Genomic DNA, 112,747 nt, shown 5'->3' with positions numbered 1-112,747 from the left:
GGTGCGTGGTGCGCCGGCGGCGTCAGTGGGACGGGCCGCCGGGGGTCTTGGCCGGGTTCCCGCCGGACGCGGCGGCCTGCTCGCTGTAGACGTCCGGTTCCAGGTAGATCACCCGGGCGATCGGGACGGCGGCGCGGATGCGCTCCTCGGCCGCGTTGATGGCGTTCGCCACGTCGGCCGCGGTGTCGTCGTGCTTGACGGCGACCTTGGCGGCGACGAGGAGCTCCTCCGGGCCGAGGTGGAGCGTGCGCATGTGGATGAGGCGGGTGACGGTGTCGCCGTCGACGACGGCGGCCTCGATCTTCTTGACCTCGTCCACGCCCGCGGCCTCGCCGAGGAGGAGCGACTTGGTCTCGGCGGCCAGGACGATCGCGATGATGATCAGCAGGATGCCGATGCAGAGGGTGCCGATGCCGTCCCAGACGCCGTCGCCGGTCAGGAGGGCCAGGCCGACGCCGCCGAGGGCGAGCACGAGACCGACGAGCGCGCCGAGGTCCTCCAGGAGGACGACCGGCAGCTCGGGGGCCTTCGCCCGGCGGACGAACTCCTTCCAGGAGAGGCCGCCGCGGATCGCGTTGGACTCCTTGATGGCCGTACGGAAGGAGAAGGACTCGGCGATGATCGCGAAGACGAGGACGCCGACCGGCCAGTACCAGGCCTCGATGGGGTGCGGGTGCTTGATCTTCTCGTAGCCCTCGTAGATGGCGAACATGCCACCGACGGAGAAGAGCACGATCGAGACGAGGAAGGCGTAGATGTACCGCTCGCGGCCGTAGCCGAAGGGGTGCTGCGGCGTCGCCTCGCGCTGGGCCTTCTTGCCGCCGAGGAGCAGCAGGCCCTGGTTGCCGGAGTCGGCGAGCGAGTGGACGCTCTCGGCGAGCATCGAGGACGAGCCACTGAAGATGAACGCCACGAACTTGGCTACGGCGATGGCCAGGTTGGCGGCGAGTGCCGCCACGATCGCCTTGGTTCCGCCTGACGCGCTCATGGGTGTACGTGGTCCCTTCGTCGATGCTCCGGCACTGTCGCCGCTGTTCGGCCGGTCATTGTCGCATCAGGCCACCACGGTGGCGCGGAAGACCGTCCCCTCCCCCGAGAGTTGGGTCGGTTCGCCTGCTGGTACGAACACCGACTCCCCTCGGCCGAGGGTGATGTCCCCCGCCTTCGGGCGGCCCGCGACGGCGAGCAGGATCTGCGGGGTCGGCGCGGTGAGGTCGTTCGGCACGGCGCCCTCCGCCCGTACGAAGCGGGAGAGGCGGAACTCGTCGATGGGGGTCTCGTACACCTCCTCGCCCGACGGGGAGGCCTCGGGGCGCAGGACCCCGGCGTCGTTGGCCTCGAAGCGGACGACGTGCAGGAGTTCGGCGACGTCCACGTGCTTCGGGGTGAGGCCACAACGAAGAACATTGTCCGAGTTTGCCATGATTTCCACGCCCAGGCCGTCGAGATAGGCGTGCGGGACGCCCGCGCCCAGGTAGAGGGCCTCCCCCGGCTGGAGCACGATGTGGTTGAGGAGCATGGCGGCGATGACGCCCGGGTCGTTCGGGTAGTGGTGGGCGAGCGCGGCGTACGGGGCGTGGGCGCCGCCCAGGCGGGCGGCGGCGGCCGCGGCCTCGGTGACCGTGTGCGCCATCTCCGTACGGTCCGCCGTCAGGAGCGCCGTCAGGACCTCGCGGAGCGCGGCCTCTTCGGGCTGGGCGTGGAGGAGGTCCACGTACGGCTTCAGGGAGTCGACGTCCAGGGCGGCCAGGAGGTCGGCGGTCTCGGCGGGGGCGCGGAAACCGCACAGTCCCTCGAAGGGGGTGAGGGCGCAGATCAGCTCGGGCTTGTGGTTCGCGTCCTTGTACGTGCGGTGCGGGGCGTCGACCGGGATGCCCGCGGCCTCCTCCGCGGCGAAGCCCTCGCGGGCCTGCTCCAGGTCGGGGTGGACCTGGAGGGAGAGCGGGGCGCCGGCCGCGAGCACCTTGAAGAGGAAGGGCAGGCGCGGGCCGAACGCGGCGACGGCCCGCTCCCCCAGTTCACGTACGGGATCGGCGGCGATGAGCTCGTTGAGCGGGCCGCGCTCGGTACGGGACGGGGCGCCGTCATGGGCTCCCATCCACATCTCGGCCTGCGGCTCGCCGGTCGGGGCGGTGCCGAGGAGTTCCGGGATGGCCGTCGTGGATCCCCAGGCGTAGGGACGGACGGTGTTGACGAGGCGGTCCATGGTGGCTGCCAGCTCCTTGGTCGTGATGGGGGTGGTGCGGGTTGGTGTCGCGTGGCAGGAGACAGGGGGCGGATGACGGGTGGGTGACGTGGGGGTGGTGGGTGGGTTAGCGGTGAGTAGGTGGGTGGGTCGGGGGTTGGGGGGTGTAGTCGGTGGTGGTCGGTCAGTGGTGGTCCGGGTGGCCCGGTGTGGCCAGGGTCAGGTAGACCGCCGCGAAGTCGGTCACGGCCAGGAGTTCGGCCAGGGTTTCCAGGTCGCCGCCCTCCTCCGCCTCCAGTTCGCTGATCGCCGCCTCGTGGCCGAGGGCCAGTTCGCGGGCCGCGGGAGCCGCCGACAGGCCGTCCGCCGGGCGGTCCCTCAGGAGGACGACCCGCGCCCTGAGTGCCTGCTGCTCGTCCACCCGGTCGCGGAAGAAGTCGTCCGGGTCCGCGCCCGCCGCGAAGTCGCCCGCCAGCAGCACGCCGTGGGCCGGGAGCGCCTCCGGGAGTTCGGCCGCCAGCGCCGGGAGGCCGGCCAGCTCCGCCAGGACACCGGCGAAGCGGCGGCCCGCGGGGCCCGCCGCGTTGCCCTCGGTCCAGATCAGCGGGAGCGAGTCCGCGAGTTCGGCGGCGAGGGTCTTGGCCGGGTTGCTGTACGTGGCGATGGCCGGGCCGCAGCGTTCGGCCGTACGGTCCAGGCGGTCGGCCACCTTCTCCAGGGCCTCGGGCGGCGCCTCCAGGAGTCCGACGCGGTCGAGCAGGGCGAGCAGCGGGGTGAACAGGGCCCACAGCGCGCCGGGGCTCGCGGCGAGGCTCTCCGCGTACTCGTCGGGCGACTCGTGCGGGGCCGTCGCCATCGGGACGAACAGGCCGTGCGAGCCGCTCACCGTCTCCGAGAGCGGGGAGCCCTTCGGGGCGACGGCGACGACCGTGACGCCTCGGCGGTACGCCTGCTCGGCGAGGAGGGCGAGGCCGGGTTCCGAGCCGTCCGTGGTCGGCAGCAGGAGCAGGTCCACCGAACCGGCCCAGCCGGGCAGGGTCCAGCGCAGGGCGCCCGCGGCGGGGGCGACGCCGGTCGGCTGGAGCCGTACGACGGGGGCGGCGGCACCGGCCAGGGCACCGATCAGGTCCGCGACGCCCGCGGCGGCGGTGCCGGGGCCCGCGACGAGGACGGCGCGGGGGCGGCCCTCGGGGCGGAGGTTCGCGATGCCGGCCTCGCTGGCGTGGCGGGCGGCGGTCCGTACCCGGGCGCCTGCTTCGGCGGCGCCGCGGAGGAGGCCGCGGCGGTCGGCCAGGGCGAGGGCGTCCGGTGCGTCGAGGAGGGTCTCGTCGAGCATGGGGCGGTGCCTCCCGGTTGTGGGTGGGTGCGGGGTGTGACCTCAGGGGTTCCTGTGCCTTGTCGCACCATCAGTACCGCCGGCTGGGCGGTGGGGCGAGGGAAATCGCGGATGCGGTGAGTGGGGCGGCCGGGGGTGGGGGAGCCTCGGCCTCGGGCCCTGTCCCGGTGCGGGGGTGGGGGCGCTCGGTGCGGTGCGGGGCCCGAGCGGTGCCGTTCCGGGCCCTGCGGGTGGACGAGCGGGGGGCGGGCATCGCCCTGTGGGGCGTTGTGCCCACCCGTTCCGCCCCGGCGGAACGCATGCCCGCAACGAAGGCGGCGGGGCGCGGGCGCGGGGTGCGGGTGGCCGGGCGCTGGGGCGTCATCCGGGTTGCCGGGCGCGCAGGCGTCGTGCGGGTTGCCGGGCTCGGTGGTGGGACGTGGGGCCGCGGGGTGGGGTGGCGGGGGGCCGAGGGTGGGACGCGTCCCGGCGGGGCGCAGGCACGCGGGCCGGGCGGCGGAACGCACGCGCACGGCGCCGGCGGCGGGGCACATGGCCGTGATGCGGCCGCCGGCACGTGGGGCGTGGGGTGGTGCACCGGGGGTCAGGCCGGGCGGCGGGCCTCGTCGGTGAGGAGGACCGGGATGCCGTCGCGGACCGGGTACGCGAGGCCGCAGTCGGCGCCCGTGCAGATCAGCTCAGGGGTCTCGTCCGCCGTGCGGTCGTTGAGCGGAGCGTGGCACGCGGGGCAGGCCAGGATCTCCAGGAGGCCGGCTTCGAGCGGCATGAGGTGTCCCTTCGGGTGGGGAGGGGTGGAGCTGCCCTTTCGGGCCAGGTCAGCCTACCGCCGGGGGGCGGGGAACGCGGTCGGCCGACCTGCTCCCCGTACCCCCGGCGGGTGGTGTCAGTCCGTCGCCCGGACGAGGGCCAGGACCTCGTCGCGGATCTTGGCCATCGTGGCCTCGTCCCGGGCCTCGACGTTCAGGCGGAGGAGCGGCTCCGTGTTGGAGGCGCGGAGGTTGAACCACCAGTCCTCGGACGTGGCGGTGAAGCCGTCGAGGGTGTCGAAGGTGACGCCCTCGACGCCCTCGTAGGCCGCCTTCACCTTGGCCGCGCTGGCCTCCTGGTCGGCCACCGTCGAGTTGATCTCGCCGGAGGAGGCGTAGCGGTCGTAGACCGAGACCAGGTCCGAGAGCGCGCCGGTCTGGCCGCCCAGGGCCGCCAGGACGTGGAGGGCGGCGAGCATGCCCGTGTCCGCGTTCCAGAAGTCCTTGAAGTAGTAGTGCGCCGAGTGCTCGCCGCCGAAGATCGCGCCGCTCTTCGCCATCTCCTCCTTGATGAAGGAGTGGCCGACGCGGGTGCGGACGGGGGTGCCGCCGTTCTCGCGGACGACCTCCGGGACCGACCAGGAGGTGATCAGGTTGTGAATGATCGTTCCGCCGGGGTGCTTGGCCAGCTCGCGCGCGGCGACGAGCGCCGTGATCGCGGACGGGGAGACCGGCTCGCCGCGCTCGTCGACGACGAAGCAGCGGTCGGCGTCGCCGTCGAAGGCGAGGCCGAGGTCGGCGCCCTCGGCGCGGACGCGGGCCTGGAGGTCGACGATGTTCTTCGGGTCGAGGGGGTTGGCCTCGTGGTTCGGGAAGGTGCCGTCCAGCTCGAAGTACATGGGGATCGTGTCGAGCGGGAGGCCCGCGAAGACGGTGGGGACCGTGTGGCCGCCCATGCCGTTGCCCGCGTCCACGACGACCTTCAGCGGGCGGATCGCGCCGAGGTCGACGAGGGCCTTGAGGTGGGCCGCGTAGTCGTCGAGGGTCTCGCGCTCGGTGATCTTCCCGGGGGTGGCGGCCGCCTCGGGGGCGCCCGTCTCCGACCACTCCTCGACCAGCGCGCGGATGTCCGAGAGGCCGGTGTCCTGGCCCACGGGGGCGGCGCCGGCGCGGCACATCTTGATGCCGTTGTACTGGGCCGGGTTGTGGGACGCGGTGAACATCGCGCCGGGCAGGCCGAGGCTGCCGGAGGCGAAGTACAGCTGGTCCGTGGAACAGAGGCCGATGAGGGTGACGTCGGCGCCGAGGCGGGACGCGCCGCGCGCGAAGGCCGCCGAGAGGCCGGGGGACGAGGGGCGCATGTCGTGGCCGACGACGATCGCGTCCGCGTCCGTCACGCGTACGAAGGCCGCGCCGAAGAGCTCGGCGAGCTCCTCGTCCCACTGGTCCGGTACCACTCCGCGGACGTCGTACGCCTTCACGATCTGCGACAGATCGGCAGTCACGGATCCACCCTCCTGAGTTCTCGGCACGCGTGTGCGGGCGCGTGCGTAGGAACGCCCAAACTACCCGGAGTGGAGAGGAGGTACGCCGACGCCCTGTCAGTTGTCGGGAGAGCGGAGAACCCTGAGGTGTCCTCTGCGGCCGACTTCCATGGGGTCGCCGCCGCGACCGCCGCCGCCCTTGCCGCCGGCCTCGGCCGCGCGCTCCTGGGGGCGGGCCGCTTCCCGTACCGCGTTGGCCAGGGCTTCGAGGTCGTCACCGCTGGGGCGGGGCGGGGCGGAGCCGTCGGAGAGCCGCACGACCTCCCAGCCGCGCGGCGCGGTGAGGCGCTCGCTGTGCTCGGCGCACAGGTCGTAGCAGTGGGGCTCGGCGTAGGTGGCGAGCGGGCCGAGGACCGCAGTCGAGTCGGCATAGACGTACGTCAGTGTCGCGACGGCAGGGCGGCCGCACGCGGTGCGCGAACAGCGACGTACAGGGCTCACGACGTTGGACGGTACCGCACTCTTGACCGGGCCGCGACGACTCGGCCTCAGGTCACTCCCCCGTGTCGCGGTGTGAGCTCCGCCACGCCGGGCGCGCTAGCGCCGCGCTGACCTGCCGGGAAGGGGGTGTACGGGGGTGGGGGCGGGCGGCGATCCGGACAGACGGGGGCGGTGATCCGGTCAATCACCGCCAGATGGCCGATCGTCCGGTGTCCTCGAATCGGGCCCGGAGTTGGCCGGATCGCTCAGGTTGCGACAGCCGGGCCCGGCGGCGCGGGAAGGTGGCGAGGATCCGCCACGGTGCGAAAACACCGTGGAGGGTTACGCTGCGTCAGTGATGGACAGCATGGACAGTCCTGTGCCGCCGCCCCCCTCGGGGCCCTCCGCGGAGACTCCGGCCGAGCCCCGGGTCCGCCGCCGCGACCGGCACGGCCGCGGGATGCGCGGGCCGGTCGCGCCGCCCCAGGTGCCGCTCTCCGCGAGCCGGGCCGACACCTTCCGGGATCTCGTCCTGGACTCGGTGGAGCGCCTGGAGCGGCGCTGGCCTCAGCTGGCGGACGTCGAGTTCATGGTGATGGAGGTGCCGCCGGCCGTGTCGGGCGAGACGGTGCCGCTGGGGGGTTCCGTCTCCGCCGAGAAGGGCGAGCCCGCCCGGGTCGTCGTCTACCGGCGGCCCGTCGAGATCCGCTCGAAGAGCCGCGACGAGCGCGCGCTCCTCGTCCACGAGGTGGTCGTGGAGCAGGTCGCCGAGCTCCTCGGGCTCTCGCCCGAGTCGGTCGATCCCCGGTACGGGCAGGACTGATCCCTGTTCCGGGCCCTGGCCCGGTCCCACCCGTTAGGGGCGGCCGCTCCACCCGTAAGGGTGGAGCGCACCGTCCGCTCGGTCCGCTCAGTCCGCCAGGACCTTGAGGTCCTGGCGTGCCGACGGGACCTCGACCGTGCCCCGGTCGTCGACGAGGGTCTGGACGGTGAACATCGGGATCCCGTCCAGCGGCAGCGACAGCGTCCGCGCCGCGTACACCTTGCCGCCCGAGACCGGTTCCACCGTCAGCGCGTAGGCGCCCTTGAGGCCCTGGGGGGCCGGGTCGGCGACGGCCAGCGTGGTGCCGGCCTTGACCGTGACCGTCTTCGAGGACGGCTGTCCGCCGCCGGAGCCCGCCGAGGCGGTGACCTTGACCTGGGCGTCGGAGCCGGTGGCGGTGAGGGAGAGCGTCGAGGACTTCGCGCGGTTGTCGGCGACCGTCGCGCGGGCCGAGACCGGGGCCGTCGCCGGGATGAACGCCGTCTCCAGGTTCTCGCCCTTGCCCCGGACGATCTGGAGGGCGGCCACGACGGGGACCGGCTTCTTCGGGTCGCTCGGGGTGAGGATGAGCGAGCCGGCCTCGCCGCGGGTGAGGTCGGGCAGTATCACCGCGGCCGTCATCCCGGACTTCACGTGCAGGCTGCCCTCGCCGGCCGGGACGATCGTGCCCGACTTCGTGGCCAGCTGGATCTTCAGGTCGGCGTCGTCGTCGCCCGGGGCGAAGGCCACGAGCCGGACCACGGAGGTGTCCGCGGGGATGCCGGGGAGCACGGCGGTGCTCGCCGGGTCGGCGGCCGGGGAGATCCAGTCGCTGCCGAGCTTCTCGTCGGCCACGCCGATCGCCGCGCCGACACGGCCGCTGCGGGTGGTGACATGGACGGTGACGTCCCGCTGGGCCGCCTCCGAGGTGAGCGTGGAGAGGAGGACCGGGACCGTGGAGCGGGGCGGGACCGGGATGCCCTCGGTGAACTGGGACTTGAGGACGCCCTCGGGTCCGTACAGCTCGATGTCGGCGACGGCGGCGGTGTCGTCGGGGTTGGTCAGGTGGACGTAGTCCTGGCGCGCCTTGGCGGTGGAGGCCCCCGGGAACCAGAAGTCGGTGTCGGGGGCGCCGCAGGTGAGGCCGAGGAGGCCGCGGGCGCCGCCCGCCTCGACGACGGTGGACTGCTGGACGGTCCAGCCGGGGGCGAGGGTGCCGGTGGCCGTGCCGGCGAGAGCGGGGGCCGCGCCGCCGTTGGCCTCGGCGGTGACGGGCTTGCCGGGGGTCGTGACGGTGGCGGGGGCCTTGGGGGCCGTGGCCTTCTTCCCGCCGCCCGAGCCGCCGCGGGTGGCGCCGCTCGCGGCCGGGGCGAGCTTGGCCGTGGGGGCGTCGGCCTTGGTGCCGGGGGCCTTCGCGGGTCCGCCCGCCGTGCCCGCCGGGGTGTACGAGGTGTAGACGGTTTCGGCCACTTCGGAGGTGCTGGGGGCCGGGCAGACCAGGCCCGAACGCTCCACCGGCAGCCGGGTCGAGGCCTTGGCCGCGGGGGCGGCCGTGTCGCCCTCGGGGGCGCTGAGGGTGGCGAAGCCCGTGACGGCGGCGAGGGCCGTGGCGACCGCGAGCAGGGAGATCGTCGTGCGCTTCACTGGTTGCTGCTCCCGTCGGGACGCTGCTCGGTCTCGTGACCCTGGTGCCCCTGGGGGTACTCGTAGCCGTAGCCGTACGGGTCGTACTGCTGCTGCTCGTACTGCTGCTGGGGCTGCTGCTGGGGGTCGTAGTACTGCTGGTCGTACTGCTGCGGCGCATAGCCCTGGTCCGCGTACGGCTGCTGCTGGTCGTAGCCCTGCTGGGGGTACTCGTAGGGCTGCTGCTGGTACGGGTCGGCCCCGTACTCGCCCTCCTGGTAGTAGCCGCCGCCGGCCTGGTCGGCGTACGCGGGGGCGTAGGCCGGGTCCTGGACCTGGGACTGGTCCTGGGTCTGGGACTGGGGCTGGGCGTCGTCCCATTCCTGGGGCTGCTCGTACGACTGCTGCTCGGGGATCGGGAGCGGGGCCGGGGCCTGCCCGGGGTCCTGGCCGTGCTCGGTCCCGGCGGCTTCCGCCTCGGCCTCGGCCTCCGCCGCCGCGCGCAGGCGGCGGGCGCGGCGGCCGTCGCCGTCGGTCGCCTGGGCGGGGATGGCGAGCTCCTCCTCGGGCAGGTCGTCGTCGATCTCGCGGCGGCGGCCCGGGAGGGCGAGGACGAGCAGGACGACGGCGAGGCCGACCTGGGCCCAGGTCCACGCGGTGCGGGTGAGCGGCTGGTCGTACGTGAGGTCGAGGCGGCCGCCCTCAGTGGGGAGTTCGAAGCCCTGGGCCCAGCCGTCGACGGTGGTCGGCGTCAGTGCCTCGCCGTCGAGGGTGGCGGTCCAGCGCTCGTCGGCGCGGTCGGCGAGGCGCAGGACGCGGCCCGCCGGGCCGGCCGGGACGTCGGTGTGGGCCTCGACGGGCCCCGCGGCGACGGAGACCGGCTTCGCGGCCTTGTCCCCGGCGGCCGGGTCGGCGGTCTTCGCGGTCGCGCCGCTCCCGGCGGTCTTCGCGGCCGGCGGGACGATCATGACGCGGGCGATCTCGCGGTCCACGCGCCAGAGCGCGCTGCCGTCGAGCTGGCTGAGGCGGCTGAGGCCGGGGGTCGCGTCGAGGACGCGGCTGACCTGGCGCGGTGCCCCGTCCCGTACGAGGACGTAGCGGATGGCGTAGCCGCTGAGTTCCTGGGTCTGGTCGGCGCCGGATCCCGCGACGAGGTGGGCGACGACCTGGTCGAGGCGGGGGTCGGCGTCGGCCGCGGCGGCGAGCTCGCCGTCGCCGAGGCGCGCGCCGGAGCCGCGGACCAGGGTGTACGCGACCTCGCCGGGGGTGGTGCCGCCGAGGACGAGGGTGCGGGGCTGGTCGCGGGTGCCGCTCTCCTCGGCGACGAAGGCCGGGACCTGGACCGGGTCGCGCCGGGTCAGCGGGCCGTCGGCGCCGCCGATCATCCAGGCGACGGCGGCGACGGCGGGGCCGAGGGCGCAGGCGAGGGCGACGAGGGCGGCGACGGGCTGGCGCCAGCCGAAGCCGTGGGCGGCGACGCGGGTGCGGCCGCCCTCGGCGCCGATCATGCCGGCGGCGATGAGGGCGGAGCCGTAGACGAGGGTGGCGGGTCCGGCCCAGCCGGTGCCGTCGGCGCCGTTGGAGAGGACGGCGAAGACGAGGCCGGTGAGGGCGGCGGCCCAGGCGGCGAGGACGGCGAAGCGGCGCTCCTCGCGGAGCAGGGCGGCGAGCGCGGCGAGGACGAGGCCGATGAGGAGGAGGCCGCCGAGGGTGCCGGGGCCGCCGGGGCTGACGCCGAGCAGGTCGAGCGCGGTGGCCGTGCCCGTGCGGACGTCGAGGCCGGCCTCGCGGAGGAACGCGGCGGGGTCGGTGAGGAGGGTGAGCGACCAGGGCGCGAGGAGGAGGAGCGGGGTGCCCACGGCGGCGAGGAAGCGGAGCCCGTACGCGGTGATGTCGGAGCGGCGGACGACGAGGACGCCGAGGCCGAGGAGGACGGCGATCGGCCACACGATCGGGGTGAACGCCGTCGCGAAGGTGAGGAGGAAGGCGTACGCCCAGGTGGCGCGCCAGCTGCCGCGGTCGGGGCGGTTGAAGCCGTGGGCGGAGACGGCGGCGCGGGCGATCAGCGGGAGCAGGATCGCGAGGACGGCGGTGCCGAGGCGGCCGGTGGCGAGGGCGCCGGTGGCGGCGGGCAGGAAGGCGTACGCGATGGCGCCCCACGCGCGCAGGAGCCGGGACTCGACGATCGGGCGGGCCGCGAAGTACGCCGTGAAGCCGGCGAGCGGGACCGAGCAGACGAGCAGCACGGTCAGCGCGGTGGAGGTGGAGCCGAGGAAGAGCGCGGAGAGCGCGGCCAGGACGCCGAGGTACGGCGGGGCGGTCTGGGTGCCGCCGGTGCCGAGGGCGTGCCAGCTGTCGGCGTACCGCGACCAGAGGGCGGAGACGGTGTCGGGGGCGGGCAGCAGGGCGCCGCCGGCCAGCGAGCCGCCGGCGAAGAGGTTGCGGCAGGCGACGAGGGAGACGAGGAGAAGGAGGCCGAAGAGGACCGGGCCCGGCTTGCGGGCGATCTTCTTGAGGCGGGCGAACTGCTCGATCTCCAGGTAGTCGGCGTCGTCGCCGCCGGGTCCCGACTCGACGACGGCGTGGCGGGAGCCGCCGGCTTCGGCCTCGGAGCCGCCGACGTTGGCGGTGAGCTGTTCGACGGCGGCGCGGACGGTGGCGCCGGGTGGCGGGAAGAGGGGGCGGAGCTCGCTCGCGGGGACGGCCGGACTCTTGCGGGCCTTGCGGGCGGCGAGGATCCTCTCGGGGCGCAGGAGGGTGGCGAGGAGGCCGGTGACCTCGTCGACGGCCTGGCCGGGGACCTTGCCGACGAGCGCGGCGAGGGTCCGGACGAGGGTGCTGAGGATCAGCCGGAGGAGGACGTAGGGGAGGGTGCGGCCGGGGGTGTTGGCCAGGAGCGCGTAGACCGCTCCGGCCTTGTCCACCCGGTACGGGCTGGCCGCCGTGCGGCCGGCGCAGTCGACGGTGCGGCGCTCGCGGGCGGAGGCCTCGGCGTGCCGGAGGACGGCGTCGGGGGCGACGAGGACGCGGTGGCCGGCGGAGTGGGCGCGCCAGCACAGGTCGACGTCGTCGCGCATGAGGGGCAGGCGGCGGTCGAAGCCGCCGAGCTCCTCGAAGACGTCGCGCCGGACGAGCATGCCGGCGGTGGAGACGGAGAGGACGGGGCGGACCTGGTCGTGCTGGCCCTGGTCCTGCTCGCGGCGGTCGAGTCCGGTCCAGCGGCGGCCGCTGTGGGCGATGGAGACGCCGACTTCGAGGAGCTGCTTGCGGTCGTACCAGCCGCGGAGCTTGGGGCCGATGACGGCGGCGTACGCGTCGGAGTCGGCGACGCGGAGGAGTTCGGCGAGGGCGCCGGGCTCGGGGGCGCAGTCGTCGTGGAGGAGCCAGAGCCACTGGACGGGTTCGCCGTGCGGGAGCTCGGGGAGGTCGTACGCGTCGTCGTTCCAGGTACGGCTGACGGGGTCCCAGCCGCTGGGGCGCTTCAGGTACGGCAGGTCGTCGGGGCCGAGGACGGGGGCCGTGCGGGCGGCCTCCTCGACGGCGGCGCCGAAGCCGGTGCGGCGGGCGAGGTGCAGGACCCGGTCGGGGCCGATGGCCTCGCCGACCAGGCGCGCGGAGTCGTCGGCGCTGCCGGTGTCGGCGGCGACGACGCTCTGCACGGGACGCTCCTGCGCGAGGAGCCCGGCGAGGGCGTCGGGCAGCCAGCGGGCACCGTCGTGGGTGACGAGCACGGCGGTGACGACGTGCCGCGGGAACTCAGGTGTTGAGGACATCGAGCTACGGGCCCTCCGGCCGGGGTCGCCCGTGAAGGGCGTGGGGTGCGTCTCGGACGGAGGCCCACACTAATGGCTGCGCGAGGAGCGGTTCGCCCCTGTGGACGACGGGCTGTGGACGACGGAGCGGGGCGGGCGGCCTGTGGACGGCCGGGCCGGCGGGCTGTGGACAACGCAGAACGGTCCGCCGCCTGTGGGCAGAGCACAGGGGGCGGACCGTTCGTCATGTCCTGGTGGCGGGGGTTGCGGGGCCGCCGCGGGGTGGCCCGGGAACCGCCTCAGACCGCGGCCTTCTTGAGGCGGCGGCGCTCGCGCTCGGAGAGTCCTCCCCAGATGCCGAACCGCTCGTCGTTCTGGAGGGCGTATTCGAGGCACTCGGAGCGGACCTCGCAGGCGAGGCAGACCTTCTTGGCCTCGCGGGTCGAGCCGCCCTTCTCGGGAAAGAAGGACTCGGGGTCGGTCTGGGCGCACAGCGCGCGCTCCTGCCAGCCGAGTTCCTCGTCCGCGTCCTCGACCAGCAGCAGTTCCTGGAACAACTCGGTCATCTGCGCCCCTCGTCTGTTCTGTACGTCCCCGTGGTGTTGCCGTTGCGAACCCGGCCGAACGACACGAGTGAAATTACAAGTTTGTGCTCTGTGCGAGTCAAGCGGAGATCTGCTACTGGGCCCCGTATTCACTCTGCGGAACCAAGCCTATGCGGAAAGTGTTCAAATCACCAAAAAAGTGACATACACCACCGCCGTGACCCTCCCCGCGCGCGGCCCTCCAGGAGAGAGGACGCCCGAGACTTGGATCTTGTTGCAGTCCAGCCGCGGAAGCGATCCGGATCACACCCCGGTCACGGAGCGTGACATTCGAGCCAAGACCCGAACAGCCGGTGCCACCACGTTTACGGGCGCGGTTGATGGGCCATCTCTCCTGGTCCGCGCCTGAACAAACCTTTCTCCGGGCACTGTAACCGGATGAGGTGAAACATTACCCCCAAATCGGGCATTGAGTTGACAGTCGGGTACCCGTCCCGCCACCTTTGGTGGCATGCCAGCGACCGTTGCGACCGCCGCGCCCCACGCCCGTGGGTTCCGCCGCGCTGTCCAGACGCGCTGTTGCTGTTGTTGTTCCAGCTGTTGATGCCGTAGAGCTCCAGCTTCTTCCCTCCAGCGTCACCCTGCGTCACTCGCGTCACCTTTTCCGTGACCCCACCGCTTCTGTTTCTGCTGAGGAACCCCCCCACCCATGAACATGGACAGCGACCTTCAGATCGCCGGCGACATCCTCGAGGTCCCGCACCTCCTCCAGCCCGAGCGCGCCCACCCCGTCACCGTGGCGGAGTTCGTCGGGCTCGCCCGCTCGCTCGCCGACGACCGCTCCCAGTGGGCCCCCTACGTCGAGTACGACGCCACGAGCCGCTGGTACCACCGCCTGCGCACCGGCCCCGGCTACGAGGTGTGGCTGCTCTCCTGGGTGCCCGGCCAGGGCAGCGGGCTCCACGACCACGGGATCTCCTCCGGCGTCCTCACCGTCCTCCAGGGCGAGTTGACGGAGCGTACGGACCGGGGCGTACGGCGACTCTCCGGGGGCGCGCAGCGCGTGTTCGCGCCGGGGTACGTCCACGAGGTCGTCAACGACTCGCTCGAACCGGCCGTCAGCCTGCACGTCTACTTCCCGGGCCTCACGGACATGCCGATGCACGAGTCCCTTCAGGGGCGGTGCGCGCCCGCCCCGGCCGCCCCCTCCGCCCCGGCCTCCCCTGGTGTCGTCACCGCCTGACAGACTGCTGTGCATGCGCATTGTGGTTCTGGCCGGTGGCATCGGTGGTGCCCGCTTCCTTCGCGGCCTCAAGCAGGCCGCGCCCGACGCGGAGATCACGGTCGTCGGCAACACCGGTGACGACATCCATCTCTTCGGGCTGAAGGTCTGCCCCGACCTGGACACGGTGATGTACACCCTCGGCGGTGGCATCAACGAGGAGCAGGGCTGGGGCCGTCTCGACGAGTCCTTCACCGTCAAGGAGGAACTGGCCGCCTACGGCGTCGGACCCGAGTGGTTCGGCCTCGGCGACCGGGACTTCGCGACGCACATCGTCCGTACGCAGATGCTCGGCGCCGGCTACCCGCTGAGCGCCGTCACCGAGGCGCTCTGCGACCGGTGGAAGCCGGGCGTCCGGCTGCTGCCGATGTCCGACGACCGCGTCGAGACGCACGTGGCCATCGAGGTCGACGGCGAGCAGCGGGCCGTGCACTTCCAGGAGTACTGGGTGAAGCTGCGCGCCTCCGTCGACGCGAAGGCCGTCGTGCCCGTCGGCGCGGAGGCCGCGAAGCCCGCACCGGGCGTCCTGGAGGCCATCGCCGAGGCCGACGTCATCCTCTTCCCGCCGTCCAACCCCGTCGTCAGCGTCGGCACGATCCTCGCCGTGCCCGGCATCCGCGAGGCCGTCGTAGCGGCCGACGCCCCGGTCGTCGGCCTCTCCCCCATCGTCGGCGACGCACCCGTGCGGGGCATGGCCGACAAGGTCCTCGCCGCCGTGGGCGTCGAGTCGACCGCCACGGCGGTCGCGCTGCACTACGGCTCCGAGCTCGTCGGCGGCTGGCTCGTCGACACCGTGGACGCGGACGCCGTCGAGGCGGTCGAGGCGGCGGGGATCGCCTGCCGCGCGGTGCCGCTGATGATGACCGACGTGGACGCGACGGCCGCGATGGCCCGCGAGGCCCTCGCGCTCGCGGAGCAGGTCCGCGCTCAGGGGGTACGCGGGTGAGTGCCGCCGGCGTTCCCTCGTACCGGGTCTGGGCGCTCGGCGGGCTGCCCGAGGTGGCCGCCGGGGACGACCTGGCCAAGCTCATCGCCGCCGCCGTCTCCGCCGAGCCCGCGTCCGGGCTCGCGTCCGGGCTCGCGTCCGGGCTCGTCGACGGGGACGTCCTCCTCGTCACCTCCAAGATCGTGAGCAAGGCCGAGGGGCGGGTGATCGCCGCCGACGACCGTGAGGAGGCGATCGACGCCGAGACCGTGCGGGTCGTGGCCCGGCGCGGGACCCTGCGGATCGTCGAGAACCGGCAGGGACTCGTCATGGCCGCCGCCGGGGTCGACGCGTCCAACACGCCTTCCGGGACCGTGCTGTTGCTGCCCGAGGATCCCGACGCCTCGGCGCGGCGCATCCGTTCGGGGCTGCGCGAGGCGCTCGGCGTCGAGGTGGGCGTCGTCGTCACCGACACCTTCGGGCGGCCCTGGCGCGGCGGGCTCACCGACGTCGCCATCGGGGCGGCGGGCGTGCGGGTCCTCGACGACCTGCGCGGCGGGACCGACGCGCACGGCAACCCGCTGAGCGCGACCGTCGTCGCCACCGCCGACGAACTCGCCGCCGCCGGCGACCTCGTGAAGGGCAAGGCGGCGGGGCTTCCCGTCGCCGTCGTCCGCGGGCTGCCGCACGTGGTCGGCGGGGACGAGGAGCCGGGAGCGCGGGCGCTGGTGCGCGCCGCCGCCGACGACATGTTCCGGCTCGGGACCTCGGAGGCCGTACGGGAAGCGGTGACGCTGCGGCGGACCGTACGGGAGTTCACCGACGCGCCCGTCGACCACGGGGCCGTACGGCGCGCGGTCGCGGCGGCCGTGACGGCACCCGCCCCGCACCACACCACGCCCTGGCGGTTCGTCCTCCTGGAGTCGGAGGAGTCGCGGGTGCGGCTGCTCGACGCGATGCGGGACGCGTGGATCGCGGACCTGAGGCGGGACGGGAAGTCCGAGGAGTCGATCGCGAAGCGGGTGCGGCGCGGGGACGTCCTGCGCAACGCGCCCTACCTCGCCGTGCCCTGCCTCGTCATGGACGGCTCCCACCACTACGGCGACGCGCGCCGGGACGCCGCCGAACGCGAGATGTTCGTCGTCGCGACGGGCGCCGGGGTGCAGAACTTCCTCGTCGCCCTCGCCGGTGAGCGGCTGGGCTCCGCGTGGGTGTCCTCGACGATGTTCTGCCGGGACGTCGTACGGGAGGTCCTCGGGCTGCCCGAGGACTGGGACCCGATGGGCGCGGTGGCCATCGGGCATCCGGCGGCTCCGCCTCGGGAACGGGGCGAGCGGGGAGCCGCGGAGTTCATCGCGGTGCGCTGACCCTCGCTACTCGGCGCCCGCCTTGTTGGCGGCGACCCAGTCGGTGTGCGACTGCCAGCCGTACAGGGTGCCGCCGTCGACGAAGGCGTAGTAGAGACCGCAGCGGGCCGTGGCCTTGGGCGCGGCCTTCTCGGGGAACCAGTCGGCCTTGAGCTCGGGGCCGGGGAGGTCCGCGGCGGGCTTGTAGGGGGTGCAGCCGGCGGGCAGACCCGCGGCGGGCGTGTTCGAGGGCAGGGTGGCCTTGAGCAGGCGGTCGCCCCCGGTCGTCTTCATCCGGTACTCGACGCCCGCCGCGCCGTCGGGCAGCCAGCGCGGGAACGAGGCGCGGTCCGCCTTCGCCTCGGCCGCCGTCCTGTACGAGGACGCCTCGTCGTGGCGGCCCTGGTACCACTCGGTCACGGCGGGGACCGCGAGGGCGGCGAGGACGCCGGCGGCGGCCAGCGTGGCGACTCCGGTGACGACGGCGGTCGTCGTGCGCTTCTTGGGCATGGAGGGCTCCTGGAGGGTGGGGGGTGGAGGTGCGTGCGCCCTTCCACTCTCCTTGCCGGTCGCGCCCGATCCGTACGCCCCGAGCAGTGTCCGCGCGTACGCCTCCGGTCGGACACCGGCCCTGACCACCCCTAGAGGTGGCTGATCCTGCCCGGGGCCATGCGGGGTGCCCTGCGGGGCGGGACCCTGCCGCTCAGGAGGATCAGGCGGGCCGCGCGGTGGCGCTGGCCCTCGTACGGGGCCAGGAGCTCCAGCATCCGCGCGTCGTCCGCCGTCCTCTCCCCCGCCAGCGCCCAGGCCACGATGCCGGGCAGGTGGAGGTCGCCCGTCGTGACCTCGTCGGCGGCGCCGTTGCTGCGCTGGATCGTCTCCGCGCTCGTCCACGGGCCGATGCCGGGGATCAGCTCCAGGCGCTTGCGGGCCGCCTGCGGGTCCATGCGGGCGGCCTCCTCCAGGCGGGGGGCGACCCTGGCCGCGCGGACGATCGTCGACGCGCGGCTGTTGTCGACGTTCGCCTTGTGCCACTCCCAGGACGGGATGCGGGCCCACGTGCCCGGGTCCGGCATCACGAAGAGGCCCTCGGGGGCGGGGCCCGGGGCCGGTTCGCCGTACTTCCGTACGAGGACGCGCCAGGAGGCGTACGCCTCGTCCGACGTGACCTTCTGCTCCAGGACCGAGGGGATCAAGGACTCCATGACCAGGCCCGTACGGGTCAGGCGGAGGCCGGGGCGGCGGCGGTGGGTCGCGGCGAGGAGTTTGTGGCGGGGGGTGAAGGCGGTGGGGTCGTCCTCGGCGCCCAGGAGGGCGGGGAGGTTCTTCTCCAGCCAGGGTGCGCCCGGGCCCCAGATCTCGGTCTCCGCCAGGTTGTCGACACCTCGTACGCGGAGGGTGGCGGGGCCTGCGGGGGTGCGGGTCGCCCGCCAGACGCTGCCGTCGGGGGTGATGCGGAAGGTGGGGTCGGCGGGGCCTCTTCTGAGGGGGCCGAGGGTGAGGCCCAGGTCCAGGGGCTGGTCCCCCGCCTGGTCCTGGGCCTGGGCCTGGGCCTGGGGTGCCCCCTCGGGACCCTCCTGCTGGGCCTGGGCTTCCGGTAGGGGGAGGTGGCCGCCTCGGGATGTGGTGCGGGTGGGTTTCGGGGGGAAGCGGCCGGCCATGGAACGAGCGTAGCCGGGTGTGTGGGGGATGCGGGGGGGGTGGGCGCCTGCGGCGGGCCTTCTCCCCCACCCCGCCCCTTCCCGAAACCGGGGCTCCGCCCCGGACCCCGCGCCTCAAACGCCGGCGGGGCTGAAGTTACTGGTCCGAGGAGAAGCGGACCGAGCCGGCCGGGAGGGTCGTGTCGCACCAGATGCGTACGCCGTCGCGGAGTTCGTTGTCCGCGCCTACCTGGGCTCCGTCGCCGATGACCGCGCCGGTGAGGACCGTGCGGGCGCCGATGCGGGCTCCCGCGCCTACCAGGGAGTCGGTGATCACCGCGCCCTGTTCCACCACCGCGCCCGCCAGGATCGTCGAGCCCGTCACCCGGGCGCCCTCGCCGATCACCGCGTCCGCGCCCACGACCGTACCGCCGGTGAGCTTGGCGTCCGGGGAGACGCGGGCCGTCGGGAGGACCAGGCGGTCGCCGCAGCGGCCCGGGACCGCCGGGGACGGGGCCCTGCCGAGGACCAGGTCCGCGGAGCCCCGTACGAAGGCCTGCGGGGTGCCCAGGTCCAGCCAGTAGGTGGAGTCGACCATGCCCTGGAGGTGGGCTCCGGAGGAGAGGAGGTCGGGGAAGGTCTCGCGTTCGACGGAGACCGGGCGGCCGGCCGGGATCCTGTCGATGACCGAGCGGCGGAAGACGTACGCGCCCGCGTTGATCTGGTCCGTGACGATCTCTTCCGGGGTCTGCGGCTTCTCCAGGAAGGCCGTCACCCGGCCCGTGGCGTCGGTGGGGACCAGGCCGAAGGCCCTCGGGTCGTCGACACGGGTGAGGTGGAGCGAGACGTCCGCGCCCGTGTCGGAGTGGGTCGCCACCAGCGCCTTGATGTCCAGGCCCGTCAGGATGTCGCCGTTGAAGATCAGGACCGGCTCGTCGGGGCCCGAGTGGAGGCGCGACGCGACGTTGCGTATCGCGCCGCCGGTGCCGAGGGGCTCCTCCTCGGTGACGTACTCGATGCTCAGGCCCAGGTCGGAGCCGTCGCCGAAGTGGGGTTCGAAGACCTCCGCCAGGTACGAGGTGGCGAGCACGATGTGCTCGACGCCCGCGGCGCGGGCACGGGCGAGCTGGTGCGTCAGGAAGGGGACGCCCGCCGCCGGGACCATGGGCTTCGGCGTGTTGACCGTGAGGGGTCGCAGCCGTGTGCCCTTGCCACCGACCAGGAGGATCGCTTCTGTCACCTTGTCGTCTCTGCTTCCTGTACGAGGCTTCGGGGCCGGTCCGCTCGCCCGCCCTCGGTCGTCCGTGCGATATGACCGGTCAGTTTATGCGGATGGTTGCCCGGACGACCCCATCAGCCCGTCAGCGCCTCCCCTGGTACTTCGCCGAGCTCGTCCTCGCCGTGCTCAGCTTGTTGTAGAGGCGTGCGCCGGGGCACTCCGTGGCGAATCCGTCGCGGTGCCCCGCGATCGTACGGAATTTGACCGACTTGCCCTTCTTGTAGAGGTTTCCGCCACCGGAGACGAGCGTCGTCGTGCCCTTCGGGTTCACCCCGTGCAGGCCCAGCTTCCACGCCGTCAGCTTGGCCACCGCCGTGACGGCCGCCGCGGGCGGGGCCGACTTGCTGTACGTGCCGAGGACGGCGATCCCCATGCTGTTGGTGTTGAAGCCGAGCGTGTGCGCGCCGAGGACCGGCTTGGCCACGCCTCCCGCACGGCCCTCGTAGATGTTTCCGCACTTGTCGACGGCGAAGTTGTAGCCGATGTCCCGCCACCCGCTGCTCTTCACGTGGTAGCGGTAGATCCCGCGCAGGACGGAGGGCGCCTGGCGGCAGGTGTAGTTGTTGCCGGTCGCGCTGTGGTGGACGAAGGCCGCCTTGATCGTCTTCGTGTAGACGAAGCCCTTCTCGCGGAGCTTCTCGTCCGCCCCCCATCCCTTGCGCGTGATGATCTTGGGGCGCGGGCCGATGTACGGCTTCGCCGGCGCGGCCACCTTGCCCGGGGTCTTCGCCGGGGTCTTCGCCGGAGGCTTGATGGGCAGGGGCTTGTCCAGGGTCTTCGCCGGGGGCTTCGCCTGGGGCTTGATCGGGGGCTTCATCGCGGGCTTGATCGGCGGCCTCGCCTGAGTTCCCTCTTCCGTCACCTGCTTCGACAGCGCCGGGGTCCACGCCGAGCCGTGCGTCGCCGGGCGCGCGTCCGCCGACTGTGCCTCGTCGCCCGGGTCCACCAGTTCGAGCCGCAGCCCCTCGGGGAGCGTCTCCTCACCCCGTACCCGGATCTCCACGCCGTCCGAGTCGCCCACCCACAGCGGTGCCGTCGAGCCCTTCACCGGCCCGTCGGCTCCGCCGGCCGCCTCGGCCGTCCGCGGGTCGGCGCCGTGCTCGTCGTTGTGGGTCTCCACGTCCTGCCAGTCCGACCAGGCCTCGCCGCCGGTCGCCCGCGTACGGACCTGGACCGTGCCGTGGAGGGCGGCCGCCGGGTCGTCCCAGACGACGCCGACGAGCGAGAACGGGCTGACGTCCCGTCGGGCCAGGCCCTGGTCGCCCGCGGCCGCCCCCTCGACGCCTTCGGCGGCGCCGCCGCCGAAGGCGCGTACGGAACCGCGCAGGGGTGCGAGCGGCAGCGACTGGGTGGAGCCGGGCAGCAGTTCGGGCCCCGGTGGCAGCGCGGCCGCCGGGGGCGCCGCGGCGAGCGCCGTCGGCACCGAGGCCGCCGCGGGCGCGGCGAGGGAGACCGGGAGGGCGAGCACCGCCGCGCAGGTGACGGCGATCGAGGAGACGAGTGAGGCACGCATGGGCCGATCGTGCGGATCGCGGGGCGGTTCCGCGCGCCGGGATCCGGCGGGGAAACTGACGGGCCGTCGGGCCGATCGGTGGACGGTCCACCGGTACGGCGGACCCCCGCCGGGCGTGCCGCGTACGCTGTCCGGCGTGAACGCCAGCGACCGCACCCCCGCCGACCTGCTGCGATCCGCGCTCGCCGCGGACCCCGCCCGCCCCTTGGTCACTTTCTACGACGACGCCACCGGTGAGCGCGTGGAATTGTCCGTCGCCACCTTCGCCAATTGGGTGGCCAAGACGGCGAACCTGCTCCAGGGCGAACTGTCCGCCGAGCCGGGCGACCGGCTCGCCCTGCTGCTGCCCGCGCACTGGCAGAGCGCCGTCTGGCTGCTCGCCTGCTCCTCCGTCGGGGTGACGGTGGAGATCGGCGGCGACCCGGCGGACGCCGATCTCGTCGTCGCCGGGCCCGACACCCTGGAGGCGGGCCTCGCCTGTTCCGGTGAGCGGATCGCGCTCTCCCTGGCTCCGCTGGGCCGCCGCTTCCCCGCCCCGCCCGCCGGGTACGCGGACTACGCGGTCGAGGTGCCGAGCCAGGGCGACCGGTTCGCGCCGTTCGTGCCGGTCGATCCGGAAGCGCCCGCCCTCGTCGTCGACGGTACGGAACGCAGCGGCGCGCAGCTCGTCGAGCAGGCCCGCGTGGAGGCGGCGACGCTCGGGCTCGCGCCCGGCTCCCGGCTGCTGTCCGGGCTCGGCTACGACGGCTGGGAGGGGCTCGCGGCCGGTCTGTACGCGCCCCTCGCGTCCGGCGGCTCCGTGGTGCTGTGCCGGAACCTGGGCGAGCTCTCGCCCGAGGGGCTGGAGAAGCGGGTGGAGAGCGAGCGGGTGACGCACACGGCTCTCTGAGCCGCCGGCCGTGACGTCTGGGCCCCGTTCGGCCTAGTACCGCGTCGAGTCCCCGGGTCCCCGCGCCGAGTCCGGTACATGATCGGCGCGGGGGGAGTCCCTCCTTCCGCACCAGCCCGCCTCGAAGGACGGACGCAGACGTGACGGCAGCGAAGGACGCGGTGCCCGAGGAGCCGACGGGACCGGTCGAGCCTCCGGAGCCGCCGGGGCCGGGCGAGCCGACGGAGCCGCCGGAGTCGACGGGGCCGACCGAGCCTCCGGAGCCGCCCCGGCGGCACTGGCTGCGGTGGACGTGTCTCGGGGTCTCGCTCGTCGTCCTCGTCGCGGCGGGGGTCGGCTGGTGGTTCTACCGCAAGCTCGACGGCAACATCACCACGGACACGACGGCCGCCGACGAGCTCCAGCGGTACGAGACGGAGCGCCCGACCGCCGGGGCCACGGCCGCGCAGAACATCCTGCTGATCGGTTCCGACACCCGCACCGGCGAGGGCAACCGCAAGTACGGCAAGGACAAGGGCACCCAGCGGTCCGACACGACGATCCTGCTCCACCTGTCGGCCGAGAGGTCGAGCGCGACGGCCGTCTCCCTCCCCCGCGACCTGATGGTGACGATCCCGTCCTGCCGCAAGCCCGACGGGTCCCGCACCCGGGAGCAGTTCGCACAGTTCAACTGGGCGTTCGAGTTCGGCGGTACGGCGTGCACGATCCGTACCGTCGAGAAGCTGACCGGGATCCGCGTCGACCACCACATGGTGATCGACTTCCGGGGCTTCAAGAAGATGGTCGACGCCGTGGACGGCGTCGAGGTCTGCCTCAAGGAGCCCGTCGACGACCCCGACGCCAAGCTGAAGCTGCCCGCGGGCCGCCAGACCCTCCACGGCGAGCAGGCGCTCGGCTTCGTACGGGCCCGCAAGTCGATCGGCGACGGCAGCGACACCGAACGCATGGACCGCCAGCAGCAGTTCCTCGGCGCCCTCGTCAACAAGGTGCAGAGCGACGGGGTGCTCCTCAACCCGACCAAGCTCTACCCGGTCCTGGACGCGGCGACCAAGGCGATCACCACCGACCCCGGACTCGACTCCCTGCGCGACCTGTACGACCTCGCGCGCACGATGCGGGCCATCCCGACGGAGAAGGTGCAGTTCCTGACCGTGCCGCGGCGCCCGTACACGTACGACCCGAACCGGGACGAACTGGTACAACCCGCAGCAAGTCAACTCTTCGCCCAGCTACGGCAGGACAAGCCGGTCGTGGTCACCCCCCACACGCGGGAGGACGGGGCGGGCGGCACCGACGGGAAGCCCGACGACGCCGACACCCCCGTGCCCTCCGCGACGCCCACCTTCACCGGACGCAACGCGGCCGAAGGCGTCTGCGCGCCGTAACTCCTCGGGCGCCGTGGGTAAAGGGCGCCCCAAGGGGAAGGCAGCGACCGATGAGGTTTGGGCAAATTGCCCGGTTGTAAGAGGCGTGGAATTTGTCACTCACGTCGCTCCACGCTGAACTGGGCGGATAGTGTGACGCGATCCGGTGCACCCCGACCGTCCGGTCGTCGCACTCACCCAGGATCGAACGACGAGAGAGCGGCGCCCTTCGGGGGAGGCGCCTCGCGTGGCACCGACGGAGGACTCGAGTAACCGTGGACGCGCACAGCCGTGGACGGGCGGACGAGATCGACCCCGCCGACCAGTGGGTTCTCAACCCGCAGACCGGCAACTACGAACTGCGACTGGACCACTCCGCTGGGCAGCCGTCGGGCGCGGCAGCACCGTCGGGCGCGGCGGCAGCACCCTCGGCCGGCACCGCCACCGAGGCGCCCGTGCCCGGCCAGCGCCGCCGCCGCGTCTCCGAGCCCGGCGACACCGCGCCGCAGCCGCCCGCGAGCCGCCGTCGGCCGAAGGCCGGCGCGTCCCGCAAGAAGAAGGTGCTGCTGTGGACCGGCGGCACGATGGCCTTCGTCCTGGTGGGCGGCGCCGTCGGCGCGTACGCCATATACAACAAGCTCGACGGCAACATCGGCAGCGTCGACGTCGGTGACGCCGCCGTCAAGACGGCCGGCATGGACGGGCCGCTGAACATCCTCGTCATCGGCAACGACGTCCGTACCGGCGAGGGCAACGAGAGCTACGGCAACAAGACCAACGTGACCGGCCACGCCGACACGACCCTGCTCATGCACGTCTCCGACGACCGCACCAACGCGACGGTCCTGAGCATCCCCCGAGACCTCAAGACCGAGATCCCGGACTGCCCGACGAAGACGGGCGACACGACGAAGGTCATTCCCGGCTCGGTCGGGAAGACCCGGTTCAACGAGTCGTTCGGCGTGGAGGGGCGCGACCCCGGCTGCACGATGCGCACGGTCACGCAGATGACCGGGCTCGGCATCAACCACTTCATGATGGTCGACTTCAACGCGGTCAAGACGCTGTCGGCCGCCGTCGGCGGCGTCGAGGTGTGCCTCAACAAGCCCATCCGGGACAAGAAGTACTCCAAGCTCAACCTGGACGCGGGCACGCACAAGCTCCAGGGCGAGGAGGCGCTCTCCTTCCTGCGCAACCGGCACGGCCTCGGCAACGAGAGCGACCTCGACCGCATCAAGATGCAGCAGCAGTTCGTCGCCTCGATGATGCGCAGCCTGAAGGAAGACACCCTCAACAGCCCGACGCAGCTGCTCTCCGTCGCGAACGCGGCGACCGAGGCGCTCACGGTGGACAGCGGGATCGGCAGCGCGCTGAAGCTGACCAGCCTGGCCCAGGAGATCGGCAAGGTCGACCTCAAGAACATCTCCTTCATGACCGTTCCCGTGGTCGACAACCCGGACGAGCCGCCGAACAAGCGGGCGACCGTCGTGCTCGACCCGGTGAAGGCCCCTCAGGTCTTCTCGATGATCCAGGACGACGTCTCCTTCACCGAGGTGAAGCGCAAGGAGAAGGACGCCAAGAAGGCCAAGTCGCAGGCCCAGGCGAAGCTGCTCGAAGGACCGCGGGCCGCCGCCGCCGACGTGCGCGTCGACGTCTACAACGGCAGCGGGATCCAGGGCGCCGCCCAGGCCACCATCAACTGGCTGCAGAACCAGCAGGGCGTACGCCTCTCGACCAACAAGAGCAACGCGCCCGAGAAGGCGGCGAAGACCACACTGACCTACGCACCGAACCAGGCCGACCAGGCCCGCGAGCTCGCGGACCTGATGGGTCTGGCCGCCACGGCCCTCAAGCCGGGCACGGCGGCCGCCGGGGAGCGCGAGCCCATGAAGCTCGTCCTCGGCGCCGACTTCAAGGGCGCGGGGGTGCCCGTCAAGACTCCGGCGAAGGCGCCGGACGTCGAGAAGGTACAAGCGGACAAGAAGGTGTGCGCCAGCTGACCCGATGGGGGCGACGCTCGGCGTACCACTGACTGACGAGGGGACCTGGGGTGGGACAGAACGGGGTACGTGGGGAGGGAACGCGCGGAAGCGTTCCGCAGCCGCATGATCTGGGCTGGGACGACGACCTGTACGGGGCGGGCGAGGCGACGGGAGCGGGCGGCGTCGCCGACGGTACGGCCCCGGCGGCCGCGCCCTCGACCGGCGCTACGCGCGCTGAACGCCGGCGCGGGGCCTCCCACGGCGGCGGCTCGCGCCGCCGCCCGAAGAGCGGCAAACAGAAGGCCCTGAAATGGGTCGCGATAGGCACGGCCTCGCTGATAGTCGGGACGGCCGGCGCCGGTTATCTGTACTACGAGCACCTCAACGGCAACATACGCAGCGGGGGGCGCGCGGGCGGCGAGAGCGGCGTCCAGAAGGCCGCGCCGAACGCGCTCGGCGACACCCCGCTGAACATCCTCCTCATAGGCTCGGACAGCCGGGAGGACGAGAAGAACATCGCCCTCGGCGGCGGCCGGAACGACAAGAACCGCAAGCCCCTCGCCGACGTGCAGATGCTGCTCCACGTCTCGGCGGACCGGCAGAACGCCTCGCTCGTCTCCATCCCGCGCGACACCGTCGTCCGCATACCCGAGTGCAAGGGCAAGGACGGCACGACGTACCCGGCCACGGACAACCGGCCCATCAACGAGTCGCTCCAGCGCGGTGGCCCCGGCTGCACCCTCACCACCTGGGAGAGCCTCACCGGGGTCTACGTCGACCACTGGCTGATGGTCGACTTCGCCGGTGTCGTGGCCATGGCCGACGAGGTCGGCGGTGTCCCCGTCTGCGTCAAGACGGGCGTGTACGACAGGTCGACCAAGTCGCAGAAGGGCGGCTCCGGACTCAAGCTGCCGAAGGGCACGACCGAGGTCAAGGGCGAGCAGGCGCTCCAGTGGCTGCGCACCCGGCACGCGTTCGGCAGCGACCAGAACCGGGCCAAGGCCCAGCACATGTACATGAACGGCATGATGAAGAAGCTCCAGTCGCAGAACGCCTGGACCGACACCGGCCGGCTGACGGGTCTGGCCGAGACCGCCACCAAAGCCCTTCAGGTCTCCGACGACCTGGACACCGTGGCGAAGCTCTTCGACCTGTCGATGCAGCTGAAGAACGTGAAGATCGACCGGCTGACGACGGCCACCGTCCCCACGGACGCCTACCCGCCGAACCCCAAGGCGTGGCTCCAGCTGCGCCCCTCCGCCGCGGACAAGATGTGGGCGATGATCCGCGACGACGTGGCGATGGACAAGAACGGCAAGGCCAAGCCGACGGCCAAGCCGAAGCCGACGGACTCCACCGCGCCGAAGCCGGCGCCGAAGGCGACGGCCGCCGATCCCGGGTCGTTCGTCGTGACCGTGATCAACGGCACCAGCGGCGACGGCCAGGCGGCCACCGGGGGCCGGGCGGGCGCCGTGGCCGCGGCCCTCAAGACGAAGGGCTTCACGCAGGCCGCCTCCTCCCGGGACGCCGGGAGCCGCAAGGACACGGTCGTCAGCTACCCGAAGGCGGACGGCGAGCAGGGCAAGGCGAACGCGCTCTCCGTGACGAAGGCGCTCGGGCTGCCCGACTCGGCCGCGCGGCCCGACGCCGAGGCGACGGGCATCACCCTGACCGTCGGTTCCGACTGGCGCGAGGGCACCGTGTACACGAAGCCGAAGCCGGCCACCGGTGACCTGCCGGAAGGCGCCGACGACAAGGCGTCCTGCATGGACATCTACTCCGTCTACCGCTGGGACGGCGTGAGCTGAGCCCCGTCCCTCCCCCGTACACGCCGACGGCCGGGCCCCGGAAGGGACCCGGCCGTCGCCGTACGCGGAGGGATCAGACCGTCTCGGTCTCGCCTCGGCGGACCGCCGGGCGGCGGCTCGCGATGACCTTCTTCGCCAGGGAGCGGGGGCTCGTGAGGAAGCCGTAGCCCCAGGACATGTGCATCGTCGCCAGGGCTACCGGGATCTGGAGGCGGGCCTTCAGGGAGAGGCCCTTGCCCGCCGGGAGGGAGCCGGCGGTGATCGCGGCCAGGTAGCCCGCCGGGATCACGAAGCCCAGGGGGGTGAGGGTCGCGCCGACCACGAGGCCCGCCGCGATCGCGCAGACCGCCGTCGGCGGGGCCAGGTAGCGGAGGTTGATGGAGCCCTGGTGGTAGCGGGCGACGACGTGCCGCCAGCGGCCGTAGTCCTTGTACTGCTTCGCGAGCGCCTTCACCGAGGGGCGCGGGCGGTACTGGACGCGGAGCTCCGGCGAGAACCAGATGAGGCCGCCGGCCTCGCGGATGCGGAAGTTCAGCTCCCAGTCCTGGGCGCGGATGAACTCCACGTTGTAGCCGCCCTGCTGCTCCAGGGCCTCGCGGCGGAAGACGCCGAGGTAGACGGTCTCCGCCGGGCCGGCCTCGCCGCCCGTGTGGAAGGCCGCGTTGCCGACGCCGATCTTCGAGGTCATCGCGGCGGCGACCGCGTCCTCCCAGGCGTTCTCGCCCTCGGCGTGCATGATGCCGCCGACGTTCATCGCGCCCGTCTCCTCCAGGAGGCGGACGGCCGTCGCGATGTAGTTCGGGGAGAGCATGCCGTGCCCGTCGACGCGGACCACGATCGGGTGACGCGAGGCCTGGATCGCCGCGTTGAGGGCGGCGGGGGTGCGGCCGGTGGGGTTCGGCACCGTGCGGACGCGCGGGTCCTCGCGTACGAGCTCGGCGGCGATCTCGTCCGTGCGGTCCGTGGACGGGCCGAGGGCGATCACCACCTCCATCTCGCCGTCGTACTCCTGCTCCAGGATGTGACGGACCGAGTTGCGCAGGTGCCGCTCCTCGTTGAGGACCGGCATGATCACGGAGACGGGGGGCATGGTTCCTCGGGGGTACGGAGGTACGGGGGGCGTCCCCCGGAGTAGAGGGGCATGGGGCGCCACGTTACCGCGAACGGGGGACAGGGGTGCGCGCCGCATGAGCGGTGGGCCCTTCCGCTGATCGTATGGGCCTACCGTGCTCACGGTTCCCGTAGTCCGCCCGCGGAGGTGTCCGTCCGTGCCCACGCCGCCCCGCACGCCCCGCCCTCTCCAGACCGCTCAGCGCCGCCGGCCGACCGCCCGGCCCGTGCCGGTGCGCCGGCGGCGGCCCCGGTGGGGCATGCGGATGGCGACCGCGCTCTCCGTCGTCGTCCTCGCGGCGGGCGGGATCGGGCACGCGGTGGTGACCGGGCTCGACACCGGGATCACCCGGGTCGACCCCTTCAAGGACATGAAGAACCGCCCCCAGGCCGGGCACGGCATGAACGTCCTCGTCGTCGGCACCGACGGCCGCGACCGGATCACCCAGGAGGAGAAGGAGAAGTACCGGCTCGGCGGCGCCCCCTGCCACTGCACCGACACCGTGATGCTCGTCCACATCTCGGAGGACCGGGAGCGGGCCAGCGTCGTCAGCCTGCCCCGGGACTCGTACGCCGAGATGCCCGAGCACGTCGACGTGAACAGCGGCAGGAAGCACCGGTCCCACCCGGTGAAGCTGAACGCCGCCTACGCCGAGGGCGGGCCCGGGCTGACCGTGCGGACCGTCGAGTCCATGACCGGCGTCAAGATCGACCACTACCTGGAGGTCGACTTCACCAGCTTCATGCGGACCGTCGACGCCGTGGGCGGGGTGCAGATCTGTACGACCCGGCCCCTGAAGGACTCGTACACCGGGCTCGACCTCGCGGCCGGTACGCACGACCTCGACGGCGGGGGCGCGCTCCAGTACGTGCGCTCCCGGCACATCGACGGGGCCGCCGACATCGGGCGCATGCAGCGGCAGCAGCGGTTCATGGCCGCGCTGATCGACCGGGCGACGAGCGGTGGGGTGCTCCTCAACCCCGTGCGGTTCCGGGAGATGGCCACGGCCATGCTCGGGTCCGTGCGGGCCGACGAGGGGTTCGGTACGGATCAGATGCTGGCGCTCGCCAAGGCGATGCGGGGCTTCACCCCGGCCTCGTCGGAGTTCGTCTCCGTGCCGATCGGCGACATGAGCTTCCCCGTGAAGGGGATCGGGTCGACGGTGAAGTGGGACGCGGCGAAGGCGCAGAAGCTCTTCCAGGCGCTGCGGGAGGACCGGCCGCTGGCGCCCGCCCCCGCCGCCGGCGCGCAGAAGGGCGGGGCGAAGAGCTCCGCGCCGAAGACGCTCGTCGTGGACGTGCCGCCCAAGACCATCCGCGTCCAGGTCCACAACGGGACCAGGACCGACGGGCTCGGCCGGAAGGTGGACGACGCGCTGCGCGCCACCGGCTTCGACACGACCCGGACGCCGATGACGGGGGCCGGGCAGGAGCACGCGCGGACGGTCGTCGAGTACGACCCGCGCTGGGACCGCTCGGCGAAGTCCCTGGCCGCCGCCTTGCCGGGCAGCGAGCTGCGGGCGGTGCCGGGGCGGGGCGGAACGCTGCGGGTGATCGTGGGCGGGGACTACCGGGGCGTGACGCCGGTCCGGGCGGAGGAGGCGCCCCGGGGCGGGCCGTTCGAGGCGGTCACGGGGGACCAGGTGGTCTGCCCGTGACGCCGACGGGTGGCCTCGCTCAGTCCTCGTAGCCCTCGGCCGCGCGGCGTTCGCGGAGGTCCTTGATGGCCTGGCGGCGGGCGAGGCGGTGGGTGCGGCGGATCTGGGCCTCCTGGTGGCGGCGCTTGTCCTGCTCCGTCTCCGGGACGACCTGGGGGACCCGGCGGGGCTTGCCGTCGGCGTCCACCGCGGCGAAGACCAGGTACGCCGAGCCGACCTGCGTCGCCGGGGTCGTGTCGTTCCAGCGCTCCGCCATGACCCGGACGCCGACCTCCATCGAGGAGCGGCCCGTCCAGTTCACCTGCGCCTTCACGTGCAGCAGGTCCCCGACGCGTACGGGCTCCAGGAAGGCCATCTCGTCCATCGAGGCGGTCACGGCCGGGCCTCCCGAGTGCCGGCCCGCCACCGCGCCCGCCGCGTCGTCGACCAGCTTCATGATCACGCCACCGTGCACCGTGCCCAGGAGGTTGGTGTCGTGGCTGGTCATGATGTGGCTGAGAGTGGTGCGGGAGGCCGAGGTGGGCTTGCCCGGGATATCGCCCTGTTCTGTCATGCCCTCCACCATATGCCCGGTCGCAGGCCTGTCCGGTTTGCATCAGCTTGGCAACAGCACCGATGTGATTTTCCACCCGGCCTGTCCTGGGGAAACTCCGGGCGGGCACACTGGTCCGCATGAATGACTGGCCCGAAGACGGCGGATACGGCCGCGGCAACGCGAACTCCCAGCCCGAGGGTGCCCGCCGGATGCCCCACGTGCAGCGCCCGCAGCAGCAGCGCCCGCAGCAGCCGCCCCAGTACGGAAACCAGGGGTACGGCCAGCAGCAGTACGGCCAGGGGCAGGGCCAGCAGCAGTACGGCCAGGGCCAGGGCCAGCAGCCGTACAACCCGAACTTCACCCAGGCCCAGGGCTCCGGTTACGACTCCGGCTACAACACCGGGCAGGTCTACGGCGGCCAGCAGGGCGGCGGCCAGGGCGGTCACGGCGGCGGCTCCGAGCCCGGCTACGCGCCGGGGGGTCCCCGTCGCCCCGCGCCGGACTGGCGCAAGCGCGCCAAGATCGGCTCCATCGTCCTCGTCGTCGGCATCCTCGCCTGGGGCATCGGCACCTACGCGTGGGCGAGCTCACAGATGCGGAACGAGGTCGACCTCTCCAAGGTCATCGAGCGGCCGTCCGAGGGCGACTGCACGACGTACCTGATCGTCGGCTCGGACAGCCGTGAGGGCATGTCCTCCGAGGAGAAGAAGAAGCTGCACACCGGCTCCGCCGCCGGCAAGCGGACCGACTCGATGATGATCCTCGCGGCCTGCTCCAGCGGGAACACGATGGTCTCGCTCCCCCGCGACTCGTGGGTGACGATCCCCTCCTTCGTCGGCTCCGAGTCGGGCAAGCAGTACCCGGCCCGCGGCGGCTCCAAGCTGAACGCGGCCTACGCGATGGACGGCCCCGAGCTGCTCGTGCGGACCGTCGAGTACAACACCGGCCTGCGCATCGACCACTACGCGGAGATCGGCTTCGCCGGCTTCGCGAACATCGTGGACTCGCTCGGCGGCGTCGAGCTCAACATCGAGAAGGGGTTCAAGGACAAGAACTCCGGCGCGAACTTCGAGGCCGGCACGCAGACCCTCAACGGCGAGCAGGCCCTGGCCTTCGTCCGTACCCGGTACGCCTTCGCCCAGTCCGACCTCCAGCGGACGAAGAACCAGCAGAAGTTCCTCTCCGCCCTGGCCAACCAGGCGGCGACCCCGGGCACGATCCTCAACCCGTTCAAGCTGTACCCGGTGCTCGGCGCCGGTCTGGACACGCTGATCGTGGACAAGGACATGTCGCTGTACGACCTGGGGCAGATGTTCTTCGCCATGAAGAGCGTCCAGGGCGGCGACGGCAAGTCCATGAACATGCCGATCGCGGGCAACGCGCCGCAGGGCTCGCTCGCCTGGGACAAGGCGAAGGTGAAGCAGCTCGTGGAGCAGATCCGGAACGACGAGAAGGTCACCGTCGAGTCCGACCGCTGACCGTCACACCGCCGACCCGCTCGCCGCTGACCCGCACGACTAATATCGGGCAGGCATTCCGCCCGACCTCACTGGAGTCCCGCATGGCCCTCAAGATCACCGTGATCGGCACCGGCTACCTCGGCGCCACGCACGCCGCGGCCATGGCGGAGCTGGGCTTCGAGGTGCTCGGGTTCGACATCGTGCCCGAGAAGATCGAGCTGCTGTCCTCCGGACGCGTCCCGATGTACGAGCCGGGTCTGGAGGAGCTGCTCGCCAAGCACGTCGCCGGCATCGAGGGTTCGACGGGCCGGCTGCGCTTCACCACCTCCTGGGAGGAGGTCGGCGCCTTCGGCGACGTGCACTTCGTCTGCGTCAACACCCCGCAGAAGCACGGCGAGTACGCCTGCGACATGAGCTACGTCGACGCCGCCTTCACCTCCCTCGCCGAGGTCGTCCGCGAGGGCGCCCTCGTCGTCGGCAAGTCGACCGTCCCGGTCGGCTCGGCCGAGCGGCTCGCGACCCTGCTGCCCGCCGGCGTCGACCTCGCCTGGAACCCGGAGTTCCTGCGGGAGGGCTTCGCCGTGCAGGACACGCTGCACCCGGACCGGCTCGTCGTCGGCGTGCGCGACGAGCGCTCCGAGCGGCTGCTGCGCGAGGTGTACGCGGTCCCCGTCGCCGAGGGCTCGCCGTTCGTCGTGACGGACTTCCCGACGGCCGAGCTCGTGAAGACCTCCGCCAACTCCTTCCTCGCCACCAAGATCTCCTTCATCAACGCGATGGCGGAGGTCTGCGAGGCCGCCGGCGGCGACGTCGTCAAGCTGGCCGAGGCGATCGGCCACGACGAGCGGATCGGCAACAAGTTCCTGCGGGCCGGCATCGGCTTCGGCGGCGGCTGCCTGCCCAAGGACATCCGCGCCTTCATGGCCCGCGCGGGCGAGCTCGGCGCCGACCAGGCGCTGACCTTCCTCCGCGAGATCGACTCGATCAACATGCGGCGGCGCGGCCAGATGGTCGAGATGGCCCGCGAGGTCCTCGGCGGGAACTCCTTCCTCGGCGCCCGGGTCGCCGTCCTCGGCGCCACCTTCAAGCCGGACTCGGACGACGTCCGCGACTCCCCCGCGCTGAACGTGGCCGGTCAGATACACCTCCAGGGCGGCCAGGTCACCGTCTACGACCCGAAGGGCATGGAGAACGCCCGCCGCATCTTCCCGACCCTCGGGTACGCGGACACCGCCCTCGACGCGGTGCGCGGCGCGGACGTCGTGCTGCACCTCACCGAGTGGCGCGAGTTCCGCGAGCTCGACCCGGCGGAGCTCGCCGCGGTCGTCTCCTCGCCGGTGATCCTCGACGGGCGCAACGCCCTGGACGGGGAGCTGTGGCGGAAGGCCGGGTGGACGTACCGGGCGATGGGCCGCCCCCGCGCGTAGGGCCTGTCCGGCGGATCAGGGACGTACGAGAGGGAGGGGGCCGCGGCGGATCAGCGCCGCGGCCCCCTCCCTCTGCCGTACCGTCAGGCCGCCGCCGGGCGGATGCGGTTCGCCCGCGACAGGAACTCCGTCTCGCGCAGCGCCCGGGTGGCGTTGGCGTGGGCGAGGCCGACCAGGTCACGGGCCGGCCAGCCCCTGCGGAGCAGCTCCGCGAAGAGCGGGGCGTAGCCGGCGGTCCGTGCGGTGGTGTGCGAGATGCCCGTACAGCCCGGTCCCGCCTCCGTCCGCACGCGGTCGAGGAGGTCGGCCGCCTCGGCCGGGTCCTCGGTGACCGTGACCATGAGGACGGCGCCGTTCTCGCCGAGGAGCCCGAGGACGTCGTCCGGCAGGTGCTCCGGGTCCGCCCTGGTCAGCAGGGCCGGGGCCCGGGTGACGGCGAGGGCGCGGCGGACCGTGTCCTGGTCGGCGCCCGAGAGGTCCACGGCCAGGCCGAGCCGGTTCATCTCCCGTATCGCCTCGCGGGCGAAGCGGTCGAAGCGCGGGAGGTTCACGGCGCGGACGCCGAGCGCGTGGTACGCCCGCAGGGTGGCCGCCGAGCCGCCGAGGGCGGGCCAGCCGACCGGGCCGAGCAGGGCGGCGACCCGGCCGCAGTTGCCCGCGTGGGCCATCTCCGAGGTCGTGTGGACCAGCCGCAGGTCCTCGGGGCAGGCGGCGACGAGGGCGCGGATCGTGTCGATCCGCCGCAGGGTGCCGATGACCCCCTCGTCGGTGTCCACGTGGAGGGACCAGAACTGCGCCCCGGCCTCCGGCGCCCGGGCGGGCGGCAGGTCCTCGGGGTCGAGGGACGGCGGCAGATCGGTGTGGCCCTCGACGACGGGCTGCGCGGCCAGCAGGGCGCGGGCGCGGCTCAGCTCGTCGAGCGGTGGCGGGGTGTCGAGCGGGGACGGGATGTCGGGGGTTTCCGGGGGGTCGGCCGGGGCGACGGCGGCGGGGCGATCGAGCGCGCCGACGGCGGCGGGGGCGGCAGAGAAGGGGGGATGATCGTCGAGATCTGCCATGGTCTTACTCCGAACTCGGTGATGCAGTACCGCCCCGCCGAGAGCGGCGGGGCAGTACCGTCCACCGTGCCAGCGGCCGGGGGCCGGGGCACGACGAAGTCGACCGTTCGGGTGACGACTCCGTTACGGAGAGTCCCTCGGAGCCTATGCGTCCAGGACGTCGATCGTCGCGTTCGACGGGGCCGTACGGCTCCGCAGGTCGCGGGAGACGGCCTCCGCGTCGCCGAGCACGCGGACCGCGTTGGACCAGGTCAGCTTGGCGAGGTCCGGGCGCGACCAGCCGCGGTGCAGGAGCTCCGCGATCAGGTTCGGGTACCCGGCGACGTCGTCGAGCCCGGCCGGGGAGAAGGCCGTGCCGTCGTAGTCGCCGCCGATGCCGATGTGGTCGACGCCGGCGACCTCGCGCATGTGGTCGAGGTGGTCGGCCACCGTGGCGACGGTGGCGATCGGGCGCGGGTTCTCCGCCTCGAAGGCGCGGTGCAGCTTCATCGCCTCGGCGGTGGTGTCGAGGTGGTCGAAGCCGTGCGCCCGGAGGTTGTCGTCCGCCCGCGCCGTCCACTCGACGGCGGCGGGCAGGATGAACTTCGGCACGAACGTGGCCATCGCGACGCCGCCGTTGGCGGGCAGCCGCTCCAGGACGTCGTCCGGGATGTTCCGGGGGTGGTCGCAGACCGCGCGGGACGAGGAGTGCGAGAAGACCACCGGGGCGGTCGTGGCGTCGAGCGCGTCCCGCATGGTGGTGGCGGCGACGTGCGAGAGGTCGACGAGCATGCCGCAGCGGTTCATCTCGCGGACGACCTCGCGGCCGAAGGCCGAGAGTCCGCCGACGCCGGGCTCGTCGGTGGCCGAGTCCGCCCAGTCGTTGTTGTCGTTGTGCGTGAGCGTCATGTAGCGGACGCCCAGGGCGTGGAACGCCCGCAGGGTGGCGAGGGAGTTGTTGATCGAGTGGCCGCCCTCGGCGCCCTTGAGCGAGGCGATACGGCCCTGGCCGCGGGCGGCCTCCATGTCGGCGGCCGTCAGCGCGGGGGCGAGGTCGGAGCCGTACCGCTCCAGCAGCTGGTCGACGATGTCGATCTGCTCCAGGGTCGCGCTGACCGCGTTGTCACCGGTGAGCGCGCAGGGCACGTACACCGACCAGAACTGGGCGCCGACCGCGCCGGCCCGCAGGCGGGCGAGGTCGGTGTGGAGCACGCCGGTCTGGTCCGCGCCGATGTCGAGGCGGTCCAGGTCGTAGCGGACGTGCTGGCGCAGGGCCCACGGGAGGTCGTTGTGGCCGTCGACGACGGGGTGGCCCGCGAGCAGCTCGCGGGCCTCCTCCAGGCGGTCCGCCGCGCCCGCGCCCAGGGCGCTCACTTGGCGAAGCCGAACGACTCGGCGCCCTCGACCTTCGCGCGCAGGCGCTTGCCCTTCTCCGTCGCCTGCGCGTTGAGGTCCTGGAGGAACTCCTCCATCCGGGCGAGGAGTTCGGGGTCGTGCGCGGCGAGCGTGCGGACGGCGAGCAGGCCCGCGTTCCGCGCGCCGGCGACGGAGACCGTCGCGACGGGGATGCCGGCCGGCATCTGCACGATGGAGAGCAGCGAGTCCATGCCGTCCAGGTACTTCAGCGGCACGGGCACGCCGATGACCGGGAGCGGGGTGACCGAGGCGAGCATGCCCGGCAGGTGGGCGGCGCCGCCCGCGCCCGCGATGATCACCTTGAGTCCGCGGCCGGCCGCCTGCTCGCCGTACGCGATCATCTCGCGCGGCATCCGGTGCGCGGAGACGACGTCGACCTCGTACGGGATCTCGAACTCGTCGAGGGCCTGGGCCGCGGCCTCCATGACGGGCCAGTCGGAGTCGGAGCCCATGACGATGCCGACGACGGGCTCGGTGGCGTTGCTCGTGCTGCTCACTCGGTGATCGTTCCTCGCAGGTATCCGGCGGCGTGGTTGGCGCGCTCCAGCACGTCGTCCAGGTCGTCGCCGTAGGTGTTGACGTGGCCCACCTTGCGGCCGGGCTTCACGTCCTTGCCATACATGTGGATCTTGAGCTGCGGGTCCCGTGCCATGCAGTGCAGGTACGCGGAGTACATGTCCGGGTAGTCGCCGCCCAGGACATTGCACATCACGGTCCACTTGGCGCGCGGGCGCGGATCGCCGAGCGGGAGGTCGAGAACCGCGCGGACGTGGTTGGCGAACTGCGAGGTGATCGCGCCGTCCTGGGTCCAGTGGCCGGAGTTGTGCGGGCGCATCGCCAGCTCGTTGACAAGAATGCGGCCGTCCGTGGTCTGGAACAGCTCCACGGCGAGGTGGCCGACGACGCCGAGCTCCTTGGCGATGCGGAGCGCCAGCTCCTGCGCCTGCCCGGCGAGCTCCCCGTCGAGGTCGGGGGCGGGGGCGATCACCGTGTCGCAGACGCCGTCGACCTGGCGGGACTCCACGACCGGGTAGGCGACGGCCTGGCCGTGCGGGGAGCGGACGATGTTCGCCGCGAGCTCGCGGACGAAGTCGACCTTCTCCTCGGCGAGGACCGGGACGCCCGCGAGGAACGGGTCGTGCGCGTCCTCGGGCTTGCGGACGAACCAGACGCCCTTGCCGTCGTAGCCGCCGCGCACGGTCTTGAGGATGATCGGGAAGCCGCCGACCTCGGCCGCGAAGGCCGCCGCGTCGGCCGCGTCCGCGACGATGCGGTGGCGGGGGCTGGGCGCGCCGATCTCGTCGAGCTTCGCGCGCATCACCCCCTTGTCCTGCGCGTGCACGAGCGCGTCCGGGCCCGGGCGGACGGGGATGCCGTCCGCTTCGAGGGCGCGCAGGTGCTCCGTGGGGACGTGCTCGTGATCGAAGGTGATCACGTCGCAGCCGCGCGCGAAGTCACGCAGCGTGTCGAGGTCGCGGTAGTCGCCGATGACGACCTCGCTCACCACCTGCGCCGCGGAGTCCTGCGGGGTGTCGCTGAGGAGCTTGAACTTGATGCCGAGGGGGATACCCGCCTCGTGGGTCATACGGGCGAGCTGCCCGCCTCCGACCATGCCTACTACGGGGAACGTCACCCTCTTAGGGTATCCGCACCATCGGGGAACACTCGTCCGGCTGTGTCTTGGCACAAGACAACGGAGGTGGTGGCGGGGTTTCCCCATGGTTTACGAGGTACCCGGGCGGGTGACAGGGGGGCTGGTTAGCATGGTTGGGTTGACGTCGCCCGGACGTCACCCATCCGGACGGGACGACCCACCACCATGAGCGAACCCGGCGCGCTGCGCACGCGACTGAACGGGCTTTTCCGTGAGGTCGCCAAGTTCGGGGCCGTCGGGGCTGTCGGTGTCCTGGTCGACCTCGGGGTGTTCAACCTCGTCCGGCACTTCACGGACCTGCCGGTGGTGCGCGCGAGCATCATCGCCACCCTGGTGGCGATCGTCTTCAACTACGTGGGGTTCCGTTACTTCACGTACCGCGACCGGGACAAGAGCGGCCGCGGCAAGGAGATGACGCTCTTCCTGCTGTTCAGCGCGATCGGCCTGGTGATCCAGAACGGTCTGCTGTACGCGGCGACGTACGGGCTCGGCCTGGACGGCCCGCTCGCGAGCAACGTCTTCAAGTTCGTCGGCATCGGCGTCGCGACGCTGTTCCGCTTCTGGTCGTACCGCACGTGGGTCTTCCGTACGACGCCCGCGCAGGAGGTCGTGCAGGAGGCCGTGCAGGCAGCCGAGTCGTTCCTCGAGCAGCCGCCCCGCCAGACGACGCGGGCCGCGGTCGACCGCCAGCCGGCGGCCTGACTCACCTCACGGGCCGCTCGCGCGGTTCCTCCTGCTCCTTCACTCCCCTGACCTCGCGGCTCAGGAAGAGCGCGAAGACCGGCGGCTGCTGCTGGAGCAGCTCCAGGCGCCCGCCGTCCGCCTCCGCGAGGTCGCGGGCGACCGCGAGGCCGATGCCCGTGGAGCTGCGGCCGCTCACCGCCCGTTCGAAGATCCGCGCGCCGAGGTCGGCCGGGACGCCCGGGCCCTCGTCGGTGACCTCGATCACCGACTGGTTGCCGGTGACCCGGGTCCGTACCGCGACGGTGCCGCCGCCGTGCATGAGCGAGTTCTCGATCAGGGCGGCCAGGACCTGGGCGACCGCGCCCGGAGTGCCGACGGCCCGCATGCCCTGCTTGCCCGAGTGGACGATGGCCCGGCCCGCGCTGCGGTAGGCCGACCGCCACTCCTCCAGCTGCTGCTTGACGACCTCGTCGAGGTCGAAGGCGACGGCGGAGCCGGTCCGGGGGTCCCGGGAGTTCGTGAGCAGCCGCTCGACGACGTCGGTGAGCCGCTCGACCTGCGTGAGCGCGATCGTCGCCTCCTCCTTGACCGTGTCGAGGTCGTCGGCGAGGGCGACCTCCTCCAGGCGCATGGAGAGGGCCGTGAGGGGCGTACGGAGCTGGTGGGAGGCGTCGGCGGCGAGGCGGCGCTCGGCGGTGAGCATCCGGCCGATGCGCTCGGCGGAGGCGTCGAGGACGTCCGCGACCCGGTCGAGCTCGGGGACCCCGTACCGCTTGTGCCGTGGCCTCGGGTCGCCGGAGCCGAGCCGTTCGGCGGTCTCCGCGAGGTCGGTCAGCGGCGAGGCCAGCTTGTCCGCCTGGCGTACGGCGAGGAGCACGGCGGCGACGACGGCGAGGAGCGCCACGGCGCCGATGATCAGGAGGGTGCGGCCGACCTCGGCGGTGACCGTGGACCGGGACTCCTCGACGATCACCGTCTCGCCGCGCTCGCCCTCGGCGAGGCCCCGGATGACGGAGCCGGTGGGACGGGTGCCGATCTCGATGGGTTCGCGGCCGGGGATGCGGATCTGCGCGTACCGCTTGGCGCCGCTCTGCTCGGCGAGGATGTCCGGGTTGACCGGTTCCCCGCCGATGAGGCGGCTGTCGACGATGGAGACGATCCGCAGCGCCTCCGAGTCCACGCTCTCCTGGGCGCTGCTGGAGATCGTGCGGGTCTCCACGATGACGAGGGAGACGCCGAAGACGGCGATGACGACGAGCACCACGGCGAGCGTGGAGTTGATCAGGCGGCGGCGCATGGCGTGAGAGGACTCAGCTCTTCTCGAAGCGGAAGCCGACTCCCCGCACGGTGGCGATGTAGCGGGGGTTGGCGGCGTCGTCCCCGAGCTTCTTGCGGAGCCAGGAGATGTGCATGTCGAGGGTCTTGGTCGAAGACCACCAGGTGGTGTCCCAGACCTCGCGCATCAGCTGGTCGCGGGTGACGACCCGGCCGGCGTCCCGGACGAGGACCCGGAGGAGGTCGAACTCCTTCGCCGTGAGCTGGAGCTCCTCGTCGCCCATCCACGCGCGGTGCGACTCGACGTCGATCCGCACGCCGTGGGTGGAGGGGGCGGCGACCGGCTCGGTGGAGCCGCGCCGGAGGAGGGCCCGGACGCGGGCGAGGAGTTCGGCGAGCCGGAAGGGCTTGGTGACGTAGTCGTCGGCGCCGGCGTCGAGCCCGACGACCGTGTCGACCTCGTCGGCGCGGGCGGTCAGCACCAGGATCGGGACCGTGTGACCTTCGGCGCGCAGCCGCCGGGCGACTTCGAGGCCGTCCATGCCGGGCAGGCCCAGGTCGAGGACGACCAGGTCCACGCCGCCCTGGAGGCCGGCGTCGAGGGCGGTGGGGCCGTCCTCGCGGACCTCGACCTCGTACCCCTCTCTCCGCAGGGCGCGGGCCAGCGGCTCCGAGATGGATGCGTCGTCCTCGGCGAGCAGTACACGGGTCATGGGGTGATGGTAGTCCGCACGGGTACCGGGGCGGGGCGGGTTCCCCGGCGCCCGCGTCCGGCCCGCGTCCGGCCCGCGTCCGGCCCGCGTCCGGCCCGGGCGAACCCTGGGGATCTTGTGGGCATCCTGTTCATGACCTTCGAATGCCCTTCCGTGGTTGCGTTGTTACCTGTGATCCATCTCTCAAGTCCTTCCATATCCGGCACTGTCGTGTCGTATGGTGTCGAGACGTCTGTAGCGGTAATCGGGGACCTTTGGCCTGCTTCGTGCGCCAAGGTCCTCTTTCTGCGGGAGGCCGGCATAGCCGAACCTCGAAGACGGTGAACGACCTGTGGGCCGGGTCCCGGGACGCGAAGACGCGATTCCCGGGGCGTGGATCCCGGTGGAGTCCGACAGCTCCACCGGTGCCGGCCACCCCCCACCGGGCGCATCACGCTCACCAAGCGAGCGTCCCGACAGAACAAGGATCGACATGGCGTCCAGCCTGACGACGACTTCGAGCGGAACCCCTGGTTCCGAGAAGACGTTCTTCGGCCACCCCCGTGGTCTGGCCACCCTCTTCATGACCGAGATGTGGGAGCGTTTCTCCTACTACGGCATGCGGGCCCTTCTGGTGCTCTACCTGGTCTCCGGCGGCGCGGACGCGGCCACCGGCACCCAGGGCGGCGGCCTCGCGATGACCGCGGCCACGGCCACGGCGATCTACTCCGTGTACGTGTCGATGGTCTACCTGATGGCCATGCCCGGCGGCTGGTTCGGTGACCGCGTCTGGGGCGCCCGCAAGACCGTCGCCATCGCCGGTTTCGTGATCATGGCGGGTCACTTCTCGCTCGCGATACCCGGCCAGGCGATGTTCTTCGTCGGTCTCGCGCTCGTCGCGGCCGGCTCCGGTCTGCTCAAGGCCAACATCTCCACGATGGTCGGCCACCTCTACGACGGCCCGGACGACCCGCGCCGTGACGGTGGCTTCACGCTCTTCTACATCGGCATCAACCTCGGTGCCTTCGTCGCGCCCTTCGTCGTCGGCACCGTCGGCGAGAAGGTCAACTGGCACCTCGGCTTCGCGCTCGCCGCGGTCGGCATGGGCCTCGGTCTCGTCCAGTTCCTCCTCGGCACCAAGAACCTCAGCCCGAAGAGCAACGTCGTCCCGAACCCGCTCTCCCCGGCCGAGCGCAAGAGCGTCCTGGTCAAGGTCGCCCTGGTCGCCGTCCTCGCCGCCGCCTTCTACGGCGTCGTCGTGGCCCTGGGCATGTACACCCTGAACTGGGCTCTCGTCCCGATCACCCTCGCGGGTCTGATCATCCCGGTCGCCGTCCTCGTCCGCATCAAGCGCGACAAGGACCTCGACAAGACCGAGCAGTCGAAGATGACCGGCTACATCTGGTTCTTCGTCGCCGCCGCCGTCTTCTGGATGATCTACGACCAGGGCGGCTCGACCCTGTCGCTCTTCGCCGACGGCAAGACCGCGGACACCGTCTTCGGCTTCGGCTTCCCGGCCACCTGGTACCAGTCGCTGAACCCGCTCTTCGTGATGGCGCTCGCGCCGGTCTTCGCGTGGCTGTGGCTGTGGCTCGCCCGCAAGAACCAGGAGCCGAACACCATCGTGAAGTTCGCGATGGGTCTGGTCCTCGTCGGCGCGTCCTTCTTCGTCTTCATCGTCCCGATGAACATGGCCGGCGACGGCACCAAGGTCTCCCCGATGTGGCTCGTCTCGATCTACATGATCCAGACCATCGGTGAGCTGTGCCTCTCCCCGGTCGGCCTCTCGGTCACCACGAAGATGGCGCCGCAGAAGTACGCCTCCCAGATGATGGGCGTCTGGTTCCTCGCCGTCACCGCCGGTGACTGCACGACCGGTCTGCTCTCCCTCGCCGGTGTCGACCTCAACGGCACAGGGATCATCGCGATGGAAGCGAGTCTGGCGGTCCTCGCCGGCTTCGCGGTCTTCATGTACCGCAAGAAGGTCCAGTCGCTCATGGGCAGCGTTCACTGACGCACCCCTTTGTACGGCCGAAGGCCGCCGCACCTCTCCGGTGCGGCGGCCTTCGCCGTATCCCCTGATGCTTGACGAGCTACCGCCGCAGGCGCGCCCACGGGGTGAAGGTGAACACCGCGCCGCCGATCAGGATGATCGTGCCCGCGACGAGCGCGAGGGCGCGCAGGGCGCCGTCACTGCCGGAGCTTCCGGTCTCGGCGAGGTTCCCGCCGGAGTCGGAGGAACCGCCGGAGCCGGTGGTGCTGCCGCCGCCGGAGGTGGTGGTCGTGGAGCCGGCCGTGGTGGTCGAACCGCCGGTCGTGCCGCCCGCCTGCTTGCTCGTGTCGAGCGTCAGGGAGACCGGGGCCGTGCCCTTGACCGTGCAGGGGACCTTGAGCTGCTGCCCGCCGAGGCTGACCGTGATGGTCAGCGTGCCGGGGGTGAGCGTCGCCTTTCCGGTCGCGCCGGGACGGTACGTCCCCGTCATGTCCTCCAGGCTCACCATGTCGCCCAGCTTGAGGGCGGTGGGGTTGGGCTTCCCGGTGACCGTGACGGTGCCCTTCTCGGCCCCGCCGATCCTGATCTCCATCGAGGGCGTGAGGGCGCCCTTCTCCAGGGGGGCCGGGCTGGGCATGACGCCCTTGCCGGTCTTCACGGTGAGCTCGTAGGCGCCGCCGTTCTTCTTGGCGTTGATCGTCACCTTGGAGTCGATGTTCTTCGGGCCGCCGGTGGTGCAGCCGTAGTTCACGACCACCTGCTTGCCGGGGAAGTCGGTCTGCCCTCCGCCGCCACCGGTGGTGCCGCCGGAGGTCTCCCCGCCGGAGGCGCTGGTCGCCGAGCCGCCGGACGCGGTGCTCGCGGAGCCGCCCGTGCTGCCGGTGGCGGTCGCGGTACCGCCGGAGGTCGTGGTCGTGCTCGCCGAGCCGCCGGAGGTCGTGGTGGTGCTGCTGCCGGTGGTGCTGCCGCTGCTGCCGGACGAACCGCCGGACGTGGTGGTGGTGGTGCTGCTACCGCTGCTGCCGGACGATCCACCGGACGTCGTCGTCGTGCTCGTACCGCCCGAGGTCGTCGTACTCGTACCGCCGGACGTCGTCGTCGTGCCGCCCGAGGTCGAGCCCGTGCCGTCCGTGACCTTGATCGTCGCGGCGACCGGGACGGTCTCCTTCGGCGTGCACTTGGTGTCCGTCGAGATCGGCTTGGAGACGTTGATGTTGTACGCGCCGGGGGCCAGCGTGACGTCGCCCGCCTTGTCCAGCTTCAGCTTGGCCCGCATCTCCGACAGCGGCATCGGGCTGTTCTTCGGGACCGGCGGGTTCTTCCGCGGTCCCTCCACGGCGAGCGTGCCGGACGCCACGCCGCCCAGCGTCACGACGCCGGTCGGCTTCACCGTGTCCGCCTGGAGGTCGAGCACGTCGGGGTTCTTCGACGCGCCCTGGACCGTCTTCCAGACGATCTCGACCTCGTCGCCGACCTTCGCCTCCGCCGGTGCCGTGATCAGCACCTTCGTCGTGCCCTGGATGGGCGGAAGGCCGGAGATCGGCGGCGGGACGCACTCCGTCTTGTACGAGACCTCGGCGGCCTGCGCGGGGCCGGCGGCATACAGGATTCCCGCGCCGCCGAGCATCAGCGCGACGCCGGCCGCGCTCATCCTCCGTTGCGTACTCACGCCTGTCCTTTCGTCGTCGGGCTGCTGCTCTCTGGCGCTGACGGTGCGGAGTCAGGGCTGAACCACGGCAGGACCGTGGTCGGTTCGCCGTCCGGGTCCGCCGGGGTCCCGTGGGCCGCCGGGGCGGCGGCGGGAGCGGCGGTCGCGGAGGGACGCGTACGGGTACGGGTACGGGTACGGCTGCGGGGGCGGGACCGGCCGCGCGTACGGGCGCGGCCGCCGGTCGCGGGCCTGACCCGGTCCACGACCGCCATCCCGACGCGGAACAGGGCGGCCGGGACGACCACCGCGAGCAGCACCCAGAAGAAGGTCACGCCCCAGGGCCTGCCGACCCCCCACGGCTGCTCGACCAGGACCTTGCCCGCGTAGCGGACGGAGACCTGGTAGTCGCCGTGGGCGCCCGCGGAGAGTTCGGCGGGGAGCCGGACGAGCGCCTTCTTGCCGGGGGCGATCGTGCCGGTCCACTGGCGTTCCTCGTACTGCGGCGCGAAGACCCCGTGGCTCGTGCCGACCTCGAAGACGGGGTCCTTGACGGGCGCCGAGCCGAGGTTGCCGACGGTGAAGACGATCTCCCGGCGCGGGGGCGCGCCGAACCAGACGAGGAGGCCGCTGGAGCCGTCGAGCCGGACGGCGGCGAGGACGGCGAGGCGGCCGTTGCCCGAGACCTCGGGGAGGGGGGCGGTGGGGTGCCCGGCGACCGCGAACGCCTTGTCGACGGCGTCCTGCTGCCCGGTGAGCCCGGCGACGTGCACCACGCACGGGCAGGGCTTGGGCGGTTCGGAGACCGGGAGCTTGGCGCTGAAGCCGCCCCGGGAGTCGACCGTGGCGGCCCGTCCGTCGCCGTTGGCGCAGGAGTTGGTGCCGCCGATGACGCCGGCCTCGGGGGTCGCCTGGCCGCAGACCAGGAGCATCAGGAGCGCGCCGGGCTTCCAGCCGCTGCCGCTGACGGTGAGCGTGCCGCCCTTGCCGCCCTCGGTCGCGGACAGCTCGACCACGGGTCCGGGTGCCGCCGTCACGGGGGCGGCGGGCAGCAGGGCGAGGGCGAGGGCCGCGATCAGGGCCGCGGCCGTCCGTGTCCACCTCATGGTTTCGGCCACCTCATGGTCTCGTTCCCGCCGACGCTCGCCGGGTACGGGCCCTGCCGCGCCGCGCCCGTACCCCGTACACCCCGCTCCCGGCCGCCGCGAGGAGCACCCCGGCCGTGCCCGCGAGCGCCGGGCCCGAGGCGAAGACGGCCTCGGCGCGGGCGGTGGCGGGGGTGGCGCCGGGGGCGGCGGCGGTCAGGAGGACGGTGACGGAGTCGAGGGCGGGCGGGTCGGACCAGGGTTCGGTGCGGGTCGCGCGCTCGCCGGGGCGCAGGGTGACCGGCAGGGCGCGTTCCGGCCGGTCGAGGACCGTGCCGAGGAGGCCCTCGGCGCGGACCGTGAGGGTCGGCGACTCGAGGACGGTGCTGCCGCGGTTGACCAGGGTGTAGCGGAGGGTCCTCGCGAACCGGTCGACACTCACGTCCTCGACGGTGAGCGCGGCCAGGCGCGGGCCGCTGACCCGCAGGCGCAGCGCGACGCTCACCTCGCGGCCGCCGGCCACCGCGCGGACGGTGCCCTCGTGGTCGCCGGGCGGGGTGTCCGCGGTGACGGTCACGGCGAAGGGCACGTCCGCGCGGGTCCTGGCGGGCACGGTCACGGTCCGCGCGGCGAAGGCCACCGGGGTGCCGTGGCCGGTGAGCCGGACGGTGAGCGGGGACGCGCCCGGGTTGGTCAGGGACAGCGTGTCCTGGAGGACGCTCCCGGCGGGGCCCTCCAGGTAGGCGTACGGCCGTCCGGCGACGGGCTCGGCCGTCCACGCCGGGGCGGCGGGGGGCGCCGCCGCGACCGCGCCCAGGAGGGCGGCCGCGGCGGCGACGAGCCCCGAGCGGGTCGCAGCGCCGCGCATCAGCGTGCCGTGCGCCGCGTGAGCCAGAGGACTCCGGCGGCGCCGGTCAGCAGGACGGTGCCGCCGAGGGTCCCGAGGGCCATGGCGGAGTCCAGCGGGCCGGTCTTGGGCAGTTCGCTGCCGGAGCCGGAGCCCGAGCCGGAGCCCGAGCCGGAACCGCTGCCGGAGCCGGAGCCGCTGCCTGAGCCCGAGCCGCTCCCCGAGCCGCCGCCGGCGACCCCCGTCACGTCGAGTTCGAGCGAGGGCTTGGGGTTGTTCTTCGGGGTGCAGACGGCCGCGTCCATGCCGAGGGCGTTGACGGTGAGGACACCGGCCGTGAAGGTGACCTTGCCGTTCTTCTTCGGCGTGTAGGTGCCGGTCAGGGTCCCGATCTTGATCGGGGTGTCCTTCGGGACGACGGCGCTGTTCGGCACGCCCTTGACCTTGAGCCTGCCCGAGTCGTCCCCGCCGAGGACGAGTTCGGCGCGCGGGGTCATCATGCCCTTGCCCAGCTCGATCGGGCTGCCCGAGACGCCCTTCTCGAAGGACATCGTGATCGTGTAGCCGCTGCCGCTCTTGACGGCCTTGATGTCGACGGGCGAGACGGCGCTGTTGGGCCCGATCTTCGTCTCGCAGCCGTAGCTCACGTCGACCACGGTCGCCTGCGCCCCCGGCGCCCCGATCAGCACGGTCGCGCCCGCCACCGCGACCGCGGCCGCGAGGCCGGCGGTCGTTCTCCCCCGGTTCGTCACCTTGGACACCCCGAACACCCCTCACCGCAACATAACTGACGGTCTTTCAGATTGGCCGTCAAGGTACGCCGGGGGCCCCGAGGAGGGAAGCCGGTGGAGCAGGTGAAGTTGTGAAAGTCCTATACGGGAGCGGCCAGTTCGGCCCAGACCGTCTTGCCGGGGGCACCTGGGACCCGGTCGATTCCCCAGTCGAGACAGAGCCGCTGCACGATGAACATGCCGTGCCCGCCGGGCCGTCCGGCCCGGTGCGGGGCGCGGGGCGCGGGCTGGCCCGCCCCCCGGTCGGTGACTTCGAGACGGACGACCCGGCCTCCCCGTACGACTCTCAGACGCTCGGGCCCCTCGGCGTGCAGGCAGGCGTTGGTGACGAGTTCGGAGACGACGAGCAGGACGTCCTCGGCGGCGGCCCTGCGGTCGGCGGTGGCGGCCGGGAGCCAGCCCCACTCGTGGAGCGCCGAGCGCGTGAAGTCGCGGGCGAGCGGGACGGTGCCGCTGGTCTCGCAGAGAGCGAGCGTACGGACGTCGGAAGGGTGGTCCATCAGCGCTTCACCTCACCGATCGACGAGACAGAGGGAACGGACCCGCGGGTCCTATGGGGTGGGGCGTGCGGAGCGCGTCCCTGCGCGGGAGGGGGCGTCCGGCCGGACACGCCCCCGTCAGCCGGGGGGAAGCGCCGTGCCGAGCGTGTCGTGCAGCGTGAAGACGGCGTCCGCGCCGGTGATCCGGAAGACCCGGGCGACCGCGGGCCGCATCCCCACGAGATGGACCCCGCCGCCCGCCGCGTCGGCCCGCAGCCGGGCGCCGAGCAGCACGTTGAGTCCGGTCGAGTCGCAGAAGTCGAGCGCCGAGCAGTCGACGACGAGGCGCGAGCGGCCCGCGTCGAGCGCGGCCTCCAGGGGCGTCCGCAGGAGCTCCGCGGTGTGGTGGTCGAGTTCACCCGCCGGTACGAGGAGTTCGCTCGCCCCGTCCAGGGCCCTGGCCTCGACCCGCAGCCGCGCGGGCTGCCCGCTGCCGATGTGCTCGCGGTCCATGGACGTGCCTCTCCTCGCTCACGCGGATGCCGACTGACGCGTCCCGAACCCTACAAGCGGGGCCCGCCCCGGCGCACATGCCCTCCCCCACAAACCGCACCAAACCGGATTATTGGTACTTGCAACCATCGCCGTCGACCAGGTAGGGCTAGAAGGAAGCACCGCGCTGGACCCCCCACAGCGCGTCCGACACGACCGGCCACGGAGGCGCCGCACACCGCAGCGGAAGCACCACGAAGGAGACGATCCATGTCACCCCGGCTCGACGCCCCGCACACCCCCCACGCGCCGTCGACGACCCTGCCCCTCCCGGCGACGGCGGCACCCGACGCGACCGCCCACGGCCCCGCGGGCCGTCCCGGCCTCGACGACCTCGACGGCCCCGTCGACGCGCGGGCGCTCTCCAAGGAGCTCTTCGCCCGCCTCGCCGTACTGGAGGAAGGCACCCCCGAACACGCCTACGTCCGCAACACCCTCGTCGAACTCAACCTGGCCCTGGTGAAGTTCGCCGCCGCCCGGTTCCGCACCCGCAGCGAGCCGATGGAGGACATCGTCCAGGTCGGCACGATCGGGCTCATCAAGTCCATCGACCGCTTCGAGCTGTCCCGCGGGGTCGAGTTCCCCACCTTCGCGATGCCGACGATCATCGGCGAGATCAAGCGGTTCTTCCGGGACACCTCCTGGTCCGTGCACGTGCCCCGCAGGCTCCAGGAGCTGCGGATCGACCTGGCCAAGGCCGGTGACACGCTGACCCAGCGCCTCGACCGCGCCCCGACCGTCGCCGAACTCGCGGAGGAGCTCGGGATCTCCGCGGACGAGGTGGTCGAGGGCATGGCCGCGGGCAACGCGTACACCGCCTCCTCGCTCGACGCCACGACCGAGGAGGACGACTCCGGCAGCGGCGAGCGGGCCCTCGCCGACCGGATCGGCTACGAGGACCACGGCCTCTCGGGGATCGAGTACATCGCCTCCCTCAAGCCGATGATCGCCTCCCTGCCCGCCCGCGACCGGCTCATCCTCTCCCTCCGCTTCGTCTCCGGGATGACCCAGTCCGAGATCGGCACCGAGCTCGGCATCTCCCAGATGCACGTCTCCCGGCTGCTCTCCCGCACCCTGGCCCGGCTGCGCCGGGGACTCACCGTCGAGGAGTGACCGCCTCCCGGGACACCCCTCAGCCGCGCTTGACCTCCGTGATCCTCAGGTCCGGGTCGGCCACCGCCCCGAAGGGCTCGATCACCAGCCCGTCGCGGAGGCCGACGATCTCCAGGGCGGCCTGGGAGTCGATCCGCAGGTCCACCCGGACGACGGGGGCGCCGCCCCGGGCGGGCATGGCGTGGATACGGGTGGCCGGGTAGTCCAGCTTCAGGAGCGCGGCGCGCAGCGCCTCCGCGTCGGCGGCACCCTTGCCGCCGACGCCCGCCCGGATGCGGTCCGCGTGCTTGCCGGTGATGCACCGGATCTCGGCGTCGAGCGGGACCTCCGTGTAGTCGCGGGGTTCGAGCGGAGTGGTGTCGTACCGGGGCGGGCCCTCGGAGGACTGCGGATCGGGGCCGATGCCGTCCCGGGTGGGCGGCGGGTTGTCGGGGCCGTATCCGCCGTCCACGGGCTCCGCGTCGGACTCGGGGAACTCCGACGGGCGGCCGGACGGGGTCACCCGGCACTCGTTGTTGATCGCGCGGACGACCTTGGTGAAGCGCTTGACGGAGGCGTCCTGCCCGGCGGACGCGGCCGCGGAGGCCGTGGCGCTCGGGGTCGCCGTGGCGCCGACCGGGCGGACGGTGCCTCCCGCGGAGCCCGGCGTCGTGCCCGTACCGGCGGTCTGGCTGCCGCAGCCGACCAGGGCGAGAGAGGCGAGGCCGGCGGCGGCGAGGGCTGTGGTGATGCGGTGGATTCTCATGGTCACATCCTGTTCCGCGGCCTCCGGCGGCCACATGAGTACGGGTACTCAGCTCACCCCCCTACGGGGGTAACACCCTTGCGACTAGGGGCCCTTGAGTGGTCATCGAGGGCATTGCAGGGCTTGTCACGGCGTCCATAAAGTCCGGCCCATCGATCACAACGGATCGGTCCAGACGGGAGAGAAACCGTGCGAAGAAGTGTTGTCCCTGTAGTCGCCGCCGTGTCCCTGGCGCTCCTGCTTCCCCAGGCCCCCACGGCCTCGGCCACGGAGGAACCGCCGGCCCAGCCGCAGTCCACCGGGGTCATCAGCGAGGTCGGCCCGGGCACGTACCAGTCGGACGACGACCAGTACCAGCTCACCGAGAACGACGTCCCGATCAGCCTCATGGGCCGTACCCACATCGTCTCCGGCGCCGGCGCCGGGGTGGCGCAGGCCCTGGACGCGCCGGCCGCCCGCAGCGACCTCGGCGTCTTCGGCCCGAGCTGGCAGGCCCAGTTCCTGGGCGGTCAGCTCAACCGCCAGCTGTCGCAGGGGTCCGGCTTCATCACCACCAAGGACCTCGACCTCAACGACTCGGTCCGGTACAACCTGACCGACACCCTCGCCCGCCCCGACGGCGGCAGCACCACCACGTACACCGCCGCCGACGGTTCCACGATCGTCGTGAACAGCGTCTGGGACGACCTCCTCGGCCAGATGACCACGTCGGCCACCGAGACGCAGAACGTCGACCTCACCGTGGCCCCCACCGGCGACGACACCCCGGTCACCGCGGCCGGTGCCTCGTACGCCGCCGCCGACCTCAAGCCGAAGGTCACCTGGAAGCAGATCGGCACCGGCGCCGACAACTGGCGTGTGAGCGGCGTCGGTTCCACGGCGACCAAGATGAGCACGGTCTCCTACGACACCACGGGCCGCGTCAAGCAGATCAACGAGCCCGCCCGCGGCGAGGCCGCCGCCCAGACGGTGAAGGTCACCTACGCGACCGCCACCACCGCCGCCGGCAGCACCCTCGGCGACGTGGCCGGCCAGGTCAAGGACATCAGCGTCACCTCCGGCGCGACCGTCGAGACCCTCGCCCGGTACTCGTACGACAGCGCGGGCCTCCTGAAGAAGGTCACCAACCCGGCCGCCGGCGCGGACCTCAACACCTACACGTACGACGGCATCGACCGCGTCACCTCCCTCACCTCCGACGACGGCGCCCGCTGGGAGCTGTCCTACGCCGGCGAGGCGGTCGCGCCGAGCGCGACCGAGACCACCGGCACGGTCCCGGTGCCCGGCAGCCCGGCCACCGGATCGCCGAGCCAGAACCAGCCCGAGGGCGTCGCCCCGGCGGCCGAGGACTTCACCGGCTCCGAGATCAACGACCCGTACGCGTACCCGAGCTACTGCTCCACCGCCTACACCTGGATGCGCTACTCGTACTCCGGCTGCTCGACGAAGGTCGCCCACTACGGCTGGCGCAACCCCTTCTGGACGCAGACGCCCACCGGTACCTGGGTCCGCGGCATCTACTACGACCACTGCACCACCTCGCCCGACAAGCCGGCCGGCTACGACTTCCGCGCGGCCTGTGACTCGCACGACTACGGCTACGGCACGATCGGCAACGCCTGGAAGGGCTACCGCTACTACCTGGACAAGTACAAGGGCTGGCAGGCCGACGCCGAGTTCTGGAACCTGCTCTACAACAAGACCTGCCCGAAGTACTGGCTCACCGGTGCCTGCCGCAAGATCGCGAACGTCTACTTCGGCTTCGTGGCCGTCGTCGGCCGCGCGAAGAACGGCGCCAACGCGACCTGATCGCACCCACGGCACCACACCCCCGCTGTAAGGAATCCGGGGGCGGAAGGCGAACCGCATGACCGACATGCCGCCAACCGCCCCCATTCTTTTGCCCACCTTGGAGACATGTCATGAAAAGTCCCGCATGGAGAGCGGCCCTCGCTGCCGCGGCAGCCCTGCTCCTCGCCGCGACACCCGCCCACAGCGCCCTCGCCGACGACCTCACGCCGACCGCCGACGGACCGGTCTCCTCGGCCCTGTTCGACCAGGCCGCCGCCGACGGAACCGTACGCGTCAACGTGGTGACGCAGGCCCGCACCGACCTCGCCTCCGCCGACGACGCGGGCGCCACCGTCGTCTCGTACGACACGCTCCCGATGGTCACCCTCCGCGTGAACACCGCGGGACTCCAGGAACTCAACGCCAAGGCCGGCGTCGTCCAGGTCGTCGAGGACGTCCCCTCGCCGCCCAGCCTGAACGAGTCGACCGTCAAGATCGGCAGCGACAAGACCACCGCCGCCGGGAAGACCGGGGCCGGGACCGCCGTCGCCGTCCTCGACACCGGCGTCGCGACCCACCACCCCTTCCTCGGCAACCGCGTCACCACCGAGGCCTGCTTCTCCGTCAACGACGAGACCTACAGCGCCACCAGCCTCTGCCCCAACGGCGCCAACGTCCAGGAGGGCACCGGCAGCGCCGACGCCGACGCCGGACCCTGCGCCACCCTCGGCACCGCCTGCTCGCACGGCACCCACGTCGCCGGCATCGTCGCCGGAAACGGCACCGGGATCACCGGAGCGCCCGCCCGGGGCGTCGCCCCCGGCGCGAACATCGTCGCCCTCCAGGTCTTCTCGAAGGTCGACGACGAGGAGTACTGCGGCGCCGGGAACGCCCCCTGCGTCCTCAGCTTCACCAGCTCCCAGATCAAGGCCCTGGAGAAGGTCCAGGCCCTGAAGCGGGCCGGCACGAACATCGTCGCCGCCAACATGAGCCTCGGAGCCGGTCGTTACACCGCCGCCTGCGCCACCGACCCGCGCAAGCCGATCATCGACAGCCTGCTCACCGACGGCGTCGCCACCGTCGTCGCCGCCGGGAACAGCGGCTTCACCGACGCCGTCGCCGCCCCCGGCTGCGTGGCCTCCGCGATCACCGTCGGCTCCACCACCGACGACGACCAGCTGTCCTCCTTCTCCAACCGGGGCACGCTCCTCGACCTCCTCGCGCCCGGCACGAGCATCGTCTCCTCGCTGCCCGGAGGCGCGTACGGCAGCAAGAACGGCACCTCGATGGCCGCCCCGCACGTCGCCGGCGCCCTCGCCGTCCTCCGCCAGACCTACCCGGCCAAGACGATCGCGGAGCTGGAGACCCTGCTGAAGTCGACCGGGTCCCCGATCACGTACACCGGCGCCACGACCCCCCGCATCGACGTCAACGCGGCCGTGAACGGCGGGACCGTCGCCCCGCTGCCCGACCCGGCGCTCCCCAACTGGGACAACTGGACCACGGTCCCGATCCCGGACCCCGGCATCGCCGAGTCGTCGATCGAGGTCACCCGTGACCGTCTCGCCCCGGCCCGCCTCCTGGTGGAGATCGACGTCAGCCACGCGTGGACCGGTGACCTCGACATCGACCTCGTCTACCCGGACGGCGCCACCACGCCGCTGCGCCGCGCCTCCGCCGGCGACAACGTCGGCGAGATCTACAAGACGTACGAGGTCGACGCCAGCGCCCACCAGGCCAAGGGCATCTGGAAGCTCCGCGTCAACGACAAGTCGGCCGGCTCCAGCGGCCACATCGTCGGCTGGACCCTGCACTTCCCCTGGTTCGCCGACTGGACCGAGCGGCCGATCGCCGACCTCGGCTCCGCCGAGTCCCCGGTGGTCGTCGGCAGCAAGCTCGGCGGCAACGCCCCCGTGAACACCAAGGTCGTCGTCGACGTCCACCACGTGTGGCGCGGTGACCTGAAGCTGGAGCTCGTCGCCCCGGACGGCCGGGCCTACCTGCTGCGGGCCGCGGCACCGAAGGACAGCGGCACCGAGATCCACGAGACGTACACGGTCGACGCGAGCGCGTCGCCGACGCGGGGCACGTGGAAGCTGCGCGCCACCGACACGGCGGCGGACGGAGCGGGGTCGATCATCGGCTGGACCCTGACCTTCTGACGCCCGCTCATGAAGAAGGGCCGGTACGTCCCCGGGGACGTACCGGCCCTTCCCTCTTTCCCGTGCTTACGCGACCCGGGTGCCCGCGCGCCAGACCTCCGCCACGAGCGGGACGCCCGGGCGGTAGGCCAGGTGGACGTGGGAGGGGGCGTTCAGGACGGTGAGGTCGGCACGGGCGCCGGGGGCGACGCGGCCGACGTCGGTACGGCGCAGGGCGGCGGCGCCGCCCGCCGTGGCGGACCAGACGGCCTCGTCGGGGGTCATGCCCATGTCCCGTACCGCGAGGGCGATGCAGAAGGGGACGGAGGAGGTGAAGGACGAGCCCGGGTTGCAGTCCGTGGACAGGGCCACGGTCACGCCCGCGCCGAGGAGGCGGCGGGCGTTCGGCCACTGGGCGCGGGTGGAGAACTCGGCGCCGGGGAGGAGGGTGGCGACCGTGCTGCCGGAGGCGAGGGCGTCGACGTCCGCGTCCGTGAGGTGGGTGCAGTGGTCGGCGCTGGCCGCGTCGAGCTCGACGGCGAGCTGGACGCCGGGGCCGTACGTCAGCTGGTTGGCGTGGACGCGGGGGTGCAGGCCCTTCGCCTTGCCGGCGGTGAGGATCGCGCGGGCCTGGTCGCCGTCGAAGGCGCCCTTCTCGCAGAAGACGTCGACCCAACGGGCGTACGGGGCGCAGGCGTCGAGCATCTCGCCGGTGACCAGCTCCACGTACGCGGCCGGGTCGTCGGCGTAGTCCGGGGAGACGATGTGGGCGCCGAGGTAGGTGACCTCGTCGGTGTGCTCGGCGGCGATCCGCAGGGCGCGGGCCTCGTCCTCGACGGTGAGGCCGTAGCCGGACTTGGTCTCGAAGGTGGTGGTGCCCTGGGCGAGGGCCTCCGCCATGTAGCGGGCCACGTTGGCGGAGAGGGCCTCGTCGGTGGCGGCCCGGGTGGCGGCGACGGTGGTGCGGATGCCGCCGGCCTTGTAGGGCTGTCCCGACATGCGGGCGTTGAACTCGGCGGTGCGGTCGCCCGCGAAGACCAGGTGCGAGTGGGAGTCGACGAAGCCGGGGATCACGGCCCGTCCGGCGGCGTCGACCCGGTTGTCAGTGGCGGGTGCTTTGCTGGATTCACCGACCCAGACGACACGGTCGCCGTCGATGACGACGGCCGCGTCCTGGATCAGTCCGAGAGGCGAACCATCACCGAGGGAGGGGTCGTTGGTGACGAGGCCGGCGATGTTGACGATGGCCGTGGCCGTCGTGGCGGTGGTCGCCACGGCGCTGTTCGCGCTCGTGGGGCCGGAGGTCGCGGCGGTGCTGTTCGTCGTCGCGGGGCCGGTGTTCATGAGGGGTGTCTCCTTCAGCCGCTTCAGCCGCGCAGGGCGGCGATCGAGTCCTGCAGGGCCTGTCCGGCGTCCGGTACGGAGCGGTGGACCCCGTCCCGTACGACGTGCCGGCCACCCACGACCGTGTGCCGGACGTCCGCGGCCGACGCTGCGAATACCGCCGTCTCGGCTGCCAGACGCGGCACCGGTCCCGCTGTCCTGACCGTGTCGAGGGCGATCGTCGTGAAGTCGGCGAGCGCCCCGGCCTCCAGGGTGCCCGCGTCGGCCCAGCCGAGCGCCGCGTGACCGTCGGCCGTGGCCGCGCGGAGCAGCGCGGCGGCGGTCCAGTGGCCTCGGGTGCGGGTGCGCAGGCGCTCGTTCAGCTCCATGGCGCGCGCCTCTTCGAGGAGGTCGATGACGGCGTGGCTGTCGCTGCCGAGCGAGAGGGGGGAGCCGGCGCGCTGGAGGGCGACGGCGGGGCCGATGCCGTCGGCGAGGTCGCGTTCGGTCGTCGGGCACATGCAGGTGCCGGTGGCGGACGAGCCGACGAGGGCGATGTCCGCGTCCGTCATGTGGGTGTTGTGGACGCCGGTGGTGCGGGGGCCGAGGACGCCGTGCTCGGCGAGGAGCTGGGTCGGGGTCATGCCGTGGGCGGCGAGGCAGGCGTCGTTCTCGGCGGTCTGCTCGGAGAGGTGGACGTGGAGCGGGGCGCCCCGCTCGGCGGCCCACTGGGCGACGGTGGACAGCTGGTCGGCGGGGACCGCGCGGACGGAGTGGACGGCCGCGCCGATCCGGACGCCGTCGCGCTCCTTGAGGGCGGAGACCCGCTCGGCCCACTTCTCCGCCGTGCCGTCGGTGAAGCGGAGCTGGTGGCGGTCGGGGGCGGCGCCGAAGCCGGAGGAGAGGTAGGCGGTGTCGAGGAGGGTGATCCGGATGCCCGCCTCCTGCGCCGCCGCGATCAGGGCCTCGCCCATGGCGTTGGGGTCGGCGTAGAGGCTCCCGCCGGGGGCGTGGTGGAGGTAGTGGAACTCGCCGACGGAGGTGATGCCGGCGAGGGCCATCTCCGCGTACACCGCGCGGGCGAGGGCGAAGTAGGAGTCGGGGGTGAGGCGTTGAGCGACGGTGTACATCACCTCGCGCCAGGTCCAGAAGGTGCCGGAGCCGACCTGGACGGTGCCGCGCAGGGCCCGGTGGAAGGCGTGCGAGTGGGCGTTGGCGAGGCCGGGGATCGTGAGGCCGCGGAGGACGACGGCGCCCGGGGGCGGGGTCTCCGCCCCCGTGCGGACGGCGCCGATCCGGCCGCCCTCGGTCACGTCGAGGACCACGCCCGGCTCGACGTTCGTGTCGAGCCAGGCGTGCTCCAGCCAGTACGTCGTCAGCGGCACGCCAGGCCCTCCAGTACGTCGGCGAGTGCGATGACCCCGGCGACGCAGTCGTCCTCGGCCGCGGATTCGGCCGGGGAGTGCGAGACGCCCGTGGGGTTGCGTACGAACAGCATGGCGGTCGGGATCGACTCGGAGAGGATTCCGGCGTCGTGTCCCGCGCCCGTGCCGAGGACGGGGACCTTGCCGGCCGTGCCCCAGGGGCGGCCGGAGGCTCCGGAGTCGCCCAGGATGCGGGAGAGCTCGTCGCGCAGGGTGTGCGAGAAGTCCACGACGGGGGTGAAGGACTCGCGGGTCACGGCGAGGTCGATGCCGTGGCGGTCGGCGTAGTCGCGGGCCGCGGCCTCGACACCGGCGATGACCCGGTCGAGGGAGCCCTGGTCGGCGGCGCGGGCGTCGAGCCAGCCGCGGACCATCGACGGGATCGCGTTGACGCCGTTCGGCTCGACGGCGATCTTGCCGAAGGTGGCGACGGCGCCGGCGAGTTCGGCCTCGCGGCGGGCGGCGAGGACCGTCTCCGCGTAGGTGAGCATCGGGTCGCGGCGGTCGACGAGTCGGGTGGTGCCGGCGTGGTTGGCCTCGCCGGCGAAGTCGTACCGCCAGCGGCCGTGCGGCCAGATCGCCGAGGCGAGGCCGACGGCGTCGCCGGAGAGGTCGAGGGCGCGGCCCTGCTCGACGTGCAGCTCGACGAACGCGCCGACGCGGGCGAGCCGCTCGGGGTCCGGGCCGATCGCCGACGGGTCGTGGCCGGCCGCCTCCATGGCCTGGGGCAGGGTGATGCCGTCCGCGTCGCGGAGCTCGTACGCCTGCTCCTTCGTGAGGCGTCCGGCGGTGAGGCGGGAGCCGACGCAGGCGAGGCCGAAGCGGGCGCCTTCCTCGTCGCCGAAGTTGACGATGGCGAGGGGCCGCTTGAAGGAGGCGCCGCGCTTGCGGAGTTCGTCGAGGGCGGCGAAGGCGGAGACGACGCCGAGGGGGCCGTCGAAGGCGCCGCCGTCGGGGACGGAGTCCAGGTGGGAGCCGGTGACGACGGCGTCGCCCGCGGTGGGGTCGCCGAGCCAGGCCCACTGGTTGCCGTTGCGGTCGGTCTCGACGTCCATGCGGCGGGCCTCGGCCTGCATCCGGAACCAGAGCCGGCAGTCGGCGTCGGCGGCGGTCCAGGCGTAGCGGCGGTAGCCGCCGGAGTCGGCGTTGCGGCCGATGGGGGCGAGGCTGCGCCACATCGCGTGGAACGAGGGGGAGGCGAGCCCCCCGGCCGCCGCCGTCCCGGAGGAGGCGGCGGCCGGGGTGGTGTCCTCGGGGGACGAGGTCACGCCGGGTCACCCTCGCGCATCGGGACGCGGACGCCCTTCTCGTCGGCGACGCGCTCGGCGATGTCGTAGCCGGCGTCGACGTGGCGGATGACGCCCATGCCCGGGTCGTTGGTGAGCACGCGGCGGATCTTCTCGCCCGCGAGCTTGGTGCCGTCGGCGACGGAGACCTGGCCGGCGTGGATGGAGCGGCCCATGCCGACGCCGCCGCCGTGGTGGATGGAGACCCAGGAGGCGCCGGAGGCGACGTTGACCATGGCGTTGAGCAGCGGCCAGTCGGCGATGGCGTCGGAGCCGTCGAGCATGGCCTCGGTCTCGCGGTACGGGGAGGCCACCGAGCCGCAGTCGAGGTGGTCGCGGCCGATCGCGAGCGGGGCGGCGAGGGTGCCGTTGCCGACCATGTCGTTGAACATGTCGCCGGCCTTGTCGCGCTCGCCCTGGCCGAGCCAGCAGATGCGGGCGGGCAGGCCCTGGAAGTGGACGCGCTCGCCGGCCATCTTGATCCAGCGGTGCAGGGACTCGTTCTCCGGGAAGAGGTCGAGGATCGCCTTGTCCGTCTTGTGGATGTCGCTCGCCTCGCCGGAGAGGGCGGCCCAGCGGAACGGGCCCTTGCCCTCGCAGAACAGCGGGCGGATGTAGGCGGGGACGAAGCCGGGGAAGGCGAAGGCCCGGTCGTAACCGGCGAGCTGGGCCTCGCCGCGGATCGAGTTGCCGTAGTCGAAGACCTCGGCGCCCGCGTCCATGAAGCCGACCATGGCCTCGACGTGCTTCGCCATCGACTCGCGGGAGCGCGTGGTGAAGCCGGCCGGGTCCTTGGCCGCCGCGTCGGCCATGTCGTCGAAGGCGACGCCGATCGGGAGGTAGGAGAGCGGGTCGTGGGCGGAGGTCTGGTCCGTCACGATGTCGATCGGGGCGCCCTCGGCGAGCATCTGCGGGAGCAGCTCGGCGGCGTTGCCGAGGAGGCCGATGGAGAGCGGGCGGCGGGCGTCGCGGGCCTCGACGGCGAGCTGGAGGGCGTGGGCGAGGTTGTCGGCCCGCACGTCCAGGTAGCGGTGCTCGATGCGGCGCTCGATGGCGCGCGGGTCGACGTCGATGCAGATGGCGACGCCGTCGTTCATCGTCACGGCGAGCGGCTGGGCGCCGCCCATGCCGCCGAGGCCGGCGGTGAGGGTGATCGTGCCCGCGAGGGTGCCGTTGAACTTCTTCGCGGCGACGGCGGCGAAGGTCTCGTACGTGCCCTGGAGGATGCCCTGGGTGCCGATGTAGATCCAGGAGCCGGCCGTCATCTGGCCGTACATCGTGAGGCCGAGGTGCTCCAGGCGGCGGAACTCCTCCCAGTTCGCCCAGTCGCCGACCAGGTTGGAGTTGGCGAGGAGGACGCGCGGGGCCCACTCGTGCGTCTGCATGACGCCGACGGGACGGCCGGACTGGACGAGCATCGTCTCGTCCTGCTTGAGGGTGCGCAGGGTGCGGACCATGGCGTCGAAGGAGCGCCAGTCGCGGGCGGCCTTGCCGGTGCCGCCGTAGACGACGAGCTTGTCGGGGTGCTCGGCGACCTCGGGGTCGAGGTTGTTCTGGAGCATCCGGAGGGCGGCTTCCTGCTGCCATCCCAGGGCGCTCAGTTCCGTACCACGGGCGGCGCGTACGGGGCGGGGTCCTGACATGGGGGTGCCTCCTCGAATGTCGTTCAGATATTCACATCCTGACGCGCTGAATAGTTGTAGTCAACAGGGGCGGCTTCACCCGAATCGGTGACCCCGGGTGATGGGATGGCCCCCATGGCCTCCTACCGTCGTGATCTCGCCGTCCGAGCCTCCGTCGACCAAGGACTCCTCTCCCCCACCGAACCCGTCGTCGCGCTCCTGGACACCACCGGCATCCGCGCCTCCGCCGCCGCCCTGACCAGCGCTTTCGCCGCCGTCACCGACGCCACCGTCCTCCACGCCTTCGCCGTCAAGGCCGCCCCGCTCGTCCCCGTCCTGCGCCTCCTCCACGAGGCCGGGCTCGGCGTCGAGGTCGCCAGCCCCGGCGAGCTCGCCCTCGCCCGCGCCGCCGGGATCCCGCCCACCCACACCGTCCTCGACTCCCCCGCCAAGACCCCCGCCGAGCTCCGCGAGGCCCTCGCCCTCGGCATCGCCGTCAACGCCGACAACCTCCAGGAGCTCGACCGGCTCGACGCGCTCATGGCCTCCGCCCCCACCGCCTCGCACCTCGGCCTGAGAGTGAACCCGCAGGTCGGAGCCGGTTCCATCGGCGCGCTCTCGACCGCGACCGCCACCTCCAAGTTCGGCGTCGCCCTGCGCGACGAGGGCGCCCGCGACACCGTCGTCCGCGCCTTCCTCGACCGCCCCTGGCTCACCCGCCTCCACACCCACACCGGCTCCCAGGGCGTCCCGCTCGCCCTGATGGCCGAGGGCGTCGCGGAGACGTACACGCTCGCCGAGGAGATCAACCACAAGGCGGGCCGGCAGCAGATCGACACGATCGACATCGGCGGCGGCCTCCCGGTCAACTTCGCCTCCGACGAGGAGACCCCCACCTACGCCGAGTACGCCGGGCTGCTCGCCGACACCGTCCCCGGCCTCCTCGACGGCCGCTACCGCCTCGTCACCGAGTTCGGCCGCTCCCTGCTCGCCAAGCACGGCACGATCCTCGCCCGGGTGGAGTACACGAAGACCTCCGGCGGCCGCCCCATCGCCGTCACCCACGCGGGCGTCCAGGTCGCCACCCGCACGGTCTACGCCCCCGACTCCTGGCCGCTGCGGATCCTCGCGTACGACGCAGAGGGCCGCCCCCGCGCCGGCGAGACCACCGTCCAGGACGTGGCCGGACCCGCCTGCTTCGCCGGCGACCTCCTCGCCACCGGCCGCGAGCTGCCGCTCCTGCGCCCCGGCGACCTCGTCGCCGTCCCGGACACCGGCGCGTACTACTTCGCCCACCACTACGCGTACAACACGCTCCCCCGCCCCGCGGTCCACGGCTACACCCTCGGCGAGGACGGGGCCGTGACCTTCTCGACCGTCCGCAGGGCGCAGACGCTCGCCGAGATCGTCGCGGAGGCGGGCGGGGCCGAGGCCGACGCCCTCCTCGGGTAGCGGCGTCGCCGTTTCGGCAGCGGCGTCGCCGTTCGGGTAGCGGGAGGCGGGCGCCCCGGCTTCGATGAAGGCATGACCAGTACGGGTACGGGCTCCACCACCTCCGTCGTCGTCGAGCGCCGGGTCGCCGCCTCCCCCGGACGCGTCTGGGAGGCGATCACCGACCTCCGGGACATGCCCCGCGTCCTCTCCGGCGTCGAGCGCGTCGAAGTCCTCACCCCCGGCGGCTTCGACGTCGGCACCCGCTGGCGCGAGACCCGGCGGATGCTCGGCAAGGAGGCCACCGAGGAGATGACGGTGACCGAGTGCGAGCCGCCCGACCGGTACGTGACCGTCGCCGAGTCGCACGGCATGCGGTACGTCTCCGAGCTCACCCTCACCCCCGCGGCCGGGAGCCCCGACGGCAGGGCCGCCACGACCCTGCGGATGACCTTCTCCGCCCGGCCCGCGAACGGCCGCTCCCCCGGCTTCGCCGCCCGGCTGCTCGCCCGCTTCGGAACGAAAGCGGTCGCGAAAGCGCTCACGAAGGACCTGTCCGAGATCGCGAGCGCCGTGGAATCGCGCATGTGAGCGACTTCGAACGGTACGGCTCGATCAATTCCCGCCAGCCGTCGGCATGTTCCGATGGAAAATGCCAGAACACCCCCCGAACACCAATGCGTTGAGTAACGTCACGGACACCGCCGTTCGTCCGCGCGCCGCATCGGGAGGGGAGTCCGCATGCCCGGAATCGACGAGTGCCTGATGGAGGCCATGACCCTGCCGGGTGCCCGGGGAGCCTCCCTGGTCGACTGGACCAGCGGACTCGCCCTCGGCACGGCCGGCGAGTCCCCGGTCGGCGACCACGAGACGACGGCCGCCGAGACCGCCGAACTGGCCCGCTCCGCGGCCGAGTTCGACTCCTTCGCCAAGAGCGAGGGCGACCTCGGGCCACCCGTCGAGGACCTGATCGTCACCACTCGCGTCGGCTACCACGTCCTCCGCTTCGTCGAGACCTCCTTCGACAGCAGCGTCTTCCTCCATCTCTGGCTCGACCGCGACACCGGCAACCTCGCCCTCGCCCGGATACGCCTCCAGGACATCGCCGAAAGGCTGGTCCTCGGATGAGCCCGACCGCCGCCACAGCCGCCGCCCCCGCCACGCCGGTCTCCCCGATGCTGGTCCGCCTCGCCGCCGAGAGGGCCACCGGCGCCCTGCTCCGCGACCACGGCACGCTCTACCTCGTCGACGGCCGCGTCGTGCACGCCGAATCCCCCGCCGCCCCCGGCGTCGACGTCCTCCTCACCACCGGCGGACGCCTCCCCCGCGAGAACTGGGACGAGGCCGTCGACCGCGCCGGCGCCCACCGCGCCGTCGGCCGCTTCCTCGTCGACAGCGGCCGCCTCCACGACGGCGAGCTGGAGATCTGCCACCTCGGGGCGGTCTTCGACGCCGCCTTCTTCGCCCTCTCCCCCACCAGTGGACCCACCCGCTTCCGGTACGGGGTCGGGCACTGGTTCGGCACCGTGCGCCCCGTCTCCGCCGAGGCCGTCGAGCGCGAGACCGTCCGCCGCCGCGAGCTCCTCGACGCCGTCTGGCCGTACCCCGCCGTGGACACCGCCCCCGTCGTCCCGCGCCCCGCCGCCCCCGGCCAGACCGTCGGCGCCCGCCAGCGCGCCCTGCTCGCCGCCGCCGACGGTGAGCGGACCCCGGCCGAACTCGCCCGCCTGCTCGGCCGCCCCGCCTTCCACACCCTGCTCGACGTCCGGCGGCTCGCCGCGGCCGGACTCGTCGAGACCCCGTCCGCACCCGAGACCCCACCCGTACCCGAGACCGCACCCGCGCCCGTACCCACCCCCGTACTCCCGGAGTACGCGCGCGCGACCGACCCGGACATCGCGCTGCTGCGCCGGCTCCGTGACGCCCTGGAGGCACACCTGTGATGAGGCGTGCCCTGCGCCTGCGCGCCGAAAGGAAACAGCTCATGACGGCAGAGACCGAGGTACTCGGCGAACTCAGACGACTCCGCGCACGGCTGCCCCAGCTGACCGGGGCCCTCGCCGCCAGCGCCGACGGCCTCGTCCTCGCCCACGACACCGCCGACGGCGAGGCGGAGAGCGTGGCCGCCCTCACGGCGGCGGCGCTCGGCGTCGGCCAGCGGCTCACCGACACCACCGGCCAGGGCCGTTTCCGCGAACTCCTCGTCCGCGGCGAGAACGGCTACGTGGCGACGTACGCGGCCGGCGGCGCGGCCGTCCTGACCCTGCTCGCCGAACCCCGGATCAACGTCGGCCGGCTCCACCTGGAGGCGCGCAGATCGAGCGCCCGGATAGGGGAGCTGGTCGACGGCGCACTGGACCTCAACCGCCTCTGATCACCCGTCCCACCGAAACCGGCACATCGAGAAGGAAGACGACACCATGGCGAACACCGAGACGTCCCTCAAGGAAGCCTCCACCATCGACGGCGCGATCGGCGCGGCCCTCGTCGACTACACCAGCGGCATGGCGCTCGGCACCATCGGCGGCGGCAAGGAGCTCGACCTGAACGTGGCCGCGGCGGCCAACACCGACGTCGTACGCGCCAAGGTCAAGGCGATGGAACACCTCGGTCTGAACGACGAGATCGAGGACATCCTCATCACCCTCGGCAAGCACTACCACCTGATCCGCCTGCTCAAGGGCCGCAACATGAACGGCCTCTTCCTCTATCTGGCCCTCGACAAGGAACGGGCGAACCTGGCGATGGCCCGCCACCAGCTGAAGCGGATCGAGTCCGAACTGGAGCTCTGAGACTCTCTCGCTCCACCTGTTCGACCTATTCGACGAACAGCCCCCGGGCCACCGCCTTGGCGTCGAACTCCTCCAGGCGCGCCTGCGCGTCGGGGAGTTCGTCGGCCATCGCCTCCAGGAGGACGCGCCCGAGCATCATCGGCGCGCAGGCGGTGTCGAAGGCGAGCCCGGTGCCGACGGCGGCCGGGATCAGGACGTCGCTGTGGGCGGCGACGGGCGCGAAGGCCGAGTCGGCGACGGCGACGACCTGGAGGCCCGCCGCCCGCGCGTACTCCAGGGCCTCGACGACCTCCTTGGGGTGCCGGGGCAGCGCGAAGCAGAGCAGCGCCGTGGCCCCGGCCCGTACGGCCGCGTCGACGCGGTCCGTGAGCATCGAGCCGCCCTCGTCGAGGAGCCGGACGTCCGGGTGGACCTTCGCGGCGAAGTAGGCGAAGCCGCGCGCCTGCGAGGAGGCGGCCCGCAGCCCGAGCACGAGCAGCGGCCGCGAGCCGGCGAGCAGCCGCCCGGCCCGTTCGACGGGCGCGGGGTCGGCGAGCAGCCCGGCGAGGTGCCGGAGGTTCTCGATCTCGGCGAGCACGGCCTGCTGGTACTCGTTCTCCTGCGCCTCCTGGGGTTCGGCCTCGGGCGGCGCGACCTCCCGCAGGTGCTTCCGGAGCGCGGGATAGCCGTCGAAGCCGAGCGCGACGGCGAACCGCGTGACGGACGGCTGGCTGACCCCGGCGAGCTCGGCGAGCTCCACGCTCGACAGGAACGGCACGTCGGCGGCCCGCCGCACCATGCAGTGCGCGATCCGCCGCTGGGTCGGCGTCAGCCGATGCCCCTCGAACAGCGCCTGCAGCCGCCCGGCCGGGCTGTCGCTCATGCCGTCCCCTCACCTATTCAGCCACCAGAAACCCTGCATAAGGATATGCAGAGCGGTGGAGGCGAGGGAAGGGAAGGGAGTAGCGCGGGGACCGCCGCACCCCCTGCGAAGGGGGGCGGGACGACGGCGGTCCCCGCGAGGGACGCGGACCCCGGGTCAGGGCCGGTCTCCACGTCCGCGACGTCTGAGGAGACCCGGGAGCCGCTCCGGAAGTCCGTGACGTCGACATCCACCAATGTGCCGGACCCGTGTTAAGCGGGTGCTGCGCGCACGTGTCGCGTACGTACCGGTTGTGCGAAGCCCGCCCGGAGGCGGACCCCGCACCGGCAGACTGGACCTACTTGCCGCCGCCCGCGAGGAAGGCGAGGAGGTCCTGGCGGCTGACGACGCCGGTCGGCTTGCCCTCGACGAGGACGATCGCCGCGTCGGAGGAGCCGAGGACGGCCATGAGGGCCGCGACGGGCTCGCCGGAGCCGACCTGCGGCAGCGGCGTGCTCATGTGCTGCTCCAGCGGGTCCTCCAGGGAGGCCTGCTTGGTGAAGAGGTGGTCGAGGAGCTCGCGCTCGACGACCGAGCCGACGACCTCGGCGGCCATGACGTCGGGGTGGCCGGCGCCGGGCTTCACGATCGGCATCTGGGAGACGCCGTACTCGCGCAGGACCTCGATGGCCTGGCCGACGGTCTCGTCCGGGTGCATGTGGACGAGCGAGGGCATGACGCCCTCCTTGTGCCGCAGGACGTCGGCGACGGTGGCGGTGGAGGTGTCCTCCAGGAAGCCGTGGCCGGCCATCCACTCGTCGCTGAAGATCTTCGACATGTACCCGCGGCCGGAGTCCGGCAGCAGCACGACCACGACGTCCTCGGGACCGAGGTCGCGGGCGACCTCAAGGGCCGCGACGACGGCCATGCCGCAGGAGCCGCCGACGAGGAGGCCCTCCTCCTTCGCGAGGCGGCGGGTCATCTGGAACGAGTCCTTGTCGGAGACGGCCACGATGCGGTCCGTGACGTTCCGGTCGTAGGCGGTCGGCCAGAAGTCCTCGCCGACGCCCTCGACGAGGTACGGGCGGCCGGAGCCGCCGGAGTAGACGGAGCCCTCCGGGTCGGCGCCGATGACCTGGACCTTCCCGCCGCTGGCCTCCTTGAGGTAGTTGCCGGTGCCGGAGATGGTGCCGCCGGTGCCGACGCCCGCCACGAAGTGCGTGATGCGGCCGTCCGTCTGCTCCCAGAGCTCGGGACCGGTGGTCTCGTAGTGGGAGCGCGGGTTGTTCGGGTTGGAGTACTGGTCGGGCTTCCAGGCTCCGGGGGTCTCACGGACGAGGCGGTCCGAGACGTTGTAGTACGAGTCCGGGTGCTCGGGGTCGACCGCCGTCGGGCAGACCACGACCTCGGCGCCGTACGCGCGCAGCACGTTGATCTTGTCGAGCGACACCTTGTCGGGGCAGACGAAGATGCACTTGTAGCCCTTCTGCTGGGCCACGATCGCCAGGCCGACGCCGGTGTTGCCGGACGTGGGCTCGACGATGGTGCCGCCGGGCTTGAGCTCGCCGCTCGCCTCCGCGGCCTCGATCATGCGGATCGCGATGCGGTCCTTGACCGAGCCGCCGGGGTTGAAGTACTCGACCTTGGCCAGAACGGTCGCCTGAATGCCCGCTGTGACGTTGTTGAGCTTCACCAGCGGGGTGTTGCCGACGAGGCTGATCATCGAGTCGTGGAATTGCACCGTAATCTCCGGGGTCTCCGTAATGGTGTGGCCAGCGTATGCGTAGTCGGAGCTCCTTACGGGGCAGTTAGACCCTGAACGGCTTGAAGGACGCGAAGGAGGGGACGGCCCCATGTCGAGAGCACGGGTGGCGCGGAGGATCGCCGCGGGTGCGGCGTACGGCGGCGGGAGCATCGGTCTCCTCGGGGTGGCCGCGGTCGGCCTCCTGTTGACCGAGATGCAGCTGGCGAAGAGGTCGGTGGGGACCGGGACGGCGCCGCTGCCGCCCGTGGCGGACGGCCTGTACGGCCGCTCGTTCGGTACGGAGAACCCCCTGCGGCTGGCCCTTCTGGGTGATTCCACGGCCGCGGGCCAGGGGGTGCGGCGATCGGGTCAGACGCCCGGGGCGCTGCTCGCCTCGGGGCTCTCCGCCGTGGCGGAGCGGCCGGTGGTCCTGCGGAACGTGGCGCTGTCGGGGGCCCGCACGGACGACCTGGAGCGTCAGGTGTCGCTGCTGCTCGCGCTGCCCTCGGGTCCCCCGGACGTGTGCGTGATCATGATCGGGGCGAACGACGTGACGCACCGGATGTCGCCGACGGAGTCGGTACGGCTCCTGGCGGCGGCGGTCCGGCGGCTGCGGACGGCGGGCGCGGAGGTCGTGGTCGGCACCTGTCCCGACCTGGGGACGATCGAGCCGGTCTACCAGCCGCTGCGCTGGCTGGCCCGGCGGGCCTCCCGGCAGCTGGCCGCCGCGCAGACGATCGTGGTGGTGGAGCAGGGCGGGCGGACGGTGTCGCTGGGCGACCTGCTCGGTCCGGAGTTCGCGGAGAACCCGCGCGAGATGTTCGGTGTGGACAACTTCCACCCCTCGGCGGAGGGGTACGCGACGGCGGCGATGGCGATGCTGCCGACGCTCTGCGCGGCGCTCGGCGTCTGGCCGGAGACGGACCGGGTGGAGCCGGCGCGGCGGGAGGGCGTGCTGCCGGTGGCGAAGGCGGCCGCGGCGGCGGCGAAGCAGGCGGGCACGGAGGTCACGGCGGTCCGGGCGCCGTGGGCCCTGCTCAAGCACCGGCGCCGCCGGCACCTGACCGCGGCGGAACCGCCGGCCGCGGAAGCGGACCCCGCCGCGGCCCCGCAGGACGCGCAGGCGTGACGCCCCCTGCTGAGCGAGCGCTTAGAAAAGAGGCCGGTGTCACACCGTCGCGCCGGTGACCCCTGCGGTACGTACAGGTAACTTCCCTTTCTGTCCGCCCGTTCCACACCCTCATGGAGCCGTGATGCCCGAAGCCGTGATCGTCTCGACCGCCCGTTCCCCCATCGGCCGGGCCTTCAAGGGCTCCCTCAAGGACCTGCGGCCGGACGACCTCACCGCGACCATCGTCCAGGCGGCCCTGGCGAAGGTGCCCGAGCTGGACCCCCGGGACATCGACGACCTGATGCTGGGCTGCGGTCTGCCCGGCGGCGAGCAGGGCAACAACCTGGGCAGGATCGTTTCCGTGCGGATGGGCATGGACCACCTCCCGGGCTGCACGATCACCCGCTACTGCTCCTCCTCGCTCCAGACCTCCCGCATGGCGCTGCACGCCATCAAGGCCGGCGAGGGCGACGTCTTCATCTCGGCCGGTGTCGAGATGGTCTCCCGCTTCGTGAAGGGCAACTCGGACTCCCTGCCGGACACGCACAACCCGTTCTTCGCCGAGGCCGAGGCCCGCACCAAGGCCGTCGCCGAGTCCGAGGGCTCCACCTGGCACGACCCGCGCGAGGACGGCGTCGTCCCGGACGCCTACATCGCGATGGGCCAGACCGCGGAGAACCTGGCCCGCCTCAAGGGCATCAGCCGCCGGGAGATGGACGAGTTCGGCGTACGGTCGCAGAACCTCGCCGAGCAGGCCATCAAGAACGGCTTCTGGGAGCGCGAGATCACCCCGGTGACCCTGCCCGACGGCACGGTCGTCTCGACGGACGACGGCCCGCGCGCCGGCGTCACCCTGGAGGGCGTGGAGGGCCTCAAGCCGGTCTTCCGCCCCGACGGCCTGGTCACCGCCGGCAACTGCTGCCCGCTCAACGACGGCGCCGCCGCGCTCGTGATCATGTCGGACACGAAGGCCCGCGAGCTCGGCCTGACCCCGCTGGCCCGGATCGTCTCCACCGGCGTCTCCGGCCTCTCCCCCGAGATCATGGGCCTCGGCCCGGTCGAGGCCTCGAAGCAGGCCCTCAAGCGCGCCGGTCTCACCATCGGCGACATCGACCTGGCGGAGCTGAACGAGGCCTTCGCGGCCCAGGTCATCCCCTCGTACCAGGAGCTCGGCCTCGACCTGGACAAGGTGAACGTCAACGGTGGCGCCATCGCCGTCGGCCACCCCTTCGGCATGACGGGCGCCCGCATCACGACCACGCTGATCAACAGCCTCCAGTTCCACGACAAGCAGTTCGGCCTGGAGACGATGTGCGTGGGCGGCGGCCAGGGCATGGCCATGGTGATCGAGCGCCTGTCCTGACGGACGCCGTCTAACCGTCCCGTGTTAGAGCCGTGACCTAATCTCCCCCAGGATGTGACCTACGTCCCGGGGGAGGTGTATTTTCGCAGGTCAGAGCGGTTTCAGGACTAAACGCCAGGCATAAATACCTGTCCAATTCGTGACGTAATGCACTGACAGCTCGTACCGCCTCACGACAAGCTGATGTAGGAAGTCGGGGGATCGACTCGGAATCGGGAGTACGTCAGTGAGCGCCATGTCTCTTGCCCTGCTGCTGACCACGGCCGCTGCCACGGCCGTGGGCGCTGCTGCCCTGCATGCCGTCCAGGGTCTCCGCAAGGAGGTCGCCGCCCTGCGCGGAGAGCTCGCGCCGGGCCACGGCGCCACCGTCCCGGCGGCCCGCGCCACCCCGGCCGCGGAGATACGGGCCGCGGTCACGGAGGCGCTGGCGGAGGAGCGCGAGCGCGAGCTCGCGGAGGCGCGGGCCTTCTGGGCCGCGCAGGAGGCCCGGGACGCGGCCGACGCCCCGTCGCTGCTCGGCGGGCTCGGCGGAGCGGTCGAGGACGGTCCGTTCTTCGTCCCGCGCCAGGCCGACTTCGCCGGCCTGGAGGCGATGGCCCTGGAGGCGATGGAGGCCGAGGCCGCCGCGCTCGACGGCGCCGACAGCCTGAACGACTTCGCGGACGCCCTGGACGAGTTCCCCGAGGACTCGGCCGAGCTGGCCGCCGCCCGCCGCCGTCACCCCTCGCACCCGGACTTCGTGCCGGTGCAGACCCCGGTCGTCACCGACCACGAGCGGACCGTCGCCCGCCTGGAGGAGCTCGCGGACACGCGGACGGCCCTGACGGACGTGCGCCCCGGCCCGCTCGGCACCCTGGACGTGTACGTCTTCGCCGACGGCACCACCCTCTGTATGACCCCCGGCCACCGCGAGACCGCCGAGCGCCTGGCCGAGGCCCTGCGCACCGGCCGGACCCCGGTCCTGCTCGGCGGCTCGGGTGTCTCGGGCGCCTTCGCACTGACCTTCTCGTACGGCGACACGGACGAGGAGAACGTCTACATCCTCGCGGACCGCGTGATCGCCTCGCTGTAGGACCGAAGACCGAACCGCAGTCCGGAGGGGCTCACAGCCCCGAGCGCTCCTGCGCCTCCCGTACGAGCCGAACGGCCTCGTCCAGCTCCCCCCCGTGGGAGCCGGCCGGGGCCGTTCGCAGGATCTCCGCCAGGTCGTTCCCGGCGACGACGAGCTGGTCGGCGACGGTGAAGACGCCCGCGTCCGGCATCGCCAGGGGCTCGCGGTCCGGGTTCTCGGCGCGCTGGGCGCGGGCCGCGAGCTCGCGGGCGAGCCCGAGCCCCTCGGCCGCCGCCCCGCGCTGGAGCCTGCTCTGCGGGGCGGCCCGCAGCCGGTCGGCGAAGCGCTCGACGGCGACGGTCAGTTCACTCGTATCACTCACGCCGTGACCCTACGGCACGGGGCACCGTCGTCACTTCGCGTGCCGGCCGAGGAAGTCCCTGACCAGCTCCGCGATCTCCTCGCCGTGGGTCTCCAGGGCGAAGTGGCCCGCGTCGAGGAGGTGGATCTCGGCGTCCGGGAGGTCCCGGGCGAAGGCCTCCGCGCCGGCCGGTCCGAAGATCTCGTCGCCGCGCCCCCAGGCCGCGAGGAGCGGCGGGCGGTGGGTGCGGAAGTACTCCTGGAAGGCCGGGTAGCCGTCCAGGTTGAACTGGTAGTCCCAGAACAGCTGGAGCTGGACTTCCTTGTTGCCGGGCCGGTCGAGGCCCGCCTGGTCGAGGGTCCAGGTCTCGGGCGCGATCCGGTCGAGCCGGTCGGCGGGGACGCCGTGGGTGTACTGCCAGTGGGTCGCCTCGGCCGTGAGCAGTTCCCGGACGCCGGCCTCGTGGGTCTCGCGGTCCTCGGCGTGGGCGAAGAGGACGTCCCAGAAGGGCGTGAAGCCCTCCAGGTAGGCGTTGCCGCTCTGGGTGACGATCGCGGTGACGCGCTCGGGGTTCCGGGAGGCGATCTTCAGGCCGATCGGGGCTCCGTAGTCCTGGATGTAGAGCGCGAAGCGGTCGACGCCGAGGTGGTCGAGGAGCTTCAGGGTGACCTCGGTCAGCTTCTCGAAGCTGTACGCGAAGTCCTCGACGGCCGGTGCGGCGGAGGCGCCGAAGCCGATGTGGTCGGGGGCGATCAGGTGGTACGAGTCCGCCAGCTCGGCGATGAGGTTCCGGTACATGTGCGAGCTGGACGGGAAGCCGTGCAGCAGGACGAGGGTGGGGTTGGCCGGGTCTCCGGCCTCCCGGTAGAAGACGTCGATCCCCCCGTCGACGTCGACGGTGACGGTGTGCGTGCGCTGGGCGAAGGCGGACATGGCTGACTCCCCAATGGCGGTTTCCGGTGCGGACCGACCGGGAGAACGGTCGTTCTCCCGATGCCCTGTAGACTACGAGAACGATGGTTCTCCACGCAAGGGGTGGTCGGAAATGGATGCGGAAACCGCCGAGCTGAAGCTGCTCGACACCGCCGCGCGGCTCTTCGACGAGCGGGGGGTGCAGTCCGTCGGCATGGACGCGATCCGCACGGCGTCCGGCGTCTCGCTCAAGCGGCTCTACCAGGTCTTCCCGTCCAAGGAGCTGCTCGTGGAAGCCGTCCTGAGGCGCCGTGACGAGGCCGTACGGGCCGCCGTGACCGCCCATGGCTCCCAGGCCGCCCACGGGCCGTACGAGCGCGTCCTGGCCGTCTTCGACTGGCTCGGCGACTGGTTCGCGGAGCCCGACTTCCGCGGGTGCGCGTTCATCAACACCTTCGGGGAGCTCGGCGGGGTCGCCCCGGCGGTCACCACGATCGCCCGCGACCACAAGGAGGCCCTGCGGTCCTACTTCGCGGCCCAGACGGACGCCCTCGGCGCCCCGCCCGTCCTCGCCGACCAGCTGGCGCTGCTCGCCAACGGCGCCATGGCCGTCGCGGGCATCAACGGCTCCCCCGAGCCGGCCGCCCAGGCGAAGGCCGCCGCCCGGGTCCTGCTGGACGCGGCCACGGCGTAGCGCGTACCGGCGCAGCGCGTACGCGAAAGGGCCCGCCCGGCACGAAGCCGGACGGGCCCTTCCCCCGAGTCAGGGGCCCCCTAGGGGGTCGGTGCGTCAGTCGTCGCCCTGGAGGATCGACAGGAGACGCAGCATCTCCAGGTAGATCCAGACCAGCGTCATGGTCAGACCGAAGGCGGCCAGCCAGGCCTCCTCGCGCGGCGCGCCGTAGTTCACGCCGTCCTCGACCTGCTTGAAGTCGAGGGCGAGGAAGCAGGCGCCCAGGATGACGCCGATGACACCGAAGAGGATGCCGAGGCCACCGCTGCGGAAGCCGAGGCCGTCACCGCCGGCGAAGATCCCGAAGAGCAGGTTCACCAGCATGAGCAGCATGAAGCCCATGGCGGCGGCCATCACGAAGCCGTAGAAGCGTCGGTTGACCCGGATCCAGCCCATCTTGTAGGCGATCAGGACGCCGGCGAAGACCGCCATCGTGCCCAGGACCGCCTGGACGACCACGCCGTCGGCGATGTACGTCGAGACGGTGGCCGAGATGACGCCGAGGAAGACGCCCTCGAAGGCCGCGTAGCCCAGGATCAGGGCCGGGGACGGCTTGCGCTTGAAGGACTGCACCATCGCCAGGACGAAGGCGACCAGGGCGGCGCCGATGGCGATGCCGTAGGACTTGCCCAGGTTGGCCTCGTCGACCGGCAGGAGGAACCAGGACAGGACGGCGGTGAGCACGACCGTACCGAGCGTCATGGCCGTACGGCTCACGACGTCGTCGATCGTCATCACGTTGCCGCGCGCCTGCTGCGGCGCACCGGTCGCGGTGTCCTGCGGGGCGTACGGGTTGGTCGCGTACGGGTTGGTGGTCGCGCCCTCGGCGTACGGGTTGCCCGTCGCGTACGGGTTGGCTCCGGCGGGGCCCCCGGCCTGCGGCTGCTGCGCGTTCACGCCCGCGTAGCCGTTGTCGCGGCTGAACCCCCGTCGCGAGAAGACCGGGTTGCTGCTCCTCATCTCACTCCTCCATGGCAGACCGCACGGCGCGGCCTTGCGTCAAGAGTAATGCGTAGGCAAAGGAAACTCCCTAGTGCTCGGGGAGGATCTTTTCCCCGGCGGGGAGCCCGTGAAGAAGGAGGGACGAGCCCGGGCCCCAGGCACTCGCCTGCGGCCCGGTGGTGCCCGGAACCGGATTCGAACCGGTACGACCCGAGGGTCAGCGAGGTTTAAGCTCGCGGTGTCTGCCAAATTCCACCATCCGGGCCCGCCGCGAGACCTCCGCGTTGGCACAGGAGCCTATCGGGGCCTTTCCCCCGTTCAGCGGAACATGGGCCCGATGTTGTCTTATTTTATTGACGTCTGAGGGTGCGTCAGCGCAGGTGAGGGCGTTTTCCCCGAACTGTGACGGGGCTCGCAGGCGCAAAGCGGCACCCCCTGGAATGACGAAAACTCGTCGCAGGTCTGTCACCTCTGCGAGAAGCCCCGCGAGCACGCCCGCGTCAGGGGCGACGTCATACCTCAGGAGGACGGGGAGGCCCCCCGGTCCGACTCCAGGCTGTCCCGGGAACGGGCACGTGGACGGACGTATCGCGGCGGAACGGCCGAGACGATGGAGGAGTTCCCCAGCAGCCGTGAACCGGCGGCCCCCGCAGCGACAGGAGTCCCCCTCGTGACCACCACCTCCACCGTGCCCCGCGCCACCGCGGTGGCCGCCCGCGCCACCGACCTCTCGAAGGTCTACGGACAGGGCGAGACGCAGGTGGTCGCGCTCGACCACGTCTCCGTCGACTTCCGGGCCGGCGAGTTCACCGCGATCATGGGCCCCTCCGGCTCCGGCAAGTCCACGCTCATGCACTGCGTGGCCGGCCTGGACTCCTTCTCCTCCGGCTCCGTGCGGATCGGCGAGACCGAGCTCTCCTCCCTCAAGGACAAGCAGCTCACCCAGCTCCGCCGGGACAAGATCGGCTTCATCTTCCAGGCGTTCAACCTGCTGCCGACCCTGACGGCCCTGGAGAACATCACGCTCCCCATGGACATCGCCGGCCGCAAGGCCGACAAGCAGTGGGTCCAGCAGGTCATCGACATGCTCGGCCTCTCCGGCCGCCTCTCCCACCGCCCCTCCGAGCTCTCCGGCGGCCAGCAGCAGCGCGTGGCCGTGGCCCGCGCCCTCGCCTCCCGCCCCGAGATCATCTTCGGCGACGAGCCCACCGGAAACCTGGACTCCCGCTCCGGCGCCGAGGTCCTCGGCTTCCTCCGCAACTCCGTCCGCGAGCTCGGCCAGACCGTCGTCATGGTCACCCACGACGCCGTCGCCGCCTCCTACGCGGACCGCGTGATCTTCCTCGCCGACGGCCGGATCGTCGACGAGATGCTGCGCCCGACCGCGGACGGCGTCCTCGACCGCATGAAGGCCTTCGACGCCAAGGGCCGTACGAGCTGACGCGGGCCGCGCCCCGCTCCCGTACCCGCCCTCCTTTCAGGACCTCAGGACCCAGGACCCCACCCATGTTCCGTACCGCCCTGCGCAACGTGCTCGCGCACAAGGCGAGGCTGCTGATGACCGTCCTCGCCGTCATGCTCGGCGTGGCCTTCGTCTCCGGCACCCTCGTCTTCACCGACACCCTCTCCCAGGCCTTCCGCAACCAGTCGGCCAAGAGCTACGACGACGTCGCCGTCGCCGTCTCCCTGCACCCGAGCGCCGATGAGGCCCGGAAGACCCCCGGTCTCTCCCAGGCCGACGTCGACAAGGTCGCGAAGCTCGACGGGGTCGCCTCCGTCTCCCCGCGCGTCGACGGCTTCGCCGGCGTCCCCGACAAGGACGGCAAGCTGATCGGCGTCGGCTGGTCCAACAAGGGCGCCAACTTCGCCCCCGGCCCGGACGGCAAGGACCGCGCGTACGCCTTCACCGCGGGCGAGGGTCCGGCCCGCGCCTCGCAGGTCGCGCTCGACAAGGAGACCGCCGACAAGGGCGGCTACAAGGTCGGCGACACCGTCCGCGTCGCCACCAACGGCCCGGTGAAGGAGTACACCCTCTCCGGCGTCTTCACGACCGAGGACGGGGCCGTCAACGCGGGCGGCAGCCTGGTCCTCTTCGACACCCCCGTCGCCCAGAAGCTCTTCCTGAAGCCGGGCTACTACCAGGACCTCACCGTCACCGCCGCCCCCGGCGCGAACGCGGACAAGATCCTCGACGAGGTCACCACGGTCGTCCCGAAGGCCGCCACCGCCCAGACGGGCAAGGCGCTCGCGGACGACCAGGCCAAGATGATCGAGAGCGGCCTCGGCGCGCTCAACCAGGTGCTCCTCGCCTTCGCCGGCATCGCGCTCTTCGTCGGCATCTTCCTGATCTCCAACACCTTCACGATGCTGGTCGCCCAGCGCACCAAGGAACTGGCCCTGATGCGCGCGGTCGGTGCCTCGCGCAAGCAGATCACCCGCTCCGTCCTCATCGAGGCCGGCATCGTCGGCCTGATCGCCGCCGCCGTCGGCTACGTCCTCGGCATCGGCATGGCCGTCGCCCTCCGCTCCGGCATGAGCGCCTTCGGCATGAAGGTCCCGGACGGCGACCTGGTCCTCGGCACCACCCCCGCCCTCGCCGCCTTCGGCGTCGGCGTCGTGATCACCATGCTCGCCGCCTGGCTGCCCGGCCGCCGCGCCGCGAAGATCCCGCCGGTCGCCGCGATGAGCAGCGTCCACGCCACCGCGAGCACCAAGTCGCTCGTCGTACGGAACTCCATCGGCGCCCTGTTCACCGCGATCGGCGCCGTGCTGATCGTGCTCGGCGCGGGCCAGGGCGGCGACGAGGGCCGCATGCTCGTCGCGGGCGGCGCCTTCGTCACCCTCATCGGCGTCATCGTCCTCATCCCGTTCCTGTCCCGGCCCGTGATCGCCCTGATCCGCCCCTTCTTCGTGAAGGCCTTCGGGGTCTCCGGCAAGCTCGCCGGCCTCAACGCGGTCCGCAACCCGCGCCGCACCGGCGCCACCGCCTCCGCGCTCGCCATCGGCCTGACCCTCGTCACCGGCCTCTCGGTGCTCGGCGCGACCGTCGGCAGCGCCCTGGACAAGGCGACGGTCGACCAGGTCAAGGCCGACTACATGGTCGCCATGGCCAGCGGCACCGGCCTCAGCGAGGAGGCGCTCACCGCCCTGGAGAAGGCCCCCGGCGTCAAGGCGGTCTCCCCGCAGCAGGCGGGCGACCTCCAGATCAAGGGCAGCTACGTCTCCGCCTCCGGCGTCACCCCCGGTGACATCGACCAGGTCCTCAAGCTGACCGTCAAGGAGGGCTCCCTCGGCTCGCTCGGCAAGGGACAGATCGCCGTCGACGACAAGACCGCCGAGAAGCGCGGCCTGAAGGTCGGCGCCACCGTCCCGGTCGAGTACAGCGACAGCCGGAAGGGCAAGCTGACCGTCGGCGCGATCTACGAGGGCAGCGAGTTCGTCTCGCCGGTCCTCGTCGACAAGAAGATCCTCGACGCCCACACGGAGAAGCCGTACATCGGCCAGATCTTCGTGAAGATGGACGGCGGCGCCACCGCCGCCGGCGAGCAGGCCCTGCAGAAGGCGATGGGCGACAACCCGGCCATCAACGTCATGGACCACAAGGAGATCCGGGACACCTTCGGCGGCCCGATCAACATGATGCTGAACATCATGTACGGCCTCCTCGGCATGGCCCTGATCATCGCCGTCCTCGGTGTCGTCAACACCCTCGCGATGTCCGTCTTCGAGCGTCAGCAGGAGATCGGCATGCTCCGCGCGATCGGTCTCGACCGGGCCCGCGTGAAGCGGATGGTCCGCCTGGAGGCCGTGGTCATCTCGGTGTTCGGCGCGGTCGTCGGCATCGGCCTCGGAGCCTTCCTCGGCTGGGCCATCGGCGAGACCCTCAAGAACAACATCCCGGGCTACGCGCTCGTCCTGCCCTGGGACCGGATCGGCCTCTTCCTGGTCCTGGCCGCCGTGGTCGGCGTCCTCGCCTCCCTGTGGCCGGCCCGCAGCGCCGCGAAGCTGAACATGCTCTCCGCGATCAAGGCCGAGTAGCCACGGCCGTACGGTGAACGGAAGAGGGCCGCCCCCGTGTGGGGGCGGCCCTCTTCCGTTCACTCCTGCCAGACGCGTGGCCGCAGCGCCGTCCCGCTCTTCCCCGACACCGGGGTCTTCACGGCGAGGAACTGGTTCACGCCGATCCGGTTCCGTTCGAAGGAGACGGCGGAAGCCGCCATGTAGAGCCGCCAGATGCGTGCCCGGCCCGGCGAGGTGAGGAGGACCGCGCGGGCCCAGTCGGCCTCCAGGTTGGCGACCCAGCGGCGCAGCGTGAGCGCGTAGTGCTCGCGGATCGCCTCGACGTCACGGACCTCGAAACCGGCCGCCTCCAGGGTGGAGAGGGTGCGGCCCATGGGGGCGAGCTCCCCGTCGGGGAAGACGTACGCGTCGATGAACGGATCGATCTCGTAGGCCGTCTCGTCGGGCTCGGGGCGGCGCGAGATCTGGTGGTTCAGAAGCCGGCCGCCGGGCTTGAGGAGCCCGTACAACGTGTCCGCGTACTCCCGGTACTTCACCTCGCCGACGTGCTCGGCCATGCCGATCGAGGAGATCGCGTCGTACGGGCCGTCGTCGACGTCCCGGTAGTCCTGGACGCGGATCTCGACGAGGTCGGCGAGGCCCTCCTCGGCGACGCGCTTGCGGGCGTAGGCGGCCTGTTCGCGGGAGAGGGTGATGCCGACGACCCGGGCCCCGTACTCGCGGGCCGCGTGCATCGCCATCGAGCCCCAGCCGCAGCCGACGTCGAGGAGCCGGTCGCCCTCGGAGAGGTGGAGCTTGCGGGCGACGAGGTCGAGCTTGTCACGCTGGGCGTCCTCCAGACTCCCGTCCTCAGTCCAGTACGCGCAGCTGTAGACCATGGAGGGGCCGAGGACGATCTCGTAGAAGTCGTTGCCCACGTCGTAGTGGTGGCTGATGGCCTGTTTGTCACGTCGGCGGGTGTGGCGGCTGCCGGTGCGGCCGCGCATCTCCTCGGCGGGCGGCGGCGGGGGCGGCAGGGGTCCGGCGAGCCGGAGCAGGCTGCGGACGGCGGTACGGACGCGGGGGTCGGCCACCCGGTCCCGGAGCGCGGCGAAGCGGCTTCCGGTCTCGCCGGGGCGCTCCCAGAGGAGGCCCGAGAGATGGTCGAGGACCTCGTACAGATCGCCCTCGACGTCGATCTCGCCGGCCACCCAGGCGCGGGCGAGGCCGAGTTCACCGGGCTTCCAGACCATCCGTCGCAGGGCGCGGCGGTCGCGGACGATCAGGACCGGGGCCCCGGCGGGTCCGGCCTCGCTGCCGTCCCAGGCCCGCAGTCGCACCGGGAGCGGTCCGCCGAGAAGCTCCTCGGCGAGGGTCGTCAGCCGCGACGCGGCGTCGGCCATGATGCACACCTCCGTGATCTCGTGCCCCAGAAATGCTCGTCACCAAGGGAACACCCTCCGTGGAGGATTCCCTTCCCGACGCAGCGCGACGCCTCGTGACTCATGGCCGAAAACACGCGAAGGGCCGTCCGCACCACGGATGGCGGACGGCCCTTTTACGGCCTTGCGTGTACTGCTCTGGGTACTGCTGGGTGGTGCTAAGTGGTGCTGACCGGTGTTCAGGAAGCCTTGGCCTTCTCCTGCGCCGGCGCGGCCGGGGCGGGAGCGGGCTTGGCGGCCTCGTAGAACTCCTCGCGCGGCGTCTCCATGGCGCCGAGCGAGACGACCTCGCGCTTGAGGAACATGCCGAGGGTCCAGTCGGCGAAGACGCGGATCTTGCGGTTGAAGGTCGGCATCGCCATGCCGTGGTAGCCACGGTGCATGTACCAGGCGAGACGGCCCTTGAGCTTGATCTTCACCTTGCCCATGACGATCATGGCGACGCCCTTGTGCAGACCGAGACCGGCCACCGCGCCCTTGTTGGCGTGGCTGTAGTCCTTCTGCGGGAAGCCGCGCATGCCGGCCACGACGTTGTCGCCGAGGACCTTGGCCTGACGCAGGGCGTGCTGGGCGTTCGGCGGGCACCAGGCGCGCTCGCGCGGGACGCCGGCCTTCATCGCGGCCAGGTCCGGGACCTGCGCGTTGTCGCCCGCGGCCCAGACGTGGTCCATGCCGTTGACCTGGAGCTTCTCGTTGCAGTCCACGTGGCCGCGGGGGCCGAGCGGCAGACCGAAGCGGGAGAGCGCCGGGTTCGGCTTCACACCGGCGGTCCAGACGATCGTGTTGGAGTCGACCTCGAGGCCGTTCTTCAGCACGACGTGGCCGTCGACGCACGAGTCCATGGAGGTCTCGAGGTAGATCTCGATGCCGCGGGACTCCAGGTGCTCCTTGCCGTACTGGCCGAGCTTGGGGCCCACCTCGGGGAGGATCTTGTCCGCGGCGTCGACGAGCACGAAGCGCATGTCCTCGCGGGACACGTTCGTGTAGTACTTCGCGGCGTCGCGGGCCATGTCCTCGACCTCGCCGATCGTCTCGGCGCCGGCGAAGCCACCGCCGACGAAGACGAAGGTCAGCGCCTTGCGGCGGACCTCCTCGTCGGTGGTCGAGTCGGCCTTGTCGAGCTGCTCGAGGACGTGGTTGCGCAGGCCGATGGCCTCCTCGATGCCCTTCATGCCGATGCCCTGCTCGGCGAGGCCGGGGATCGGGAAGGTGCGGGAGACCGCGCCCATCGAGATGACCAGGTAGTCGAACGGCAGCTCGTACGCCTCGCCGACGAGCGGCGCGATCGTGGCGACCTTGCGGTCCTGGTCGATGGTGGTGACCCGGCCGGTGAGCACCTCGGCTCCGCGGACGACGCGTCGCAGCGGGACGACGACGTGACGCGGCGAGATGCTGCCGGCGGCGGCTTCGGGCAGGAAGGGCTGGTAGGTCATGTACGACCGCGGGTCGACGACCGTGACGGTCGCTTCCGCGTAGCGCATCTTCTTGAGGATGCGCCGAGCTGCGTACAGGCCTACGTACCCGCCGCCTACTACGAGGATCCTGGGACGCTCCGTGGTGCTCATGGGATCGAGTATCCACCCCGTCCGAGGGGGGTGCTCGTGCGCCCCTTCACAAGCTCCGCGCACACCTCTGCTACACTCCGCCGCCCACGTGATCCAGGTCATGGTCCCGCAAAGGAACCGAGGTGCGGTCGCGAACGTTGTTCACCCCTCGTGGCCTGGCCTGGAGAGCCCTCCGTAACCCCCGGAGGCCAGGTGCGTTCACACGATGGAAACAGCGAGCGAAGTGGGCCCGGAGCCTGCGAAAGGGCCCCGAGGCGCCCCCCGGAGGGCCTAAAGACCCTCCTCGAGCGCCATCAGGGCCCTTTTCCTTGTGAAGAACTTCACGAACCTTTCCCGGCGGGGTGCCGCCGGAGGGCTCGATAGGTGCCCACTATGCGACGGATAGGGCGATCCCATCGAGGATGTCGTGCTCGCTGACGACGACCTCGGAGGCGCCGACCCGCTCGACGATCTCGCGCAGGACGAGCGCACCGGCGATGATCACGTCCACCCGCCCGGGGTGGATGACCGGGATCGCGGCCCGCTCGTCGTGGGTGGAGGCGAGGAGCCGGTCGGCGACCTCGGCGACCTGGGCGGCGGAGATCCGGGCGTGGTGGATCTTCGTGGAGTCGTACTCCGTGAGCCCGAGCGCGATCGCGGCGACCGTGGTGACCGAGCCGGCGAGGCCGACGAGGGTCTCGGCCGAGGTGATCGGCACGGTCTCGGCGGCCAGGTCGAGGGCGGCCCGCACGTCGGCGCGGATCGCCTCCGCCTCCTCGGCGGTCGGCGGGTCGTGGCGGACGTGCCGCTCGGTGAGCCGGACGCAGCCGATGTCGACGGAGCGGGCCGCCTCGACGTGCCGGTTGCCGACGACGAACTCGGTCGAGCCGCCGCCGATGTCCACGACCAGGCGCAGGTCGTCGCCGTGCAGCTCGCCGGTGGCGCCGGTGAAGGAGAACTCGGCCTCCTGGTCGCCGGTGATGACCTCGGGCTCGACGCCCAGGATCTCCACGACCCCGTTCACGAACTCCTCGCGGTTCTCCGCGTCGCGCGAGGCGGAGGTGGCGACGAAGCGGAGCCGGTCGGTGCCGACGCCGAACTCCTCGATGACCTCGGCGTACGCGCGGCAGGCCGCGAAGGTGCGCTCCAGGGCCTCGGGGGCGAGCCGCCCGGTCTTGTCGACGCCCTGGCCGAGCCGGACGATCGTCATCCGGCGGTCCAGCTCGACGAGGTCGCCCGTCTTCGGGTCGAGGTCCGCCACGAGGAGGCGGATGGAGTTCGTACCGCAGTCGATTCCGGCGACTCGGGTCACTGCTCCTCGCCCTCCTTCTTCTCGCCGCACGGGGTCACGCACGCGCCCTTGGCCCACCACTCCGGCAGCATCGCGAGCGCCTCGTCGCCGAACGGGTTCACGCCCGGGCCCGCGACCAGCGAGTGGCCGACGAGGACGTGCAGGCACTTGACCCGGTCCGGCATGCCGCCGGCGCTCGGGAAGCCCTCCAGGACCTCGATCGCGTCACGGCGCGCGATGTAGTCCTCGTGCGCGGCGCGGTAGGCGGCGGCGAGCTCCGGGTCGGTGGCGAGCCGGGCCTGCATCTCCTTCATGACCCCGTTGGCCTCCAGCGTGCCGATGGCCGAGGCCGCCTTGGGGCACGTCAGGTAGTACGTGGTCGGGAAGGGGGTGCCGTCGGGGAGCCGGGGCGCCGTCTCGACGACGTCCGGCTGGCCGCACGGGCAGCGGTGCGCGATGGCGCGCAGGCCGCGCGGCGGGCGGCCGAGCTGGAGCTCGAAGGCCTCGATGTCCGTCGCGGTGGGCTCGGTGCGGTCGGTCTGCGGAGGGGGCGTTTCCATGTCTGCTGCCTGTCTGCCTTGCAAGGGTCTGTCGCGGAGGGGGTGCCGGGGAGGGCGGGGGGTCTCAGGGCCTGTCGGCCTTGTCGACGCCGTCCCAGAGGTTGTCGTACCAGGGGCGGTCCGCCGCCTCCTGGCCGGCGCGGGGCCGCTGCTCCGCGTCGGGGTCGTTCACGGTGAAGCCGGTCTCGCCGGGGAGCACGTAGTGCAGGTGTTCCCGGGCGAGGCGCCGGACGTAGGCCGGGTCCTGGAGGCGGGCCTTCTCGTCCTTCAGCTCCTCGACGCGCTGCGCGGTCTCGGCGGCCCTGCGTTCCTGGTCGGCGATCTCGCCCTGCTGGGAGACGTAGCTCCGCATCGGGTAGGCGAGCGCCACGACGAGGGAGCAGACGACGAGGGCGAGGAAGGCCGCGCGCCCGGTGAGCCGGGAGCGGCGGGCCTGCCGCCGGGTCTGCGAACGGTAGACACGGGCCGCGGTCTGCTCGCCGAGCAGTTTGATCCGGGTAGCGGTCGAGAACCGGTCCCGGTCCTTCACGGCCATGTCAGGTCGCCTCCCCTGTTCATACGTACGTCCCCGCACACGGTACGGGACCGAGTACGGGGACGTACGGAACTGCCTAGGGCTGTGTTCAGCCCTTGAAGCGCGGGAAGGCGCTGCGGCCGGCGTAGACCGCGGCGTCATCGAGGATCTCCTCGATGCGCAGGAGCTGGTTGTACTTGGCGACGCGGTCCGAGCGGGCCGGGGCGCCGGTCTTGATCTGGCCACAGTTCACGGCGACGGCGAGGTCGGCGATGGTGACGTCCTCGGTCTCGCCGGAGCGGTGGGACATCATGCACTTGAAGCCGTTGCGCTGGGCGAGCTCGACGGCGTCGAGGGTCTCGGTCAGCGAACCGATCTGGTTGACCTTGACCAGGAGGGCGTTCGCGGTGCCCTCCTCGATGCCGCGGGCCAGACGCTCCGGGTTGGTGACGAAGAGGTCGTCGCCGACGATCTGGACCTTGGCGCCCAGCTTGTCGGTGAGGACCTTCCAGCCCGCCCAGTCGTCCTCGAACAGCGGGTCCTCGATGGAGACCATCGGGTACGCGGCGACGAGCTCCTCGTAGTACTCGGTCATCTCGGCGGCCGAGCGGGACTTGCCCTCGAACTCGTACTTGCCGTCCTTGTAGAACTCGGACGCGGCGACGTCGAGCGCGAGCGCGACATCTGTGCCGGGGGCGTAGCCGGCCTCCTTGATGGCCTCGACGATGAGGTCGAGGGCGGCGCGGTTCGACTCGAGGTTCGGGGCGAAGCCGCCCTCGTCGCCGAGGCCGGTGGAGAGGCCCTTGCGCTTCAGCACGCTCTTGAGCGTGTGGTAGATCTCCGCACCCCAGCGAAGGGCCTCGGAGAAGGACTCCGCGCCGATCGGGGCGATCATGAACTCCTGGATGTCGACGTTGGAGTCGGCGTGCGACCCACCGTTGAGGATGTTCATCATCGGAACGGGCAGCAGGTGCGCGTTCGGGCCGCCCAGGTAGCGGAAGAGCGGGAGGTCGGACGCCTCGGAGGCGGCGTGCGCGACGGCGAGCGAGACGCCGAGGATGGCGTTCGCGCCGAGCGAGCCCTTGTTCTCGGTGGCGTCCAGGTCGAACATGGCCTGGTCGATCAGGCGCTGCTCGGTGGCGTCGTAGCCGACGAGCTCCGGGCCGATCTGCTCGATGACGGCGAGGACGGCCTTCTCGACACCCTTGCCGAGGTAGCGGTTCGGGTCACCGTCGCGGAGCTCGATGGCCTCGAAGGCACCGGTGGAGGCGCCGGACGGAACAGCAGCACGGCCGGTGCTGCCGTCGTCGAGGCCGACCTCGACCTCGACCGTGGGGTTGCCTCGGGAGTCCAGGATTTCCCGGGCTACGACGACGTCGATGGACGGCACGAGCATCTCCTTCTGGGATGTGACGCTGGATGTGACGCAAGGTCCGGTGCAGGGTCGCTTGGCCTTGCGACAAGAGCCTAACCGTCTCCGGGGCTCCGGCCAGCCGTGCGCCCGCCCCCTGGGACGAAAAAGGGCCCAAGGGTGGGCATGTCGGGACGAAGGACCCGAGAATTACTGGACAGTAATCGGCGAATGCCCCGGAAAAAGGAGAACCCCGGTCCGGCGCGCACGGGGGAAGGGCGCGCCGGACCGGGGTGGTCACCGCGGAGTCGTCGTCAGACTTACTTCAGGTGGAGCTGCTGACCCACGTAGATGAGGTCGGCGTTGTCGACGATGTCCTTGTTCAGGTCGAAGAGCTTGGCCCAGCCGCCCGTGACGCCCTGCGCCTGAGCGATCTTGCTGAGCGTGTCGCCGGCCTTGACCGTGTACTCGCCGTCGCCCTTCTTGACCGTCTGGCCGGTCGGGGTGGTGACGGTCTTCTTGGCGGAGGCCTTCGGCGCGGCGTACTGCTGCGTCGACTGCTTCGGGGCCTGGCGCTGCTCGCTGCGGGTGGTCGGCTGCTCGGCCGTGCGCTTCTTGGTGTAGCCGTTCGAGCTGCTGGAGCTGCTCGAAGAAGAGGAGGAGCTCTTCTTGGAGTAGGAGGAGGAGCCCGAGTTCGAGGACGAGCTGGAGGAGCTGGAAGAGCTGGAGGAGCTCGACGAGCCGCCGGAGTACGAGGCGCCGGAGAGACCCACGCCACAGCTCGGCCACGCGCCCTTGCCCTGGCTCGCGAGAACCTTCTCGGCGACGGCGATCTGCGCGGACTTCGACGCCTGGTTGGCGGTCGGGGCGTAGGCGGTGCCGCCGTACGCGGCCCAGGTGGACGGCGAGAACTGGAGGCCGCCGTAGTAGCCGTTGCCCGTGTTGATGGACCAGTTGCCACCGGACTCGCACGCGGCGACGCGGTCCCACTCGGAGGCGGTGGCGGCCGAGGCGGTGCCCGCGGTCATCAGCGGGGCGGCGACGGCGACGCCGGTCACGCCGACGAGAGCGGCGACCTGGGTGGCCTTGGAGGGACGACGGTGCTTGCCCTTGGCGGAAAACAGCATGGGGATTCTCCTCACCGACGCCTGTGAGGTGAGCTGTCGGGTTCGGGCCGGAAAGTTGCCCGGCCGCGTGTCCTTGCACGCGGCTTCACCCCAAGCCGTTCTCGGCCGTCTCTCAACGGCCGGGACCGGCACTTACCTTGGGTCCCCCACTCCTGCCTTCGGCGCTTGCGCGACGACTGTTCCCTCGACCGACGGCAGGATTCGGCGTTTCGGTCGACGGGGCCCGCGGTGGCGAGCGGTTACGACCATAGGCACAAGCCCGCCGGAAGCTCAAAGGGCGACATTGCGGAAAAATCGCCCCTACTTGCCCTCCGGCGGGGGGTGTTTGCGCAGGTGGGAGGTGACGGAAGCAAAGTTCGCGGTAGTGACACGCCAGTTGGGGTGAAGAGACCCATGTCTCACTTACCCAAATCCGGACATACAGCCGCGAACTACTCCCCCTTCGACTCCGAACCGACCGTCAGGTCGAGGCTCTGACCAGGAAGGATGTGGTCCGGATCGGCCCCCACCGTCCCGCGGTTGGCGTCGTAGAGGGCGTTCCAGCCGCCGGGGAGTTCGTTCTCCTGTGCAATCTCCGACAGGTTGTCACCCGGTCGCACCGTGTACGCGTCCGAAGCGCCCTGACTGTCCGTTGTGCCCGAATCCTTCGACGCGTCAGTCGCGGACCGCGCCACGTCCGCCGTGCCGGTCTTGTCCGTTGTGCCGGATTCCTCCGGGGCGGGTTCCCCCCGGTGCTTGCCGGTGCCGGGCGCGACCGACGCGGCGTCACCCGGAGACACGCCGGGCGATTCGGGCGTACCGGGCGTTACGGGCGTGGTGGGCGCCCCGGGGGCGACGGGCGTCACGGAGGCGTCGGGCGCGACCGGGGCGGTGGGCGTGCCGGGCGCGTCGGGGTCCGAGGGCTTCCCCGTGCCAGGAGTGCCGGGCGTGCCGGGCGTGGCAGGCGGGGTGGACGTGCCCGGGGTGACGGACGTCGCCGGGGAGTCCGGCGTGGCCGAGGCGTCGGGGGTGGCGGGCGTCACGGGCGTGACGGGGATCGCGGGGGCGACCGAGCGCTCCGGGGTCACCGGCGTACGGGAGCCCGCGCCCGACGGCGTACCGGCGGACGTACCGGTGGAGGGGGTGTCAGAAGGCGTCGCCGTGGCCGCCGACGGCGCCCCCGAGGTCCGGTTGGACTCCGCCACGGGCCCCGTGGACCTCTCCGCGGGCGTGGCCGGGCCCGGGTCGACCCCGGTGGCCTTGCCGTCCTTCTTCAGGCCCGCGATCGGCGCGCAGGTCGCCCAGTCCGTGCCGCCGGCGACGAACGCCTTGTCGGCGACCGCGATCTGCTGCGCGCGGCTGGCGAGGTCGGGGCTGGGCGCGTAGGCGAGGCCGCCGTTCCGCTCCCAGCTCTCCTGGGTGAACTGGAGACCGCCGTACATCCCGTTGCCGAAGTTCGCGCTCCACTGGCTGCCGGACTCGCACTCGGCGACCCGGTCCCAGGTGGCGGCGTCGGCGGCGGACGCGGAGCCGGTGGCGAGCAGCGGCAGCGCCATGGCGGACCCGGTCACGCCCGCGGCGACGACGAGGGCGGGGGCCTGACGGGGGCGGCGGTGTCGTCCGTTCCCGGAGCGCATAGGGAGGCCTTTCGCGTGACGGCTGAGGTTGCCGGGAAACGTAGCGGCATTCGAACGCTCGTCACAAGTCGGTGGAGCCCCGATCACGCGAAGATCACAGTTCTGACGAACCGTCAACTAGCCCAGTGTTTCACCCAATACGCCCAGAAGGGGAGAATTCCACCGGAAGCGTGCGCAATCCCCGCATGATGAGCCCGCCGCGCCACCGCAGTTCGTTCGGATCGGCGGCAAGTCGCAGGTCCGGCAGGCGAGTCAGCAGCGTCGCGAGCGCGGTCTGCCCCTCCAGGCGGGCGAGCGGCGCCCCCAGGCAGTAGTGGATCCCGTGCCCGTACCCCAGGTGCTGGCTGTCCCGCCGCGAGAGGTCGAGGACGTCCGGGTCCGTGAAGCGCTCCGGGTCGCGGTTCGCGGCGGCGAGGACGACGAGCACCGGGTCGCCCGCCGGGATCTCCTGCCCGCCGATGGTCAGCGCCCGCGTCGCGTACCGCCAGGTCGCCATCTCGACCGGGCCGTCGAACCGCAGCAGCTCCTCGACGCCCGTCTCCAGGAGCCCGGTCTCCCCCGCCGCGATCGAGGCCTGGAGCCGCTCGCGCTCCTCGGGGCGGCGCAGCAGCTGGTAGACGCCGTTGCCGATGAGGTTCACGGTCGTCTCGAAACCGGCGAAGAGGATGATGAAGGCCATGGCGGCGGCCTCGTTCTCCGTGAGGTGCTCGCCGTGGTCGGAGGCCTTGATGAGCCCCGAGATCAGGTCGTCGCCGGGCTCCTCCCGCTTGCGGTGGATCAGCTCCGCGAGATAGCCCCGCATCTTCTTCACCGACCGGGCGACCCCGCCGCGCGGCCCGCCGCCGTGCCGGATCATCATCCCGGCCCAGTCCCGGAAGTCGTCCTGGTCCTCGGGCGGCACACCCAGCAGGTCGCAGATCGCGTAGATGGGGAGCGGGAAGGCGAACTCGTGGATGAGGTCGGCGCTCCCCTTCTCCACGAAGGAGTCGATGAGCCGGTCGGTCAGCTCCTGCACGCGCGGCGCGAACTCCGCGACCCGGCGCGGGGTGAACGCCTTCGACACGAGCCGCCGCAGCCGGGTGTGGTCCGGCGGGTCGATGTTCAGCAGGTGGGTCATCAGCTCGGCCTTGCGCTCGCCGGGGATGCCCGTCTTCCCCTTGGCGTGCGGGGACTCGTCGTGGTGCGCCGGGTTCTTCGAGAGACGCTGGTCCGCCAGGGCCTGCCGGGCGTCCGCGTACCGCGTCACGAGCCAGGCCTCGACCCCGCTCGGCAGCTTCGTCCGGTGCACGGGGGCGTGCTCCCGCAGCCAGGCGTAGGCGGGATACGGATCGCTCGCGAACTCCCAGGTGAAGAGCTCGGGGGCGGGCGGCGGGACAGGCACGGTGCTCACCCGACGACCGTACCCGCGATCGGCGTGATCCCGCCGTGCCCTAGATTCTTGTCAGTGGACCCCCAGCTGCTCAGAAGTACGTTCGCGATCGTCGAGAGACGGGCCGAACACGCCGTCACGTTCTTCTACTCGCACCTCTTCTGGCACAACCCGGGAGTACGCGAGCTCTTCCCCGAGGACATGACCCCGCAGCGGGACCGGCTCTTCGCCGCGCTCACCCATGTGGTGACCCACCTGGAGGACCCCGCCCTCGCCGCCTACGCGGCCCACCTCGGCCGCGACCACCGCAAGTTCCTGGCCACCCCCGGCCTGTACGCCGCCGTCGGCGAGAGCCTCGTCGCCGCCTTCGCGCACGCGGCCGGCTCCGCCTGGACCGTCGAGGCGGAGAAGGCCTGGACCGAGGCGTACACCCACCTCTCCGAGCTGATGCTCGCGGGCGCCGACGAGGCCGCCGGGTCCGGGGAGCCCGCCTGGTGGGACGCGGACGTCGTCCGCCACGAGCGGTACGGCGACAGCCTCGCCCTCCTGACCCTGCGCCCCCGGCAGCCCCTCCCGTACGTCCCCGGGCAGTACGTCAGTGTCAGCTCGCTCCGGGTCCCCCGCGTCTGGCGCACGTACTCCCTCGCGAACGCGCCCCGCGCCGACGGCACCGTCGACCTCCACGTGAGCCGGATCCCCGGCGGCGCGATGAGCACCGCGCTCGTCGAGGACACCGGGCCCGGCGAGGTCCTGCGGCTCAGCTCCGCCGGCGGCGCGGTCACCGCCCGCACTCCCCCGGGCGGGCTGCGCACGTATATATGCGCCGGTACGGGCTGGGCACCGGTGAAGGCCCTCCTGGAGGAGGCCGCCGAGACCGAGCCCGAGATCGAAGGCCGGCTGTTCGTCGTGGCCCGCGCCAAGGAGCACCTGTACGCCCGTCCGGACGCCGAGGCCCTGAAGGAACGTCTCCCCGGCCTCCGGGTCGTCTACATCGCGGCGGCCCCCGGGCGCCGCCGCGACCAGGCGACCGAGCGGCTGCTCGCGGCCCTCGAAGCCTGCGAGCAGTGGCCCGCGCACGACGTCTACCTCGCCGGACCGCCCGGCTTCCTCACCGAGGTCGCCGAGTGCCTCGAAGGACTGGGCGTCGGCCCCGGACGGATCCACCACGACTCAGTGCCCTCCGTCGGCCGCTTCACCGTCCGGCCGAGCAGCGCCGCCGAACGCCTCCTCGGCCCCCCGCAGCTCCACTGGCACAACCCCGAGGCCCGCGCTCCTCGCGAGCACCCGGCGGACTACTGAACCAAGCACCGCCTCGTACGCGAGCCGCACGCGAGCCGCACGCGAAACCCGCGCGGAGCCCGTCAGCGCTCGGCGCCCGCCCCGGCCTCGGCCTCCGGCTCAGCCTCCGGTTCCGCCTCCGGCTCGGCCTCCGGTTCCACCTTGGCCTCCGCCCGCGTGCGCGACCGCCAGATCGCGAACCGGGCGAGTTCCGCCGCGGCCGCCACCGCGAGCACCGCGGACACGATCCGCGCCCACCCCGGGACACTGCCGCTCAGCGCCGCCCAGCCGAGGGCGAGCACCAACAGCGCCGTCACCCCGGGCGCCTCGGCGAAGGCGGGCTTCCGCCGTTCCTGGCTCATACGCCCTCCGCCGCCCTGATCGCGTCCCGGTACGCCCGGGCCGCCGCCCGCAGCGACGCCTCCGGGTCGGCACCCGCCGCGTCGGCGCGCGCCGCGAGGGCGAGGAGCTCGTACCCGACGCCCTCCCCCTCCGGGAGCTTCACGTCGAGCCCGGCCGCGCGGACCCGGCCCGCGAGCTTCGCGGCGAGCGCGAGCCCCGGCTGCCCGAGCGGCACCCCGTCGGTGACGGACTCGCGTCGCTTCTCGATCGCCTTGGTCCGCTGCCAGTGCGCGTGGACGTCCTCGGGCGTCTCGGCGACGGCGTCCCCGTAGACGTGCGGGTGGCGGCGGATCAGCTTCTCGACGAGCGCTCCGGCGACGTCGTCCACGGAGAACGGCTCCTCCGCGTGCTCCTCGGCGATCCGGGCGTGGAAGACGACCTGGAGGAGGACGTCCCCGAGCTCCTCGCGCAGCTCCTCCCGGTCCCCGTCCTCGATCGCCTCGACGAGCTCGTACGCCTCCTCGATGAGGTACTTGGCGAGTCCCTCGTGGGTCTGCTCCGAGGTCCACGGGCACTCGCGGCGCACCCGATCCATGACCTGCACGAGGTCGAGGAGCCGGGCGCCGGGCAGGTCGTACGAGCCGGGCAGCAGCTCCAGGTCCGGCATGGAGACCCGGCCGGAGCCGGCGAGCCGGGCGAGGCCGTCGGTGAGGGCCGCGTCGCCCTCGCCAGAGGGCAGCAGGACGACGGTCCGGCCCCCGGCGCAGGCCGCGACGAGCTCCTCGGCGGTCGGCCGCAGGTGCTCGACGGCGACCCCGGCCTCCGTCAGGTACGGCAGCTGCGGGTGGTGCGCGTCGGGGCAGAGCACCCGGTCGGCTCCGTGCAGTGCCTGCCACGCGGGCCAGGACAGCAGTCCGGGCGCCACGCGGTGGCTGGCGGTGAGCAGGATGATGCGGCCGGGGCTCTCGGAAGTCACCCCTCGAACTTACCCGGCCTCGCCCCCCGGCCGAAGCCGGTATCAGGCCCCCGCCGGGGAGGCGCCCTGGTCCTGGCTGATCTGCCGCAGCCACGGGCTGGTCGCGGTGGCCAGCTGGACCTGGGTGTCGTCCCAGGCGCCGAAGCGCGGGTTCACGTCGATGTCGAGGGACTTCGAGGCGGCGACGAACACGTCCGTCAGCTTCTTCTGGCCCTCGGGGGACTCGGTGATCCCCAGCTTCTCGGCGATCTTGTTCATGAGGACGTTCCGGCGGACGACCGCGTCGATCTGGTCCGGCGCGACGCCCTGCTCCTGGAGCAGCCCGGCCGCGAGCCGGTCCTCGCCGCCGCTCTGGCGGACGAAGGCCTCGCGGGTCTGCTGGAGCTCGGCGCGGGTCACGCCGACGCCGTTCTGCTCGGCGACGGCGGCGACGACCCGGTCGAAGATCAGCCCGTTGAGCTTGCGGCGGCTGAGGTCGCCGCTGGTCTGGAGCAGCTGGGCGGCCTGCGGCGAGGCCTGCTGCGCCTCGCGGGCCTCCTTGACCTGGGCCTGGAGCGTGGAGACCTCGATGCGTTCACCGCCGACGACGGCCGCCGCTCCTGGATGGGCGTCGCTCCCGCAGGCGGTGAGCAACGGGGCCGCGGCGAGGAGCGCGGCGGAGACGGAGAGAGCGATGCGGCGTTCGCGGCGGTGCACAGGAGCCTCCCGGGCGGGTCGTGCGTCAGTTGGACGACCTTGCGGTGATCGATGGTAGGGAGTCGCCGGGGCCGTAGCCACTACTTCGGAGCGACTGCTTCCCACAACGAGTCACCCGTCGCACGGGTACCGCCCGACTCGTCCTCGCTCTCGGCCCCCGCCTCGGTCTCTCCCACGAGGTAATGGGGCCGCCGCTTCACCTCGTAATAGATGCGCCCGACGTACTCGCCGATGAGCCCGACCATTACCATCTGGACGCCGGCGAGGGCGGTGACGGCGACGAGCAGGGTGACGTAGCCGGGCGTCTCGACGCCGTTGACCAGCGCGTCCCCGACGATCCAGGCCGCGTAGCCGGCGGCGAGGGCGACGAGGAGCAGGCCGAGGTAGACGGCGGCCCGCAGCGGCTTGTTGTTGAAGGAGAGGAGGCCGTCGAGCCCGTAGTTGAGGAGCTTGCCGAAGCTCCACTTCGACCGCCCCTGTTCGCGGACGGCGTTCTCGTACGAGAAGGTCGTCGTCCGGAAACCGACCCAGGCGAAGAGGCCCTTGGAGAAGCGGTTGTACTCGCCGAGGCCGAGGAGGGCGTCGACCGTGCGCCGGGAGAGCAGCCGGAAGTCGCCGACGCCGTCCACGAGTTCGACGTCGACGAGCCGGTTGATGGCCCGGTAGTAGAGGCGGGCGGTGAGGGTGCGGGTGACCCGGTCCCCCTCGCGGGTGCGGCGGGCGACGACCTGGTCGTACCCCTCGGCGTGCAGGGCGACCATGCGGTGGACGAGTTCCGGCGGGTGCTGGAGGTCGGCGTCCATGATCACGACGGCGTCGCCGACGGCGTGCCGGAGCCCGGCGAGCATGGCGGCCTCCTTGCCGAAGTTCCGGCTGAAGGAGACGTACCGGACGCGGCCGGGGTCGGCGGCGGCGAGCTCCCTCAGGAGCGGAAGCGTCCGGTCCCGGCTGCCGTCGTCCACGTACACGAGCTCGAACTCCCCGTCGAGACGGGAGAGTTCGTCGCTCACACGGGAGTGGAAGCGGGCGAGGACGTCGTCCTCGTTGAAGCACGGGACCACGATCGAGAGCAGCACCCGGCCCACGACACCGGGGCGCGGTGACCCGGCAGGTCCACGGGGATGGCGGGCAGGCGACCATTGCGTGAACGGGCCTGCCGGACAGGCCCTTTGCGGGGCGGTCGCTGCGATATTCGACCCGTCATGCCGAACAGCAGAGCCACGCACCTCCTCGCCCCCCTCCTGACCGTCCTCGCCGTCTGCGGCGGGGACGCCGTCGCCCGGGTCTTCCCCTTCGGGCCGCGGCGGCGGTCCGTCAACGACCTCGCCAACCAGTTCGTGCCCTTCCACGCGCACCTCTGGGACCTGCTGCGGGGCCGCGCCGACGGCGGGCCGCTGCTCGACTGGCAGGCGGGCTGGGGCACGAGCTTCCTGCCGGACTACGGCATCTACCTGTCCAGCCCCTTCGCGCCGCTCGTCGCGCTCTTCCCGCGCGCGGACATCGAGTACGCGGTGTACGCGATCACCGTCCTGAAGACGGCGGTCGCGGCGGCGGCGATGACGTTCCTGCTGCGGCGGACGGGCCCGGCGGGGGTGTGGTGGTGGGCGTCGGTGCTCGGCGCGGCGTACGCGCTGTGCGGGTGGTCGCTCGCGGAGGGCACGTACAACCCCATGTGGCTGGACGGCCTCGTCGCCTTCCCGCTCCTCTGCCTGGTGGGCGAGTGGGTACGGGAGGGAAGGCGGCCGCTCCTGGGACCGGTGGTGGTCGCCGTCTGCTGGGTCGCGAACTTCTACACGGCGTACATGGCGACGCTCGGCGCGGCGCTCGTGCTCGCGGTGCGCCTGGCTCCGGACTTCTCGTGGCGCACGGCCCTCCGGGCGGTGCTCCGGGCGGCGGTGACGACCGGCCTCGGGATCGGCCTCGCCGCCCCCGTCCTCCTCCCCGTCTTCCTCGGCTCGCGCCACGCCCACCCGGGCGTGGTCCGGGACTTCGACCCGGCGGCCGGTACGGACGTCCTGGCCCGGCTGCTCCCGGCGACGTACGGCTTCGCGACCCCGGCGGCCTTCGTGACCACGACGGTGCCGCTGCTGGCGGCGACGCTGCTGTTCCGGAAGGACGTACCGGGGAGGGAGCGGTGGGGGTGGCCCGCCCTGTGCGCGGCGGTGGCGCTCTCGCTCCAGTGGACCCCCACCCACCTCATCTGGCACGTCTTCGCGACGCCGAACGGCAGCCCGTACCGGCAGACCTTCGTCCTCGCCGGCGTCCTCGTCCTCACGGCGTGGACCGGCCTCGCGCACGGCCTCCCGGACCGGCGGGCGCTGCTCGGCGGGGTGGCGGTCGTCCTGGCGCTGACCGCCGGGGCGCTGCCGAGCCCGCTCCTCACCTCCTGGTCGCTGCTGCTCGCGGGCGCGGGCCTGGCGGCGGTGGCGGGGGCGCTCCTCCTCCCCCGCCGGGGCCGGTACGGGCTGCTCGCCGCGCTCCTCGTCACCGGGACCCTCCTCGGGCAGGCGGCGGCGACGGAGGCGTACGCGGACCGGGAACGGCTCGCCCGGCTCGACGACTACCCGCCGCTCGGCCCGGCGGAGCAGCGGCGGGCCGCCGCGCTGGCGGCGGCGGACGGCTGGCCGGAGTACCGCACGGACTCCGGGCTCCCCCGTTTCGCGGGCAACGACCCGCTCCTCCTCGGCGGCCAGGGCGCGGCCTACTACAGCAGCCACACCCCGGCGGTACTGACGGAGACGCTGACCGCGCTCGGCGGCGGCTGGACCTCACGGGGCCGGAACCTGCTGAGCCTCGACAACCCGGTGACGGACGCGCTGTTCGGGGTGGGGGCGCGGTGGCGGGACGGCACGGTGGTCCGCACGGACACGTACCTCCCCCTGGCGACGATCCGCCCACCCGGCCCACCCCCGACCTACGGCCCGTCCCCCTTCCGGAACCAGGAACTGCTCCTCGGAACACGGGTGTACGAGGCTCCGCACGCGGGCGCGTGCCGGACGGGCACGGAGGCCTACGTGTGGGCCCCGGACGCACGGGACCTCCAAGGCGGCCGCCCGAAGCGGAGCGCGGCGATGACGGCCTGGGGCGCCGGGCGCCCCCCGTCCGGAGAACTGGCCTGCCTGGACCGCGACCGTCTTCGCCGGGTGGTGGCGGCTCTTCGTTCCCGCGCGGCGACGGACATCCGCCCCACGGCGTCCGGCATCGAGGCGACGGTCCCGCCCACGGCGACCGGCACGGTGGTCTTCGCGACGCCGGCGATCACGGGCTGGGACTGCGGGAACCACCCGACCCTCTCGTACGGCGGCCTCCTGGCCGTCCCGGCGAGCGCGGGCCGGGTGGAGTGCGCCTTCCGCCCACCGGGCCTGACGGCGGGCCTGGCGATCGCGGCGGGCGCGGCCCTCCTCCTGCTCGCCCTCCTGCTCACCCCCGGACGACGGCCTCGGTGAAGGCCGCGCCGGTGGCGGGGAGGACGACGGCCTCCTCCCGGAACTCCGGAGGGAGGTGGCGCCGCTGCTCCTCGCGGAAGAGGAAGACGGGGCAGCCGGCGGGCACGATCACCGCGTCGAGCGTCTCGGCGACCCGGACGAGCACGTCGGTCGCGCCGCCGACCTGGAGGTGCGTGAAGCACACGGACATCAGGCCCTCGGGGCCTTCGGTGTCCGCGTAGACGTCCGCCGTGCTCCCGTCCGCCGCGCGGACACCGACGCAGCCCAGGCCGGGCTCGTACCCCACGGCGTCCGGCTCGATCACCTGGCGGAAGCGGCCGGCGTCCAGGGCGGCGAGCTCGCCGTCCACGAACCTGAAGACATAGACGTCCCAGCTCACCGCCGGCCGTCGCCCGCCGGGCCGAAGGTGTCGATGCCGAAGAAGGGCTCGCAGCCCTTGAGGCCCGTCACGGTCACCGGGGGGTGGGCTTCGGGGGTCCAGTCCTCGTGGTGGAGGCGGAGGCGGAGGGATTCGACGACCTGGCCGTCCAGGGCGTCGCGGGTGATGCCGTCGGGGCGGTAGCCGAGTTTGCGGGAGACGGCCAGGGGGGCGTGGTTGTCGGCGAAGGAGGCCGTGGTCGCCGCGACCGTGCCGAGTTCGGCGAAGGCCAGGTGCAGCATCGCGACGCGCATCTCGGTGCCGAGGCCCTTGCCCTGGTGGTCGCGGCCGAGCCAGGAGCCGGAGACGATCTCGCGGCGGAGGCCGAAGTCCACGGCCCGGACGTCCTGGATGCCGACGGGGCGGCCCTCGTGGAAGGCGACGAGGTTCAGTTCCCAGTGCTGCGGGGTCCACCGGCCGAGGCGGCTCCAGTGCAGCTGGACGACGTGCCGGGCCCGTTCGGCGGGCGGCAGGTCCGTCCACGGCATCAGGAACCGGCGGGCGCCGGGCTCGTCGATGCCCCGCGCGGCGACGTCGGCCACCTCGGCGAGCTCGTCCTCGGTGGGGAGGCGGAGCTCCAGGCGGGGGGACCGGACGCGGAGGGCCGCGAGCGGCCAGTGGTCGGTGATCATGGGGTGAGTCTGGCCTCCTCGCCCGGTCGCCGCACTCCTATTTGGCGTGGACCCGCAGCTCCCAGCGGACTTCCCCGTCCTCCACGACGTCCGTCGGCGTCAGGCCCGCCGCCCGGGCGACGGCGGCGGAGGCCGCGTGGTCGGGGTGGACGTGGGCCAGGACGGTACGGACGCCCCGGGCGGCCAGCAGGTCGACCAGGGCCTCGGCCGCCTCGCGGGCCAGTCCTCGGCCCTGCCAGGCCGTGCCGATCACCCAGGCGACCTCGGCCGTGGAACCGCCCTCGGTGACGGTCGCCTGGACCGTACCGGCGAGGCGGTCCTCGGCGCGGACCCGTACGACCCAGTTGCCCCACTCCACGGCCGGGTCGGGCGAGCCGGCCGTCAGCCGCTCGTAGCGGGCGCGGAGTTCGGGCGGGGTGAGCGGGGCCCCGCCGATGAAGGCGTGGAGGGCCGGGTCGGCGAGGACCTCCGCCATCTCCTGCGCGTGCGCCACGGCGAGGGGGACGAGGTCGAGGCGCTCGGTGCGGAGGACGGGGATCTCTGGCATCCCGCCACGATACGGGTACGCGAAAGGGCCGGAACTCCGTGGGTTCCGGCCCTCGTTCAGGGGTCGCGCTACTTCGCGGGGACCTCTTCGAGGCAGAGGACGAACTTCATCGACTCCAGCTGCTGCGCGAGCGCCGAGACGTCCTCGCCGCACTTGTTCACGTCGAAGGTGTCCTCGATGACCTTGACGACCTTGAAGGTGTCGGCCTTGCCGGCGCCGCAGTCGACGGTGGCGACCTCGGGGTCGTTGTCCGGGCCCGTGACCGTCACGCACTCGCCGGCCTCGGCGTGCACGGGGGCGTCGCCGGTCAGGTAGGGGAGGCCGAACTTCACGGCGACGGCGACGACGATCGCGACGAGGACGCCGACGACCTTCTTCAGGATCGCCTTCCCCTTCGAGGGAGCCGCGGGAGCCTCGGGGGTCTGGGCGGGCTGCTGCTCGGAGCTGAAGGGCGCGGGCGGCGTCGTCATGTGAGGTCCTTGAGAGAAGGCGCGGAAACGATCAGACGCGAACGTTACATGCACCAAAAACGACAAAAAGGATCACGAAGATCCACTTCTCGATCAGATGCCGAGTCGTGATCCTGTCGTTCCGTCAGAACCGCTGCCCCAGCTGCCGCTGGTGCTCCAGCGCCCTGCGCAACTCCGCCGGAAGCGGGTGATACGGGCCGTACGCCCGCTCCGCGTCGAACAGCAGCCGCTGGAGCTCCGCCTGGCCGGTCGCGTGCTCGCCCGTCGCCAGGTGCAGCAGTCCGACCCGGTGCCGGATGTCGAAGGCGCGCGCGGGGTCGGCGCCCTGCTCGTAGTACGGCAGGACCGCGAGGAAGGCCGTGAGCGCGGCGGCCGTCTCGCCGAGCTGCTCCAGACAGACCGCCGCGTCGTACCGGAACTGGAGCGACTGCGCGTCCGCCGGGCCCGCCTCCGCCTCGCGGTCCGCCGCGAGTCGGCGCAGTTCCGGCAGCGCGCGCCGGTACTGGCCGTCGTCCATCAGCGTCGACGCGAACTGTTTGCGCAGGATGCGGACCACCGGTGACCCCTCGCCGTGCTCGGCCGCCGCCGCGGGCAGGATGCCGCCGAGGACGTCCACCGCCCGGGTGACCGAGCCCTCCGCGAGCAGCCGCTTGACCTCGTCGACCGCGCCCGCGACGTCCGCCCTGCGGACGGGAGTCGCGGGGACGGGAGTCGCGGGAGCGGGGACGGGGACGGGCGCGGGGACGGGGGCGTACGCGGGTGCGGGGGCGTACGCGCGCGGGTCCGCCGGTGCGGACGGCTGCTGCGGCACCGCCGTCGGGGCCCGCTCCGGCCACGGCGCGTGCGGCCGCAGGAACGGACGGGTCGGGTCCATCGGGCCCGCCGGCGCACCGCGCGCGGGCAGCAGCGGGAGCAGGTGCTCGTACACCTCCTGCGCCCCGGAGGGCCGCGCGCGCGGGTCCTTCGCGAGCAGCCGCAGGACGAGCGCCTCCAGGGCCTCCGGCACCTCGGGCCGCGTCTGACGGATCGGCACGACCGGCTCGTACAGGTGCCGGTGGAGCACGCCGAGCGCGGTCGAGCCGGAGAACGGCACGTCCCCGCTGAGCAGCTCGTGGAGCAGGATCCCGAGCGCGTACAGGTCGGTGTACGGGCCGACGGCGCCGCCCATGGCCTGCTCGGGCGCCATGTACGCGGGGCTGCCGATGGGCGAACCGGTCTGGGTGAGGCGCGTGGTGTCCGTGTCGAGGACGGAGGCGACGCCGAGGTCGAGGACGGTGACCGTGCCGTCGGGGCGGATCATCACGTTCCGCGGCTTGAGGTCGCGGTGCACGATCGGCACGGCGTGGACGGCGGCGAGGACCGCGCAGAGCTGCGCGGCGACGCAGACGGCCCACTCCCAGGGGTACGGGGCGTTCTCGGCGAGGTGGTCGGCGAGGTCGGCGCCCTGCACGTACTGCATGACGAGGTAGAGGTCCTCGCCGTCGCTGCCCGCGTCGTGGACGGTCACCAGGCCCGGATGGTCGACCTGTGCGGTGACCCGGCACTCGCGCACGAACCGGCGGCGCAGCTCGCCGGCGGCGGTCGCGGGCCCGGTCATGGCGGCGGGCCTGAGCAGCTTCACGGCGACCCGGCGGTCGAGCCGCCCGTCGTACGCCGTCCAGACCTGGCCCATGCCGCCCTGGCCGACGAGGGCGGAGAGCTCGTAACGCCCGCCGATGACCCGACCGTTCACCTGCCGCCGTCGCCTTCCCGGCCGTCCTTGCGGAGGAGGTCGCTGAGCTCGTCGAGCTCGGCGCGGACCTGGTCGATGCGGGGTGCCGCGGAGGACGGCTGGGGCGTGGGCTGGGGCGGCTGGGGCGGGGCGCCGAGGTACGGGTTCGGGGCGGCCGCCCCGGCCGACGGGACCGTCACGGCGGTGCCGCCGGCCCCGTACGCGTACCCCGTCGGCCGGTACGGCTGCGGCGGCACCGACAGCGCGCGGACGCGGTCGAAGTGCCGGATCTCGCCGACCAGGTAGTACGTGACGGAGCCCGCGCCGAGGGCGAGGATCGCGCCGACCCCGAGGAAGCCCTCCAGGTCGCTCACCTCCTCCTGGTCGCTGCCCGTGACCCCCATGTACACGAACAGGGCGAGCGAGGCGACGACGGCGAGGCCGAAGAGCCACCAGTCCCGCGCCCTGCGCGTGAGCACCGCGAGCCGGAGCAGGGGCGCCCCGGCGAGGAAGCCGCAGCTGAGCAGCGGGAGCGCGACGAACAGCACGCGCAGCGCGATCAGCCCACCGGAGGCGGAGGTGGGCTGCGGCGGCGGCTGCGGGGCCTGGCTGGGGCCGTACATCTCGGCTGCTCCTGCTCGAACGGGGCGATGTGCGTCGGCACGTCGGTGGCGATGTCGAGCGTATACACCGTCACCGACATCGGATCCCGGTTGAACTGAACCGTTATGGCTCCCCCAGGGCCCTAGGGCGCCACCGTGCCGTTGGCCAGGCCGTCGTGGAGGCCCTGCACGAGCTGCTCGCCGAGCCGGGAGGCCAGGCGCAGTGTCTCCTCGAACTCGGCGAGGGCCTTGAACCGCTCGCCGAAGCGGCGCTGTTCGCGCAGCGGGAGGCGGGGCAGCTGGAGCCGCCGTACGTCGAGTCGGGTGGCGGTGGAGGCGTAGCTGCTGGCCTGCCGGGTGTTGGCGGTGGCGCGCAGGAACCCGGCGAGGAACCAGGGGTCGAGCGCGGCCGGGTCGGGGCGCAGGAGCTGGAGGTTGCGGCCGAGGGCCGCGCCCGCGGCCGAGGCGTCGACGACCCGGACGGCCGCTCCGCCGCCGAGGACGGGGACGACGACGTCTCCGGCGGCGAGGAGGACGGGCGGCTCGGGCGGGCCGTCGGGGAGGGTGCCGGAGGGCGGCCGGTCGCCGAGGACGTCGTGGTCGGTGAGGACCCGGACGGGCGCGCCGGCGGGGGCCGTGCCCGCACCGCCCGCGTGGAGGGTGAGGGCGCCCGCGCGCGCGAGTTCGCCGACGGTGGTCGTGCCCGCGCTGGCGAGTCCGCCGGTGAACTCGCCGGTGGGGGCGGTGCCGGGGTCGTTCACGGGCGGCGGGGTCAGCGCGCGCGTGCGGTGCAGGGTCTCGGCGAGGCGCTCGCGGACCCCGGCGAGCTGGGTGACGCCCTCGGCGGTGGCGGAGGGCGGGAGGTGGCGGGCGGGGGCGAGGTCGACGTCGTCGTCGAGGAGCTCGATGACGGGGACGGAGCGGCTCCGGCCGGGGGTCGCGGCGAGGGTCCCGTCCCGGTCGAAGGCCGTCCAGGCGTCGAGTGCGGCGGTGTGCACGGCCGGCCAGTCGAGCCGGTCGCGGCCGCCCTGCTCGGGGTGGTCGGCGCGGTCGTACGCGGTGTCGACGAGGAGCAGTTCGGCGGCGGCGCGGTCGCCGGGGACGGGTCGGCGCAGCACCCAGAGGTGGAGCGGGATGCCGTACGGGGGCGCGGCGCCGGCCGGGAGGGCGACGACCGCGCGGAGGGCGCCCCTGCGGAGCAGGTCGGCGCGGATGCGGCGGCCGGAGCGGCGGGAGGCGGCGGCGGGGGGCATGAGGAGGACGGCGGTGCCGCCGGGGCGGAGGCGGGCCAGGGCGTGCTGCACCCAGGCGAGTTCGGACTCCGTGCGGGCCGGGAAGCCGTACTCCCAGCGCGGGTCGTAGGCCAGCTCGTCGTGGCCCCAGTTGCGTTCGTTGAACGGCGGGTGGCAGAGGACGGCGTCGGCGGCGAGCGTGGGGAAGGCGTCGGCGCGCAGGCTGTCGCCGAAGCGGACGCGGATGTCGGCGTCCGTCGCGAGGGCCAGGCGGAGGGCGGTGAGCGCGGCGAGGTCGTGGTCGGCGTCCTGGCCGCAGATCGCGCCGGGCCGCTCGACGGCGCTGAGCAGGCCGCCGGTGCCGGAGGCGGGGTCGAGGACGGTGAGGGGTCCGGCTCCGCCACCGGCCGTGGCGAGGGCGGCCATGAGGGCGGCGGGGCCGGGCGGGGTCAGCGTGTACTGCCGGGGGTTGGCGTCGAGGTGACGGCCGAGCAGGAACTCGAAGGCCGGGCGGACCCCGCCCTGCTCGGCGGCGAGCTCGGCGGCCCCGCGCATGAGGGGGACGGAGGGGACCAGTTCGGCGGCCGCGGGGGTGCGGACGGCCCGCACGGGGCCGAGGCGCTGGGTCAGGATCTCGTCGAGGGCGACCGGGAGGATCTCCTGGAGCCGCGCGTCGGGGAGCGCGGCGAGCGACGGCCAGGACGCCGACCTGTCCCGTACGAGGAGGAGCGCGCAGCCCGCGTGGACGAGGGCGGTGACGGCGCCGGCCGGGTGGCCCGCGATCTGCTGCCAGAGGCGCTCGCGGAGCGGGACCTCGGCCAGTTTGCCCTGGTCGCGAAGCCACCGCTCGACCTCGGCGAGGGAGAAGGAGGGGCTGGTCTCCGTACCGCCGACGGGCTTGGGGAAGTCGGGGTGGCGGCGGCGCCAGTTGCTGACGGCGGCACGGCCGACTCCCGCGAGCCGGGCGATCCCGGCGGCGGTCACCTCGGCGGCCGATCCTGCTGCGCTCTCGCTCTCCGGCACCCGACTCATCTCCCCTGGCTCTGACGCGCACGCCCGCGTGTGACATCGATCTTACCGATGAACACCGGCCGGGACACTTCACAGCGTGAGCGGACTCGTTTCTCGTGAACCGTGTTGACTCGGTTCACAAGCTCTGCTGTGATTGACCCATCGCTTCAGACGGCTTCTTCGTCCGGGAGGACACACTCATGTCGTTCGACACGCAGGTTCCGGCGGCCCCGCAGCGGGTCATGCGCAACGGCCTCGGCACCGCGGCCCTGATCCTCGGCATCATCGGCGCGCTCTCCGGACTCATCCCGCTGCTCTTCTGGCTGGCCGGCACGCTCGGCCTGATCGCCCTGGTCCTCGGCCTGGTCGGCAAGGGCCGCGTGAAGCGCGGCGAGGCCAACAACAAGGGCGTGACGCTCACCGGCGCGATCCTCGGCCTCGTCTCGCTGATCCTCGCGACGGTCGGCCTGGTCATCACGGTCACCGCCGTCAGCGACGCGGTGGAGGAGATCGACAAGGCCGTCCAGAGCGCGGCCCCGAAGGACCCGTCGGCGCAGGCCGAGGCCCCGACGGCGGACGCCACGACGGACGGCGCCGCCAAGGACGACAAGGACAAGGGCAAGGGCCTCGCGGACGGCGACAGCTCGGTCTACGACGACAAGCTGAAGGTCACCGTCTCGGACCCGAAGCCGTACACGGCCGGTGAGTACGCGGTCGGCCACACCAAGGGCAACCAGGCCTACAAGGTCACCGTCGTCATCGAGAACGGCGGCACGAAGAAGTTCGACCCCACCCTCACCACGATGAGCGCGCGCGCCGGTGCCGAGGGCGTCGAGGCCGAGCAGATCTTCGACGAGGGCGTCGGCTCCGCCTTCGAGGGCGCCATCCTTCCCGGCAAGAAGGCCACCCTCACGGTCGCCTTCGACGCCCCCAAGGGCGCCAAGGACCTGACGGTCGAGGTCACCCCGGGCCTGGACTACAACGCCTCGCAGTGGGAGCTGAAGGTCGGCTGACACCGACCCCGCCACAGACGAGAAGAGGGGCCCTCGGGGGCCCCTCTTCTCGTACGCACCCACTCAGACGCGGTGCCGCACCCACACGTTGGGCTCGACGTAGACCGCGTACCCGCGCGAGGCGACGCAGTGGACCGGGACGAGGGCGCTCTCGACCACGACCGGGCCGTCCGTGTCGAAGGGCAGCCCCGTCCACTTCCGCCACTGCTCGACGGAGCCGGAGACCGTCATCGACGCCGGGGCGACGGCCTCCACGACACCGCCCGCGCGGACGTGGACGCGCAGCCACGGGTCGACGGGCAGGCCGTCGGACTCGCGGGTGCGGAACGCGTACTCGTGGATGGAGGACTCGGCCTCCAGGTGCTTGCCGTTGGGCCGGACCGGGGCGACGAGCTCCGCGAAGCCCCGCGCCTTCACGTTCTCCCGCATCGCGGAGAGCATGAGGTACGAGACGCCCTTGCCGAGCATGCTCGTGTCGACGGTGATCTCGATCGCGCTGACCGTGTCGGTCTCGCGCCCGGCCCGCAGGTCGGAGAAGGCCCAGAGCAGCACCTCGTCCCAGCCGCGCGGGGGCAGCTCGCGCCGGCCGTCCATGTCGAGGCGGAAGGGGACGCTGAACCCGCGGGCCACCACCTTGCCCTCGGCGTCGGTGGCGACGACGACGTACTCCGGCAGCTCGCGCACGATCCGGCCGATGTTCGCCCAGCCGACGGGGTCGTACATCATGAACTCCGGCCAGAGGTCGAGCATGCCCCACATCGGGCCTTCGAGCTCGGGCCGCTCGGCGAGGGTGGTGATGCGCAGGTTCAGGTCTTTCGCGTCCATGCCGAGCAGAGTAAAGATGATCTTCCGGACGTCCTACTGAATTACGGGAGGACTTACGGGAGCTTCTGCTGCGGGCAGCTCTCCAGGACGCGCTTCATCGCGTCCCGCTCCCCCTTCGTCACCCACACCCCGTACTTCTTCTTCACGGCGATCTGCCGGGCCACGTACGTGCAGCGGTAGGACTTGTTCGGCGGCAGCCAGGTCGCCGCGTCGCCGTCGGACTTGCGGCGGTTGGTCGAGGCGTCGACGGCGAGCAGGTTGAGCGGGTCGTTCGCGAAGCGGCGCCGGGTGTCGGCGTCCCACTTGTGCGCGCCCTTCTGCCAGGCGTCGGAGAGCGCGACGACGTGGTCGATGTCGACCTTGCTGCGCCCCCGGACGTATTTCACGTCGGTCCCGGTGTACGGGTCGTCGGTGAGCGTGCCGGAGGCGACCTTGCAGCGGCGGTCGTCGGCGAACCGGACACCGGCGAGGTCGCGCTTGAGTATGTCGTCGCGGGTGCCGCAGCCGTTGCCGTCGACGTCCGCCCAGGCGCGGCCGAACTTCTCCCGGTCGTAACCGGTCTTCGGGCCGCGGCCCTTGACGGTGAGGGTGTCGACGGCGGCGAGCGCGGACCCGCCCGCGGCGGGCTTCCCGCCCGTGCCGCCCCCGGGGGCGGCGGCGTCCTCCCCGGGCAGGCAGCCGGTGGCGAGCACGAGGGAGGCGGCGGCGAGCGCGGTGGCGGTCAGGGTCTTTCGATTCGTCAGATACGTCAGCACCCGAGGAATCCTAGGCTGTACAGATAGGCGCGTTTCGCACCTTTGATCGCTTTTTCCTCAGACCTTGCCGATGCCGAGGGTGTTCTCGCCGGGCAGGAGTCCCGAGCCGATCGCGGCGAGCCAGGGTCCGCCGAGGAGTTCGGCGAGCCGGGCGGTGCCGTCGGAGCCGAGGGCGTCCCAGGGTCCGGCGGCGAGCGCGTCGGTCCGCCCCTCGACCTCGGCGCGCAGGGCGCGGCCCTCGTCGGTGGCGGCGACCGGCCCGCCCCCCGCCTCGACGAGCCCGCGCGCGGCGAGCCGCTCCCGCGCGGCGGCCCACTCCCCCGCCGTCCACCCCCGGCTCTCGAAGACGGCCTCGGGCGCGGCGCCGATCGCGGCGAAGGAGACGAGCGCCTCGACCGGGTCGAGCCCGGCGGCGAGCAGCGCGGCGAGGTGTCCGTCCCCCCGGTGCTCGCGCAGGACGGTGGCGGCCTGCCAGAGGACGAGGTGCGGGGCGTCGGGCCAGGGCAGGACGGCGTTGGCGACGGCGAGCGGCCGGCCCGCCACCTCTGCCGCCTCGGCGGCGGTACGGGTCAGGTGGGCGGCCTCGGCGAGCTCGGCCCCCTTGACCAGGTCCTCTCCCAGGACGGCCCGGTAGGTGCGGTCGACGGCGCGGAGCCGGGCGGCGAGGACGTCGGCGGGTTCACCGGCCCCGGGGACGTACGCCTCGGGGACGTACCGGCGGACCATCGACGGGCTGAAGCTGTAGAAGGCCGAGGCCACCCGCTCGGGCCCGACCGCGCCGAGCGGCGCGGAGCGCCAGGCGAAGTAGGAGGGCCAGCGCTCGGCGGTGTCGTACCCGAGGGCGGCGGCCTCGTCGAAGGCCTCGGGGGCGTAGTAGAGCAGGGCGTGCAGGGGTTCGAGCAGGTGCCACATCTGACGGACGCGTGCGGATTCCATGGGGAGCCCTCTCGATCACGGTGAACTTGTCACTGACTAGATAGTGCGCGCGGTCCGGTAACTTGTCAATGACAAGATGAGGGCTAGGCTCACCCCATGACCACGCGCCCGAAGAGCTACCACCACGGCGACCTGCGGCACGCCGTCCTCGCCGCCGCCCTCGACGTGATCGCCTCGGACGGCCCGGCGGCCCTCAGCCTCCGCGACCTGGCCCGCCGCGCGGGCGTCTCCCACGCGGCCCCCGCCCACCACTTCGGCGACCGCACCGGCCTCCTCACCGCGATCGCCGCGCAGGGCTACGACCTCCTGGCCCAGACCCTCGCCGGGACACCGGAACTGCGGGAACGCGGGGTGCGGTACGTACGGTTCGCAGCGGACCACCCGGCCCACTTCCAGGTCATGTTCCAGCCGGACCTGCTCCGCGCGGACGACCCGGACCTCGTGGCGGCGAAGGCCCGCGCGTCGGAGGAACTGCGCGCCGGGGTGGCGGACCTCGCCGGGACCTCCGCCGTCCCCGACGCCCGGGAGGCGGGCATCGCGGCCTGGTCCCTGGCCCACGGGTTCGCGACGCTGGTGTTGACGGGCAACGTCGACGCGGCCCTCGGAGGCCGCGCCCCGGAGGACTACTTCCGCTCCCTGACGGGCCTGCTGTTCACCAGCCCCTAAGGCGTGGGATTCCGCACCAGCCACTCCTGGAACTCCCGGTGCCGGAACTGGTAGGCGGCGCCTGAGGTGCGCAGGAGACCGGCGGAGACGGACCAGTCGAGGAAGCGGGCGAGGCGGAGGGGCAGGCGGCCGAGCCTCCCCAGGAGGAAGAGGTAGTAGCCGACCAGCCTCGTCGCCATCGCGGCCGCGAGCCCCAGCAGCAGCCCCACCGGAAAGACCGACACCACGGAGCCGCCCACCACCTCCATCGCCAGGAGTCCGGCGGCCCCGGTGAGCACGAGGGCCCAGAAGGCCTGCGCCCGGAACTGGCCTCCCGTACCGACGGCGGTGCTGTCGAGCTCCGTGGCCGAGAGGACCACGAGCACCGCCGTCCACACGAGGAGCGCGACCGCCGCCGCCGCCAGGTCGCCCCTCCCGCCGTCCGCCTCGGGCAGCCCGAGCCACACGGCGATCGCCAGCTGTCCCAGGAGCAGCGGCCCCCACGGGAAACCGAGCAGCTTCGGCCGCGCGCGCCGCAGACCGACCATCCAGAGATGGCTGCCGAGCCGTGGAAGGGCGAGGCGGGCCGAGGGCCCCAGCCCCCGGAAGCTGAGCAGGAGGAGGAGCAGCCCATAGGCCGCCGTCTGGCCGACCAGCCGGTCCCTCTCGATCGGTACGAGGGGGGAACCGTTCACCATCGCCCGCACGACCGGCACCACGGCCACGACAGCGGCCGGCATGAGGACGAGGTACGGGATCAGCGACAGCAGCCGCTGCGGCACCAGCAAACCGAGCGCCAACAGCGGCAGATCGGTCCCCGCCCGCGATCCCGCGCCCAGCAGCCTCGCCAGCTCGTGCAGCCGCCGGTGCACCTGCCGCACCGGATACCGCCCCCGCCCCACCGGCGTGTTCGCGACGGAGGCCGGGATGAACCGGGACAGGAGCAGGTCCGCCAGCTGCCGCTCCCCCGCCGCCGCGAGCAGCTCGCCCGGGTCGGCCGCCCTGTCGTACGCCACCGCCGCGAGCGTCAGCCGCCACGGTGTGGAGAGGGCGCGGGCCAGGACGCCGGCCGGCCGGTCGCGCAGCTCGTCGAGGACGGGCTGCCAGAGCGCGGGGCGGCGGGCCGCGCCCCGCACCGCCAGGAAGTCCCGCGCCTGCGCGGGAGTCACGGGGGCGATCTCGATGCGCGCCGCGTCGAGGATGTGCTCGCCGTCCGCCTCCATGAGGTCGTACTCCCGCGTCCGGCAGGTCAGGACGAGCGGCCCCGGCGCGATGCCGTCCTGGTGGCGGGCGAGGGCGGCGAGAGCGCGGCCCGCGCGCGAGTCCGCCCCGGCGGTGCCGTCCGGGTCCATCTCGTCGAGCCCGTCCAAAACGGGCAGCACCATGCGGGCGGCGACCACCCTGCGCGCGGACGCCGGCGGCATGCCGTAGTCCCGCTCCAGGTGCCCGGCGAGCCAGTCGAGGAGCGGCTCCCCCGGGTCCCAGTCTGCCAGCGCGACGAGCACCGGAACGGGTTCGCGGTCCTCGCGGACCCGGCACAGTTCCATCACGAACTTCCGTGCCAGGACGGTCTTTCCGGCGCCCGGCTCGCCGGTGATCACCATCCGGCGGGGCCGCAGCTCCCGGTAGTCCTCGACCACCTTCTCCAGCCGGCCCTGCGGGCTCGCCGGCAGCTCGGCGGCGCGCGCGTTCGCGTACGGGCGGAAGGCGAAGGTCACGTCGATCGCGGTCAGGTCACCGCCGAGCGAACTCGACCACTGGGGTTCACCGAGCACCTTCACCTCGCGCGCCAGCCGCGCGACCGCCTCCGCCTCCGCTTCCTCCGGCCGCCGCCACAACGTGGCCAGCACCGCCACCCCGCCCAGCACCCCGCAGACCATCGCGATCAGGTCGGTCCGCTCGGACAGTTCCATCGGACCGGCCGTGTCCTCGCCGTCCAGCGCCCAGAGGACGCCCGCCGCCGCGAGGCCGAGCACCCCCGCCCACAGCAGCCACCGACGCCACGCGCGTCCCCCGTCCGACATGGGGCCAATCCTGCCGGACGGGGGCCGTGCACAGACCTACGATCCGAGAATCACGATCCGAGAATCGTCGTCAGGAACTCCCCGGTCCACGCGAGCAGTTCGCGCCCGACCACCGGCTTCCCGCCGATCTTCCCGCTCGTCGGCCGCGGCACCAGGATCTGGTGGGCTCCCGGCTTGATGACCGTCCGCGGGTACAGCCGCTTGAGCCGCAGTTCCTGCGACTCCCGCAGCTCCACCGGCGCGAAGCGGATGTTGGAGCCCTGGAGGACGATCTCGCCCACCCCGCAGGCCCGCGCCAGCATCCGCAGGCCGGCGACGAGGAGCAGGTTCTCGACCGGTTCGGGCAGCTTGCCGTAGCGGTCGGTGAGTTCCTCGCGTACCGCCCGGATGTCCTCCTCGGAGTTCGCCGAGGCGATCGAGCGGTACGCCTGGAGGCGGAGCCGCTCGCCGGGCGCGTAGTCGTGGGGCATGTGGGCGTCGACGGGGAGTTCGATCTTGACCTCCAGCGGCGCTTCCTCCTCCTCGCCGCCTTCCAGCTGCGCCCGGTAGTCCGCGACCGCCTCGCCGACCATCCGTACGTACAGGTCGAAGCCGACGCCCGCGATGTGGCCGGACTGCTCGCCGCCGAGGAGGTTGCCCGCGCCGCGGATCTCCAGGTCCTTCATGGCCACGTACATGCCCGCGCCCATCTCGGTGTGCTGGGCGATCGTCGCGAGCCGCTCGTGCGCGGTCTCGGTGAGCGGCTTCTCCGGCGGGTACAGGAAGTACGCGTACCCGCGCTCGCGGCCTCGGCCGACGCGGCCGCGCAGCTGGTGGAGCTGCGAGAGGCCGAAGTTGTCGCCGCGCTCGACGATCAGCGTGTTCGCGTTGGAGATGTCGATGCCGGACTCGACGATCGTCGTCGAGACGAGGACGTCGAACTTCTTCTCCCAGAAGTCGACGACGACCTGTTCGAGCGCCGACTCCGACATCTGGCCGTGGGCGGTCGCGATCCGCGCCTCGGGCACGATCTCGCGGAGCCGGGCGGCGGCCCGGTCGATGGAGTCGACCCGGTTGTGGATGTAGAACACCTGGCCCTCGCGCAGGAGTTCACGCCGCACGGCCGCGCCGATCTGCTTCTCCTCGTACGGCCCCACGAAGGTGAGGACCGGGTGCCGCTCCTCCGGCGGGGTGGTGATCGTCGACATCTCGCGGATGCCGGTGACCGCCATTTCGAGCGTACGGGGGATGGGCGTGGCGGACATGGTCAGGACGTCCACGTTGGCGCGGAGCTTCTTCAGCTGTTCCTTGTGCTCGACGCCGAAGCGCTGCTCCTCGTCGACGATGACGAGACCGAGGTCCTTGAACTTCGTCTCGGAGGAGAAGAGGCGGTGGGTGCCGATGACGACGTCGACGGATCCTTCCTTCAGGCCTTCCAGGGTCGCCTTCGACTCGGTGTCGCTCTGGAAGCGGGAGAGCGCCCGGACCTTCACCGGGAACTGCGAGTACCGCTCGCTGAACGTGCCGAAGTGCTGCTGCACGAGGAGCGTCGTCGGGACGAGGACGGCGACCTGCTTGCCGTCCTGGACGGCCTTGAAGGCGGCCCGGACGGCGATCTCCGTCTTGCCGTAGCCGACGTCGCCGCAGATCAGGCGGTCCATGGGGACCGTCTTCTCCATGTCCTCCTTCACCTCGGCGATGGTGGACAGCTGGTCGGGCGTCTCCGCGTACGGGAAGGCGTCCTCCAGCTCGCGCTGCCAGGGGGTGTCCGGGCCGAAGGCGTGGCCGGGGGCGGCCATGCGGGCCGAGTACAGCTTGATCAGGTCGGCGGCGATCTCCTTGACCGCCTTCTTCGCCTTCTGCTTGGTCTTCGTCCAGTCGGCGCCGCCGAGCCGGTGCAGGGTCGGGGCCTCGCCGCCGACGTACTTGGTGACCTGCTCCAGCTGGTCGGTGGGGATGTAGAGGCGGTCGCCGGGCTGGCCGCGCTTGGCGGGGGCGTACTCGACGAGGAGGTACTCGCGGGTGGCGCCCTGCACGGTCCGCTGGACCATCTCGACGTACCGGCCGACGCCGTGCTGCTCGTGGACGATGTAGTCGCCGACCTCCAGGGTCAGCGGGTCGATCGTCTTGCGGCGCTTGGCCGGCATCCGCTGGCCGTCCTTGCCGGCCGCCTTCTGGCCGGACAGGTCGGTCTCGGTGAGGACGGCGAGCTTGAGCGCCTGGTCGACGAAGCCGTGGTCGATCGAGCCGGTGGAGACGTGGACGACGGCCGGGGAGATCTCGGCGAGGTCGGCGTCGAGGCGGGCGGGGATGCCCTCGCCGCCGAGGACCTCGACGGTACGGGAGGCGGGGCCGTGGGCCTCGGTCACGTAGACCGTGCGCCAGCCGTCGGCGAGCCAGCCCTTGGTGTCGGCGAGGGCGCGGGCGGTGTCGCCGCGGTAGGACTCGGGGGCGTGCATGCCGAGCGTGAGGGTGTCGCCGTCGCCGTCGGCCGCCTCGTCGGCCGCGAACGGCGACACCGACCACCAGGCGATGTCCAGCTCGCGCGCCCGGTCCCGGACGTCCGCGATCCCCCACAGGGAGGCCGCGCCGACGTCGATCGGGGCCTCGCCGCCGCCGGCGGTGGCGGCCCAGGAGGCCTGGAGGAACTCCTGCGAGGTGGCGACGAGGTCGGCGGCCCGGGTCCGCACCCGCTCGGGGTCGCAGACGACGGCCATGACGCCCTTGGGGAGGACGTCGAGGAGCAGCTCCATGTCGTCGACGAGGACGGGAGCGAGGGACTCCATGCCCTCGACGGCGATCCCCTCGGCGATCTTGTCGAGCATTTCGCCGAGCTCGGGGTGGGCGAGCGCGAGCGCGGCGGCCCGCTCCCGCACGTCCTCGGTCAGCAGCAGCTCGCGGCAGGGCGGGGCCCAGAGCCCGTGCTCGGCGACTTCGAGGGACCGCTGGTCGGCGACCTTGAAGTAACGGATCTCCTCGACGTCGTCGCCCCAGAACTCGATGCGGAGCGGATGCTCCTCGGTGGGCGGGAAGACGTCCAGGATGCCGCCGCGGACGGCGAACTCGCCGCGCTTCTCGACGAGCTCGACCCGGGAGTACGCGGCTGCCGCGAGCCCCTCGACGACCTCGTTGAGATCGGCCGTCTGGCCGGACCGCAGCGAGACCGGCTCCAGGTCCCCGAGCCCCTTGACCTGCGGCTGGAGTACGGAGCGGATGGGCGCGACGACGACGCTGACGGGCCCGGCGGCCGGGTCGTCGGCACGCGGGTGCGCGAGCCGGCGCAGAACGGCGAGGCGGCGGCCGACGGTGTCGGAACGGGGCGAGAGCCGCTCGTGGGGCAGGGTCTCCCAGGAGGGGTACTCGGCGACCGTGTCCGGGTCGAGGAGCGAGCGCAGCGCGGCCGCCAGGTCCTCGGCCTCCCGCCCGGTCGCGGTCACGGCGAGCACGGGCCGCCCGGAGTCGCGCGCGAGCGCGGCGAGCGCGAACGGCCGCGCGGCCGCGGGCCCGACCAGGTCCAGGTGCGGGCGGTTCCCGTCGGCGGCGGCCTTCACCGCCTCGGCGAGGGCCGCGTCCTTCACGACGACATCGAGGAGACCGTGCAGGCTCATGGACTTCCATCCCGGGGCGTACGGAGAACAGACGACGGACAACGCGAACGGCCCGACACGTCGAACGGGCCGGGGTGCCCAGCCTACGGCGTGTCACGGTCACTCGCCCGAAGGAAGGGGGCCACTCGGGAGGGTGACGGAGCTGGCCGACGGTCGGTCGATCCCACTAAACTTAGTCCGGTAGTTAGTCCACTCAATGGTTTCCTAGCTGTGAGAGGCCGCGATGGAAGCAGCCCGGCAGTACAACGTCCACGAGGCGAAGACCCACTTCTCCAAGATCCTGGAGGCGGTCGCGACCGGCGAGGAGGTGATCATCAGCAAGTCCGGGGAACCGGTGGCGAAGGTGATCCCCCTGCGGGGGAAGGTCCGGCGCACGGCCCGGGGCTCCCTCACCGACCCCGTCGTGTTCCACGAAGACTTCGACGACATCTCCGACGACCCCGGCTTCGCCGAGGCGTTCGGGCTCGGCGAGGAAGGCACCACGGAGTGAAGCTGCTCGTCGACACGCACGTCGTCGTCTGGTGGCTGCTCGACTCCACCCGGCTCTCCGACGAGATCAAGGACCTGCTCGACACGGAGGAGCACGCGTACGTCAGCGCCGTCACGCCGTGGGAGCTCTCCGTCAAGCAGGCACTCGGCAAGCTCGACGGCCCCGCCGACCTGCCCGAGCTGGCGCAGGCATGCCAGCTCAAGCCGCTCCCGATCACCGGACTGCACGGAATCCGCGCCGGCAAGCTCCCGCCCCACCACCGCGACCCCTTCGACCGGATACTGATCGCGCAGGCCCAGACCGAGGGCCTGACCCTGGTCACGCGGGACAAGAACATCCCGTTGTACGACGTGCAGGTCCTGACGGTCTGAGTGACGCGATACGGCCCCGGGGCGCGTGCCCCGGGGCCGTACGGCTGCTTCCTTCGCGGGCGGCTACTCGCTCGCGATCGCGTTCAGGACGTTCATCCGGCCCGCCCGGAACGCCGGGACCAGGGCCGCGAAGAGGCCGACGAAGGCGGAGCCGACGAAGACGGTGAGGATCGTCGGCCAGGGGATCTCCAGTACGCCGAGGCCCTCCAGGGCCAGGAGCTTCTGGGCGGCCGTGCCCCAGCCCATGCCCAGGCCGAGGCCGAGGAGGGCGCCGAAGAGGGCGATGACCACGGACTCCAGGCGGATCATGCGGCGCAGCTGGCGGCGCGAGAGGCCGATGGCGCGCATGAGGCCGATCTCGCGGGTCCGCTCGACGACCGACAGGGCCAGCGTGTTCACGACGCCGAGGATCGCGACGACGATCGCGAGGGCGAGGAGCCCGTACACGATGTTGAGCAGCTGGCCGACCTGGTCCTTGAGGGTCTCCTTGTAGTCGGCCTGGTTGCTGGCCTGGTACTGCGGGTAGGGCGCGAGCGCGTCCTTGACCGCCTGGTACGCCTCCGCCTCCTGGCCGTCCTTCGCGCCGGCGAGGATCAGCATGCTCTGCGGAATCCGGTCGGCGGGCAGGTAGCGGGTGAGAGTGGTGACGTTCGTGTACATCGCGCCCTTGTCGACCTGGCCGACGTCCGCCGTGATCGCGGCGACCTTCAGCTTCGCCGTCTCGCCGCCCTTGAACGCGACGGTCAGGACGTCGCCGACCTTCACGCGGTGCTCGGTGGCGTAGTCGCTGCCGACGGACATCGCGTTCTCGCCGTACGCGTCGGTGAGGGTGCCGGAGGTGACCTCGCGGCGCAGGTCCTTCACGTACGAGGGGTCGGTGGCGGCCAGGTCGGCCGTCGTCGTCTTCCCACTCGGGTCGGTGATCTTCGCGTCGACCCACTTGTACTCGGTGACGTGGTCGAGCGACGGGACCTTCTCCAGCGCGGCCTGCGCCTGCGGGACGATCGGCTGCCCCGTACCGGACTGGACGATGAAGTCGGCGCCGACGGAACGGTCCAGCTCGTCCGTGGCCGAGGCGACCATCGAGGAGCCGACGACCGACAGGCAGGCGACGAGCGCGAGGCCGATCATCAGGGCCGCGCCGGTCGCGCCGGTGCGGCGCGGGTTGCGGAGCGCGTTGCGTTCGGCGAGGCGGCCGACGGGGCCGAAGACCCGCAGGACGAGGGCGCCGAGGACGCGGACGACGACGCCGGCGAGGAGCGGGCCGATGACGATGAACCCGAGGAGGGTGAGGACGACGCCGAGGCCGAGCCAGAGGGAGCCGGGTCCGGCCTCGGCGGCGCGGGTGGCGGCCCACAGGGCCCCGGCACCGGCGGCGGTGAGGGCGAGACCCAGGGCCGCACGGACCCGGCCCGCCTTGCCGTCTCCCGCGGCGGGGGTGCCCGCGTCGCGCAGCGCGGCCATCGGGGACACCTTCCCGGCCCGGCGGGCGGGAATGTACGCGGCGAGGACGGTGACGACGACGCCGAGGGTGATGCCGACGACGGGGGTCGTCCACGCGACGGTGAGGTCGCGGGTGGAGAGCTCCATGCCCATGGAGGACATGAGTTCCATGAGCCCGATGGCGAGCCCGACGCCCGCCGCGACACCGGCGACGGAGCCGACGACGCCGAGGAGGAGCGCCTCGACGAGGACGGAACGGTTCACCTGCTTGCGGCTGGAGCCGATGGCCCGGAGGAGGCCGATCTCGCGGGTGCGCTGGGCGACCAGCATGGAGAAGGTGTTGACGATGAGGAAGATGCCGACGAGGAAGGCGATGCCGGCGAAGCCGAGCATGGCGTACTTCATGACGTCGAGGAATCCGGCGACGTCCTCGC

Annotated in this window: 97 protein-coding genes, 1 tRNA gene and 1 riboswitch (1 of these 99 running past the window's edge); of the genes, 34 read left to right on the top strand and 64 right to left on the bottom strand. The window is 72.5% G+C overall.

Annotated elements, in window-relative coordinates:
* Positions 1-22: 22 nt before the first annotated feature.
* The 6 genes from ACFC0Z_RS24970 to ACFC0Z_RS24945 all read right to left on the bottom strand — a co-directional run bounded on the left by ACFC0Z_RS24970 (position 23) and on the right by ACFC0Z_RS24945 (position 6,303).
* On the bottom strand, positions 23-988 hold the full coding sequence (locus ACFC0Z_RS24970; protein WP_376441946.1) for a cation diffusion facilitator family transporter: 966 nt from the start codon (positions 986-988) through the stop codon (positions 23-25).
* A 66-nt stretch (positions 989-1,054) separates the two neighbouring features.
* Positions 1,055-2,206: a mannose-6-phosphate isomerase, class I gene (gene manA, locus ACFC0Z_RS24965; RefSeq protein ID WP_376441943.1), complete on the bottom strand. Its 1,152-nt coding sequence runs from the start codon at positions 2,204-2,206 to the stop codon at positions 1,055-1,057.
* A 163-nt stretch (positions 2,207-2,369) separates the two neighbouring features.
* Complete coding sequence (locus tag ACFC0Z_RS24960) at positions 2,370-3,521, bottom strand: SIS domain-containing protein (RefSeq protein ID WP_376441941.1); 1,152 nt, start codon at positions 3,519-3,521, stop codon at positions 2,370-2,372.
* A gap of 583 nt (positions 3,522-4,104) precedes the next feature.
* Positions 4,105-4,287, bottom strand: coding sequence for a Trm112 family protein (locus tag ACFC0Z_RS24955; protein ID WP_376441938.1), 183 nt, complete (start codon positions 4,285-4,287; stop codon positions 4,105-4,107).
* Positions 4,288-4,404: 117 nt separating this feature from the next.
* A complete protein-coding gene (locus ACFC0Z_RS24950; RefSeq protein WP_376441935.1) occupies positions 4,405-5,772 on the bottom strand; it encodes a phosphomannomutase/phosphoglucomutase in 1,368 nt (455 codons plus the stop codon).
* Between the two features lie 96 nt (positions 5,773-5,868).
* Positions 5,869-6,303 carry a DUF3499 domain-containing protein gene (locus tag ACFC0Z_RS24945; RefSeq protein ID WP_376441985.1) on the bottom strand — a complete coding sequence of 145 codons (435 nt, stop codon included), beginning with the start codon at positions 6,301-6,303 and terminating at the stop codon, positions 5,869-5,871.
* A gap of 295 nt (positions 6,304-6,598) precedes the next feature.
* Between ACFC0Z_RS24945 and ACFC0Z_RS24940 the strand changes: the two genes are divergently transcribed.
* Entirely contained in the window at positions 6,599-7,054 is a 456-nt protein-coding gene (locus tag ACFC0Z_RS24940; RefSeq protein WP_376441933.1) for a metallopeptidase family protein, read from the top strand.
* Positions 7,055-7,141: 87 nt separating this feature from the next.
* Here ACFC0Z_RS24940 and ACFC0Z_RS24935 read toward each other — a convergent pair whose 3' ends face one another.
* The 3 genes from ACFC0Z_RS24935 to ACFC0Z_RS24925 form a co-directional block, all read right to left on the bottom strand.
* Positions 7,142-8,677 carry a DUF5719 family protein gene (locus tag ACFC0Z_RS24935; protein ID WP_376441930.1) on the bottom strand — a complete coding sequence of 512 codons (1,536 nt, stop codon included), beginning with the start codon at positions 8,675-8,677 and terminating at the stop codon, positions 7,142-7,144.
* Positions 8,674-12,429, bottom strand: a complete 3,756-nt coding sequence (locus tag ACFC0Z_RS24930; RefSeq protein WP_376441927.1) for a glycosyltransferase — start codon at positions 12,427-12,429, stop codon at positions 8,674-8,676. Before ACFC0Z_RS24930 ends, ACFC0Z_RS24935 begins: the two co-directional genes overlap by 4 nt.
* Before the next feature lie 278 nt (positions 12,430-12,707).
* A complete protein-coding gene (locus ACFC0Z_RS24925) occupies positions 12,708-12,974 on the bottom strand; it encodes a WhiB family transcriptional regulator (protein WP_030759721.1) in 267 nt (88 codons plus the stop codon).
* A gap of 688 nt (positions 12,975-13,662) precedes the next feature.
* Between ACFC0Z_RS24925 and ACFC0Z_RS24920 the strand changes: the two genes are divergently transcribed.
* The 3 genes from ACFC0Z_RS24920 to ACFC0Z_RS24910 are packed head-to-tail and all read left to right on the top strand — an operon-like array spanning position 13,663 to position 16,527.
* Positions 13,663-14,196, top strand: a complete 534-nt coding sequence (locus ACFC0Z_RS24920; protein ID WP_376441924.1) for a cysteine dioxygenase family protein — start codon at positions 13,663-13,665, stop codon at positions 14,194-14,196.
* A 13-nt stretch (positions 14,197-14,209) separates the two neighbouring features.
* Entirely contained in the window at positions 14,210-15,181 is a 972-nt protein-coding gene (gene cofD, locus ACFC0Z_RS24915; RefSeq protein WP_376441922.1) for a 2-phospho-L-lactate transferase, read from the top strand.
* Positions 15,178-16,527: a coenzyme F420-0:L-glutamate ligase gene (locus ACFC0Z_RS24910; protein ID WP_376441920.1), complete on the top strand. Its 1,350-nt coding sequence runs from the start codon at positions 15,178-15,180 to the stop codon at positions 16,525-16,527. The genes cofD and ACFC0Z_RS24910 overlap by 4 nt, the downstream gene beginning before the upstream one ends.
* A 6-nt stretch (positions 16,528-16,533) precedes the next feature.
* On the opposite strand, the gene ACFC0Z_RS24905 is transcribed toward ACFC0Z_RS24910, so the two are convergent.
* The 4 genes from ACFC0Z_RS24905 to ACFC0Z_RS24890 all read right to left on the bottom strand — a co-directional run bounded on the left by ACFC0Z_RS24905 (position 16,534) and on the right by ACFC0Z_RS24890 (position 20,938).
* Positions 16,534-17,016: a hypothetical protein gene (locus ACFC0Z_RS24905; protein WP_376441917.1), complete on the bottom strand. Its 483-nt coding sequence runs from the start codon at positions 17,014-17,016 to the stop codon at positions 16,534-16,536.
* 131 nt (positions 17,017-17,147) lie between these two features.
* On the bottom strand, positions 17,148-18,167 hold the full coding sequence (locus tag ACFC0Z_RS24900; RefSeq protein WP_376441915.1) for a DNA-3-methyladenine glycosylase family protein: 1,020 nt from the start codon (positions 18,165-18,167) through the stop codon (positions 17,148-17,150).
* Positions 18,168-18,303: 136 nt separating this feature from the next.
* Entirely contained in the window at positions 18,304-19,386 is a 1,083-nt protein-coding gene (locus tag ACFC0Z_RS24895; RefSeq protein ID WP_376441913.1) for a sugar phosphate nucleotidyltransferase, read from the bottom strand.
* A gap of 121 nt (positions 19,387-19,507) precedes the next feature.
* Entirely contained in the window at positions 19,508-20,938 is a 1,431-nt protein-coding gene (locus ACFC0Z_RS24890; protein WP_376441910.1) for an N-acetylmuramoyl-L-alanine amidase, read from the bottom strand.
* A gap of 136 nt (positions 20,939-21,074) precedes the next feature.
* Here ACFC0Z_RS24890 and ACFC0Z_RS24885 point away from each other — a divergent pair, with 136 nt between their 5' ends.
* From ACFC0Z_RS24885 to ACFC0Z_RS24870, 4 genes are all read left to right on the top strand, one after another.
* The gene (locus ACFC0Z_RS24885) at positions 21,075-21,827 is read left to right on the top strand and encodes a TIGR03089 family protein (protein WP_376441908.1); all 753 of its coding nucleotides are present in this window, start codon (positions 21,075-21,077) and stop codon (positions 21,825-21,827) included.
* Positions 21,828-21,967: 140 nt separating this feature from the next.
* Positions 21,968-23,212 carry an LCP family protein gene (locus ACFC0Z_RS24880; protein WP_376441905.1) on the top strand — a complete coding sequence of 415 codons (1,245 nt, stop codon included), beginning with the start codon at positions 21,968-21,970 and terminating at the stop codon, positions 23,210-23,212.
* A gap of 254 nt (positions 23,213-23,466) precedes the next feature.
* On the top strand, positions 23,467-25,191 hold the full coding sequence (locus tag ACFC0Z_RS24875) for an LCP family protein (protein WP_376441902.1): 1,725 nt from the start codon (positions 23,467-23,469) through the stop codon (positions 25,189-25,191).
* A 50-nt stretch (positions 25,192-25,241) separates the two neighbouring features.
* Positions 25,242-26,981 (top strand): LCP family protein, encoded by a 1,740-nt coding sequence (locus ACFC0Z_RS24870; protein WP_376441900.1) that lies wholly within the window; start codon positions 25,242-25,244, stop codon positions 26,979-26,981.
* A gap of 73 nt (positions 26,982-27,054) precedes the next feature.
* Here ACFC0Z_RS24870 and ACFC0Z_RS24865 read toward each other — a convergent pair whose 3' ends face one another.
* Positions 27,055-28,071, bottom strand: a complete 1,017-nt coding sequence (locus ACFC0Z_RS24865) for a glycosyltransferase family 2 protein (RefSeq protein ID WP_376441897.1) — start codon at positions 28,069-28,071, stop codon at positions 27,055-27,057.
* Between the two features lie 280 nt (positions 28,072-28,351).
* Here ACFC0Z_RS24865 and ACFC0Z_RS24860 point away from each other — a divergent pair, with 280 nt between their 5' ends.
* Positions 28,352-29,749, top strand: a complete 1,398-nt coding sequence (locus tag ACFC0Z_RS24860; RefSeq protein WP_376441982.1) for an LCP family protein — start codon at positions 28,352-28,354, stop codon at positions 29,747-29,749.
* A 19-nt stretch (positions 29,750-29,768) separates the two neighbouring features.
* Here the strand turns inward: ACFC0Z_RS24860 and ACFC0Z_RS24855 are convergent, their stop codons facing one another.
* On the bottom strand, positions 29,769-30,302 hold the full coding sequence (locus tag ACFC0Z_RS24855; RefSeq protein WP_360809515.1) for an acyl-CoA thioesterase: 534 nt from the start codon (positions 30,300-30,302) through the stop codon (positions 29,769-29,771).
* Positions 30,303-30,421: 119 nt separating this feature from the next.
* Between ACFC0Z_RS24855 and ACFC0Z_RS24850 the strand changes: the two genes are divergently transcribed.
* Both ACFC0Z_RS24850 and ACFC0Z_RS24845 read left to right on the top strand, forming a co-directional pair.
* Positions 30,422-31,762 (top strand): LCP family protein, encoded by a 1,341-nt coding sequence (locus ACFC0Z_RS24850; RefSeq protein ID WP_376441894.1) that lies wholly within the window; start codon positions 30,422-30,424, stop codon positions 31,760-31,762.
* Positions 31,763-31,845: 83 nt separating this feature from the next.
* Entirely contained in the window at positions 31,846-33,171 is a 1,326-nt protein-coding gene (locus ACFC0Z_RS24845; RefSeq protein ID WP_376441892.1) for a UDP-glucose dehydrogenase family protein, read from the top strand.
* An 83-nt stretch (positions 33,172-33,254) separates the two neighbouring features.
* On the opposite strand, the gene ACFC0Z_RS24840 is transcribed toward ACFC0Z_RS24845, so the two are convergent.
* From ACFC0Z_RS24840 to ACFC0Z_RS24825, 4 genes are all read right to left on the bottom strand, one after another.
* Positions 33,255-34,229, bottom strand: a complete 975-nt coding sequence (locus ACFC0Z_RS24840) for a membrane dipeptidase (RefSeq protein ID WP_376441889.1) — start codon at positions 34,227-34,229, stop codon at positions 33,255-33,257.
* A gap of 144 nt (positions 34,230-34,373) precedes the next feature.
* The gene (locus ACFC0Z_RS24835; RefSeq protein WP_376441887.1) at positions 34,374-35,582 is read right to left on the bottom strand and encodes a dipeptidase; all 1,209 of its coding nucleotides are present in this window, start codon (positions 35,580-35,582) and stop codon (positions 34,374-34,376) included.
* Complete coding sequence (gene purE, locus ACFC0Z_RS24830; RefSeq protein WP_376441979.1) at positions 35,579-36,076, bottom strand: 5-(carboxyamino)imidazole ribonucleotide mutase; 498 nt, start codon at positions 36,074-36,076, stop codon at positions 35,579-35,581. The genes ACFC0Z_RS24835 and purE overlap by 4 nt, the downstream gene beginning before the upstream one ends.
* A 41-nt stretch (positions 36,077-36,117) precedes the next feature.
* Positions 36,118-37,257 (bottom strand): 5-(carboxyamino)imidazole ribonucleotide synthase, encoded by a 1,140-nt coding sequence (locus ACFC0Z_RS24825; RefSeq protein WP_376441884.1) that lies wholly within the window; start codon positions 37,255-37,257, stop codon positions 36,118-36,120.
* Between the two features lie 186 nt (positions 37,258-37,443).
* On the opposite strand from ACFC0Z_RS24825, the gene ACFC0Z_RS24820 reads away from it, so the two are divergent.
* Positions 37,444-37,980 carry a GtrA family protein gene (locus tag ACFC0Z_RS24820; protein ID WP_376441883.1) on the top strand — a complete coding sequence of 179 codons (537 nt, stop codon included), beginning with the start codon at positions 37,444-37,446 and terminating at the stop codon, positions 37,978-37,980.
* Position 37,981: 1 nt separating this feature from the next.
* Here the strand turns inward: ACFC0Z_RS24820 and ACFC0Z_RS24815 are convergent, their stop codons facing one another.
* Together ACFC0Z_RS24815 and ACFC0Z_RS24810 are read right to left on the bottom strand one after the other, a co-directional pair.
* The gene (locus ACFC0Z_RS24815) at positions 37,982-39,259 is read right to left on the bottom strand and encodes an ATP-binding protein (RefSeq protein WP_376441880.1); all 1,278 of its coding nucleotides are present in this window, start codon (positions 39,257-39,259) and stop codon (positions 37,982-37,984) included.
* Positions 39,260-39,272: 13 nt separating this feature from the next.
* Entirely contained in the window at positions 39,273-39,950 is a 678-nt protein-coding gene (locus ACFC0Z_RS24810; RefSeq protein WP_376441877.1) for a response regulator transcription factor, read from the bottom strand.
* Between the two features lie 472 nt (positions 39,951-40,422).
* Between ACFC0Z_RS24810 and ACFC0Z_RS24805 the strand changes: the two genes are divergently transcribed.
* Positions 40,423-41,943 (top strand): peptide MFS transporter, encoded by a 1,521-nt coding sequence (locus ACFC0Z_RS24805; protein WP_376441875.1) that lies wholly within the window; start codon positions 40,423-40,425, stop codon positions 41,941-41,943.
* A 79-nt stretch (positions 41,944-42,022) separates the two neighbouring features.
* Here ACFC0Z_RS24805 and ACFC0Z_RS24800 read toward each other — a convergent pair whose 3' ends face one another.
* The 6 genes from ACFC0Z_RS24800 to ACFC0Z_RS24775 all read right to left on the bottom strand — a co-directional run bounded on the left by ACFC0Z_RS24800 (position 42,023) and on the right by ACFC0Z_RS24775 (position 47,285).
* The gene (locus ACFC0Z_RS24800) at positions 42,023-43,573 is read right to left on the bottom strand and encodes a hypothetical protein (RefSeq protein ID WP_376441872.1); all 1,551 of its coding nucleotides are present in this window, start codon (positions 43,571-43,573) and stop codon (positions 42,023-42,025) included.
* A gap of 14 nt (positions 43,574-43,587) precedes the next feature.
* Positions 43,588-44,676: a hypothetical protein gene (locus ACFC0Z_RS24795; protein ID WP_376441870.1), complete on the bottom strand. Its 1,089-nt coding sequence runs from the start codon at positions 44,674-44,676 to the stop codon at positions 43,588-43,590.
* Positions 44,677-44,689: 13 nt separating this feature from the next.
* Positions 44,690-45,523 carry a hypothetical protein gene (locus ACFC0Z_RS24790; RefSeq protein WP_376441868.1) on the bottom strand — a complete coding sequence of 278 codons (834 nt, stop codon included), beginning with the start codon at positions 45,521-45,523 and terminating at the stop codon, positions 44,690-44,692.
* Positions 45,523-46,254: a peptidase gene (locus ACFC0Z_RS24785; RefSeq protein ID WP_376441977.1), complete on the bottom strand. Its 732-nt coding sequence runs from the start codon at positions 46,252-46,254 to the stop codon at positions 45,523-45,525. Before ACFC0Z_RS24785 ends, ACFC0Z_RS24790 begins: the two co-directional genes overlap by 1 nt.
* Positions 46,255-46,373: 119 nt before the next feature.
* A complete protein-coding gene (locus tag ACFC0Z_RS24780; RefSeq protein WP_376441866.1) occupies positions 46,374-46,793 on the bottom strand; it encodes an ATP-binding protein in 420 nt (139 codons plus the stop codon).
* Positions 46,794-46,910: 117 nt separating this feature from the next.
* On the bottom strand, positions 46,911-47,285 hold the full coding sequence (locus ACFC0Z_RS24775; protein WP_376441864.1) for an STAS domain-containing protein: 375 nt from the start codon (positions 47,283-47,285) through the stop codon (positions 46,911-46,913).
* Positions 47,286-47,534: 249 nt separating this feature from the next.
* Here ACFC0Z_RS24775 and ACFC0Z_RS24770 point away from each other — a divergent pair, with 249 nt between their 5' ends.
* Positions 47,535-48,437, top strand: a complete 903-nt coding sequence (locus ACFC0Z_RS24770; RefSeq protein ID WP_376441861.1) for an RNA polymerase sigma factor SigF — start codon at positions 47,535-47,537, stop codon at positions 48,435-48,437.
* A gap of 19 nt (positions 48,438-48,456) precedes the next feature.
* Here the strand turns inward: ACFC0Z_RS24770 and ACFC0Z_RS24765 are convergent, their stop codons facing one another.
* Complete coding sequence (locus ACFC0Z_RS24765) at positions 48,457-49,182, bottom strand: hypothetical protein (protein WP_376441858.1); 726 nt, start codon at positions 49,180-49,182, stop codon at positions 48,457-48,459.
* A 222-nt stretch (positions 49,183-49,404) separates the two neighbouring features.
* Between ACFC0Z_RS24765 and ACFC0Z_RS24760 the strand changes: the two genes are divergently transcribed.
* On the top strand, positions 49,405-50,991 hold the full coding sequence (locus ACFC0Z_RS24760) for a phospholipase A2 (protein WP_376441855.1): 1,587 nt from the start codon (positions 49,405-49,407) through the stop codon (positions 50,989-50,991).
* A 113-nt stretch (positions 50,992-51,104) separates the two neighbouring features.
* Positions 51,105-53,135, top strand: a complete 2,031-nt coding sequence (locus ACFC0Z_RS24755; protein ID WP_376441853.1) for a S8 family serine peptidase — start codon at positions 51,105-51,107, stop codon at positions 53,133-53,135.
* Positions 53,136-53,201: 66 nt separating this feature from the next.
* On the opposite strand, the gene hutI is transcribed toward ACFC0Z_RS24755, so the two are convergent.
* The 4 genes from hutI to hutU all read right to left on the bottom strand — a co-directional run bounded on the left by hutI (position 53,202) and on the right by hutU (position 58,790).
* Positions 53,202-54,458 carry an imidazolonepropionase gene (gene hutI / locus ACFC0Z_RS24750; protein ID WP_376441850.1) on the bottom strand — a complete coding sequence of 419 codons (1,257 nt, stop codon included), beginning with the start codon at positions 54,456-54,458 and terminating at the stop codon, positions 53,202-53,204.
* A 23-nt stretch (positions 54,459-54,481) separates the two neighbouring features.
* Positions 54,482-55,822 carry a formimidoylglutamate deiminase gene (locus tag ACFC0Z_RS24745; RefSeq protein ID WP_376441847.1) on the bottom strand — a complete coding sequence of 447 codons (1,341 nt, stop codon included), beginning with the start codon at positions 55,820-55,822 and terminating at the stop codon, positions 54,482-54,484.
* The gene (locus ACFC0Z_RS24740) at positions 55,813-57,039 is read right to left on the bottom strand and encodes an allantoate amidohydrolase (protein ID WP_376441974.1); all 1,227 of its coding nucleotides are present in this window, start codon (positions 57,037-57,039) and stop codon (positions 55,813-55,815) included. The genes ACFC0Z_RS24745 and ACFC0Z_RS24740 overlap by 10 nt, the downstream gene beginning before the upstream one ends.
* An 86-nt stretch (positions 57,040-57,125) precedes the next feature.
* The gene (gene hutU / locus ACFC0Z_RS24735) at positions 57,126-58,790 is read right to left on the bottom strand and encodes a urocanate hydratase (RefSeq protein WP_376441845.1); all 1,665 of its coding nucleotides are present in this window, start codon (positions 58,788-58,790) and stop codon (positions 57,126-57,128) included.
* A 105-nt stretch (positions 58,791-58,895) separates the two neighbouring features.
* Between hutU and ACFC0Z_RS24730 the strand changes: the two genes are divergently transcribed.
* The 6 genes from ACFC0Z_RS24730 to ACFC0Z_RS24705 all read left to right on the top strand — a co-directional run bounded on the left by ACFC0Z_RS24730 (position 58,896) and on the right by ACFC0Z_RS24705 (position 62,992).
* On the top strand, positions 58,896-60,221 hold the full coding sequence (locus ACFC0Z_RS24730; protein WP_376441843.1) for a diaminopimelate decarboxylase: 1,326 nt from the start codon (positions 58,896-58,898) through the stop codon (positions 60,219-60,221).
* A gap of 72 nt (positions 60,222-60,293) precedes the next feature.
* Positions 60,294-60,791: an SRPBCC family protein gene (locus ACFC0Z_RS24725; RefSeq protein ID WP_376441841.1), complete on the top strand. Its 498-nt coding sequence runs from the start codon at positions 60,294-60,296 to the stop codon at positions 60,789-60,791.
* Between the two features lie 150 nt (positions 60,792-60,941).
* On the top strand, positions 60,942-61,328 hold the full coding sequence (locus tag ACFC0Z_RS24720) for a hypothetical protein (protein ID WP_376441838.1): 387 nt from the start codon (positions 60,942-60,944) through the stop codon (positions 61,326-61,328).
* The gene (locus tag ACFC0Z_RS24715; protein ID WP_376441835.1) at positions 61,325-62,143 is read left to right on the top strand and encodes a transcriptional regulator; all 819 of its coding nucleotides are present in this window, start codon (positions 61,325-61,327) and stop codon (positions 62,141-62,143) included. Before ACFC0Z_RS24720 ends, ACFC0Z_RS24715 begins: the two co-directional genes overlap by 4 nt.
* Positions 62,144-62,184: 41 nt before the next feature.
* On the top strand, positions 62,185-62,574 hold the full coding sequence (locus tag ACFC0Z_RS24710) for a roadblock/LC7 domain-containing protein (protein WP_376441833.1): 390 nt from the start codon (positions 62,185-62,187) through the stop codon (positions 62,572-62,574).
* A gap of 46 nt (positions 62,575-62,620) precedes the next feature.
* A complete protein-coding gene (locus ACFC0Z_RS24705) occupies positions 62,621-62,992 on the top strand; it encodes a hypothetical protein (protein ID WP_376441830.1) in 372 nt (123 codons plus the stop codon).
* A gap of 25 nt (positions 62,993-63,017) precedes the next feature.
* Here ACFC0Z_RS24705 and ACFC0Z_RS24700 read toward each other — a convergent pair whose 3' ends face one another.
* Positions 63,018-63,854, bottom strand: coding sequence for a MurR/RpiR family transcriptional regulator (locus tag ACFC0Z_RS24700; protein WP_376441828.1), 837 nt, complete (start codon positions 63,852-63,854; stop codon positions 63,018-63,020).
* A 337-nt stretch (positions 63,855-64,191) separates the two neighbouring features.
* Entirely contained in the window at positions 64,192-65,574 is a 1,383-nt protein-coding gene (locus tag ACFC0Z_RS24695; RefSeq protein ID WP_376441826.1) for a cystathionine beta-synthase, read from the bottom strand.
* Positions 65,575-65,686: 112 nt separating this feature from the next.
* Between ACFC0Z_RS24695 and ACFC0Z_RS24690 the strand changes: the two genes are divergently transcribed.
* The 3 genes from ACFC0Z_RS24690 to ACFC0Z_RS24680 all read left to right on the top strand — a co-directional run bounded on the left by ACFC0Z_RS24690 (position 65,687) and on the right by ACFC0Z_RS24680 (position 69,123).
* Positions 65,687-66,706 carry an SGNH/GDSL hydrolase family protein gene (locus ACFC0Z_RS24690; protein WP_376441823.1) on the top strand — a complete coding sequence of 340 codons (1,020 nt, stop codon included), beginning with the start codon at positions 65,687-65,689 and terminating at the stop codon, positions 66,704-66,706.
* Between the two features lie 124 nt (positions 66,707-66,830).
* The gene (locus ACFC0Z_RS24685) at positions 66,831-68,051 is read left to right on the top strand and encodes an acetyl-CoA C-acetyltransferase (protein ID WP_376441821.1); all 1,221 of its coding nucleotides are present in this window, start codon (positions 66,831-66,833) and stop codon (positions 68,049-68,051) included.
* A 235-nt stretch (positions 68,052-68,286) separates the two neighbouring features.
* A complete protein-coding gene (locus ACFC0Z_RS24680) occupies positions 68,287-69,123 on the top strand; it encodes a hypothetical protein (RefSeq protein ID WP_376441818.1) in 837 nt (278 codons plus the stop codon).
* 31 nt (positions 69,124-69,154) lie between these two features.
* Here the strand turns inward: ACFC0Z_RS24680 and ACFC0Z_RS24675 are convergent, their stop codons facing one another.
* On the bottom strand, positions 69,155-69,484 hold the full coding sequence (locus ACFC0Z_RS24675; protein ID WP_376441816.1) for a hypothetical protein: 330 nt from the start codon (positions 69,482-69,484) through the stop codon (positions 69,155-69,157).
* A gap of 30 nt (positions 69,485-69,514) precedes the next feature.
* Positions 69,515-70,396, bottom strand: coding sequence for an alpha/beta fold hydrolase (locus ACFC0Z_RS24670; protein ID WP_376441813.1), 882 nt, complete (start codon positions 70,394-70,396; stop codon positions 69,515-69,517).
* A 112-nt stretch (positions 70,397-70,508) separates the two neighbouring features.
* Between ACFC0Z_RS24670 and ACFC0Z_RS24665 the strand changes: the two genes are divergently transcribed.
* Complete coding sequence (locus ACFC0Z_RS24665) at positions 70,509-71,069, top strand: TetR/AcrR family transcriptional regulator (protein WP_376441810.1); 561 nt, start codon at positions 70,509-70,511, stop codon at positions 71,067-71,069.
* Positions 71,070-71,165: 96 nt separating this feature from the next.
* Here ACFC0Z_RS24665 and ACFC0Z_RS24660 read toward each other — a convergent pair whose 3' ends face one another.
* Together ACFC0Z_RS24660 and ACFC0Z_RS24655 are read right to left on the bottom strand one after the other, a co-directional pair.
* Positions 71,166-72,068, bottom strand: coding sequence for a Bax inhibitor-1/YccA family protein (locus ACFC0Z_RS24660; protein WP_376441807.1), 903 nt, complete (start codon positions 72,066-72,068; stop codon positions 71,166-71,168).
* Between the two features lie 159 nt (positions 72,069-72,227).
* Positions 72,228-72,315: transfer RNA gene (locus ACFC0Z_RS24655), tRNA-Leu, on the bottom strand.
* A gap of 345 nt (positions 72,316-72,660) precedes the next feature.
* Here ACFC0Z_RS24655 and ACFC0Z_RS24650 point away from each other — a divergent pair.
* Entirely contained in the window at positions 72,661-73,491 is an 831-nt protein-coding gene (locus ACFC0Z_RS24650) for an ABC transporter ATP-binding protein (protein WP_376441804.1), read from the top strand.
* A 65-nt stretch (positions 73,492-73,556) separates the two neighbouring features.
* Positions 73,557-76,088, top strand: coding sequence for an ABC transporter permease (locus ACFC0Z_RS24645; protein WP_376441802.1), 2,532 nt, complete (start codon positions 73,557-73,559; stop codon positions 76,086-76,088).
* 59 nt (positions 76,089-76,147) lie between these two features.
* Here ACFC0Z_RS24645 and ACFC0Z_RS24640 read toward each other — a convergent pair whose 3' ends face one another.
* The 9 genes from ACFC0Z_RS24640 to ACFC0Z_RS24600 form a co-directional block, all read right to left on the bottom strand.
* Complete coding sequence (locus ACFC0Z_RS24640; protein ID WP_376441799.1) at positions 76,148-77,452, bottom strand: class I SAM-dependent methyltransferase; 1,305 nt, start codon at positions 77,450-77,452, stop codon at positions 76,148-76,150.
* Positions 77,453-77,670: 218 nt separating this feature from the next.
* Entirely contained in the window at positions 77,671-79,056 is a 1,386-nt protein-coding gene (locus ACFC0Z_RS24635; RefSeq protein ID WP_376441796.1) for an NAD(P)/FAD-dependent oxidoreductase, read from the bottom strand.
* A 370-nt stretch (positions 79,057-79,426) separates the two neighbouring features.
* Positions 79,427-80,347, bottom strand: coding sequence for an exopolyphosphatase (locus ACFC0Z_RS24630; RefSeq protein ID WP_376441794.1), 921 nt, complete (start codon positions 80,345-80,347; stop codon positions 79,427-79,429).
* Positions 80,344-80,886 (bottom strand): DUF501 domain-containing protein, encoded by a 543-nt coding sequence (locus tag ACFC0Z_RS24625; protein ID WP_376441791.1) that lies wholly within the window; start codon positions 80,884-80,886, stop codon positions 80,344-80,346. The genes ACFC0Z_RS24630 and ACFC0Z_RS24625 overlap by 4 nt, the downstream gene beginning before the upstream one ends.
* 64 nt (positions 80,887-80,950) lie before the next feature.
* Positions 80,951-81,421, bottom strand: coding sequence for a septum formation initiator family protein (locus ACFC0Z_RS24620; protein WP_376441789.1), 471 nt, complete (start codon positions 81,419-81,421; stop codon positions 80,951-80,953).
* An 88-nt stretch (positions 81,422-81,509) separates the two neighbouring features.
* Entirely contained in the window at positions 81,510-82,796 is a 1,287-nt protein-coding gene (gene eno, locus ACFC0Z_RS24615; protein ID WP_376441787.1) for a phosphopyruvate hydratase, read from the bottom strand.
* A gap of 275 nt (positions 82,797-83,071) precedes the next feature.
* Positions 83,072-83,878 carry a transglycosylase family protein gene (locus ACFC0Z_RS24610; RefSeq protein ID WP_376441784.1) on the bottom strand — a complete coding sequence of 269 codons (807 nt, stop codon included), beginning with the start codon at positions 83,876-83,878 and terminating at the stop codon, positions 83,072-83,074.
* A 3-nt stretch (positions 83,879-83,881) separates the two neighbouring features.
* Positions 83,882-84,052, bottom strand: a riboswitch (cyclic di-AMP (ydaO/yuaA leader).
* Between the two features lie 257 nt (positions 84,053-84,309).
* Positions 84,310-85,494, bottom strand: coding sequence for a transglycosylase family protein (locus ACFC0Z_RS24605; protein WP_376441781.1), 1,185 nt, complete (start codon positions 85,492-85,494; stop codon positions 84,310-84,312).
* 130 nt (positions 85,495-85,624) lie between these two features.
* Positions 85,625-86,884 (bottom strand): cytochrome P450, encoded by a 1,260-nt coding sequence (locus ACFC0Z_RS24600; protein WP_376441779.1) that lies wholly within the window; start codon positions 86,882-86,884, stop codon positions 85,625-85,627.
* 54 nt (positions 86,885-86,938) lie between these two features.
* Here ACFC0Z_RS24600 and ACFC0Z_RS24595 point away from each other — a divergent pair, with 54 nt between their 5' ends.
* Positions 86,939-88,162, top strand: a complete 1,224-nt coding sequence (locus ACFC0Z_RS24595) for a globin domain-containing protein (RefSeq protein ID WP_376441776.1) — start codon at positions 86,939-86,941, stop codon at positions 88,160-88,162.
* A gap of 62 nt (positions 88,163-88,224) precedes the next feature.
* On the opposite strand, the gene ACFC0Z_RS24590 is transcribed toward ACFC0Z_RS24595, so the two are convergent.
* The 4 genes from ACFC0Z_RS24590 to ACFC0Z_RS24575 all read right to left on the bottom strand — a co-directional run bounded on the left by ACFC0Z_RS24590 (position 88,225) and on the right by ACFC0Z_RS24575 (position 91,231).
* Positions 88,225-88,503, bottom strand: a complete 279-nt coding sequence (locus ACFC0Z_RS24590; RefSeq protein WP_376441773.1) for a hypothetical protein — start codon at positions 88,501-88,503, stop codon at positions 88,225-88,227.
* Positions 88,500-89,459 (bottom strand): nucleoside triphosphate pyrophosphohydrolase, encoded by a 960-nt coding sequence (locus ACFC0Z_RS24585; RefSeq protein WP_376441770.1) that lies wholly within the window; start codon positions 89,457-89,459, stop codon positions 88,500-88,502. The genes ACFC0Z_RS24590 and ACFC0Z_RS24585 overlap by 4 nt, the downstream gene beginning before the upstream one ends.
* Positions 89,460-89,501: 42 nt before the next feature.
* Positions 89,502-90,155 (bottom strand): SurA N-terminal domain-containing protein, encoded by a 654-nt coding sequence (locus ACFC0Z_RS24580; protein WP_376441768.1) that lies wholly within the window; start codon positions 90,153-90,155, stop codon positions 89,502-89,504.
* Positions 90,156-90,235: 80 nt separating this feature from the next.
* Positions 90,236-91,231 (bottom strand): glycosyltransferase family 2 protein, encoded by a 996-nt coding sequence (locus tag ACFC0Z_RS24575; RefSeq protein WP_376441765.1) that lies wholly within the window; start codon positions 91,229-91,231, stop codon positions 90,236-90,238.
* Between the two features lie 126 nt (positions 91,232-91,357).
* Here ACFC0Z_RS24575 and ACFC0Z_RS24570 point away from each other — a divergent pair, with 126 nt between their 5' ends.
* On the top strand, positions 91,358-93,601 hold the full coding sequence (locus ACFC0Z_RS24570) for a YfhO family protein (RefSeq protein ID WP_376441762.1): 2,244 nt from the start codon (positions 91,358-91,360) through the stop codon (positions 93,599-93,601).
* On the opposite strand, the gene ACFC0Z_RS24565 is transcribed toward ACFC0Z_RS24570, so the two are convergent.
* The 7 genes from ACFC0Z_RS24565 to ACFC0Z_RS24535 form a co-directional block, all read right to left on the bottom strand.
* Positions 93,576-93,980 carry a hypothetical protein gene (locus tag ACFC0Z_RS24565; protein ID WP_376441760.1) on the bottom strand — a complete coding sequence of 135 codons (405 nt, stop codon included), beginning with the start codon at positions 93,978-93,980 and terminating at the stop codon, positions 93,576-93,578. The genes ACFC0Z_RS24570 and ACFC0Z_RS24565 overlap by 26 nt on opposite strands.
* Positions 93,977-94,651, bottom strand: a complete 675-nt coding sequence (locus ACFC0Z_RS24560; protein WP_376441757.1) for a GNAT family N-acetyltransferase — start codon at positions 94,649-94,651, stop codon at positions 93,977-93,979. The genes ACFC0Z_RS24565 and ACFC0Z_RS24560 overlap by 4 nt, the downstream gene beginning before the upstream one ends.
* Positions 94,652-94,688: 37 nt before the next feature.
* Entirely contained in the window at positions 94,689-95,198 is a 510-nt protein-coding gene (locus ACFC0Z_RS24555; protein ID WP_376441754.1) for a GNAT family N-acetyltransferase, read from the bottom strand.
* A 68-nt stretch (positions 95,199-95,266) separates the two neighbouring features.
* Positions 95,267-95,668 carry a hypothetical protein gene (locus tag ACFC0Z_RS24550; RefSeq protein WP_376441751.1) on the bottom strand — a complete coding sequence of 134 codons (402 nt, stop codon included), beginning with the start codon at positions 95,666-95,668 and terminating at the stop codon, positions 95,267-95,269.
* A 124-nt stretch (positions 95,669-95,792) separates the two neighbouring features.
* Complete coding sequence (locus ACFC0Z_RS24545; protein WP_376441749.1) at positions 95,793-97,400, bottom strand: serine/threonine-protein kinase; 1,608 nt, start codon at positions 97,398-97,400, stop codon at positions 95,793-95,795.
* Positions 97,397-98,002 carry a hypothetical protein gene (locus ACFC0Z_RS24540; RefSeq protein WP_376441746.1) on the bottom strand — a complete coding sequence of 202 codons (606 nt, stop codon included), beginning with the start codon at positions 98,000-98,002 and terminating at the stop codon, positions 97,397-97,399. The genes ACFC0Z_RS24545 and ACFC0Z_RS24540 overlap by 4 nt, the downstream gene beginning before the upstream one ends.
* A gap of 122 nt (positions 98,003-98,124) precedes the next feature.
* Positions 98,125-100,197, bottom strand: a complete 2,073-nt coding sequence (locus tag ACFC0Z_RS24535; protein ID WP_376441971.1) for an N-6 DNA methylase — start codon at positions 100,195-100,197, stop codon at positions 98,125-98,127.
* Between the two features lie 227 nt (positions 100,198-100,424).
* Here ACFC0Z_RS24535 and ACFC0Z_RS24530 point away from each other — a divergent pair, with 227 nt between their 5' ends.
* Positions 100,425-101,237, top strand: coding sequence for a DUF4190 domain-containing protein (locus ACFC0Z_RS24530; protein WP_376441743.1), 813 nt, complete (start codon positions 100,425-100,427; stop codon positions 101,235-101,237).
* A 63-nt stretch (positions 101,238-101,300) separates the two neighbouring features.
* Here ACFC0Z_RS24530 and ACFC0Z_RS24525 read toward each other — a convergent pair whose 3' ends face one another.
* From ACFC0Z_RS24525 to ACFC0Z_RS24515, 3 genes are all read right to left on the bottom strand, one after another.
* Entirely contained in the window at positions 101,301-102,047 is a 747-nt protein-coding gene (locus ACFC0Z_RS24525; protein WP_376441968.1) for an N-acetyltransferase, read from the bottom strand.
* A gap of 68 nt (positions 102,048-102,115) precedes the next feature.
* Positions 102,116-102,817 carry an HNH endonuclease family protein gene (locus tag ACFC0Z_RS24520; protein ID WP_376441741.1) on the bottom strand — a complete coding sequence of 234 codons (702 nt, stop codon included), beginning with the start codon at positions 102,815-102,817 and terminating at the stop codon, positions 102,116-102,118.
* A 57-nt stretch (positions 102,818-102,874) separates the two neighbouring features.
* Entirely contained in the window at positions 102,875-103,753 is an 879-nt protein-coding gene (locus tag ACFC0Z_RS24515) for a hypothetical protein (RefSeq protein ID WP_376441738.1), read from the bottom strand.
* A gap of 96 nt (positions 103,754-103,849) precedes the next feature.
* Here ACFC0Z_RS24515 and ACFC0Z_RS24510 point away from each other — a divergent pair, with 96 nt between their 5' ends.
* Positions 103,850-104,419 (top strand): TetR/AcrR family transcriptional regulator, encoded by a 570-nt coding sequence (locus ACFC0Z_RS24510; protein ID WP_376441735.1) that lies wholly within the window; start codon positions 103,850-103,852, stop codon positions 104,417-104,419.
* On the opposite strand, the gene ACFC0Z_RS24505 is transcribed toward ACFC0Z_RS24510, so the two are convergent.
* Together ACFC0Z_RS24505 and mfd are read right to left on the bottom strand one after the other, a co-directional pair.
* Positions 104,416-106,422 (bottom strand): NACHT domain-containing protein, encoded by a 2,007-nt coding sequence (locus tag ACFC0Z_RS24505; RefSeq protein ID WP_376441732.1) that lies wholly within the window; start codon positions 106,420-106,422, stop codon positions 104,416-104,418. The genes ACFC0Z_RS24510 and ACFC0Z_RS24505 overlap by 4 nt on opposite strands.
* Before the next feature lie 50 nt (positions 106,423-106,472).
* Positions 106,473-110,009, bottom strand: coding sequence for a transcription-repair coupling factor (gene mfd / locus ACFC0Z_RS24500; RefSeq protein WP_376441730.1), 3,537 nt, complete (start codon positions 110,007-110,009; stop codon positions 106,473-106,475).
* A gap of 223 nt (positions 110,010-110,232) precedes the next feature.
* Between mfd and ACFC0Z_RS24495 the strand changes: the two genes are divergently transcribed.
* Together ACFC0Z_RS24495 and ACFC0Z_RS24490 are read left to right on the top strand one after the other, a co-directional pair.
* Positions 110,233-110,499 carry a type II toxin-antitoxin system Phd/YefM family antitoxin gene (locus ACFC0Z_RS24495; RefSeq protein WP_376441727.1) on the top strand — a complete coding sequence of 89 codons (267 nt, stop codon included), beginning with the start codon at positions 110,233-110,235 and terminating at the stop codon, positions 110,497-110,499.
* The gene (locus ACFC0Z_RS24490) at positions 110,496-110,870 is read left to right on the top strand and encodes a type II toxin-antitoxin system VapC family toxin (RefSeq protein WP_376441724.1); all 375 of its coding nucleotides are present in this window, start codon (positions 110,496-110,498) and stop codon (positions 110,868-110,870) included. The genes ACFC0Z_RS24495 and ACFC0Z_RS24490 overlap by 4 nt, the downstream gene beginning before the upstream one ends.
* A 63-nt stretch (positions 110,871-110,933) precedes the next feature.
* Here the strand turns inward: ACFC0Z_RS24490 and ACFC0Z_RS24485 are convergent, their stop codons facing one another.
* Positions 110,934-112,747, bottom strand: the 3' portion of a protein-coding gene (locus ACFC0Z_RS24485; RefSeq protein WP_376441722.1) for an ABC transporter permease. 784 nt of this gene lie beyond the right edge of the window; 1,814 of the gene's 2,598 nt are visible here — the last part of the coding sequence; its start codon lies beyond the right edge, outside the window; its stop codon occupies positions 110,934-110,936.

Origin of the sequence: Streptomyces sp. NPDC056144 (genome assembly GCF_042264145.1) — a bacterium.
GTDB lineage: Bacteria > Actinomycetota > Actinomycetes > Streptomycetales > Streptomycetaceae > Streptomyces.
The sequence above is the reverse complement of the archived record's forward strand: the minus strand, read 5'-3'. Positions and strand labels throughout refer to the sequence as shown.

Bases quoted from the DNA above. Each gene is read 5' to 3' on its own strand.
- ACFC0Z_RS24970 (WP_376441946.1), bottom strand. From the start codon at position 988: ATGAGCGCGTCAGGCGGAACCAAGGCGATCGTGGCGGCACTCGCCGCC.
- manA (WP_376441943.1), bottom strand. From the start codon at position 2,206: ATGGACCGCCTCGTCAACACCGTCCGTCCCTACGCCTGGGGATCCACG.
- ACFC0Z_RS24960 (WP_376441941.1), bottom strand. From the start codon at position 3,521: ATGCTCGACGAGACCCTCCTCGACGCACCGGACGCCCTCGCCCTGGCC.
- ACFC0Z_RS24955 (WP_376441938.1), bottom strand. From the start codon at position 4,287: ATGCCGCTCGAAGCCGGCCTCCTGGAGATCCTGGCCTGCCCCGCGTGC.
- ACFC0Z_RS24940 (WP_376441933.1), top strand. From the start codon at position 6,599: ATGGACAGTCCTGTGCCGCCGCCCCCCTCGGGGCCCTCCGCGGAGACT.
- ACFC0Z_RS24930 (WP_376441927.1), bottom strand. From the start codon at position 12,429: ATGTCCTCAACACCTGAGTTCCCGCGGCACGTCGTCACCGCCGTGCTC.
- ACFC0Z_RS24925 (WP_030759721.1), bottom strand. From the start codon at position 12,974: ATGACCGAGTTGTTCCAGGAACTGCTGCTGGTCGAGGACGCGGACGAG.
- ACFC0Z_RS24920 (WP_376441924.1), top strand. From the start codon at position 13,663: ATGAACATGGACAGCGACCTTCAGATCGCCGGCGACATCCTCGAGGTC.
- cofD (WP_376441922.1), top strand. From the start codon at position 14,210: ATGCGCATTGTGGTTCTGGCCGGTGGCATCGGTGGTGCCCGCTTCCTT.
- ACFC0Z_RS24905 (WP_376441917.1), bottom strand. From the start codon at position 17,016: ATGCCCAAGAAGCGCACGACGACCGCCGTCGTCACCGGAGTCGCCACG.
- ACFC0Z_RS24900 (WP_376441915.1), bottom strand. From the start codon at position 18,167: ATGGCCGGCCGCTTCCCCCCGAAACCCACCCGCACCACATCCCGAGGC.
- ACFC0Z_RS24890 (WP_376441910.1), bottom strand. From the start codon at position 20,938: ATGCGTGCCTCACTCGTCTCCTCGATCGCCGTCACCTGCGCGGCGGTG.
- ACFC0Z_RS24865 (WP_376441897.1), bottom strand. From the start codon at position 28,071: ATGCCCCCCGTCTCCGTGATCATGCCGGTCCTCAACGAGGAGCGGCAC.
- ACFC0Z_RS24860 (WP_376441982.1), top strand. From the start codon at position 28,352: ATGCGGATGGCGACCGCGCTCTCCGTCGTCGTCCTCGCGGCGGGCGGG.
- ACFC0Z_RS24855 (WP_360809515.1), bottom strand. From the start codon at position 30,302: ATGACAGAACAGGGCGATATCCCGGGCAAGCCCACCTCGGCCTCCCGC.
- ACFC0Z_RS24850 (WP_376441894.1), top strand. From the start codon at position 30,422: ATGAATGACTGGCCCGAAGACGGCGGATACGGCCGCGGCAACGCGAAC.
- ACFC0Z_RS24845 (WP_376441892.1), top strand. From the start codon at position 31,846: ATGGCCCTCAAGATCACCGTGATCGGCACCGGCTACCTCGGCGCCACG.
- ACFC0Z_RS24840 (WP_376441889.1), bottom strand. From the start codon at position 34,229: ATGGCAGATCTCGACGATCATCCCCCCTTCTCTGCCGCCCCCGCCGCC.
- purE (WP_376441979.1), bottom strand. From the start codon at position 36,076: ATGGGCTCCGACTCCGACTGGCCCGTCATGGAGGCCGCGGCCCAGGCC.
- ACFC0Z_RS24820 (WP_376441883.1), top strand. From the start codon at position 37,444: ATGAGCGAACCCGGCGCGCTGCGCACGCGACTGAACGGGCTTTTCCGT.
- ACFC0Z_RS24815 (WP_376441880.1), bottom strand. From the start codon at position 39,259: ATGCGCCGCCGCCTGATCAACTCCACGCTCGCCGTGGTGCTCGTCGTC.
- ACFC0Z_RS24810 (WP_376441877.1), bottom strand. From the start codon at position 39,950: ATGACCCGTGTACTGCTCGCCGAGGACGACGCATCCATCTCGGAGCCG.
- ACFC0Z_RS24805 (WP_376441875.1), top strand. From the start codon at position 40,423: ATGGCGTCCAGCCTGACGACGACTTCGAGCGGAACCCCTGGTTCCGAG.
- ACFC0Z_RS24800 (WP_376441872.1), bottom strand. From the start codon at position 43,573: ATGAGCGCGGCCGGCGTCGCGCTGATGCTCGGCGGCGCGGGAATCCTG.
- ACFC0Z_RS24795 (WP_376441870.1), bottom strand. From the start codon at position 44,676: ATGAGGTGGACACGGACGGCCGCGGCCCTGATCGCGGCCCTCGCCCTC.
- ACFC0Z_RS24790 (WP_376441868.1), bottom strand. From the start codon at position 45,523: ATGCGCGGCGCTGCGACCCGCTCGGGGCTCGTCGCCGCCGCGGCCGCC.
- ACFC0Z_RS24780 (WP_376441866.1), bottom strand. From the start codon at position 46,793: ATGGACCACCCTTCCGACGTCCGTACGCTCGCTCTCTGCGAGACCAGC.
- ACFC0Z_RS24775 (WP_376441864.1), bottom strand. From the start codon at position 47,285: ATGGACCGCGAGCACATCGGCAGCGGGCAGCCCGCGCGGCTGCGGGTC.
- ACFC0Z_RS24770 (WP_376441861.1), top strand. From the start codon at position 47,535: ATGTCACCCCGGCTCGACGCCCCGCACACCCCCCACGCGCCGTCGACG.
- ACFC0Z_RS24765 (WP_376441858.1), bottom strand. From the start codon at position 49,182: ATGAGAATCCACCGCATCACCACAGCCCTCGCCGCCGCCGGCCTCGCC.
- ACFC0Z_RS24755 (WP_376441853.1), top strand. From the start codon at position 51,105: ATGAAAAGTCCCGCATGGAGAGCGGCCCTCGCTGCCGCGGCAGCCCTG.
- hutI (WP_376441850.1), bottom strand. From the start codon at position 54,458: ATGAACACCGGCCCCGCGACGACGAACAGCACCGCCGCGACCTCCGGC.
- ACFC0Z_RS24740 (WP_376441974.1), bottom strand. From the start codon at position 57,039: ATGTGGCGCAGCCTCGCCCCCATCGGCCGCAACGCCGACTCCGGCGGC.
- hutU (WP_376441845.1), bottom strand. From the start codon at position 58,790: ATGTCAGGACCCCGCCCCGTACGCGCCGCCCGTGGTACGGAACTGAGC.
- ACFC0Z_RS24730 (WP_376441843.1), top strand. From the start codon at position 58,896: ATGGCCCCCATGGCCTCCTACCGTCGTGATCTCGCCGTCCGAGCCTCC.
- ACFC0Z_RS24725 (WP_376441841.1), top strand. From the start codon at position 60,294: ATGACCAGTACGGGTACGGGCTCCACCACCTCCGTCGTCGTCGAGCGC.
- ACFC0Z_RS24720 (WP_376441838.1), top strand. From the start codon at position 60,942: ATGCCCGGAATCGACGAGTGCCTGATGGAGGCCATGACCCTGCCGGGT.
- ACFC0Z_RS24715 (WP_376441835.1), top strand. From the start codon at position 61,325: ATGAGCCCGACCGCCGCCACAGCCGCCGCCCCCGCCACGCCGGTCTCC.
- ACFC0Z_RS24710 (WP_376441833.1), top strand. From the start codon at position 62,185: ATGACGGCAGAGACCGAGGTACTCGGCGAACTCAGACGACTCCGCGCA.
- ACFC0Z_RS24705 (WP_376441830.1), top strand. From the start codon at position 62,621: ATGGCGAACACCGAGACGTCCCTCAAGGAAGCCTCCACCATCGACGGC.
- ACFC0Z_RS24700 (WP_376441828.1), bottom strand. From the start codon at position 63,854: ATGAGCGACAGCCCGGCCGGGCGGCTGCAGGCGCTGTTCGAGGGGCAT.
- ACFC0Z_RS24690 (WP_376441823.1), top strand. From the start codon at position 65,687: ATGTCGAGAGCACGGGTGGCGCGGAGGATCGCCGCGGGTGCGGCGTAC.
- ACFC0Z_RS24685 (WP_376441821.1), top strand. From the start codon at position 66,831: ATGCCCGAAGCCGTGATCGTCTCGACCGCCCGTTCCCCCATCGGCCGG.
- ACFC0Z_RS24680 (WP_376441818.1), top strand. From the start codon at position 68,287: ATGTCTCTTGCCCTGCTGCTGACCACGGCCGCTGCCACGGCCGTGGGC.
- ACFC0Z_RS24670 (WP_376441813.1), bottom strand. From the start codon at position 70,396: ATGTCCGCCTTCGCCCAGCGCACGCACACCGTCACCGTCGACGTCGAC.
- ACFC0Z_RS24665 (WP_376441810.1), top strand. From the start codon at position 70,509: ATGGATGCGGAAACCGCCGAGCTGAAGCTGCTCGACACCGCCGCGCGG.
- ACFC0Z_RS24660 (WP_376441807.1), bottom strand. From the start codon at position 72,068: ATGAGGAGCAGCAACCCGGTCTTCTCGCGACGGGGGTTCAGCCGCGAC.
- ACFC0Z_RS24650 (WP_376441804.1), top strand. From the start codon at position 72,661: ATGGAGGAGTTCCCCAGCAGCCGTGAACCGGCGGCCCCCGCAGCGACA.
- ACFC0Z_RS24645 (WP_376441802.1), top strand. From the start codon at position 73,557: ATGTTCCGTACCGCCCTGCGCAACGTGCTCGCGCACAAGGCGAGGCTG.
- ACFC0Z_RS24640 (WP_376441799.1), bottom strand. From the start codon at position 77,452: ATGGCCGACGCCGCGTCGCGGCTGACGACCCTCGCCGAGGAGCTTCTC.
- ACFC0Z_RS24635 (WP_376441796.1), bottom strand. From the start codon at position 79,056: ATGAGCACCACGGAGCGTCCCAGGATCCTCGTAGTAGGCGGCGGGTAC.
- ACFC0Z_RS24625 (WP_376441791.1), bottom strand. From the start codon at position 80,886: ATGGAAACGCCCCCTCCGCAGACCGACCGCACCGAGCCCACCGCGACG.
- ACFC0Z_RS24620 (WP_376441789.1), bottom strand. From the start codon at position 81,421: ATGGCCGTGAAGGACCGGGACCGGTTCTCGACCGCTACCCGGATCAAA.
- eno (WP_376441787.1), bottom strand. From the start codon at position 82,796: ATGCTCGTGCCGTCCATCGACGTCGTCGTAGCCCGGGAAATCCTGGAC.
- ACFC0Z_RS24610 (WP_376441784.1), bottom strand. From the start codon at position 83,878: ATGCTGTTTTCCGCCAAGGGCAAGCACCGTCGTCCCTCCAAGGCCACC.
- ACFC0Z_RS24605 (WP_376441781.1), bottom strand. From the start codon at position 85,494: ATGCGCTCCGGGAACGGACGACACCGCCGCCCCCGTCAGGCCCCCGCC.
- ACFC0Z_RS24590 (WP_376441773.1), bottom strand. From the start codon at position 88,503: ATGAGCCAGGAACGGCGGAAGCCCGCCTTCGCCGAGGCGCCCGGGGTG.
- ACFC0Z_RS24570 (WP_376441762.1), top strand. From the start codon at position 91,358: ATGCCGAACAGCAGAGCCACGCACCTCCTCGCCCCCCTCCTGACCGTC.
- ACFC0Z_RS24560 (WP_376441757.1), bottom strand. From the start codon at position 94,651: ATGATCACCGACCACTGGCCGCTCGCGGCCCTCCGCGTCCGGTCCCCC.
- ACFC0Z_RS24555 (WP_376441754.1), bottom strand. From the start codon at position 95,198: ATGCCAGAGATCCCCGTCCTCCGCACCGAGCGCCTCGACCTCGTCCCC.
- ACFC0Z_RS24550 (WP_376441751.1), bottom strand. From the start codon at position 95,668: ATGACGACGCCGCCCGCGCCCTTCAGCTCCGAGCAGCAGCCCGCCCAG.
- ACFC0Z_RS24540 (WP_376441746.1), bottom strand. From the start codon at position 98,002: ATGTACGGCCCCAGCCAGGCCCCGCAGCCGCCGCCGCAGCCCACCTCC.
- ACFC0Z_RS24530 (WP_376441743.1), top strand. From the start codon at position 100,425: ATGTCGTTCGACACGCAGGTTCCGGCGGCCCCGCAGCGGGTCATGCGC.
- ACFC0Z_RS24515 (WP_376441738.1), bottom strand. From the start codon at position 103,753: ATGGAATCCGCACGCGTCCGTCAGATGTGGCACCTGCTCGAACCCCTG.
- ACFC0Z_RS24510 (WP_376441735.1), top strand. From the start codon at position 103,850: ATGACCACGCGCCCGAAGAGCTACCACCACGGCGACCTGCGGCACGCC.
- ACFC0Z_RS24505 (WP_376441732.1), bottom strand. From the start codon at position 106,422: ATGTCGGACGGGGGACGCGCGTGGCGTCGGTGGCTGCTGTGGGCGGGG.
- mfd (WP_376441730.1), bottom strand. From the start codon at position 110,009: ATGAGCCTGCACGGTCTCCTCGATGTCGTCGTGAAGGACGCGGCCCTC.
- ACFC0Z_RS24495 (WP_376441727.1), top strand. From the start codon at position 110,233: ATGGAAGCAGCCCGGCAGTACAACGTCCACGAGGCGAAGACCCACTTC.